Source organism: Desulfovibrio faecalis, assembly GCF_053570625.1.
This window is the reverse complement of the sequence record NZ_JBRBQR010000001.1, coordinates 1,608,941-1,724,283: the sequence shown is the minus strand read 5'-3', so window position 1 is coordinate 1,724,283 and position 115,343 is coordinate 1,608,941. Positions and strand designations below refer to the sequence as shown.

95 protein-coding genes, 4 tRNA genes and 1 pseudogene (2 of these 100 running past the window's edge) are annotated in these 115,343 nt (G+C 55.7%); 46 read left to right on the top strand and 54 right to left on the bottom strand.

The features are described from left to right. From ACUZ79_RS07700 to ACUZ79_RS07640, 13 genes and pseudogenes are all read right to left on the bottom strand, one after another. Positions 1-939, bottom strand: partial view of an ISL3 family transposase gene (locus ACUZ79_RS07700; RefSeq protein WP_449250523.1) — the 5' portion only. The gene continues 303 nt to the left of window position 1, outside the view; 939 of the gene's 1,242 nt are visible here — the first part of the coding sequence; the start codon lies at positions 937-939; the stop codon falls past the left edge of the window. Positions 940-1,011: 72 nt separating this feature from the next. Further along, a pseudogene (gene tnpA, locus ACUZ79_RS07695) lies at positions 1,012-1,368 on the bottom strand (IS200/IS605 family transposase); the annotation flags it as partial. A gap of 194 nt (positions 1,369-1,562) precedes the next feature. Further along, positions 1,563-1,639 (bottom strand) — tRNA-Arg (locus ACUZ79_RS07690). Positions 1,640-1,805: 166 nt separating this feature from the next. After that, positions 1,806-2,072 carry a 30S ribosomal protein S20 gene (rpsT, locus tag ACUZ79_RS07685; protein ID WP_240825059.1) on the bottom strand — a complete coding sequence of 89 codons (267 nt, stop codon included), beginning with the start codon at positions 2,070-2,072 and terminating at the stop codon, positions 1,806-1,808. Positions 2,073-2,270: 198 nt separating this feature from the next. Continuing rightward, the gene (glyS, locus tag ACUZ79_RS07680) at positions 2,271-4,355 is read right to left on the bottom strand and encodes a glycine--tRNA ligase subunit beta (RefSeq protein WP_449251219.1); all 2,085 of its coding nucleotides are present in this window, start codon (positions 4,353-4,355) and stop codon (positions 2,271-2,273) included. Positions 4,356-4,358: 3 nt separating this feature from the next. Further along, positions 4,359-5,237: a glycine--tRNA ligase subunit alpha gene (gene glyQ / locus ACUZ79_RS07675; RefSeq protein WP_240825061.1), complete on the bottom strand. Its 879-nt coding sequence runs from the start codon at positions 5,235-5,237 to the stop codon at positions 4,359-4,361. Positions 5,238-5,346: 109 nt separating this feature from the next. Further along, positions 5,347-6,099, bottom strand: a complete 753-nt coding sequence (gene recO, locus ACUZ79_RS07670) for a DNA repair protein RecO (RefSeq protein WP_449251218.1) — start codon at positions 6,097-6,099, stop codon at positions 5,347-5,349. After that, entirely contained in the window at positions 6,096-7,148 is a 1,053-nt protein-coding gene (locus tag ACUZ79_RS07665) for a RodZ domain-containing protein (protein WP_449251217.1), read from the bottom strand. Before ACUZ79_RS07665 ends, recO begins: the two co-directional genes overlap by 4 nt. A gap of 81 nt (positions 7,149-7,229) precedes the next feature. After that, complete coding sequence (locus tag ACUZ79_RS07660) at positions 7,230-8,189, bottom strand: SurA N-terminal domain-containing protein (protein WP_449251216.1); 960 nt, start codon at positions 8,187-8,189, stop codon at positions 7,230-7,232. A 114-nt stretch (positions 8,190-8,303) separates the two neighbouring features. Further along, on the bottom strand, positions 8,304-9,536 hold the full coding sequence (locus ACUZ79_RS07655) for a peptidylprolyl isomerase (RefSeq protein WP_449251215.1): 1,233 nt from the start codon (positions 9,534-9,536) through the stop codon (positions 8,304-8,306). A 77-nt stretch (positions 9,537-9,613) separates the two neighbouring features. Then, entirely contained in the window at positions 9,614-13,057 is a 3,444-nt protein-coding gene (gene mfd, locus ACUZ79_RS07650; RefSeq protein WP_449252171.1) for a transcription-repair coupling factor, read from the bottom strand. Positions 13,058-13,170: 113 nt separating this feature from the next. Continuing rightward, positions 13,171-13,488 (bottom strand): IscA/HesB family protein, encoded by a 318-nt coding sequence (locus ACUZ79_RS07645; RefSeq protein WP_215647804.1) that lies wholly within the window; start codon positions 13,486-13,488, stop codon positions 13,171-13,173. A gap of 104 nt (positions 13,489-13,592) precedes the next feature. Further along, positions 13,593-13,919, bottom strand: a complete 327-nt coding sequence (locus ACUZ79_RS07640; protein WP_215647805.1) for an IscA/HesB family protein — start codon at positions 13,917-13,919, stop codon at positions 13,593-13,595. 125 nt (positions 13,920-14,044) lie between these two features. On the opposite strand from ACUZ79_RS07640, the gene pyrR reads away from it, so the two are divergent. From pyrR to ACUZ79_RS07615, 5 genes are all read left to right on the top strand, one after another. After that, positions 14,045-14,581: a bifunctional pyr operon transcriptional regulator/uracil phosphoribosyltransferase PyrR gene (pyrR, locus tag ACUZ79_RS07635; RefSeq protein WP_449251214.1), complete on the top strand. Its 537-nt coding sequence runs from the start codon at positions 14,045-14,047 to the stop codon at positions 14,579-14,581. Between the two features lie 363 nt (positions 14,582-14,944). Then, on the top strand, positions 14,945-16,039 hold the full coding sequence (yedE, locus tag ACUZ79_RS07630; RefSeq protein WP_449251213.1) for a YedE family putative selenium transporter: 1,095 nt from the start codon (positions 14,945-14,947) through the stop codon (positions 16,037-16,039). Next, a complete protein-coding gene (locus tag ACUZ79_RS07625; protein WP_240825068.1) occupies positions 16,039-16,257 on the top strand; it encodes a sulfurtransferase TusA family protein in 219 nt (72 codons plus the stop codon). The genes yedE and ACUZ79_RS07625 overlap by 1 nt, the downstream gene beginning before the upstream one ends. A gap of 154 nt (positions 16,258-16,411) precedes the next feature. Then, a complete protein-coding gene (locus ACUZ79_RS07620) occupies positions 16,412-17,038 on the top strand; it encodes a DUF3343 domain-containing protein (RefSeq protein WP_449251212.1) in 627 nt (208 codons plus the stop codon). Further along, on the top strand, positions 17,026-17,928 hold the full coding sequence (locus ACUZ79_RS07615; RefSeq protein ID WP_449251211.1) for an NAD(P)H-hydrate dehydratase: 903 nt from the start codon (positions 17,026-17,028) through the stop codon (positions 17,926-17,928). The genes ACUZ79_RS07620 and ACUZ79_RS07615 overlap by 13 nt, the downstream gene beginning before the upstream one ends. A gap of 173 nt (positions 17,929-18,101) precedes the next feature. On the opposite strand, the gene ACUZ79_RS07610 is transcribed toward ACUZ79_RS07615, so the two are convergent. Next, positions 18,102-19,664 (bottom strand): lysylphosphatidylglycerol synthetase family protein, encoded by a 1,563-nt coding sequence (locus ACUZ79_RS07610; protein ID WP_449251210.1) that lies wholly within the window; start codon positions 19,662-19,664, stop codon positions 18,102-18,104. Between the two features lie 381 nt (positions 19,665-20,045). On the opposite strand from ACUZ79_RS07610, the gene greA reads away from it, so the two are divergent. The 3 genes from greA to ACUZ79_RS07595 all read left to right on the top strand — a co-directional run bounded on the left by greA (position 20,046) and on the right by ACUZ79_RS07595 (position 22,980). Beyond that, positions 20,046-20,534 (top strand): transcription elongation factor GreA, encoded by a 489-nt coding sequence (greA, locus tag ACUZ79_RS07605; RefSeq protein WP_022660011.1) that lies wholly within the window; start codon positions 20,046-20,048, stop codon positions 20,532-20,534. Between the two features lie 369 nt (positions 20,535-20,903). After that, on the top strand, positions 20,904-22,010 hold the full coding sequence (locus tag ACUZ79_RS07600; protein ID WP_449251209.1) for an AI-2E family transporter: 1,107 nt from the start codon (positions 20,904-20,906) through the stop codon (positions 22,008-22,010). Positions 22,011-22,134: 124 nt separating this feature from the next. Then, a complete protein-coding gene (locus ACUZ79_RS07595; protein WP_449251208.1) occupies positions 22,135-22,980 on the top strand; it encodes a D-alanyl-D-alanine carboxypeptidase family protein in 846 nt (281 codons plus the stop codon). A 531-nt stretch (positions 22,981-23,511) separates the two neighbouring features. Here ACUZ79_RS07595 and ACUZ79_RS07590 read toward each other — a convergent pair. Beyond that, positions 23,512-24,774 (bottom strand): O-acetylhomoserine aminocarboxypropyltransferase/cysteine synthase family protein, encoded by a 1,263-nt coding sequence (locus ACUZ79_RS07590; RefSeq protein ID WP_240825079.1) that lies wholly within the window; start codon positions 24,772-24,774, stop codon positions 23,512-23,514. 438 nt (positions 24,775-25,212) lie between these two features. Here ACUZ79_RS07590 and ACUZ79_RS07585 point away from each other — a divergent pair, with 438 nt between their 5' ends. The 3 genes from ACUZ79_RS07585 to ACUZ79_RS07575 all read left to right on the top strand — a co-directional run bounded on the left by ACUZ79_RS07585 (position 25,213) and on the right by ACUZ79_RS07575 (position 28,570). Next, entirely contained in the window at positions 25,213-26,160 is a 948-nt protein-coding gene (locus tag ACUZ79_RS07585) for a hydrogenase small subunit (RefSeq protein ID WP_192112984.1), read from the top strand. A gap of 8 nt (positions 26,161-26,168) precedes the next feature. Next, the gene (locus tag ACUZ79_RS07580) at positions 26,169-27,848 is read left to right on the top strand and encodes a nickel-dependent hydrogenase large subunit (protein WP_240825080.1); all 1,680 of its coding nucleotides are present in this window, start codon (positions 26,169-26,171) and stop codon (positions 27,846-27,848) included. Positions 27,849-28,078: 230 nt separating this feature from the next. Beyond that, on the top strand, positions 28,079-28,570 hold the full coding sequence (locus tag ACUZ79_RS07575) for a HyaD/HybD family hydrogenase maturation endopeptidase (RefSeq protein ID WP_022660005.1): 492 nt from the start codon (positions 28,079-28,081) through the stop codon (positions 28,568-28,570). Positions 28,571-28,803: 233 nt separating this feature from the next. Here ACUZ79_RS07575 and ACUZ79_RS07570 read toward each other — a convergent pair whose 3' ends face one another. From ACUZ79_RS07570 to ACUZ79_RS07555, 4 genes are all read right to left on the bottom strand, one after another. Beyond that, entirely contained in the window at positions 28,804-29,238 is a 435-nt protein-coding gene (locus ACUZ79_RS07570; protein ID WP_449251207.1) for a DUF523 domain-containing protein, read from the bottom strand. Then, positions 29,238-29,468, bottom strand: coding sequence for a hypothetical protein (locus ACUZ79_RS07565; RefSeq protein WP_449251206.1), 231 nt, complete (start codon positions 29,466-29,468; stop codon positions 29,238-29,240). The genes ACUZ79_RS07570 and ACUZ79_RS07565 overlap by 1 nt, the downstream gene beginning before the upstream one ends. Positions 29,469-29,733: 265 nt before the next feature. After that, complete coding sequence (locus ACUZ79_RS07560; protein WP_240825084.1) at positions 29,734-29,898, bottom strand: bacteriocin-type signal sequence; 165 nt, start codon at positions 29,896-29,898, stop codon at positions 29,734-29,736. A gap of 20 nt (positions 29,899-29,918) precedes the next feature. Further along, positions 29,919-31,358: a putative sulfate exporter family transporter gene (locus ACUZ79_RS07555; RefSeq protein WP_192112979.1), complete on the bottom strand. Its 1,440-nt coding sequence runs from the start codon at positions 31,356-31,358 to the stop codon at positions 29,919-29,921. A gap of 433 nt (positions 31,359-31,791) precedes the next feature. Between ACUZ79_RS07555 and ACUZ79_RS07550 the strand changes: the two genes are divergently transcribed. Continuing rightward, positions 31,792-31,866, top strand: a tRNA-Gln gene (locus tag ACUZ79_RS07550). 10 nt (positions 31,867-31,876) lie between these two features. Continuing rightward, a tRNA-Glu gene (locus tag ACUZ79_RS07545) sits at positions 31,877-31,953 on the top strand. A 136-nt stretch (positions 31,954-32,089) separates the two neighbouring features. Here ACUZ79_RS07545 and ACUZ79_RS07540 read toward each other — a convergent pair. Continuing rightward, positions 32,090-33,364: a tyrosine-type recombinase/integrase gene (locus ACUZ79_RS07540; RefSeq protein ID WP_449251205.1), complete on the bottom strand. Its 1,275-nt coding sequence runs from the start codon at positions 33,362-33,364 to the stop codon at positions 32,090-32,092. A 290-nt stretch (positions 33,365-33,654) separates the two neighbouring features. Here ACUZ79_RS07540 and ACUZ79_RS07535 point away from each other — a divergent pair, with 290 nt between their 5' ends. The 3 genes from ACUZ79_RS07535 (at position 33,655) to ACUZ79_RS07525 (ending at position 37,719) form a co-directional block, all read left to right on the top strand. Continuing rightward, positions 33,655-34,362 (top strand): metallophosphoesterase family protein, encoded by a 708-nt coding sequence (locus ACUZ79_RS07535; protein WP_449251204.1) that lies wholly within the window; start codon positions 33,655-33,657, stop codon positions 34,360-34,362. A 66-nt stretch (positions 34,363-34,428) separates the two neighbouring features. Further along, positions 34,429-35,703 (top strand): hypothetical protein, encoded by a 1,275-nt coding sequence (locus ACUZ79_RS07530; protein ID WP_449251203.1) that lies wholly within the window; start codon positions 34,429-34,431, stop codon positions 35,701-35,703. A 234-nt stretch (positions 35,704-35,937) separates the two neighbouring features. Beyond that, complete coding sequence (locus tag ACUZ79_RS07525) at positions 35,938-37,719, top strand: MobA/MobL family protein (protein ID WP_449251202.1); 1,782 nt, start codon at positions 35,938-35,940, stop codon at positions 37,717-37,719. 73 nt (positions 37,720-37,792) lie between these two features. On the opposite strand, the gene ACUZ79_RS07520 is transcribed toward ACUZ79_RS07525, so the two are convergent. Then, positions 37,793-39,028, bottom strand: a complete 1,236-nt coding sequence (locus ACUZ79_RS07520) for an ISL3 family transposase (RefSeq protein WP_096152604.1) — start codon at positions 39,026-39,028, stop codon at positions 37,793-37,795. 133 nt (positions 39,029-39,161) lie between these two features. On the opposite strand from ACUZ79_RS07520, the gene ACUZ79_RS07515 reads away from it, so the two are divergent. Beyond that, the gene (locus ACUZ79_RS07515) at positions 39,162-39,443 is read left to right on the top strand and encodes a hypothetical protein (protein ID WP_449251201.1); all 282 of its coding nucleotides are present in this window, start codon (positions 39,162-39,164) and stop codon (positions 39,441-39,443) included. A gap of 6 nt (positions 39,444-39,449) precedes the next feature. On the opposite strand, the gene ACUZ79_RS07510 is transcribed toward ACUZ79_RS07515, so the two are convergent. The 4 genes from ACUZ79_RS07510 to ACUZ79_RS07495 all read right to left on the bottom strand — a co-directional run bounded on the left by ACUZ79_RS07510 (position 39,450) and on the right by ACUZ79_RS07495 (position 42,921). After that, on the bottom strand, positions 39,450-41,051 hold the full coding sequence (locus ACUZ79_RS07510; protein ID WP_449251200.1) for a hypothetical protein: 1,602 nt from the start codon (positions 41,049-41,051) through the stop codon (positions 39,450-39,452). A 77-nt stretch (positions 41,052-41,128) separates the two neighbouring features. Then, entirely contained in the window at positions 41,129-41,863 is a 735-nt protein-coding gene (locus tag ACUZ79_RS07505) for a hypothetical protein (RefSeq protein ID WP_449251199.1), read from the bottom strand. 11 nt (positions 41,864-41,874) lie between these two features. Further along, entirely contained in the window at positions 41,875-42,267 is a 393-nt protein-coding gene (locus ACUZ79_RS07500) for a hypothetical protein (protein ID WP_449251198.1), read from the bottom strand. A gap of 33 nt (positions 42,268-42,300) precedes the next feature. After that, positions 42,301-42,921 (bottom strand): hypothetical protein, encoded by a 621-nt coding sequence (locus ACUZ79_RS07495; RefSeq protein WP_449251197.1) that lies wholly within the window; start codon positions 42,919-42,921, stop codon positions 42,301-42,303. Between the two features lie 139 nt (positions 42,922-43,060). Between ACUZ79_RS07495 and ACUZ79_RS07490 the strand changes: the two genes are divergently transcribed. Then, positions 43,061-43,375, top strand: coding sequence for a helix-turn-helix domain-containing protein (locus ACUZ79_RS07490; RefSeq protein WP_449251196.1), 315 nt, complete (start codon positions 43,061-43,063; stop codon positions 43,373-43,375). 1 nt (position 43,376) lies between these two features. Here the strand turns inward: ACUZ79_RS07490 and ACUZ79_RS07485 are convergent, their stop codons facing one another. The 8 genes from ACUZ79_RS07485 to ACUZ79_RS07450 form a co-directional block, all read right to left on the bottom strand. Further along, positions 43,377-45,104: a hypothetical protein gene (locus ACUZ79_RS07485; protein ID WP_449251195.1), complete on the bottom strand. Its 1,728-nt coding sequence runs from the start codon at positions 45,102-45,104 to the stop codon at positions 43,377-43,379. 414 nt (positions 45,105-45,518) lie between these two features. Continuing rightward, entirely contained in the window at positions 45,519-46,634 is a 1,116-nt protein-coding gene (locus ACUZ79_RS07480) for a Fic family protein (protein ID WP_449251194.1), read from the bottom strand. 337 nt (positions 46,635-46,971) lie between these two features. Continuing rightward, entirely contained in the window at positions 46,972-48,114 is a 1,143-nt protein-coding gene (locus ACUZ79_RS07475; protein WP_449251193.1) for an XRE family transcriptional regulator, read from the bottom strand. Between the two features lie 53 nt (positions 48,115-48,167). Then, complete coding sequence (locus tag ACUZ79_RS07470) at positions 48,168-48,908, bottom strand: hypothetical protein (protein ID WP_449251192.1); 741 nt, start codon at positions 48,906-48,908, stop codon at positions 48,168-48,170. Between the two features lie 673 nt (positions 48,909-49,581). Then, the gene (locus ACUZ79_RS07465) at positions 49,582-50,922 is read right to left on the bottom strand and encodes a PAS domain-containing sensor histidine kinase (protein ID WP_449252170.1); all 1,341 of its coding nucleotides are present in this window, start codon (positions 50,920-50,922) and stop codon (positions 49,582-49,584) included. A gap of 30 nt (positions 50,923-50,952) precedes the next feature. Next, positions 50,953-52,194, bottom strand: coding sequence for an ISL3 family transposase (locus tag ACUZ79_RS07460; RefSeq protein ID WP_449250523.1), 1,242 nt, complete (start codon positions 52,192-52,194; stop codon positions 50,953-50,955). Between the two features lie 21 nt (positions 52,195-52,215). After that, positions 52,216-53,337, bottom strand: a complete 1,122-nt coding sequence (locus ACUZ79_RS07455) for a hypothetical protein (RefSeq protein ID WP_449251191.1) — start codon at positions 53,335-53,337, stop codon at positions 52,216-52,218. 238 nt (positions 53,338-53,575) lie between these two features. Beyond that, positions 53,576-55,000 carry a sigma-54-dependent transcriptional regulator gene (locus ACUZ79_RS07450; protein WP_449251190.1) on the bottom strand — a complete coding sequence of 475 codons (1,425 nt, stop codon included), beginning with the start codon at positions 54,998-55,000 and terminating at the stop codon, positions 53,576-53,578. A 776-nt stretch (positions 55,001-55,776) separates the two neighbouring features. Between ACUZ79_RS07450 and ACUZ79_RS07445 the strand changes: the two genes are divergently transcribed. The 5 genes from ACUZ79_RS07445 (at position 55,777) to der (ending at position 60,964) form a co-directional block, all read left to right on the top strand. Next, on the top strand, positions 55,777-56,124 hold the full coding sequence (locus ACUZ79_RS07445; protein ID WP_449251189.1) for an MCP four helix bundle domain-containing protein: 348 nt from the start codon (positions 55,777-55,779) through the stop codon (positions 56,122-56,124). A 33-nt stretch (positions 56,125-56,157) separates the two neighbouring features. Continuing rightward, on the top strand, positions 56,158-57,393 hold the full coding sequence (locus tag ACUZ79_RS07440) for an ISL3 family transposase (protein ID WP_096152604.1): 1,236 nt from the start codon (positions 56,158-56,160) through the stop codon (positions 57,391-57,393). Continuing rightward, positions 57,357-58,166 carry a sensor domain-containing diguanylate cyclase gene (locus ACUZ79_RS07435; protein WP_449252169.1) on the top strand — a complete coding sequence of 270 codons (810 nt, stop codon included), beginning with the start codon at positions 57,357-57,359 and terminating at the stop codon, positions 58,164-58,166. The genes ACUZ79_RS07440 and ACUZ79_RS07435 overlap by 37 nt, the downstream gene beginning before the upstream one ends. 68 nt (positions 58,167-58,234) lie before the next feature. Further along, entirely contained in the window at positions 58,235-59,410 is a 1,176-nt protein-coding gene (locus tag ACUZ79_RS07430) for a pseudouridine synthase (RefSeq protein WP_449251188.1), read from the top strand. A gap of 186 nt (positions 59,411-59,596) precedes the next feature. Then, positions 59,597-60,964, top strand: coding sequence for a ribosome biogenesis GTPase Der (gene der, locus ACUZ79_RS07425; RefSeq protein WP_240824783.1), 1,368 nt, complete (start codon positions 59,597-59,599; stop codon positions 60,962-60,964). A gap of 122 nt (positions 60,965-61,086) precedes the next feature. Here der and ACUZ79_RS07420 read toward each other — a convergent pair. Further along, positions 61,087-61,180 (bottom strand) — tRNA-Sec (locus tag ACUZ79_RS07420). Between the two features lie 344 nt (positions 61,181-61,524). Here ACUZ79_RS07420 and ftsH point away from each other — a divergent pair. From ftsH to ACUZ79_RS07340, 16 genes are all read left to right on the top strand, one after another. Then, a complete protein-coding gene (gene ftsH / locus ACUZ79_RS07415; RefSeq protein ID WP_449251187.1) occupies positions 61,525-63,537 on the top strand; it encodes an ATP-dependent zinc metalloprotease FtsH in 2,013 nt (670 codons plus the stop codon). Then, positions 63,527-64,405, top strand: a complete 879-nt coding sequence (gene folP / locus ACUZ79_RS07410; RefSeq protein ID WP_449251186.1) for a dihydropteroate synthase — start codon at positions 63,527-63,529, stop codon at positions 64,403-64,405. Before ftsH ends, folP begins: the two co-directional genes overlap by 11 nt. A 116-nt stretch (positions 64,406-64,521) precedes the next feature. Continuing rightward, positions 64,522-65,784 (top strand): diguanylate cyclase domain-containing protein, encoded by a 1,263-nt coding sequence (locus ACUZ79_RS07405; protein WP_449251185.1) that lies wholly within the window; start codon positions 64,522-64,524, stop codon positions 65,782-65,784. A 44-nt stretch (positions 65,785-65,828) separates the two neighbouring features. Further along, positions 65,829-66,563 (top strand): diadenylate cyclase CdaA, encoded by a 735-nt coding sequence (gene cdaA / locus ACUZ79_RS07400; RefSeq protein ID WP_240824786.1) that lies wholly within the window; start codon positions 65,829-65,831, stop codon positions 66,561-66,563. Then, a complete protein-coding gene (locus ACUZ79_RS07395) occupies positions 66,550-67,482 on the top strand; it encodes a CdaR family protein (protein WP_240824787.1) in 933 nt (310 codons plus the stop codon). Before cdaA ends, ACUZ79_RS07395 begins: the two co-directional genes overlap by 14 nt. 156 nt (positions 67,483-67,638) lie before the next feature. Further along, positions 67,639-68,991, top strand: a complete 1,353-nt coding sequence (gene glmM / locus ACUZ79_RS07390) for a phosphoglucosamine mutase (protein ID WP_449251184.1) — start codon at positions 67,639-67,641, stop codon at positions 68,989-68,991. Positions 68,992-69,120: 129 nt separating this feature from the next. Next, positions 69,121-69,993, top strand: coding sequence for a UTP--glucose-1-phosphate uridylyltransferase GalU (gene galU, locus ACUZ79_RS07385; protein WP_192111349.1), 873 nt, complete (start codon positions 69,121-69,123; stop codon positions 69,991-69,993). Between the two features lie 90 nt (positions 69,994-70,083). After that, positions 70,084-72,465 carry a replication restart helicase PriA gene (priA, locus tag ACUZ79_RS07380; RefSeq protein ID WP_240824789.1) on the top strand — a complete coding sequence of 794 codons (2,382 nt, stop codon included), beginning with the start codon at positions 70,084-70,086 and terminating at the stop codon, positions 72,463-72,465. Positions 72,466-72,595: 130 nt separating this feature from the next. After that, positions 72,596-73,870 (top strand): OmpP1/FadL family transporter, encoded by a 1,275-nt coding sequence (locus ACUZ79_RS07375; RefSeq protein ID WP_449251183.1) that lies wholly within the window; start codon positions 72,596-72,598, stop codon positions 73,868-73,870. 293 nt (positions 73,871-74,163) lie between these two features. Beyond that, on the top strand, positions 74,164-74,841 hold the full coding sequence (locus ACUZ79_RS07370; protein WP_022658394.1) for an outer membrane protein: 678 nt from the start codon (positions 74,164-74,166) through the stop codon (positions 74,839-74,841). A 607-nt stretch (positions 74,842-75,448) separates the two neighbouring features. Next, positions 75,449-77,026, top strand: coding sequence for a DnaA ATPase domain-containing protein (locus tag ACUZ79_RS07365; protein WP_449251182.1), 1,578 nt, complete (start codon positions 75,449-75,451; stop codon positions 77,024-77,026). Between the two features lie 349 nt (positions 77,027-77,375). Then, positions 77,376-78,128, top strand: a complete 753-nt coding sequence (gene modC / locus ACUZ79_RS07360; RefSeq protein WP_449251181.1) for a molybdenum ABC transporter ATP-binding protein — start codon at positions 77,376-77,378, stop codon at positions 78,126-78,128. Further along, positions 78,106-78,858, top strand: coding sequence for a molybdate ABC transporter substrate-binding protein (gene modA / locus ACUZ79_RS07355; RefSeq protein WP_449251180.1), 753 nt, complete (start codon positions 78,106-78,108; stop codon positions 78,856-78,858). The genes modC and modA overlap by 23 nt, the downstream gene beginning before the upstream one ends. Positions 78,859-78,860: 2 nt before the next feature. Then, positions 78,861-79,559 (top strand): molybdate ABC transporter permease subunit, encoded by a 699-nt coding sequence (locus ACUZ79_RS07350; protein WP_449251179.1) that lies wholly within the window; start codon positions 78,861-78,863, stop codon positions 79,557-79,559. Positions 79,560-79,674: 115 nt separating this feature from the next. Then, positions 79,675-80,541, top strand: a complete 867-nt coding sequence (gene modD / locus ACUZ79_RS07345) for a ModD protein (RefSeq protein ID WP_449251178.1) — start codon at positions 79,675-79,677, stop codon at positions 80,539-80,541. Between the two features lie 22 nt (positions 80,542-80,563). Continuing rightward, complete coding sequence (locus ACUZ79_RS07340) at positions 80,564-80,770, top strand: tautomerase family protein (protein WP_449251177.1); 207 nt, start codon at positions 80,564-80,566, stop codon at positions 80,768-80,770. A 78-nt stretch (positions 80,771-80,848) separates the two neighbouring features. Here ACUZ79_RS07340 and ACUZ79_RS07335 read toward each other — a convergent pair whose 3' ends face one another. After that, on the bottom strand, positions 80,849-81,673 hold the full coding sequence (locus tag ACUZ79_RS07335; RefSeq protein ID WP_449251176.1) for a nitroreductase family protein: 825 nt from the start codon (positions 81,671-81,673) through the stop codon (positions 80,849-80,851). A 569-nt stretch (positions 81,674-82,242) separates the two neighbouring features. Here ACUZ79_RS07335 and ACUZ79_RS07330 point away from each other — a divergent pair. The 5 genes from ACUZ79_RS07330 (at position 82,243) to ACUZ79_RS07310 (ending at position 90,201) form a co-directional block, all read left to right on the top strand. After that, positions 82,243-84,663, top strand: coding sequence for a methyl-accepting chemotaxis protein (locus tag ACUZ79_RS07330; protein WP_449251175.1), 2,421 nt, complete (start codon positions 82,243-82,245; stop codon positions 84,661-84,663). A gap of 343 nt (positions 84,664-85,006) precedes the next feature. Continuing rightward, positions 85,007-85,645, top strand: a complete 639-nt coding sequence (locus tag ACUZ79_RS07325; RefSeq protein ID WP_192111338.1) for a carbonic anhydrase — start codon at positions 85,007-85,009, stop codon at positions 85,643-85,645. 744 nt (positions 85,646-86,389) lie between these two features. Next, positions 86,390-88,297 carry a response regulator gene (locus ACUZ79_RS07320; protein ID WP_449251174.1) on the top strand — a complete coding sequence of 636 codons (1,908 nt, stop codon included), beginning with the start codon at positions 86,390-86,392 and terminating at the stop codon, positions 88,295-88,297. Positions 88,298-88,665: 368 nt separating this feature from the next. Beyond that, entirely contained in the window at positions 88,666-89,274 is a 609-nt protein-coding gene (locus ACUZ79_RS07315) for a rhodanese-like domain-containing protein (RefSeq protein ID WP_240824801.1), read from the top strand. 57 nt (positions 89,275-89,331) lie between these two features. After that, positions 89,332-90,201, top strand: a complete 870-nt coding sequence (locus ACUZ79_RS07310) for an MBL fold metallo-hydrolase (RefSeq protein ID WP_449251173.1) — start codon at positions 89,332-89,334, stop codon at positions 90,199-90,201. Positions 90,202-90,351: 150 nt separating this feature from the next. Here the strand turns inward: ACUZ79_RS07310 and ACUZ79_RS07305 are convergent, their stop codons facing one another. Then, entirely contained in the window at positions 90,352-91,653 is a 1,302-nt protein-coding gene (locus ACUZ79_RS07305; protein ID WP_449251172.1) for a serine hydrolase domain-containing protein, read from the bottom strand. A 155-nt stretch (positions 91,654-91,808) separates the two neighbouring features. Here ACUZ79_RS07305 and ACUZ79_RS07300 point away from each other — a divergent pair, with 155 nt between their 5' ends. After that, positions 91,809-92,903 (top strand): NADH:flavin oxidoreductase/NADH oxidase, encoded by a 1,095-nt coding sequence (locus tag ACUZ79_RS07300; RefSeq protein ID WP_449251171.1) that lies wholly within the window; start codon positions 91,809-91,811, stop codon positions 92,901-92,903. A 148-nt stretch (positions 92,904-93,051) separates the two neighbouring features. Here ACUZ79_RS07300 and ACUZ79_RS07295 read toward each other — a convergent pair whose 3' ends face one another. From ACUZ79_RS07295 to ACUZ79_RS07225, 15 genes are all read right to left on the bottom strand, one after another. After that, a complete protein-coding gene (locus tag ACUZ79_RS07295; protein ID WP_240824805.1) occupies positions 93,052-93,684 on the bottom strand; it encodes a hypothetical protein in 633 nt (210 codons plus the stop codon). A 160-nt stretch (positions 93,685-93,844) separates the two neighbouring features. After that, entirely contained in the window at positions 93,845-94,978 is a 1,134-nt protein-coding gene (locus ACUZ79_RS07290) for a sulfite exporter TauE/SafE family protein (protein WP_240824806.1), read from the bottom strand. 74 nt (positions 94,979-95,052) lie between these two features. Then, entirely contained in the window at positions 95,053-96,561 is a 1,509-nt protein-coding gene (locus ACUZ79_RS07285; RefSeq protein WP_449251170.1) for an NADH-quinone oxidoreductase subunit N, read from the bottom strand. Between the two features lie 121 nt (positions 96,562-96,682). Further along, the gene (locus tag ACUZ79_RS07280; protein WP_240824808.1) at positions 96,683-98,176 is read right to left on the bottom strand and encodes an NADH-quinone oxidoreductase subunit M; all 1,494 of its coding nucleotides are present in this window, start codon (positions 98,174-98,176) and stop codon (positions 96,683-96,685) included. A gap of 18 nt (positions 98,177-98,194) precedes the next feature. After that, entirely contained in the window at positions 98,195-100,123 is a 1,929-nt protein-coding gene (nuoL, locus tag ACUZ79_RS07275; RefSeq protein ID WP_449251169.1) for an NADH-quinone oxidoreductase subunit L, read from the bottom strand. 2 nt (positions 100,124-100,125) lie between these two features. Continuing rightward, entirely contained in the window at positions 100,126-100,428 is a 303-nt protein-coding gene (gene nuoK / locus ACUZ79_RS07270) for an NADH-quinone oxidoreductase subunit NuoK (protein ID WP_022658373.1), read from the bottom strand. Continuing rightward, positions 100,425-101,075 (bottom strand): NADH-quinone oxidoreductase subunit J family protein, encoded by a 651-nt coding sequence (locus ACUZ79_RS07265; protein WP_449251168.1) that lies wholly within the window; start codon positions 101,073-101,075, stop codon positions 100,425-100,427. The genes nuoK and ACUZ79_RS07265 overlap by 4 nt, the downstream gene beginning before the upstream one ends. Positions 101,076-101,177: 102 nt before the next feature. After that, positions 101,178-101,861 carry an NADH-quinone oxidoreductase subunit NuoI gene (nuoI, locus tag ACUZ79_RS07260; protein ID WP_449251167.1) on the bottom strand — a complete coding sequence of 228 codons (684 nt, stop codon included), beginning with the start codon at positions 101,859-101,861 and terminating at the stop codon, positions 101,178-101,180. 171 nt (positions 101,862-102,032) lie between these two features. Beyond that, entirely contained in the window at positions 102,033-103,001 is a 969-nt protein-coding gene (nuoH, locus tag ACUZ79_RS07255) for an NADH-quinone oxidoreductase subunit NuoH (protein WP_449251166.1), read from the bottom strand. A gap of 78 nt (positions 103,002-103,079) precedes the next feature. Next, positions 103,080-104,390 carry an NADH dehydrogenase (quinone) subunit D gene (gene nuoD / locus ACUZ79_RS07250; protein ID WP_449251165.1) on the bottom strand — a complete coding sequence of 437 codons (1,311 nt, stop codon included), beginning with the start codon at positions 104,388-104,390 and terminating at the stop codon, positions 103,080-103,082. After that, positions 104,383-104,943 carry an NADH-quinone oxidoreductase subunit C gene (locus ACUZ79_RS07245; protein WP_449251164.1) on the bottom strand — a complete coding sequence of 187 codons (561 nt, stop codon included), beginning with the start codon at positions 104,941-104,943 and terminating at the stop codon, positions 104,383-104,385. The genes nuoD and ACUZ79_RS07245 overlap by 8 nt, the downstream gene beginning before the upstream one ends. Next, a complete protein-coding gene (locus tag ACUZ79_RS07240) occupies positions 104,925-105,467 on the bottom strand; it encodes an NADH-quinone oxidoreductase subunit B (protein ID WP_291442125.1) in 543 nt (180 codons plus the stop codon). The genes ACUZ79_RS07245 and ACUZ79_RS07240 overlap by 19 nt, the downstream gene beginning before the upstream one ends. Further along, complete coding sequence (locus tag ACUZ79_RS07235; protein ID WP_192111321.1) at positions 105,455-105,829, bottom strand: NADH-quinone oxidoreductase subunit A; 375 nt, start codon at positions 105,827-105,829, stop codon at positions 105,455-105,457. The genes ACUZ79_RS07240 and ACUZ79_RS07235 overlap by 13 nt, the downstream gene beginning before the upstream one ends. A 160-nt stretch (positions 105,830-105,989) precedes the next feature. Then, complete coding sequence (locus ACUZ79_RS07230) at positions 105,990-106,496, bottom strand: 4Fe-4S dicluster domain-containing protein (RefSeq protein WP_192111320.1); 507 nt, start codon at positions 106,494-106,496, stop codon at positions 105,990-105,992. A gap of 92 nt (positions 106,497-106,588) precedes the next feature. Further along, positions 106,589-108,706: a molybdopterin-dependent oxidoreductase gene (locus ACUZ79_RS07225; protein WP_449251163.1), complete on the bottom strand. Its 2,118-nt coding sequence runs from the start codon at positions 108,704-108,706 to the stop codon at positions 106,589-106,591. Between the two features lie 515 nt (positions 108,707-109,221). Between ACUZ79_RS07225 and ACUZ79_RS07220 the strand changes: the two genes are divergently transcribed. Then, entirely contained in the window at positions 109,222-110,373 is a 1,152-nt protein-coding gene (locus ACUZ79_RS07220) for an HD-GYP domain-containing protein (protein ID WP_449251162.1), read from the top strand. Positions 110,374-110,471: 98 nt separating this feature from the next. Here ACUZ79_RS07220 and ACUZ79_RS07215 read toward each other — a convergent pair whose 3' ends face one another. From ACUZ79_RS07215 to ACUZ79_RS07205, 3 genes are all read right to left on the bottom strand, one after another. Further along, the gene (locus tag ACUZ79_RS07215) at positions 110,472-112,130 is read right to left on the bottom strand and encodes an EAL domain-containing protein (protein WP_449251161.1); all 1,659 of its coding nucleotides are present in this window, start codon (positions 112,128-112,130) and stop codon (positions 110,472-110,474) included. A gap of 70 nt (positions 112,131-112,200) precedes the next feature. Further along, positions 112,201-113,106 carry an HDOD domain-containing protein gene (locus ACUZ79_RS07210; protein WP_240824196.1) on the bottom strand — a complete coding sequence of 302 codons (906 nt, stop codon included), beginning with the start codon at positions 113,104-113,106 and terminating at the stop codon, positions 112,201-112,203. Positions 113,107-113,961: 855 nt separating this feature from the next. After that, positions 113,962-115,343 carry the 3' end of an alpha/beta fold hydrolase gene (locus ACUZ79_RS07205; protein ID WP_449251160.1) on the bottom strand. It continues 2,149 nt past the right edge of the window, so 1,382 of the gene's 3,531 nt are visible here — the last part of the coding sequence; the start codon falls outside the window, past its right edge — the gene reads right to left on this strand; its stop codon occupies positions 113,962-113,964.

The following is a 115,343-nucleotide window of genomic DNA, read 5'->3' as shown; positions in this document are numbered from 1 at the left end:
AACCCAGCGCAGAAGTTCTTTGACACGGTAGGCCTTGGCGGTAGCGAAGCCCTGCTCGACGAGTTCCAGGAGAGCACTCTCCTGATTCTGCGTGCGTATTGTCTCGGCGCCCTTGAGTACGGCCCAACGGGTGTGGTCCGGCAGCTTTGACTGCCTGGCCTCAAGCTTTCTGACGTCATCGACGGCCTTGGTGAAGAGTTGGACGACATGAAACCAGTCGACTGTCACCGAGGCAGACTTGAACTTCTGTTCGACGGCGGAGAGGAACGCAGGCGACATGTCGCAAACTACCTCGACGATGTTTTCAGGACAGCCTTCATGGGCTTCAATGAACGCGCAGAACTGAGTCAGGCATTCCTTGCCCTTACCTGGAGTCGCGAAGATCACGGGCCTGTCGGAACGATCCAGGTCAATGAAGACGGTGATGTAATTGTGCCCACGCTTGGACGCGGTCTCATCCAGACCGATGGCCTTGATGTCTTTCAAGTTCAGCGCATTGATGGCTTTGGCCACATAGTGATGGACGATGCGCCACAGGCGGGTATCCGTGACCTCGACATGACGCGCTACGGCATTGACCGGCATCTCTCGAACGAGGCTCATGACAACCTGCTCAAAAAGCAGGGTAAACCGGCTGCCTTCCCTGGCCCATGGGGCTTCGACGCGTCGGATTCCATGTTCCGGGCAATTGATCCTCGGCAGTCGGGCTGTGAGGTAACAGTGATGCTGGAAGAAGTTGAGATGCCGCCACGTGAATTCCTTGAAGTCGTGAGCCTTGCACGCGGCTCCGCACTCGGGACACGGATACAGCGCTCCGCGGTCGGCACCGATCTCCAGGTGGAGCTTGGTTGGCGTATGGTCGGTATCAAGACGTTGGCTCATAACTTTCCAGGGCGGCGTGAGGCCGAGGCCCAAGGCAAAGATTTCTTCAGCTTGCATGGCAGTCCTCCTAAAGGAGGGCTATCCAAACTGATTGAGGTCGGTCAATTCCACATCAAACGACGAAGAACCATTCAGACCAACTGTGCTAACATAGTAACCCTCGGCCCAAAACTTTCTGTTGCCGAATTTATATTTAAGGTTTGCGTGCTTATCGAAGATCATCAATGAACTTTTTCCTTTTAGATACCCCATAAAACTCGACACACTGATTTTTGGCGGGATACTCACCAGCATGTGGATATGGTCTGGCATCAAGTGACCTTGCAGAATCTCTACTCCTTTGTACTTACAAAGACTCTGCAAAATTTCCTTTATACTATCGCGCAACTGAGCAAATATTATTTTTCGACGATACTTAGGCGTGAACACGATATGATACTTGCACAGCCATTTTGTGTGAGCTAAACTTTGGGCCTTGGTTCCCATAATAAAAACACCCTTCTTTAAATGTTACGATGGGCTTGAACAACTTCATCGTACAAGAAGGGTGTTTTTTGTGTATAACACTTTATTTCCACCCGCATAGCGGGTGGTTCTCTGTTTCGCGCACAAGTGCGCTCAACTGGCTAAAGCCATAAAAAAAGCCCTTACGGTGATTAACCGTAAGGGCTTGATTTTAATGGTGCGCCCGAAGAGATTCGAACTCCTGACCTACAGGTTCGTAGCCTGTTGCTCTATCCAGCTGAGCTACGAGCGCGTTCAACGAAGAGGAAACTAACTCAAGTCACAGTCGCCGTCAAGCTTTTTTTCAAAATATTTTTTGAAAAGCCTGTGAACTTGTTAAAAATTATTTTCTGCAACTTCCCGTAAGGGAATGTGCTCGCCCCTAGGGCAAGCACGCCTCAAACCAGTAAAGAAAACTACTAAGCGCTGATGCCGTTAACGGCATGAGCCAGACGCGAGATCTTGCGTGCGGCTTTCTTCCAGTGCATGGCGCCCTTACCGGCAGCCTTGGCAAGCACGGAAGTGGCGTTGGACAGGGCTTCGCTGGCCTGACCCTGTTCGTTGCTCTGGATGGCGGCGCGAACCTGCTTGATGGCATTCTTCACGCGGGTACGGGCGGCGCGATTGCGGCCTGCCCGCTGCAAGCTCTGCTTGTGACGCTTGAGGGCTGACTTATGGTTGGCCACTTTGAATCCTCCACATATGTTGGGCTTGCCCGCGCAAGCCATGAAAACAAAAGTTAGCGCGTTGTCGCGAAGAAGGGTTCTTACCACTGGCACGATTAGCTGTCAAGCAATCGTGTCTTTTTATCGAATATTTTCTTGTTTGAAGATGCGGGGAACCGTCAAAAGCGCCCCACACCTCCGGCAAAACCGTTACACAACCTACATCTGCAAAGCAGAAAAATCGGCCAGACGCGCAAACCGCGAGCCAAGGCCGTGCAGCATGCTCAATCTGTTGCGGCGCAGATCCGCATCATCGCACATAACCATCACACCTGCAAAGAATGCGTCCACAGCGGGGCGTACCGCACTCAGGCAGGCCAGCGCAGCGGCATGGTCGTGGGCGGCCCACAGAGCATCAAGGCGAGGCAACATTTCTTCCAGTGTGGATGCCAGCGCTTTTTCTGCGTCTTCACGCAGCAAGGCGGGATCCCAGTGGTCAGAAAGTTCCTCAGTCTGCCCCTGTTTGCGCAGGATATTGGCAACGCGCTTGAAGGTCTGCACCGCAGCTTCATAGTCCGCCGCCTGGCTAAATGCCGCCAGCGCCGCAAGGCGTGCGCCGCAGTCTTTCACATCTTCCGCGCCCGCGCCAAGGGCCGCATCCACCAGCAGCGTGTCCTGTCCCTGACTCATGAAATAGTTGCGCAAACGCGCAGCAAAAAATTCCATGAGCTTGTCCAGAGCATCGTGCGGGGCGAGCTTCCACTGGCGATCACCATAAAGCTGTTGCGCCATGGCAAAGAACTGTCGCACGTCAACCGCAAGGCCGAACTCGAGCATGATACGGATGATGCCCAGCGCGCAACGCCGCAGGCCGTTGGGGTCGGCAGCGCCAGTGGGGATCATGCCAAGGCCAAAGCAGCCTGCGAGAGTGTCGGCCTTATCCGCCATAGAGAGCAGCGCGCCTGCGAGGCTCTTGGGCAGCGGAGAATCCGGCCCGGCGGGCAGATACTGTTCGCCCAGAGCTTCGGCCACGGCCTTGCTTTCGCCTTTGCGGCCAGCATAGATGCCGCCCATGATACCCTGAAGGGTATCAAACTCTCCCACAAGGCCGCTCACCAGATCCGCCTTTGAAAGGCGCCCGGCGCGCGCGGCATCGTCGGCAAGTTCGGGCGCGCAGCTTTCGGCAAGCCAGCGGCACAGAGCCTCAAGCCTGCGGGTTTTGTCGCCCATGCTGCCAAGCCCGCCGATAAAAATGACCGTATCCAGCTTTTGCAGCCAGTGGTCAAAGGTATCGCGCAGGTCGGCCTGCCAGAAAAAGCGAGCGTCTTCAAGCCGGGCGCGCAGCACGCGTTCCCAGCCGCGCTTGACCACGCCCATATCTTCGGGGGTGATGTTCAGCACGGTGAGAAAATGCGGCAGCAGTTCGCCATTGGCACCTTCAATGCCAAAGCTCTTCTGGTGGCTTTCCATGCTGGTAAGCAGCACTTCGCGCGGCACCTCAAGATAGGCGGGATCAAAATCGGCCAGCAGCGGCACCGGGTGCTCGGCAAGGCCCTGCACTTCGTCCAGCAGGCTGTCTTTCCACAGCACTTTGCCGCCAGCGGCAGCCGCCTGGGCATTGCCGCCCTCAATAATGCCGTTGCGGCGTTGGGCAGGATCAATGGTAACAGCGCAAGGCCCGGCGAGGGTGGCCAGAAATTCATTGGCATGCGCCACGGCAAAGGGGCCAGCGCCGTGGATGCGGTGGCCGCTGGTCTCACGGCCTGAGGTCATGGGGCCAACAGTAAAGGGCACCACGGCATCATCAAGCAGCGCCAGTATCCAGCGCAACGGGCGGGCATAGGCCAGCGAATATGAACCCCAGTGCATGCGCTTCTGGAATGAAAGTGCGGTAATCACCGTGGGGCAGATATCCGCAAGCAAACCAGCTGCGGAAGCGCCGCCGGTGCGTTTGCGCACGGCCACGTATTCGCCCTTGTCCGTTTCCACCCGAAAAACGTCTTCAAGAGCGCAGGCATTGGTGCGCACAAACCCCTCAAGAGCTTTTGTGGGTTTGCCTTCGGCGTCATAGGCCACGCGCACGGGCGGGCCGGAGACGACCTCTTCCTTCTCCACCTGCACGGGGTTGAGGTCTTCAACAATCACCACCGCGCGCCGGGGCGTGCTCATGACGCGCAGCGCGCCGTATTCAAGCCCGGCTTCGTCCAAAGCGCCGCTAAAACGTGAGGCCAGCTCCCCTTCTTCGGGGGCCAGAAAACGGGAAGGCAACTCTTCGCTGCCGATTTCAAGCACAAAGGTCGCCACGGCTTACCTCGCATCCTTTTTGAGCATGGGATAGCCCAGTTCTTCACGCTGGGCTGCGTACAGTCGCGCCACTCCAGCCGCCAGGGCGCGCACCCTGCCGATATAGCCGGTGCGCTCGGTGATGGAGATGGCTCCTCTGGCGTCCAGAAGATTGAATGTATGCGAGCACTTGAGGCAATAATCATAGGCAGGCCAGGGCAATCCCAGCTCAAGCAGGGCTTTGCACTGCCCTTCAAAATCGCTGAAATGCCGCAACAGCATTTCAGGATTGCTGGCTTCAAAGTTGTGGCGGGACTGCTCCACTTCATTCTGGTGGTAGATGTGGCCATAGGTGACGTTTTTGTTCCAGGCCAGATCATACACGGATTCAACGCCTTGCAAATACATGGTAAGGCGCTCAAGGCCGTAGGTCAGTTCCACGCTGATGGGCGAAAGGTCAATGCCACCCACCTGCTGAAAATAGGTAAACTGGCTCACTTCCATACCATTGAGCCACACTTCCCAGCCAAGGCCCCAGGCGCCGAGTGTGGGGGATTCCCAGTCGTCCTCCACAAAGCGGATGTCGTGCTGCGCGGGGTTGATACCCAGCGCCTTGAGGCTTTGCAGATACAGATCCTGCACGTTGTCCGGCGAGGGCTTCATGATCACCTGAAACTGGAAATACCGTTGCAGGCGGTTGGGATTTTCGCCGTAGCGGCCATCAGTAGGACGGCGGGAGGGCTCCACATAGGCCACACTCCACGGTTCCGGCCCAATAACCCTCAAAAACGTGTTGGGGTTGAACGTACCGGCACCGCATTCCACACCCGAAGGCTGTTCGATGACGCAACCCTGGTTGGCCCAGTAGTTCTGCAAAGTTAAAATGACATCCTGAAAATACATGCGCTGTCCTTTGTTCGTAGCCTTTTTCAGACGCATACGCGCGGCTGTTCATTAATAACGCCGCCCCAAACCATCCCAAACCGAATCGAAAACTTCGGCGCAAACACGGTCACACGTGGCGAAAGTAGCCCCCTTCCCACGAGAGACCCAGGTGATATTGCACAAAACCATCAATAACCTTGGCGCACGCGCGCCGATCTGCCACAGGCAGTTCTTCCGCATGCCAGCCGGAGGGAAATTCTTGCTGCACATGACGCAAAAGGTCAAGCCCGGACGCGCCCAGCTCCACGCCATACCGTGCTGGCCCCGTTGTCGCGCGGCACGACGGGCAACGCAACTGGGCCTCGTCAACCACAAACTGCGCGGGGCCGGTTATGGCTGCGCCGCAGGTGCCGCACCTGCCCAGGTCAGGCGCAAAACCCAAAACGCCAGCAAACCGCAGGCGGAAAAACAGGGGCAACAGCGAAGGCACGTTTTCCGCTTCTTCCAGCGTCTTGCGCAAATCTTCAACCAGCAGAAAGGCCTCGTCCGCGCCTTCGTCATTGACGCCAAGCGCTTCCACAAACCGCAGGCAGTTGGCCGCCAGCCCCATGCGCCGCCAGTTGCCGCGCAAGCTTTGCGGCCCGCCCAGCAGCACGGCTTCCTCAAGGTTGAGAAAGCTACCGCGCCCCGAGGCCTTTACCCTGCAATGCAGGCTGTTGAGTACATCCAGGCAGCCGCAAAAACGACGCCTGCTGCGGCTGCCACCAAAGGCGAACAGCGTCAGCAGGCCGTGTTTGCGACAAAGCATTTTCAGCCACAGATCTGATTCGCGAAAGTGCCCGATTCGCAGCACAAGCGCGTGATCTGCCCATTCGGTCATGGCCTGTCCGCAGGGGGAAACACCAGATTGCGCACCTGGCCGCTCTGCCCCGCCGGGGGCAGTTCTTCACCGTCATACCGCAGGCGCACACCGCCAGCGTTGCCGAGCTTCAATTCCAGGCTCTTGCTGAACGTGAGGGCAAAAGTATCGCCCTTATGCAGAGAAAACTGGCGAGTGTCGGTCTTGTCAGCGCTGGAGTGAATCCAGCATTCTTCTGTAGCGGTGATAATAAGCTTGTGAGCGCCTACGGGCACGTCACTGCTCTGCGAAGCGGCAGCGGGCGCAGCGGCAGCGGCCGCCGGAGTAGCCGGAGCAGTTGAAGCAGGCGCACCAGCAGTCGGCGCGTTTGCGGCAGGCGCGTTTGCGGCAGTGCCGCGCACCGGGGGCAGACCAGGGGCAGCAGGCTGGACAGGCTGACCCGCCGATGGGGCCGAAGCCTGCGCCGAAGTTTGCGCGGAGCTTTGCACAGTCGCCTGGGCCGGAGCCTGTCCCAGTGCAGGAGCAGCAGCACTTTGCGGCTGGCTGACAACCGCCGGAGCCGGAGTCTGTCCCTGAGAGGGAGCAGCAGGGGCGGAAGGCCGGCTGGCCAGATTGCCGGGGTCAACAGACTCGGCGCTCTGCAAGGGGGCAGGCTGCGCCAGACGGCGCGTCTGCCGACTCAGGAAGTCAAATACCCCCTGTTGCCAGGCAACCATCACCACAGCGACCACGCACACCATGAAAAGCCCGGCCAGAATGGGCTTGAGATTGCGCCTCGGGGTGAGAACCATCTCGGGCTCATAAACATTTTGCGGCGCAACGGGTTCAGAAGCAGCCTCAAGCGCCCCAAGCGCCTCACTGACTTCCTCAGCCGAAAGGCCAACATAGGACGCGTATGAACGGATAAACCCCTTGGTGTACGCCAGAGGGGGCAAGGACGTCTCGTCCCCTTCCTCCAAAGCGCGCAGAAGACGGGCGCTGATTTTCAGCCTGTTTGCCGCATCTTCCATGTCCAGACCCCGCTTTTCGCGCTCAACGCGCAAAGCAGCGCCCAATTCCACTAAGGTCATGAAAAGCCTCGATAATGGTCTTGCCGCCCCGAGGGGGCGGCGGTTGCCAGCAAAAAGCCGGAACCACCCGTGGCGGCCCTGCTACATTCTGATATCAATAACGGCCCGACTGCGAAGCTGGTTGGTGTAGTCCTCAAAACGCTCCATGGCCTTGGGCTGGCGCAGGATGCCGTCGATCATCGGCTTGGCCTGCTCAAAGGTGAGCATCTTGAGTTCACCGCCGCCAGGGCGGTACAGGCGCACCTGCGCCTTGCGGCCCTGAAGTTCAAAAATCTCCGTTACATCGCCGGGTTTCATGCTGTTGAGGCGGGCTTCCCACTCGGGGTTGAGCTTGTCCCACACCACGGGGCCCATGTCGCCGCCGTTTTCCTTATTGGGAGCGATGGAATACTTGCGCGCCACTTCCTCAAACGAAACCGCGCCAGACTTGATCTGCGCAGCCAAGGCCGCAGCATTGGCATTGGGATGATACACCAGAAGGGCCATGTGCAGACCTGAGCGGTCATACAGGGTGTCCTTGTGCGCATCGTAGTAGGCCTTGATCTCATCGGGGGTCACAACAACCCGGCGACCCACTTCCATTGCCATAACACGCTGGCGAATCAAACCTTTTTCAATATTGCCACGCAGTTCGCTAACACTGGTCTTTTGTTGGGCCAGGCGTTCTTCAAACTGCTGTTTAGTAAGGTTGTTCGCCTTCATGATCTTGGTGATTTCGCTGTCAATTTCAGAAGAAGAAATGGAAATTTTGAGACGCTTGGCTTCCTGCGCAACCAGAATATCCATGATCATGCCGTCCAGCGCCTTGCGCAGCACGGCGTCCACGGCCTTGGCCTGGGCGGGATCGTTGGGATTGATACGCGCCCGCATAAGATCAGGAACAGCGTTTTTCTGCAGGTCAAACATGGTGATAACCTGACCGTTCACCACGGCCGCCACCTTGTTGATCTGTGCGGCCTGAGCGCCAAAAGCGGTCATAAAACAGATAACCAGCGCCAAAATAAGCGTTTTTCTCACGTTATACTCCCTGCGTGCGCGCAAAAATTCCGCGCTTTATCTGTAAAATTATATCCCAATCCAGCGCAACATGCAATGCAACGGCTGCACCCGCAGCCATCAGCCAGCCAGTAGCCGGGGCACGTTGCATGCAAGCCCTCAGCGGCGCCGCGCGGAGCCGCCGTTATCGCGCCTGCGCTGCTGGTCGCCCGAGGCTTTTGAAGCAGGAGCCGTTTCAGGATTATGCCCCTGATTTTCCAATGCTCCATTGGCCCTGGAATCGTGGGAACCTTCAAGCACATCACCCTCGTACACATCATCCTTGCCTGGGGGCAGAGCCTTCATGTCCTCCGCAGCGCCAGAAACATCCTGCACGGCGGGGGCATCGCTGCCCTGCCGGCCAGCGTGTGACGCCGGGGGGGCGAGCAGATCGGGGGCAAGCTCCTTGCCCACCATGATGACGGAATTGGCCAGAGCCTTTTCAAGCCAGCGTTCAAAAGCCTCGGACATCTTCTGCTCCCGCAGGATGCCTTCCACCAGCGGATAGGCCTCCACCAGGGTAATGTGCGCTGGCGGGCGGCTTTCAATCAGCCCAAGGCTGCGCCACAGGCCTTCTTCCTGCCGCACGGGGGCGCACTGTCCCGGTTTAAGACTGGCAGCTGCCTTGCGCCATCCCTGAGGCAGATCGGCTGGCCGCACATTCTGGCACTGGAGCTGCACCTTGCTGCGCGCCTCGCTCATGCCGCCGGGAAACACCGCGCAAAAGCCTTCCACGTCCTTGCGCGATTCACCAGAAATCAGGCAGACGCGCAGAGTTTCCGGCATCTGAAAATCGTCTTCGTGGGTCTGGTAGTAGTCGCGCAGTTCGGGCAGCGAAACACGGATGCCAGCTGCAAGAACCCGCTTTTCAAATGTGAGCATGGAGAGATGGTCAAGCAGCAAAGCCCGCCATTCTGAAGGGTCGATAGATTCTTCAGCCAGATATTTTTCCAGCCCGTCAGCGCCGCCGTAATCATTCCTGACTTCTGCCATGGCTGTATCCAGCATGGCAGGGCTGACCGACATCTGGAGCCGCTGCAAATCCTGCCGCACCAGAGCGTAAATGATCAGAGTGCCCAGCCCTTCGCCGTATTCGCGCCGCATGTTTTCCAGCGATGGAGTGCGCATGGCCCCAAGAGAAGGAGAACGGCTGTCGAGCAGGGTCTGCAATCTGCGCAAGCTGATGGGCTCGCCATTGACTGTAGCCACCACGCCGTCGGGGAGCCGGGTTTCAAAACAGGCCGCCAGCAGCAGGCAAAAAGAGCAGGCCAGCGCCACGCCTAGTGGGCGGGCCAGTCGGGCAGACCGAGCGACGTTCTGGAAAAAACGCGCCAAAGCTATGAGGGGCTGCATGAATCCGTCCACCATTTTTCCCATATATTCAGACCAGTTCTATGACCTGAAAAAAAGACACAGCCACAAACCAGCACCTATGCCCCGGCTTTAACACGAATACCTTCAAGGGCGGTACGCAACCTGTCCAACCCTTCGGGGAACGAAACATCAGACGGCATTGGCAGATGCAGCCCGGCAGGCGGCAGCATGCGCGCGTCCTTCATGGAAGCCGTAAGGGCTACTATGCGCTCAGGCTGCACGGCGGTCTGCCCGTCCGGCCAGACAAGCCGCACATGGTTGATGTGCACATCGGCCTTTTGCACCTGCAACTCTGTGAGGAACTGCTTGAAATCCAGCACGGCAAGGAAGTTGCGCAGTTCTTCGGGGAAGGGGCCAAACCTGTCGCGTATGCCAAGGGCCGCTTCCTCACGCGCCGCGCCGCCAGAGGCCGATGTGAGCGTTTTGTAGCAGCGCAGCCTTTCGCGCCCGTCCTCAATGTACGATGCGGGAATATGCGCAGGCAAGCCCAAAGTAAGTTCCGTCTCCACGGTCTGCGCTTCAGGCGTCCCCTTGAGGCGGCCCACGGCCTCCTCAAGCATTTCGAGGTACAGATCAAGGCCCACGCGGCACATGTGGCCCGACTGCACTTCGCCGAGGATATTGCCCGCGCCGCGCAGGCGCAGGTCTTCCATGGCGACCTGAAAACCGGCCCCCAGGTAATCCATATCCATAATGATGCGCAGGCGTTCCTCCGCAATGGAGGTGAGGCGCTCCGCATCCGGCACTACAAAAAAGGCATAGGCCTGCCTGTCGCTGCGGCCCACCCGGCCCCGCAGCTGATAGAGCTGCCCAAGGCCGAACATCTGGGCCTGATCCACTACCAGCGTATTGGCGCGGGGAAAATCCAGCCCGGATTCAACAATGGAGGTGCATACCAGCACATCAAGCTCGCCATGCCAGAACTTGTGCATGGTGTCTTCAAGCTCGGTTTCAGACATCTGCCCGTGCGCCATGCCTACCCGGGCCGTGGGCACAAGGGTGTGCACGTACTCGGCCACCCGCTCCAGGCCCTGCACACGGTTATAGACCCAGAACACCTGGCCTTCGCGCTCGATCTCGCGTTCCAGCACCTTGCGCAGCACGGAATCATCCCGCCGCAGCACAGCCGAAGCCACAGGCTTGCGATCCTGCGGCGCGGTTTCAATGATGGAAAGCTCGCGTATGCCGGACATGGAAAGCTGCAAGGTGCGCGGAATGGGCGTGGCTGTCAGGGTGAGCACGTCCACGTTCTTTTTAAGGGCCTTGAGTTTTTCCTTATGGCGCACGCCGAAACGCTGTTCTTCATCCAGAATCAGCAGGGCAAGATTGGGAAGTTTGACGTCGCTTGAAAGTACGCGGTGGGTGCCGATGAGAATATCCACCTGCCCGGTGGCCGCAGCCTTGAGCACTTCCTTTTGCTTTGGGCGCGTCACAAAGCGGCTGAGCAGCCCCACATTGACGGGAAAGCCCGCCAGACGGGCGCGGAAGGTCTGGTAATGCTGCTCGGCAAGCACCGTGGTGGGGCAAAGCAGCACCACCTGACGCCCCTCGGAAGCGGCGCGGAAGGCTGCGCGCAGGGCAACTTCCGTTTTACCGAAGCCCACGTCGCCGCATACGAGCCTGTCCATGGGCTGGGACTTGTCCATGTCGTCAAGCACGTCCTGAATGGCCTTGGCCTGATCAGGGGTTTCTTCAAAGCCGAACGTGGCCTCAAATTCGTGGTACAGCTCGCCCGGAGGGTCATATCGGAAGCCCTTGGTCACCTTGCGGTAGGCATACATTTCCACAAGGTCGGCGGCGATCTTTTCAATGGCCTTGCGGGCCTTCTCCTTGCCCGAAGTCCAGCCTGTGCCGCCCAGCCGGTCCAGCGCGGGTTCCACGCCTTCCGAACCCTTGAACCGCTGGATAAGCCCCATCCGGTCGGCAGGCACGTAGAGCTTGTCGCGCCCGGAGTATTCGATAAGCAAAAAGTCGTTGGCAACAGCGTTGACATCCATATGGTGCAGCCCGGCAAAACGGCCAATGCCGTAATCGCGGTGCACCAGCAGATCGCCAGCCTTGAGATCGTCAAAGGAATCCAGCCCCTTGAAAACGCGCGACGAAACGCGAGGCGTTTTTTCCGCCTTGGGGTACAGGATATCCTCGCCCAGAACCAGGGCGTTGTCCCACGCCAGATCCGCGCCCTGGCGGAAGGGCGAAACAAGAGCAAAAAGACCACGCTGGTCGGGTGCATAGCGCTGGGCAGGAAGGATGCCGTCCTGTTCTGCCAGTTTCAGAAACTTGGCTCGGCTGCGACCAGATGAAAAACTCAGCACCACCTGTCTGCGCGCGCCCTGCCACTCCTTGAGAGCGGTGGCAAGATGCTGCCAGGGGCGATCCTGCGCGCCGGAAAGAGGAAAAAGATCGCTGAAGGAATGCAGAGTCCTTTCCGCAAAATCCAGACCGCGCTCTTCCACACCCATGACCAGAGGTTCGGCGTACACGCGCTGAAAGGCGTTCCACGGCGCAGGCTGCGAACTTTTGCGCAGGGCCAGCGATGCCGGTTGAGGCAGGGGCGCGTCCTCGGCCTCAAGCCGCTCCTTGAGTGCAAGGCGGCCATCCCGCAGGGCCTCGGCGCTGTCGGCCTCGCCGGGCAGCAGCCACAGGCAGTCCTGCGGCAGCCAGTCTTCGAGCAGGCTGGGAGCTTCTACGGCGCAGCCGGGCAGCAGGCCCGCTCCGCCAGCATCCAGCGATTTTTTAAAGGAATAGCAGTCATTTTCGCCAATGCGGCCTTCGGCAAACATGCGGTCAAAACGCTTGCGCGCAGCCTCGGTCTCGCGCGCATCAAAGGCCAGCGGGCTGACAGGCAGCAGGGTCAGTTCGTCGCATCCTTGCAAAGACCGTTGGGTCTCCGCGTCAAAGAAGCGCATCTCCTCCAGCGTGTCGCCAAAAAATTCCAGCCGCACGGGGCGGGCATAGCCAGAGGGGTACAAATCAAGGATGTCGCCGCGCCGGGCCATTTCGCCGGGCCGCGTGACCATGGCAACGCGCTCGTACCCCCACTCCACCGCCTGCTCCAGCAGCAGCTCAGGGGCGTAATCGCTGCCCTTGCCAAGCTCCAGCGTGCGCGTGTGGAAAAAATTGACCGGCATGTAGCGCAACAGCAGGCTTTCAACGCTGACCACCAGCACTCGCGGTTTGCCAAGGGTGAGGGAATACAGCGCGGCAAGCCGGGCAGCCCATGAGGGCTTGTCCTGCCACTGGCTCAGGGCTGGCAGCCCCAGACAGGGCCACTGCCATGCAGGGCGCACAACTGCCGGATCCGCCAGAGAAATTTCGGGAGAAAACAGGGCCGCAAGGGAGCGGGCCGCGTGAAATTCTTCGCGGGTGCGGGCCACAAGAGCCACGCTGCGCCCTTTGTCCAGAGCCTCGCAGGCAAGGCGGCAGCGCGTGACCATGCCGCTGCGTTCCAGATATATCTGCCTGTCGTTGCTTGAGAGCAATGCGCCGAAAGTGTCCATGAACCTGTGGGGGTTATATAACAGCACAAGGGGCAGCCTGCGCCGCCCCGACGATAAACGGTCAAACCTGGCGGCAGCCGGAGGCCACCGCCAGGTTTGCAAGTCATTTGCTTCTAGTGTCCGCAGCCGCCGCCGCAGCTGCTGCAACCACCGCCCGTCTGGGGCAGGGGCACCGTGGGTTCAACTGTGAAACCCGCGTAGGAAAGATCAATCTTCACGCCTTCAACCTGAGCAAGAAGCTCCTTGTTGATGCAGAAGGTGAATCCGCCCTGATCTTCGCTCATATCTTCATCCGTCGCGGCGTCCAGGGCAAGGGCCAGATGGGGCCCGCTGCACCCGCCGGGGGCGAGGTAAACGCGAATGGTGCTTTTTTCCTTACCTTCAAAAAAGGCCGCCAGTTCCTTCTGGGCGCTTTCGGTCAGTTCAAGCATGGTTCCTCCGATGTTTTTCGATACGCTCGATATGTATATTATATGGTAGAGTAACGAAAAACAGGCTGGCCTGCTTCGTCCGGCCAGCGGGAAACCACCCCGCCTTACGCGTTGCTGCCGCAGCCGCTCGAGCAGCTGCTGCAACCACCGCTGTTGCCTTCAGAAGCGAAGGGCACTACGGGTTCAACCGCAAAGCCCATGTAGGTTAAATCAATTTTTACACCCTGCACTTCTGACAGAAGAGCACTGTTGATGCAGAAGGTGTAGCCGGCCTGTTCCTCGGTTTGATCCTGGTCGTTAGGCTCATCCAGAGCCAGGGCAAGGCGCGGGCCGCCTCAACCTGCGGTCATGTAGACCCGGATGGGATCCTTTTTCTTGCCGGTAAAGAACGAATCCAGTTCCTTACGGGCGCTGTCGGTCAATTCGATCATACGTCCTCCATGATTCGAGTGTTTTACTAACTAAGGTCATGCGTGGGGCTTGTCAATTACCGCAGGGCTTTTCTTTAAAGCCGAAAACAGCTAGAATGACGGGCATATCCACCCTTGGAGGAACCATGTCCACGACCCGGTTACTGGAAAAAGACGAAATGGCGCGCGTACTTGAACGCCTCGCCTCGCAGATACTTGAACGCCACGCGGCATGCCAGGATGTGATGCTTGTGGGCATCGAACGGCGCGGCGCAGACCTGGCCCGGCGCATAGCTGTCCTGCTGCAAACGCGCCTTGACCGCGTCATCCCCCTCGGAACCCTGGATATCAATCTGTACCGCGATGACTGGACAAGCCTTGTGGGCAAGCCCAGCATCGGGCAGTCCCGCATTACCGAAAGCGTGGACGAAAAGGTTATCATCCTGATTGACGATGTGCTTTACACCGGGCGCACCATCCGCGCCGCCCTCGAGGCCCTGCTCGACTACGGCCGCCCCCGCTGCGTGGAACTGCTGACCCTTATCGACCGTGGTCACCGCGAGCTGCCCATCCATGCGGATTATGTGGGCCGCGTCATCAATACCAGCAGGCAGGAACACGTGGACGTCATGCTCGCCGAGCGCGACGGCGAAGACAGCGTGAACCTGACCACCGCATCGTAAAACAGACGCGAAAGATTGCCCCAGCGGCAGGCACGGCCCTACAAACTGCCCGGCCCGGAAAGAGCCTCAACAGGGCTTTGCCGAGTCATAAACCGCGCACAGGAACAGAATTCATTCACCACGCTGACGTGCCGCCCCCCATCGGGCGGCAGCAAATACAGAACAGAGGAAACCATGCCCAAGCGCAAAACCTGACGCACAGCAAGGAGCTTCACGTTGTGGAGCTTACGCGAACGGCGGTCCGGTTTGGGGCTGGCGCATGGCTTCTCTGCCCTGCACCACTGACCCGACAAATCCTCCGTTCGCGCTGCCGTTTCATACATCGGCTTCGCCACGGGCCTGTGGCCCAAAAAGGAGGATTTCATGAAACCAGGCTTCAACTTTTTCTCCACCACAACAGGCATCATTGCCACCGGGCTTGTGTTCGGCGTGCTTGCCGTATTGCTCCAGCAAATGGGCAATCCCGGCAACATGGGCATCTGCGTGGTCTGCTTTAACCGCGATATCGCTGGCGCTCTGGGCTTTCACCGCGCTGCCGTCGTGCAGTACCTGCGGCCCGAAATCATGGGCATGGTGCTTGGCGCATTCGGCGCGGCGCTGGCCTTTGGCGAATACAAGCCGCGCGGCGGCTCGGCCCCCATCACCCGCTTTTTGCTTGGGGGCATAGCGGGTATTGGCGCGCTGGTCTTTCTGGGTTGCCCCTGGCGAGTTATTCTGCGCCTGGCTGGCGGCGACGCCTTTGCACTCTTTGCCCTTGCGGGCCTGATCTGCGGCGTGGGCATTGGCACCATTTTTTTCCGCATGGGCTTTTCACTTGGTCGCAGTCAGGGCCAGAGCAAAATTTCCGGTCTGGTGCTGCCCGGCATCATGCTTTCCTTCGTGGCCCTGTATCTGCTCAATCCGCAGGTGGCAGAACAGCCGCAGAGCGGCGTACTCTTCTATTCCGTCAAAGGGCCCGGCGCACAGCATGCACCCTTTATACTCTCCATTGGCGTGGGGCTGATAGTGGGCTTTCTGGCCCAGCGCAGCCGCTTCTGCACCATGGGAGCCCTGCGCGACGTGATGCTGTTCAAGCAATGGCATCTGGCACTGGGATTTCTGGCCATGCTGGGCGCGGCCCTTGTTCTGAACCTGTATTTCGGCGCGTTCAAGCCCGGCTTTGAAAACCAGCCTATCGCCCAGCCCGACAACCTCTGGAACTTCCTCGGCATGGCTACTGCCGGTCTGGCCTTTGCGCTGGCGGGCGGCTGCCCTGGCCGTCAGCTCTTTATGGCTGGCGAGGGCGACAACGACGCCGCTGTATTTGCCGTTGGCCTGATCGTTGGCACCGCTGTTGCCCATAACTTCGGCTTGGCCTCCAGCCCCGCAGGGGTCGGCCCTCACGGCATGGCAGCCACCCTTGCCGGTCTTGCCATCTGCCTGTGCATCGGATTTTTCAACTGCAAGAGAGGTGCGTAATGTCTACCACCATCGACACCCGAGGGCTTTCCTGCCCGCAGCCCGTACTCATGTTTCTTACCGCTGCCAAGGCCGATGAACAGGGGCCTTTCAGCGTATTGGTGGATAACGACGCCAGCCTTGAAAATGTCAGCCGCGCTGCCCGCAACCGGGGATTTGCCGTCAGCACCACTGAAGAGGGCGAAGGCATAACGCGCATAGACATCCGCAAGGATTAACAGTCGGATTGGCGAACTGGTGGCGCGGGTGAGCAAAACGCCCGCGCCGCCGCTGTCGCCTTGGTCTGTCAATGATGACTGCAAGCTGCAATTCCCCAGCCCTCGGCACGAGTGCTGCAACATATCCGGCAAGCCAGACGTATCGGGAGAAATCATGACGCAGAACAGTTCCCAGAGCAGCCTGCTGCAGGGCTTTGCGCAAAAACTGCGCGGCCTGTTTTCTCCCGGCGGCAAAGATTCGGATATGGATGCTCGCGGCGGCGGCAAACGCGGTTGCAACGACCGAGGTCTGCTGGTTTTTGACCACACTGGCGAGGTTATCCGCGCCGAGCGCCTGCTGTGCAAGGCCGGGTTGGATGTGGAAGTAAAGGGGCCGCCGCCGGAACTGCGCACAGGGTGCGACATGGTGGTGGTTTTTGAACTGGTGAGTCAGGCGCGCGTTCTGGATGTTCTGGAGCGGGAAGGTCTTGAGCCCCGTCAGGTGGTCAGCGCCCACGATGTGCTGCTGGAGCCTGTGTCCCTGTTTCAGATAAAACATCTGGATGACCGCTGGCTGATGGTACGCGCCGCCAATATGAAAATTACCCTTGATGCTGCTGACGGACGCATTGTGAATATTTCAGGCGGCGGCTGCCCTGATGTGCCGTGGGTGGCGCATCGGCTGTGCGGCCTGCGCCTTGATGAAGCCCCGGAACCCCTGTCCCTGGGGCAGACCCTCTGCTGCTACAGCCTGCAAAAGGCCTTTGAAGAACTGCGGAGGCAAGTCGCATGTGGTGCATAGCAGGGACCTTGCCCGACCCGGATTTTGCCCTCTGCCCTGCTGGTCTTGAGGCCGAAAGCACGGTTGCAGGCGGGCTGCTCCTCCTGCCGGATGGCCAGGCCGTACCTGTGCAGCGAGGCACTGCGGCCCTTGCCGCCACAGCCATTCTTGCCTGCAAGGAACTGGGCATTGCGCCGCCGCGTCTGCTGCTGGCGGGCGACCCTGGTTCCGGCGCGGGCAGCCGCGCCATTTACGCATGGCTGGAACAGAATCTGACAGGCATTGCCCCAGCAGGGCTGACCTTTCACTATCTTTTCCCTGATCAAGATTGGCACAACCGGGTGCTCATGGCCGCTCAGGCCCTTGCCGTGCCGCCAATAATGGTTGCAGATGCGGGCTTTATGTATGTGGCGAAAATGAGCGGTTATGCCGATGCCTATGATCTTTTTACGCCGGATCTGGGCGAGCTGGCCTTTCTGGCAGATGAAAAAGCCCCCCACCCCTTTTATACGCGGGGTTTTCTGCTGGCTCGCGAGGATGACGTGCCGCCGCTTTTGCAACGCGCTCTTGAGCATGGCAACTGCCCAAAAAATCTGATTATCAAGGGATCAAAAGATTACATAGTTGTGGATGGCCGCGTAATCGCCACGGTGGACGCGCCCTCGGTTCCGGCCATGGAATGCATTGGCGGCACGGGCGATCTGGTGACAGGGCTTGCAACGGCGTTCTTGTGCGGCGGCGCGGCAATGGACGAGGCCTGCACGGCGGCGGCCCGCATGGCGCGCCTGCTGGCGCAAGTCTGCGCGCCCAACCCCGGCACCCAGATTGGCGAACTGATTGAAATGCTGCCAGAAGCCATGCGCGGTGCGCGCTCAGTGTGGCCGACCACTCTTTCTGCCGCATCCATCTAGTCCGCGCCGCAAGGCTCAGCCCGCGCGTGATCAGACTCGTGCAGACAAGTGCAGCCCCTACCCGCCGGATCAGCAGACCCAGCAAGCCCGTTTACAAAGAAGAGGCCCTCCGTAAGCACGGAAGGCCTCTTCTTTAATAAAACGCTCTGCAATAACGATAGGCGTTCAGCGCGCTACCCGTGATGCACGGCCTTTTGCCGCCGGGCGCGTAACCGCAAGGCAACGCGCCACAGCCAGCCAGCTGCCAGCCCCACGGCAATGCCAAGAAAATCAAGCAATGTTTGCGCGGCCATATGCGGGCGGTCAAAACCCCAGGCAGCGGCTTTATTCCAGGAGGGATGATAAAGCGCCCAGGCAATGAACGCCATCAAAGCCAGCACACCCAATGCACCGAACAGCCAGTAACCGGGGATGGGTTCTTCCCAGAAAAAGGACGAGCGGTAAAAACGCCGCCGGGCCATGCATACAGTCAGCAGCACAATACTGACCATGGATGCGGTGATCCACGAAAAACCGTTGAGCAATGCTCCCGCAATCCCCAGACACAGACACAGCACCGCCAGCTGGAATCCGCGCGACTGCCGCCGCTCAAGCCCGTATGAAACAAAGAGCAGCATGGCGCCCGAAATAGCCGTAAGAAAATGCCCCACAGCCAGCGCCTCATAAGGAATCATGCTGCGCAGAGCGTGCAGCATGTGCTTACCTGGCGGCAGCATGGCGCAGACAAGCAGAATCACGCCCGCTGCAAAAACCATATAGGCAGAAATGGAGTGCGAGAGTACAGAAAGCCAGCGGCCAGTTTCGCGCAGCATGTCGCTTCGTTGGCGCACCTCGTAAACAGCCAGCAGCAATGCGGCTGCCAGCAACGGAATGATAAAGTAAATGATGCGGAACAGCAGCACCGCCGCAAACACGGCCTGCGCCTGTGTTGTATGGGTAAGGTGCAGAATGACAAGCTCAAAAACGCCAACCCCGCCGGGGATGTGCGTAAGCACCACTGCCACCTGGGCCATGAGGTAGCTTGGCAGAAAATCAAGAAACGATATGCCCATGTTGCCGGGCAGCAACACGTACATGCAGCCCGCTGCGGCGATAATGTCCACCCCGGCCACAATGGCCTGAGCAAAGGCGATATGCGGCGGCGGAAAGACAAATTCCTTGCCAAACAGGTGTACGGGCTTGCGCACGGTACAGCATAAAATCAGGTAGGAGCAGGCAATAAGCAGCAGCACCACGCCCAGAATGCGCACGTCTGTCATGGGCATTTTTGCCAGCAGATCATCAGGAATGACAGGCGGGCTTATGATAAAAATCAACCCGCACAGCCCCAGTGCGCCAACCCAGAATGTAACCGCCAGCATCAGCACCAGACGCACAATCTCTGCCAGCGAAAAACCCCAGGCCGAATAAAACCGGTAACGCACGCTGGTACCGCCCAGCAGCGCGCCAAAGTTGTAGCTCACAGCCTGCCCCACAAATGAAACAAGCCCCACGCGGGGCAAAGGCAGGGTTTTGTGAATGGCCTTGAGCGCCAGCCAGTCGTAGCCCACAAGAATGATGTAATTGACCACCATCAGCAGCAACGAGCAGAGAATCCGCCCGTGCGATATCTGGCTTATACTTTCGCGAATCTGGGCTATGCTGTAACTTTTAAGCTTATGGTACAAAAGGTACACAGCCAGAAAAAACACCGCCGTGACAAGCACCGACCCAAGATAACGCAAATATTTTTTCATAGTCTGCCGTTGTTCATACAGTTGTTATATGACGCTCAAACCAAGCGTTTTACGCAGCTCTTCCGTGCTGGCGCAAGCGCCTGCCGCGTTGGGCGCAGCTCCAACATATACGCTGGCTCACTGCCGCGCAAGCCTGAACCTCATGTCGATTACATGACATTATGTCTTCCCCAGCCCGCGCGCTTCTGGGCTTGACCGTTTTGCGCCCAGTAGGTAGGGTGAACTTGCTGTTACGGATAATTACCCGGTTAACACAGCCGGGTTTAGCGCACAGTCACTGCGGCCCGTGCAGCCTTTTTTCGGAAAATACCCCCCATTGCTTGCTCCGCTGCCTGGGCAGCGGCGCTTTTTTTTCGTTTGTGAGGTCAGATTATGGCAACCATGACAAGCATCCCCATTTCCGTGCAAGGCTACAAAAAGCTGGAAGACGAACTGGCCCGCCTGAAGAGCGAACGGCCCGCCATCATCCAGGCCATCAAAGAAGCCCGTGAAGAAGGCGACCTGCGAGAAAACGCCGGGTACGACGCCGCGCGGGAACGTCAGGGCATGGCTGAAGCCCGCATCAAATACATTGAATCCCGCATGGCGCTCTATCAGGTCGTTGATCTTGATTCCCTGAAGGGCGACAAGGTCATCTTTGGTTCCACGGTTGAGGTTGAGGATGTGGACAGCGGCGAAGCACGCTCCTTCACCATTCTCGGCCCCGATGAGGCCGACCCCGCCAAGGGTTCCATCTCGTTCCTTTCCCCTGTGGGTCAGGCCCTGCTGGGCCGCGAAGTAGGCGATGAAGTGACCGTGGATATTCCGCGTGGCCGCGTTACCTATGAAGTGATCAACATCAGCTTTAAAGGCAGCAACGTGTTGAACTAGGGCCGAGGGCTGCCCTGGTCTCCACCAGCCGACGCCGCGCCTTTCTGGCTTCGCGGCAACGGTTTTATCCCAGACGTATTTTCCGCAGCGCGTCAACGCGCAAACATACCGCAGTGTGACTATATGGCGCGCTCCGGCCTCTCTGCACAACCGCAGGGCGGCGGGGCGCGCCTGACAAAAACTTTCCGGGCGGGCCGTTGCGCCGTGATGGCGCACTGGCATATGCCACACGGCTGCCAGCCCTGACCCGCGCGGGCGTATTTATACCTTTGCGCCTCTTGGCAGACCCCGCCCGCTTTTGCTACTCTTGCGCGTTCCAACGTTCCGGCGCTGGTCAAAAAGCCGCGCCCACATAACCCAAGGCTTACCATGACTTTAACGCTGCCGCGTCTGCTCTACCTCTTAGCCGCGCTCGCGCTGTATATGCTGCTCTGGCACAATCCGGTGACCATATTCATGGCGGCCTGTCTGTCATGCCTTTCGTTGCCGCTTTACCGGACACTACAAATGAAGGGCCGGATGTGGCGCAAACGCCTTGAAAAAACCCGGAGCGGCCCCCGCTGGCGCAAATTCCGGCTTAGTCTTTCAAGCAGCCTGCCCCTCTATGCTTACATAACCACTCTCCTCTCTTCCATATTAATTCCCATTGCCATGCTCGCCCTGCTGGTGACGCCCCAGGCGGCGGCTGGTTTTGCGCGCCTGCGCGAGCTGCAAGCCAACAATTTTCAGTTGCCGCCCGAGTGGGTGGCCAATATTCAGCAATGGCGGCTAAGCCTTGCAGAATATCCGCGCGCAGAAAAGATGGTCAGCGACTTTCTGCAAAAACTGGATGCGTTTTTTGGCGATGCCATGAGCCTGCTTTTGAGCCGAAGCATGGACTTTCTCGGCGGCACCATGACAGTGCTGTGGACAAGCTTTTTGTTCTTTACGCTCACGGTGATCTTTACCACCTATGCCCGCCACATCCGCAAAATTTCCGGCAGGATATTCCACATACCCCAAGCAATGCTCTGCCGCTTTACGGCTGCCATCCACCGGGCATTGCGAGGTATTCTGCTGGGCATTGTGCTGGTGGCTGCGGCGCAGGGCATTTTGTGCGGCATTGCCTTTGCTTTTGCAGGGGTACGCCAGCCAGCATTCTGGGGCCTGCTTGCCACGCTCGTGGCTCCCATTCCCGCCATTGGCACGGCCATAGTGTGGGTGCCGCTTTGCCTTTCGCTCTGGTTCACGGGCAACAGCATGGCCGCTGTGGGCCTGGCCCTTTGGGGCGTTGTGGTGGTGGCTGGCGTGGACAACATTCTGCGTCCGCTCTTTTTGCAGCAGGGCATCAAGGCCCCGTTCTTTGTATTGATCATCGCCATTCTTTGCGGTCTGGCGAGCTTTGGGCCGGTAGGCCTAATTGTGGGTCCTGTGCTGCTGGCTTTTGCCATTCAGGCAGTGGAAGAAGGCAACCGCACCTATAGGCACAATGGATAAGATAGACACCATACATTCCGGTTTTGGCAGGCTTGCCCCCGGGGATCAGCCCGGCAAACTTCCGCAAGACGCCACCCCTCGCAGTGCGGGGTTTGCGCCGTCAGCTCTGAGATGCTTGCGGCGCATGGCGGTATTCAGCATCCTTTTTTGCGCCGTATGCGTCACGCTGCTTTCAGGTGCAACAGAATCTCGTGCAGCCAGAGGCGTGCGCGCGGCTATTCTGGTCAACATGGATACTGGCAAAGTGCTTTTTGAAAAAAACGCAGACATGTCCATCCCGCCTGCATCGCTCACCAAGGTGATGTCCATGTTCCTGACCATGGATGCCGTCAGCGCCAACCGGTTGAGCCTTGACGAAAAAATCCGCATCACGCCTGCCGCGTCCACCGTGGGCGGCTCGTCCATGCACCTCCGCAACGGGGAGCGCGTGGCGGTCAGGCAACTGCTCACCGGCGCTGCCGTTGCATCCGGCAATGACGCCATTACGGCGCTTGCCCTGCGTGTGGCTGGCAACGAGCGACAGTTCGTGCGCGCCATGAATCAAAAAGCCAAAGGGCTGGGCTTGAACCGCACGGAATTCAAGAATCCCACAGGGCTGCCCGCCGCAGGGCAGCGCTCCACCCCCCGCGATATTGCCAGCCTGACCCGCGCCTACCTTCGCGCCCACCCCGGCGCGCAAAAATTTCACAGCACCCGCGTTTTTACTCACAGGAACAGACAAATGGCCAATACAAACGCGCTGCTCGGCTCTGTGCGCGGCGTCAATGGCCTTAAAACAGGCTGGACTGTGGCTTCGGGCTACAATCTTATTGTTACAGCCCAGCGCGGCAATACCCGCATCCTGGCTGTGGTTATGGGCGGCACAAGCCGCAATGCCAGGGATGCCATGGCAACACGGCTGATCGAAGCAGGCTTTGACGGCGGCGGCGACCCAAAGAAAATCCGGCGCGCCATGGGCTACAGACGCTAAAAAAAATCTCAAAGATTCAAGATAGTTTTGTAGTAAAGAGGTTGTGAGAAACTGGCCGGATATCTGGCCGATTTCCACGACCTTTTTATTTTTGGTACGCCAGTGCGCCACGCATTGCTGCTTAGTATCGAACAAGGGATATATAAAATGATGCAGCCATGAATGCGGCCACGCAGGGGCCACAGACGTACATGCCCCAAACAGAAAATCCGTCTGACGCAGTCTACAGCAGTCATGCGCAGACTGCTTCCCGCCCTGCACAGTTCCCCGCGCTAAGAGAATTTTTGGCTGTTGACAAGAAAGGCGGATTCTCTGCGCGGGGAGCGCACATAGACACGTGCATGACCCAAGCAGAAAGCCCGCCTGACGCAGTTAAGCAGGTTCACCCTTGCCCTCTAAGACAAAGACACAGGCGCTAGGTGGATTTTTGGGCGCTGACAAGAAAGGCGGTTTTTCTGCGCGGGGAGTGCACACAGACGTGCATGACCCAAGCAGAAAAACCGCCTGACGCAGTCAGCGGTCAAAAAGACCCTAGCGCCCCAGAGCTTGCTCCAGATCGGCGATAATATCATCCACATGCTCAACGCCCACAGAGAGGCGCACCATGCCGGGGGTAATACCGGCTTCGCGCAGCTGATCATCGGTCAGCTGGCGGTGGGTGGAGCTGGCGGGATGGAGAACGCAGGTGCGGATGTCGGCCACGTGAACCTGGAGGGATATCATTTTAAGGCTGTCGATAAAACGCGCGCCGGCTTCCCGTCCGCCTTTGAGGGAGAGGGAGATGACGCCGCTGCACCCATTGGGCATGTACTTGTCGGCCAGGGCTTTTTGCGGGTGGCCGGGCAGGCGCGGATAATTGACGGATTCCACGGCGGGATGCTTTTCCAGATAGGCGGCGACGGCTTCGGCGTTGCGGCAGTGGCGTTCCATGCGCAGGGGCAGGGTTTCGAGGCCCTGATTGATGTAGAACGCGCCCTGAGGGCTCTGGCAGCAGCCCATATCGCGCATGAGCTGCACGCGCGCCTTGACGATGTAAGCGGCCTTGCCAAAGGCCTGGGAATACACGAGGCCGTGGTAGGAAGGATCGGGTTCGGTAAATTCGGGAAACTTGCCGGAGGCCCAGTCAAAGTTGCCGCTGTCCACGATGACGCCGCCCACCTGAAGGGCGTGGCCGTCCATATATTTGGTGGTGGAATGAACTACGATGTCGGCCCCGAATTCAAAGGGGCGGCAAAGCACGGGCGTGGCAAAGGTATTGTCGATGATCAGGGGCAGCCTGTGCCTGTGGGCCAGCTTGGCAAAGCGTTCAATATCCAGCACATCCATGGAGGGGTTGGAGAGCGTTTCGCCGAACACGGCGCGCGTGTTGGGGCGGAAGGCCTCTTCCAGCTCGGCCTCGGAGGCGGTTTGATCCACAAAGGTGACTTCAATGCCCAGCTTTTTGAGGGTAACGGCAAAAAGGTTGAACGTGCCGCCGTAAATGCTGGCGGCGCTTACCACATGGTCGCCGCTCTGGGCCACATTGAGCAGGGACAGCATGCTTGCCGCCTGACCGGACGAGGTGCACAGCGCGCCAACGCCGCCTTCAAGAGCGGCAATTTTCTGCTCCACGGCGTCAACCGTGGGGTTGCCAAGGCGGGAGTAAAAAAAGCCCGCTTCGGCAAGATCAAAAAGCTTCGCCACTTCGGCGGTGGTGGCGTACTTAAAGGTCGTGCTCTGCACTATGGGCAGAACGCGGGGTTCGCCATTGCCCGGTTCATAGCCCGCGTGCAGACAAAGAGATTCCGTTTTCATGCCGTCCTCTGCTGTGCTTGTGTTGGAATTTGTCGCATGTTCCCGGCTGCAATGCCGTGCGATTCAGGCACCGTAGCGCAAGCAAAGGGGCGAGGCAACCACCAAGCCTGCCTGAGAAATTTCCTGTACGGCTGATGAAGAGAAAGCAAAAAAAGTTCCTTCCTATTGACCGTTTGCATGTAGAAGTATAGGATTCTAAGAAGCAGGTGGTCGCCCTGTGGCGTGAGGCATTCTGGGGATAGCCATGACAATACGCTCTGTGACGCACTGCCCGAGTTTCTGATTTTTGTTTGCTGACAGCGCCGCAAAAAGAGCGGCCTTTCGTACGTTGTAGCGCCGCTGTCTTGATGCGGAGTTGGCGCAATTTTGTTGCGCCGCAAGCGGGCCCTGTGGCGGGGCCGAGCAAAGCCTTTCACTCACTTTTGCCAGGAGGCTATTATGCGTATTGCCGTGGGTCTGGGCAAAAAAGGCGGAGAAGAGCGTTTAGAGCGCCAGGGCATAAGCCGCCGTGACTTCATGAAATTCTGCACGGCGGTGGCGGTGACGATGGGCTTTGGCCCCTCGTTCGCCTCCGAGGTGGCCGCTGCGCTGACCGGACGTCGTCCTTCAGTGGTGTATTTGCACGCCGCTGAATGCACGGGCTGTTCCGAAGCGCTGCTGCGCACTTACAAACCCTTTATTGATGCCGTCATTCTTGACACCATCTCTCTTGACTACCACGAAACCATCATGGCCGCCGCTGGCGAAGCCGCCGAACAGGCCCTGCATGCCGCCGTGGAAAATCCCAATGGCTTTGTCTGTATGGTCGAAGGCGCCATTCCTACGGGCATGGACAACAAGTATGGCTACATTGGCGGTCATACCATGTACGACATCTGCAAAGAAATTCTGCCCAAGGCCAAGGCCGTGGTCAACATCGGCACCTGTGCCTGCTACGGCGGCGTTCAGGCTGCCAAGCCGAACCCCACCGGCGCCAAGGGCGTGAACGAATGCTTTGCCAGCCTGGGCGTCAAGGGCATCAATATTCCCGGCTGCCCCCCCAACCCCCTCAATATGGTCGGCGCACTTGTGGCCTTCTTGCAGGGCCAGAAGATTGAACTGGACGAACTGGGCCGCCCGCTCATGTTCTTTGGTCAGAGCGTGCATGACCTTTGCGAACGCCGCAAGCACTTCGACGCCGGCGAGTTTGCGCCTTCCTTCAATTCGGAAGAAGCGCGCAAGGGCTGGTGCCTTTACGAAGTGGGCTGCAAAGGCCCGCAGACGTACAACAACTGTCCCAAGGTTCTCTTCAATGAGACCAACTGGCCGGTGGCTGCCGGGCATCCCTGCATTGGTTGCAGCGAACCCGGTTTCTGGGACGAAATGTCGCCGTTCTACCAGAACTAGGGGGAATCATGAGCCAGATCAAACAAACGCCCCAGAGCAGCTACACCGGGCCCATTGTGGTGGACCCGCTGACCCGCATCGAAGGGCATCTGCGTATTGAAGTTGAAGTTGAAGGCGGCAAAATCAAGGACGCCCGCAGCTGCGGCACACTTTACCGTGGCCTTGAAGTCATCCTGAAGGGCCGCGATCCGCGTGATGCCCAACACTTCACCCAGCGCACATGCGGCGTCTGCACCTACACGCACGCCCTTGCTTCCACCCGCGCGCTTGAAGACGCTATCAACAAGCCCATTCCGGCCAACGCCACCTATATCCGCAACCTCGTCATGGCCATGCAGTTCATGCATGACCACGTGGTGCACTTCTATCACCTGCACGCCCTCGACTTTGTGGACGTGGCAAATGCCCTGCAGGCCGACCCGGCCAAGGCAGCCAAGCTGGCCCAGTCCATTTCGCCGCGTCCGGCCAAGGCAGAAGACTTTGCCGCCGTGCAGGCCAAACTGAAGACCTTTATCGAAAGCGGCCAGCTTGGCCCCTTCACCAACGCCTACTTCCTGGGCGGCCACCCGAGCTACTACCTGGAGCCGGAAGCCAACCTGGTCGCCACCGCCCACTATCTGGAAGCCCTGCGCGCCCAGGTGGAAATTGCCAAGGGCATGGCCGTGTTCGGCGCCAAAAACCCGCACACCCAGTTCACCGTGGCTGGCGGCGTGACCTGCTACGAAGCCTTGTCGCCCCAGCGCATCAAGGAATTCCGCGAATTGTACAAGAAGGCCCGCACCTTCATTGAACAGGTCTACATTCCCGACCTGCTCATGGTTGCTGGTCAGTACAAGGACTGGGCGGCCATTGGCGGCACCGACAACTTCATGGCGTTTGGCGAATTCCCCGCTGCTGGCGGCGAACGCGACCTCAACAGCCGCTGGTACAAGCCCGGCGTCATCTATGACCGCAAGATCGGCTCGGTGCAGCCCTTTGATCCTTCCAAGATCGAAGAACACGTGCGCCACAGCTGGTACGAAGGCGACAAGGCCCGCACCCCCTACGAAGGCGAAACCAAACCCTTCTTCACCAAGATGGGCGATACTGACCGTTATTCCTGGCTCAAGGCTCCCCGCTACGCGGGTCAGTCCATGGAAACCGGCCCCCTCGCTCAGGTGCTGGTGGCCTACGGTCAGAACCACAAGACCATCAAGCCTGCGGTTGACGGCGTGCTGAAGGCCCTGAACGTTGGCCCCGAAGCCCTGTTCTCCACCCTGGGCCGTACTGCTGCCCGTGGTATCCAGACTCTGGTTATCGCCCAGCAGACCGAAAACTGGCTCAACGAGTACGAAAACAACATTGCCAAGGACAAGCAGATCGTCGAAGACTACGCTGTTCCTGCCAATGCCAAGGGCGTGGGCTTCCTGGATGCCCCCCGTGGCGGTCTTTCGCACTGGATCCGCATTGAAGAAGGCAAGATCGGCAACTTCCAGCTCGTGGTGCCCACCACCTGGAACCTCGGACCCCGGGACGCCAAGGGCGTTATGGGTGCTGCCGAGCATGCGCTTGTCGGCACCCCTGTGGCCGATCCCAAGCGCCCGGTTGAAATCCTGCGCACCATCCACTCCTTCGACCCCTGCATCGCCTGCGCCGTGCATGTTATCGATGGAGAAACCAACGAAGTGCACAAGTTCAAGGTGCTGTAGCAGCGCGCTGAACACGCAGTAAATTGGCATTGAAAAGGGCGGGGCTTCCCCGCCCTTTTTTATTATGAGGCAGAGCGCAGCAGCACAATCTTCGAGCAGCCTGCAATACAGTTGCGTGAACAGCGTAGACCAGAGAAGAATATTTTGGCATACTGAACAGATATGCGGCATTGCATCCACCTGGGATGCCTTGCGCAAACTGGCAGCAACCCCCACATGAGAGCGCCAACGTGGAACAAAAAAGAATAATGATTATGGGCGTCGGCAACATATTGCTGACAGACGAAGGCTTCGGCGTACGCGCCGTGGAATATTTGCAGGCCAAATACACATGGCCGGAAAATGTTCGCCTTGAAGACGGCGGCACACAAGGCCTTTTGCTTATGTCCACGCTGATGGATTGCGATACGCTGGTGGTTCTTGACGTGGTGCTTGGGCCGGAAAAACCCGGCACCATCTATATGCTGGAAGGCGAAGACCTGCGCAAAAGCCTGAGCTTCCGCGATTCCATGCACCAGACAGATCTTCTGGATACGCTGATCACGTGCAGCATGGCCGGGCATGATGTGCAGGCCGTTGTTTTTGGCCTGCAGCCTTTTGACTACCACACCATGCAGGTGGGGCTGACCCCGGAAGCCGAAAAACTGCTGCCGGAATTTTGCACCAAGGTGGTTGCTGCCCTTGCAGAGCGCGGCATCGCCACCGCACAGCCTGTCGCCTGAAAAAATTCGCTACAAAGGCGTTCTGCGCGTATTTGAGGCTGAGCCGCCACGCAGGCGCGAGAACCTATCGCGTCCGCGAGAGCTTGACGCTCTGATTGTCTGCATCACGGCAGGCTGCAAAGCAGCGCTTTGTGCCACATAAATAAAACAAGCCGGGCGCGTTTTCGGAAATTTCCGACTCGCGCCCGGCTTTGTCGCACAAGCAACTTTTGATTGCTGTCCATCAGAATTCATCAGAACTCGTCTGGGAGCGAGAGTTCGCTGAACAGGGCAAAGCCCTCGGCGCGCAGCATCTCTGCCCACACGCCATCCCCCGCACAAAACGTGTGGCTGAAGCTGCCATCATAAATGCGGTCAAATCCGCAGGACGGAGAGCGGCTCTTTATAATTGCGGCGGTGCAGGCATTCTTGCGCGCAAGGTCCACAGCAAGGGCTGCGCCACGCTCAAAAGCATCCGTCACGTCTTGCCCGTCACGGTTCACAACGCGGTTGCCCAGCCGTTCGCAGGGGCTGCGCGGCGTTTCAAGCCCGCCCAGAACCTCCGGACAGACAGACACTGCCCTGCCTTCTTCCACCAGCCGCACCACGAGCTCACAGGTATTGTCGCCGCCGTCATAGCGGCAGCGCTCACCAGCCAGACAGGCGCTGACTATGTAGCGCGGAGTCATTACTTGCTTTCACCTTCGGGCAGCAGGGCCGCTTCCCACATTTCCTGATAATACATGCAGGTGCCGGGATTCCAGGCCGTGGCCGTGGCGTGGTCATAACTTTCGGTTATGGGCCAGTCAGTGTGGGGCTTCAAGGCTTCCTCAAAGGAAGATGCCTCCACAACAGACTCAAATTCCAGATTCAGCGTATAATTGGGGCCTTTCATAAAGCGCAGATGATAATGCGGCATAGCCTTATCCTTCGCACAGTTTCGCCAGCAGATGCCGGACAAACGGTTATCACGTCTTGGGCAACGGCCGCGTTACAAACGGGTGTTCATGGCCTGCAACGGGGATACCGCGCCGAGGCGCATACTGACCGCGCACCTCAATGGCGGCAACAGATCAAGTACAAGCAGACCTTACAGGTGCCAAACAACGTCATTGCCCGCAGCACACAAGAGCGCCGGGGAGGAAACCCTCCCCGGCGTTCATATCAATGGGCGTCAGGCACGTCTAGTGCGTGGTCATGACGAACTTGCTGATGACAAAGAGCACAACCAGCAGAGCCACGCCGATGCCCCAGCTCCAGTGAACGAGCTTGAGTTCAACGGGGTCCAGCGGTTCGTATTCCATCTTCTCGATTTCTTCGTGAAGCTTAACTTCGCTTTTCGTTTCCATAACTTACTCCGTATATTGGACTAGCCAGCCATCACAGGCGGGGTCATGCCGTGGAAGAAGGCATAAGAAATGAACAGGCCCACCCAGATGATGAAGCCGAACAGGCACACGATGTACACAACTGCCAGACGGCCAATGCCTTCTTCCTTCAGCTTGCGGAAGTTGGACACCAGACCAATGCTGAAGAAGGTCAGCAGGAAGAACATGACGCGGAAGCCGTTGAGGGCGCCGGCCATGGACTTGCCGAGCTTGTGCAGTTCAGGCGAAGACAGGCAGAAGAACAGCAGGATCAGGAAGGTGCCAAGGTACCCCAGCACGAAGCGGGGGAAACGATCCATAACGTCGCTCCAGGTCATGGTGCGTTCGCCACGGGTTTTGTCGAACTTGGCAGTCCAGATGTAGGCGAGGACCAGGGCCCATACGCCGATGAACATATCGATGAAGATTTTGACGGTGGTGGTCACCATCACGACCCAGCCTGGCTCCCACTTGGTGCCGAGGCCAGCCATCTTGGAAAGAATCAGGGATTCAGTGATGGCGCCGCTGGCGATAGCGCCGCCGTCAGACTTAACGGCAAGGCCCATCCAGCCACCGGCCACCATGGGTTCGGTGTACAGGAAGTGCTGCGCGATAAAGGGCAGGATCAGCATTTCGATGCAGGTGAACACCACGACCAGCGAGGACACCATGATCGGCACCACAGGCCGGGCGCGGATGGCGCCGCCGGTGGCGATGGCCGCTGAGACGCCGCAGATGGAAATGCCCGAAGCAAGGGGAGCGGCCCATTCCTTATTGAACTTGAAGTACTTGCGGGCCACGTAGTAAACAACGGACCAGTACAGCAAGTAAGCTTCAACAATGGCGCACAGGCCTCGGAAAATAACGTGACCGGCAAAGCCAGCGGCGTCGGCGGCCTTCACGCCAAGCTCAGCACCAAGAATAACGATGGCGATTTTGACGAAAAGTTCGGGACGGCAGGCTTCGCGCAGGGATTCAGCAAAACCAGGCGTAAGGTTGCCCAGCAGAATACCCATGACCAAGGCCACAATAAGGCCAGCCTCTGTGCTCAGACCAAGCGACCATGTGATGCCCTGCTTGGCGATTTCCGTGGGGTTGGCTGCAATGTAGGCGTTGGCGCCAACAGTGTAGCAGGCGATGGCAATGAAGAAAATGCAGGTAAAACCGTAAAGGAACTTGCCGATGTTGCCTTTCATGAGCTTGATGCCCACAGACATGACGGCGGCAATGAACACATAGCTGGCGATCAGAGCCCCCACGCCAGGCAACATGCCTTTAGATGCCGATTTCCAGCAATCAAGCGGGCTGTTAACCCACATGCCCATTTTGAGGCCCCAGCCCAGCAGATCCAGGCCAGCGAACTTGCCCAGCGCCAGCAAGAAGATGAAGCAGCCGATAAGCAGGGCTACTTTGTCTTCATTATAGGCTTTTGTTGATGCCATACCCAAACTCCTCCGTACAGGTTAAGCTAAACAAACAAACTCCAGCCGCACCTACGCCGCACAGACCACCTTGTTCCATAAAGAACAGAGCAGTCTTCATGAGGCGTCTTGCCGCGGAAACAGCTGGAAACCGATACTTGCAGCACCAATTTTGCGGTCTGCCGACCATTGGCGCACGTGGAAAAACATACCGTTATGCAAGATATTGTCAAGCTTAAGTCCAAAGTTTAACAATCAGTCATCAAGTACCAGAGCTGTTTCGCCAGCGGGTAAAGCTAAAAAAGCGCACACCTCCTCGCCCCTCTATTCACATGCCTACCCCCAAAACATCATTGAAGGTGGGCGGCAGAGCGTAAAAATGCAGGCTCTAACATTTTTTTCAAATTTTCTGTTGACACTACCCGGCAGTTTCACATATACACGTTTCTCGCGTTGGGCTGTCGTTCAATTGGCAGGACGACGGATTCTGACTCCGTTAATCAAGGTTCGAGTCCTTGCAGCCCAGCCAACAACACTGCGTCCCCATCGTCTAGCCGGCCCAGGACAACGGCCTTTCACGCCGTCGACAGGGGTTCAAATCCCCTTGGGGACGCCAATTGATTCCAAGAGGTTATAGTCAAAACCTCACCAGATACCCACAGGGGGCTAGCCCTGGGGGTTAGTTTTGAAAAAGGCTGCACTTAAGTGCAGCCTTTTTTCGTTTCCAGATAAGAAAGCCTGAATCATGTTTTCTACTCCGTTCCAGTTGGGATGAGTTTACCGGAAACCAGTCCCTGATTGAGGCGAACCACGCCTGCCTTTGCCCCTCCCCCCTGCTTCTCTCCATTTTCACTTGTAAAAGAATCCTTTTTCCGCGAAAGCGCGGAAGGGGCAGGAAAGGGGTGACAACTTGCAGGGCCACGGCTTGCCAATGCGCTCAGGGCATCCGAAACTTCCGCGAATGCTCCAAGGCTGTGCAGATACCTGTCCGTGGTCGTCTGCTTTTCATGCCGCAGGGCGTGCTGGATGGCAAAGAGGCTCTTGCCCTCCTGGGCCAGAATGGTGGCAGCCAGATGCCTGATGGCATGAAACCCAAATGGTTTCACCTGGGCCTTTGCACAAAGCCTTTTCATCACGTGGGCTGCCGTTTTATAGGGTTGCCCGACGTACGGCTCAACCGGGCAGGTGAACACATGGTTTCCTTTGCCCTGGCGGTATTGCCACAGCCAGAGCATGGTAGTGCGCACGTCCTCATTCATGGGCATTTCGTCACGTTTGGCCGTGCCTGTGCGGGTTTTGCGCGTTGTCAGCACAACGGTGCCGCGCTCAAAATCCACATCCTGCCAAGTCAACTTAAGCAGCTCGCCCTTGCGCGCTGCGAGGTTGAGAAAGCAGGTCAGCATGGCCTTCTCACGTTCTGGAGCCGCCTCGTAGACCTTCCAGAAATCCTCTTCCGGTGGAATGTAACGAGGAACCCGTATTTCCGCATACCGCTGGCAGGCCAGAAACGAATCCGGCATATCCAGCGGAAAGTGGTCGAGGTACGCTGCGCCCCACTTCCAGGCGGTGGTCAGAATTTTACGGTCTTTGTTGGAGCAGTTGGGGCCGCGCTGGTCATGCTGCCAGGCAAGATACTTGCGGGCCTTTTTCCTGTCGAAGGATTCAACTGTATCATCTGGTGACAGTCCCTTGGTTTGCTCAAGGTAGCGGATGAACCGCCGAAAGCCGTCACGTTTCTCTTTGAAGGTTGCCAGGGTGTTGCGCCGCTGGCATTCTTCAAGGTAGGCCGTTCCCCACTCAAGAATCGTCACCCGTTGGGGCTCGGAGACCAAAGGGGTCACTTTTTCCGGCGCAGTCGCGGCTTCTTCCTCCAGTTGCTTCCTGGTGGTTACTTCCCACGCTATGGCATTCCTCTCGTCGGCCTTGCTGCTGCCAAACCATTTTACCGCTGCCATTCTGCCCTGAAACCAGACCTGTCCTTTCCAACGCTTGGGGGAGCCCTTCTTCTTGCTCGTGAAGGTTGCCATTGAATATCTCCAATATGCGATTTTCAAGGAACCTTAGAGCGTGCCCAATCCGCACACCCCCGAACGCTGTATAATACCGCCTGACCGTTCGCACATCAAGGCGGAAGATCGCAGCGACTTCTCTTGCTGTGAGAATACGGCCCAGGTGGCTTGGAGATGGGGGCAATTGGCTTTTCATCAGGATTCCTGTATTTTCCTTAATAAAAATCCAATGCCATGCCAGATGATAAAAAAGAGACTGCAAGAATTTCCCTCCCCCCTACAAGTGACGGCTTTATAGGGTAATGGTGATGAACAGGCGTCCAATTCTTATTATTGGTGACATTCACGGATATTTTACTGTCCTCGATGCCTTCATCAAGCGCTTTGAGCCGCAATTGGTGCTCCAGTGCGGCGATTTTGGTATTTGGCCAGGGAGAAATGTAGAGAGATTGGCCTCTGGCTTTAAGACAGATGCCGGACAAGTCGTGCCCATCCACTTCTGTGACGGCAATCATGAAAACCACCCTAAATTGCGAAAACTATGCGAATCGACGATGGCAAATCTTGAGGTGGGAGAAGGTGTATTTTATCAACCACGCGGCTCTTTGATTACTTTGCCGAACGGTCATGTCGTACTTTTTGCCGGAGGAGCCTGTAGCGTAGATAAGGACATGCGCACCCCCGGTCATGATTGGTTCCCAGAGGAAATTCTGACTGAAAACGATTTTGCGCATTTTCCAGACATCCCATCCGTAGATATAGTAATTTCTCACGCTGCTCCCGCTTCCCTGAAGCTTCCTCCTCTGCTGAATGTAGAAAAATGTCACGATCCTTCACGGGATGTGTTGGATAAGGTGCTACAACGCTATCGTCCAAAACAATGGTTCTGTGCCCACTACCATATCGCATTCAGCAGCATGATAAAAAATTGTCGAATTCAAGCTCTTGATTGCGGGCACAGCCACAAGTGGAAAGATGAGATCAACAAAGATGGGTATGCTGTGTACGAAGTATGAACATAATCATCTGAGAGATCGTCGACATTAAATTGAGGTATAACAGATGGCTTGCGAGATGTACTAATGTGGGAAGTCGAAGACATAAAAGAAGCCTGTGACCGAATTGAGCGAAATACAGTTTACAATGCTTTTAAGTATTGCCAGCAGTTCTTTTCTTCCATTATGGCGAAGGAAGATCTCATTGAATTATATACTCTTTTTGAGTGCAAGAAGCTTACCTGGAATGCCATGTCCAAAGCATGGGATGCAGCATTTTCCGGCAGATCCCTTTCTTCTGAAGAAAATGAATTGCAAAAAATTCTTAAAGATCGAGCTAAAAAAGAAACATGGGCTACTGAATACTTTGGTGAAGTTAATTGTTTGGCCCTCTATCATGAACTTGAAAACAGAAGCTTTCGAGAAATATTACCGTACATTCGGACTCATTACAGACTGAATCTTGAGCGGTTGTTTGAAAAATATGAATACAACCCAGAATTCGTAGAAACTCTCTTTTCCCTATGCGAAATGCGAATGAAAAAGCTGGAGAAGAAAAGATCCGTTACCCCTTCTCAAATAGAAATTTTACATCAGGTATTGCAGGAGGATATTTTTGCAAGGGTCGACTCTTGGGCTGCGCTCATTGAATATGTCACCCTATTAGTTCCCAAGGATGCAAGTGAAAACAGTGCCAGAAATATACACGATACAGACAATCTTTACGATGCATTGATGGCTTTGCAGATTATCCGATACGAAGGAAGAAAGAAATATCCGATCTCTCAAATTACAACCTGCTCCTTATGCTGGCGCGTGGCAGATACTTCCAACGCAAAAAAGAAAGATAAAGCACGATGCCATGTTCATCTTTATGAGAAGGCTGCTGAGAGACCAGCAAGAAAAAAGGCATATGAGCGAGCCTTGGCGGTTACTAGAAAACTTCGCTATGCCCATTCTTCACGAAGCCGCTTGTTGGCTGCTTTAACCAAATTTTTCCCGTATGATGAAAAAATCATTCAGATTCGCTTGGATCACTGGAGTTGGTGGGAGTACGAACCGCCACAAAGCGTTTGGCCCATCTGCGGGGACCCAGTTTTTACTGATGGCTTCTGGGAGGCATTGCCTCATGTGGCCAGGTTTCTGCGGCAGCAGGGATGCCCACTTGAGTCTCTTAAGGCTATAATTGAGGCCATGATGCCCTTAGATTCTAGCGCTGATGTTCAAACCGCAGCCACCTATGAACGATGGATTACAGCATGGACTAACGACATCCGTTATTTTCTTCCGGTGATGGCCCACGCGGAGGCATGGCTGGCAATCTATGAGGAATTGTATCCGTCCCTCCCTGTAGATATGTAACCGGGAAATTTTTCCAGTCTCATTTCATTCTGATTTTTTCGTACACGGTGATCTACGGAGGTCACCGTGTTTTTTTATACCCACAAATTATCTTTACTGATGAAAATCCCGCAAGGGCGCACTTATGCAAACACGCTTCGCGGTTTGCGTGCGCGGGGGCTGCGCCCCTCGACCCCCCAATGCGAAATGCACAAGGACTGCCCGGGGTAGGCTGTGGCGATTTATCATCTTCATATGCAGACCATCAGCCGCGCTGACGGAAGAAGCGCGGTAGCTGCCGCTGCTTACAGGGCAGCGTCTCGTCTGACGGCTGCCGATGGGCGTGTATTCGATTTTCGGCGCAAGCAAGGGGTGGTGGCGCGAGAGATTTTTGTGCCTGAGGGTTGTCCCACTATCAGCAGACAAGACTTGTGGCTGTTGGCGGAGAACACTGAAAAACGCAAAAACTCCACCCTGGCTCGCGAAATGGATATGGCCATTCCTGTGGAGTTGAACAAGGAGGAGCGGTTCAAGCTTACGGCCAAATTTTGCCGCTGGCTTGCTCAGGAATATCAGGTGGCAGTGGATTGCTGCATGCACAGAAAGGACAAAAATGACCTGCAGGAAAATCCTCACATCCACGTATTGTTCACGACTCGCTGCTATTCGCAGGAGGGGACGCTGGGCGCAAAAACGCGAGAGCTCGACGACCTGAAAACGCGGACGACACATCTTCTGCACGTTCGTGAAAAATGGGCGGATTTCTGCAACGAGTATCTCCAATTTTATGGAGAAACAATCGATCACCGCTCCTTTAAAGATCAGGGAGTTGACCTATTGCCGCAGATACATGTGGGGTCTGCGGCAACAACAATGACTCGCCGGGGTTTGGAAACAGAGCGCGGCGTACTCAACCGGGCCATTCAGGGCAATAATTCTAGCATCATACAACTACAAAAGGAGATTGAAAATGTCAGATATTTGGGAAGCGAAAGTAGCAGAGAACGTTCAACGAGAATTGACGAATATGCAACCCCGCATAGCAGCTTATTTGAAAAAACTGGTGAAGGAGGAAGCAAACAACGATTGGGGGCAGGCCTTGGCACTGGTGGATATGGTTCACAAAGAATTGCTGGAGGTAGAAGCTCAACTACAAAATATGGGCAAGGGAGCAGTTCCGCCATCTCATTCGGTGCAGAATCTGGTGGCACGTCTGGAAGCACTGGAGCAAGACCATGCGCAGTTGAAGACGGATGTCCGGCTTCTGCAGCCCTTACAGCCCAAACAGAACGGCTAGCGGCCCTGGAGGCTCTGACACAACATTGTGTCAGGGCCTCCGGAAGAATTCAAGCGGATATTCATGCTCTGGTTGAGGCAGCAAACTTGCGCTGCCTTGAACACAGCATTCGCCAGCACCAAGTGCACCTTCTTAAGAAGCGCAGCACCGAAGTCATGATGGAATGCGGATCTGTTATCAGGGAAATTCTTCATGCTGTGGATAGGGTCAACGCGCAGGCAATCCATCAGGCGCACTTGATCTCCACACCCCATCCTTCATCACGCTTAAGTGCCCTTGCTGAAAAAACCGCGAGCATCATTTCGGTCAGCCATAATATTCAACAGGAAATTCTGTCGGCTGTTGATCGCAGCAACATTCAGTATATTCAGGACTACCTGGAGAAAACACGCCTCAAACAACTCAAGGCGTCCTGTCTAAACGTCTGTGTTGAATGCGGCTCCGTGGTCCGTGAAATTTTTGAGGCTACTGACAGGCTGGATGCCCTGTTCTTAGAACAATGGCTTGCCCAGCATAGCGCAACAAAAACTACGGATGAGCAAGGTGCGCACCGGATTCTGCCCTTACACAGCCCCGGCATACATAGAATGAGCTTGGAGAATCCTGAACCGCCCCAACGGGCAGAGCACAATGGTGTGATTCGGATAAATCTCGATGCGCCGGAACCCTCTGGGCCGGACTATCCTGAGGCCGTATCAGACAATTCTGGCGATGCTGCAACTGATTTTGAGCCGACGTAGCGACGCAACCAACAAATACACAGGAGATACCTATGGATAAAGGTTCTTCCGGGTTTTCCGTGGGTAACCCCTGTCAGGAACTGGCCGGGTAGAGGTTTAGACCGCCACAGAAGAAGTAGATGGCTGTCTTGAAATGCTCCCGGTTCCTATAACCGCAAGCCTTCCTCTTGATGGCCATGATCTTGCTGTTGAGGCCCTCGGCCACGCCGTTGGTGATCCTGTGGCGGCAGAAGGTCAGGATGTTCTCAAGATGTCTCTGAATCAGTCCGCCCACTTTGCGCATTGGGGCAAGATCTGACCTGTTCACCCAGACCAGCCATCGCTTCACAAAACGTCTGGCCCATCCCGTGCTCAGGTACTTCCAGACGTCGTTCAGGCTTTCCTTCATGGCCCAGGCCTTGGCCACCTTGAGGTTCGCTGTCTTCAAGGCCTCCAGGGCTGGCCGGTGTTTGTCCGGCAGATTCTCCTCCCGGTATAGCCAGAGGAATTTCGTGCCCTTGAGTCGATGGTCATCCTGACTTGTGAGTTCGCGGTGCTCTTGCTTGCGTACCCGGTCCACAGCCTCGCCTACGTGTTTCATGACGTGGAACCGATCGTGAACGATTTTCCCCGCCGCGTCCGGCACATGTTTGAGCGTAGCTTTAAAATAGGGCTCCCACATGTCCATGGCCACGGCCTTGATCCGCTCCAACTGCGCCTTGGTGAACTGAAGGTAGTACCCCTCAAGGCTTTCGGCCTTACGCTCGTCGGCCACATACTCCACCGTGCTGCCGATCAGATCACAAACCACGGTCACATAGTCGTGCCCCTTGCGGAATGCCTTCTCGTCAACGCCAAGATACCGCGAGGGATTCGATTGCTTGCGCTCCCGGCCCCGGCGCACCGCCCTTTCCATGACACCCCATGCTTCGTCCCAGGTGATGCGCAGGATGCGCCGCGCTCCTGTTACGGTGGCGCACTCGGTCAGCACGTCGATGATCAATCGCTCCATCAATATGGTGAAACGTGCCTTGGACTCGGCCCAAGGCACGTTGACCTGAAGGACGCCATGCTCGGGGCAGTCCACTCGGGGAATCCGAGCATGCAGGAACGTCTTGAACTGGCACGTGTCCAGATGGCGCCAGACACGAGGCTCGGCATGGTCGCGGCAAGCCAGCTCTCGACCACAAGTAGGGCAAAACCAGCGAACACCAGGACCATGCTCCACGCGGATGTCTACCCGACCTTCCGCCGTGTCCAGTTCAACAGCCTCAACAAACCAGGGCTCGGTCAGCCCGAGAATCCGAAAATATAGGTCCGTATCCTTCATTGGTGCCCTCCGGGAAGGACATTAGCAGATCAGCTACCCACGGAAAACCCGGAAGAGCCTGGATAAAGACAATCAGACGGTGCCCAGGAGCTTCACTCCCTCCGAGGCGCACCGTAAAACTCTCGCGGAAAAAATGCTCAGCCTGCAACGCCAAAAGCAGAAGCTGGCTCAAAAGGCAGCAGCGCTGAACAAAGAGGCCCGCAAGGAGCGTACCGGACAACTTATTGCCTGGGGCATCATGGTTGAAAGCAGATACCGAAACGCCGTCCCTGAACACAGAGAACGCCTTATCTCTGCCGCTCGAGAATTTCTCAAGGACAGGAACCTGAGCCGCGCTCTTGCAGGCTTTGCCCGACTGGATGATGAAATGGCAACTATTGAGAAAAATTATCAAAATGATAATACTGACAAATGACTACAGTCAGGATTTATTTACAAATGGCACAGCAACGATTTGTGCAGTATTCAAATTCTCATTTGTTCCAAACGTTGCCCCGCGCAGCATATGTATTCTGATCCAGTTATTTACCGGGTAGATGTACGTCTGCCCCTCAATAATCCATCGCAGCATTTTTGCCGTGTAGGGATGACCAGTACCTATCCTGCTTTCAACGCGGCAAAATACTGGAGTTCGGCTTATGGGATTGGACAAAAACAGGGGAGCCGCCATCAGTGCACCCAACAAAGCAACATTAATGAATATAGCCAATGACAGCCAGGGAATCAGGAGCCGTAAGGAATAAAGCCCTGTTTTGCAGACATGCACAATGATGCCGAGTAAAGAGAACAATAGAGCCAATGGCGGCACAATAAGCCCCCGCATTGCTTCTTTGCCCAATGCCTCGTGCTTGCCGCCACTGTCAAATTCAGTACTGGCAGCAAGAAGAGCCTTCTTTTGTTCTGTAACCAAATGTTCATACCAGGGGATATATGTTTGTCGCTCAAAATTTCTTGCGCTCATCCCGTTTCTTAAGACGGCGCTTTCAGGCGCTTGTAAGGCTTCTCTCCACTGTCGCTGCACAACGGGGTGCTGAAGGAATGTCTCGAAATCGTTAAAGCCTTCCAAAGGAAGCTGAGCCATGCGCGGGTTTGCCTTGTTTACGGCCGCTGCTAGTTGTTTTTTCGCTTCCTTTTGAAAAGCTTGTATAAAGGTTGCTTTATCTGAGGGCTTCCAGTCGTAAGGAACGGGGATGCCTTTTTCCCGTACAGAGTAGCCGACATCGTGATGCTTCCACTGTGGTATTTTGGCAGGCGTCGTTTTGCGCTGCTTGAGTTCATCGACGAAGTTCTGCCATGCTTTTTCAGCTTCGTCCGGGATAGCGCGATAGGGAATTATCACCTCATGGACATATTTCTTATATACTTCTCCCCAAGACTTCAGGGAACTTCCAAACGCGCCGGAAAATAGCTGGTCAGGTGCCCCCATGATCTGCGTTACACTTTGTCGCACAAGGCTATCCAGGTTACGCAGAATAATGGCATCACCATTGGGCAGATACGCCACAAATGGACTGAAAAGCGCGACGAAAGCTTTACCTGCTGGTGAAGACAGAATTTCGGGGCTGATGTCTATCCCCTGCAATTCCACCTCCCCTCTGCGCAATTGGTGCGAGGCTAGGGAAACCAGCGTGGCCACCCGTCGCTCGTAGGGACTGGAATGCTGCACCAGAGTATCGATCAGCAGTTTTTCTGCATGAAATACACAAGCAATCACAGGAAGAGCAATAAGTGTACTCATTTCAATGTATTTTTTCCAACTGGCCTTGCGGTGGTGCAGCCAGGGAAGCACAAATGTGCCGCAAAGAGCCAGGGCCACAGCCAGACCGGAAATGATCCGCCCCCAAAACTCCACTTTTTCGATGGCGTGACTGTCCGCCTGTCCGCCTGCCACATCAAGCAGACGAGCATTGAAAGCGCATTCCAGCAGAAGATAGGCCAGCGTGATGCCTACCAGGGCAATGAGATAGGGAGGTCTACGCCCCGAATTTGCCGCTTGTGGCTGAACAGCCTGTTCCTGCGTCATAATTGCTTTCCACTTGATGGGAGTATGAATGCCGGAGAATTGCTAAGAGCAGGCTCCAAGCCGGGAGAACATTACAACTAGGGATCGAGAATGAGCACAGGCTTTCTCTGTGGTGAGAGTACTTTCTGCCCGGCTACGCCATCAGGCTCTCCCATGCGTACTGTGGCAGTAGGATCGAGAGGTGGCGGCAGCGATATTTGCGGCGCGGAAGCAACTGGTGCTTTTGCCGATACAGAAGTTGCTTTTTCATAATTCGTTGGACGCTGCTTGTGACTAACAGGTTTGCTTTCAGCCATAGTAACAATTTTCGGACCTCGTAAGCCATCATCCAGCCACCAGACCCGAACTGTATTGGGGGAATCCATCGCTTGCATGACCTGGGCAGGTTTTTGGGCAACATCAATAACAAAAGGTTTGTCTGGGGTACCTTGTAATTTGTAGCCTGCCATGCCTGAATCCAGGGTGGGCATCATCAGAAGCATATTTTGCAACGTGCCGTCAGCACGGATACAGGCAAGAATGGCATAGTCAGTGCCACGATCAGTGAATTGCTCCACAACGCGTACATGAGTATATTCTTCTCCCAGGTGCAATATCCAGTTGGACGCGGAAACCACCACATATTCGCCAGAAAAGCGCAGCCTTACCAGGGCACGCCGTTTTTCAGCTCCACTTAGATCTGCCATATGTTCTTCGGCAAGACCGCCAAAAGCCGCATCAAAATCACGCCCGATTCTCTGCGCTGTGCACGCAGACAAAAACAGACAAAAAACGAGACAAATGGGTACAGACAAAGAACAACGGCGCATCATGGAGCAACCTTTTACTGGATTTCGGGTATGGGCATTTTTCCAATCTTGGCCCGCAGCGGTATAATCCAGGCGACCTTCAAATTCGGAATATTAAGTATGTTGGCTCCTGCCCCCATGCCAAGAAGCGATGCCAGCGCTTCTTGCAAGGCGGGCTTAACCTTGTCCGGCACTGTGCCTATCATTTCATTTGCCTCTTCCCGTGAGACTATACTGTATGGGCTGAAGTTTTTCATGTATCCTGAAAGAATATCGATGGCCTGATTCAGATCTTCCTTCGATATTCCTTCAAGATCCATAACATGCGTAAAGTCGCCTTGTGAGAAAGGCAACGCATCAGAAGGCAGGCAAGCCGTCGGCATGGCTAACACCAACATGAAAATGGTGATTTCTGTTTTTATATTCATTTCTTTGATGAGATAAAAACAAACTACTTTGTATTATGTTGATGGCATAATCTTTTTAATGTCATTGATCATGTTCGTTATCTCTTCAACAATTTTTCTCCGTCTTTCAAACAGACTTAGATAGCTAAACAATGTGCATACAATCAAGCCGATAAATGGAATTACGAATGCCGGCACTTGGAAAGCGGTAATTAGATTAAGAAGAAAGGCTAAAAATGACAGTACTGCAAGGATCAAAAAAAACCAACCACGGGCTCCTTTGTTAATATCAAATGTTTTAAATATATCACCATGCACACCTGGCATCACCCATTCTGCATCCGTTGTAGTATTTTTGACAAAGCAGGTGAGATGCTCATTTGCATCTGAAACCTCACAAATAGCAATCTTGTGTCCTGGTCTAAAGGCCAAAGATCCAGGGAAACCCCATTGGACCTCCTTGCCATTATGATTTACCCAAACCTTTGTTTCCCACGATGTATGTGAGCTGATGCGCACGTCGGACATATGACCTGAGCCATTAGAAACCGATCCTCCCCCACCATGCCCGTGAACATGGGTGGTGCCCACTTCATCAAGCTGAAGAACCTCTCCCTCAAGAATTTCTGCGACCAGCTCAGCATCCCCGATTGTATATTTCCGCGTGGTTTCCATCATGTTCTCCTTTTCTATTTTTTAGGCTGCCAGTGTCGTTTCGCACGTAGGATTGCAGCTAACTTTCGGGCCAATCACTACGCCATTAGAATCTATTATAATAGATTCTAATGGTCAACGGCTATAGTACCGTTAAAAAATGGAAGCAATCCCTTTCCTTCGACCAGCCATTGCGATTGCCCTGGCTGAAGCACGCAAAACTGCTGGCCTGACCCAACCACAGCTTGCGGATTTCTCCGACCTCTCCCGCAGCTATATTGCCGCATTAGAGGCCGGAGAAACCAGTTTTTCGTGTGAAAGCCTCTACGCACTACTTGGCGTAATGAATGTTGATGTTGTGGCCTTTTTCCAGCGAGTAGAAGACTTGCGGGCGCAAAAGCCAACAATATCTAAACCTGGTCGCGGACGCCGCCGCACGATAACTATCGGAACTACGCTTTCTCCTTCCAAATAGCTTAAAAAAGATGGATGTATTCTGAACCAGTCTCAATACTATCGTCAGATTTTGCTGGCTCTTTCTTTAGCTCCCAATAATTTTTCCCGCGAAGTGATTCCTGGCGCATCTGTACCAACTCATATTTCATTTCCAAGCCTCCTGTTCTCTTTGACCGCTCCTCAAGCATGACCTGTTCAACGCGGAGAGGAAGCCCACTCATTCCGCGCTTGAACATGAGCCTATTCTTTTGTCTCCTCGCAGATTTTTCATGCTCCTGCTTTTGGACAACATGGAGGACATTGGAGACAGATTTGTGCGCAGTATTAACTTGTTCTTTCGCGCTAATGCGCTGACTATTATTCGCCATACCCTCTAGAAGGCATTCACCTCGCTCCAAATTTTTTATTTCTTCGCTGTCCTCACGAACCCTTTTGACCCAATTTATGGTTTCAGGGTCGCCGCTTTGCAGCAGGATTTTTGTTTTACAGTTTCCAAGAAGTGAGGAAACGGAATGTTGCTCTCCCCGTGCGTACAAGGATGCAATGCTTTGCGAAGCAACGATGTTGATATTTTTAAACTCGCGAGAAAGCCCGAATAGCTGCATGTCGTTCAAATTGGTTGCGCTGCCAACATCCATAATTTCCTGAAACTCATCCCCAACCATGAACGTAAATTCATTCTTCCCAAGCGTGTTCCCATGCTTGAGGATACTTTGATAGAATCTCTCTTTCAGGCATCGCGCCAAAATTGCGCCAGTAGCCCCACACTCAACAGCAAAGTTAATCAAGACAATTTTTTTCTCTTTGTAGACCAGCCTAGTGAAATCAATTGGTATTGCCCCATTCTCTAGCGATGAAAAACTGTCCATGAGCCCACAGGTGGCCTTCATAGTTTTCAACCGCATCAAAATTCGTTGCAACATCCATGTTTTCTGCTGTTGTCTGGTCGCAGAACCTTTTGCGTCTCGACTGTTGTCCTCGGACGATAAAACGTGAAAACATTCGGCACTGACAGCATGGTAAAATGATTCGGCTTCGAGCAGATAATCAGGCCATTCTTTCCCCATATTTTGCGCACGGAGCGCACCTAGCTCCTGGCAGAAAAATGACCAAAGAGACGCCGAAAACTTTTGATTGCAAAGAGCTGTGTAGATAGCTTTCAAGGTTGGAGAAAATTGTCGAGAAAAATGACTGCGGTGGGCAATTTTTGACAGGGACAGCATTGCAAATGCTACATCAGATGCCAAAGCTCCGCCCTTTGCATGCCATGATGCATTGGGGTCGCGCTCAACGCCATCGAGGGCAATAACTTGAAAGAGGTCGGCTATTTCGTGTTTCTTCAGACCTGCAAGAAGATTAGTCGGTTGAGCCGCATGCGAAGAGCCGAATTCAATGACATCATCTTGCCGCCCGCATTTTTGGGCCAAAGCCCGCGTCTGCGCACCAAGGTTCCCTTTGATGTCCAGAATGACGCCGCCGAACCCTTGGCGCATCAATGCGTCAATCATAGGCAGGATGATAGATGTCGTTTTGCCCGAACCTGTGCCGCCAATAATGGCGATTGACCGAGCCCCATCACTGAAAGAAAGCGTTCTTCCGCTATCAAAAGTGAAAAGTGCATCTTCAGATTGTGAAGTCGTGGGAGGGAGTGAAACCGCAAGAGGTTTGACTGGGGCAAGAAAGCCCAGTCGGTGCTGGCGGTAAGGAGCGTCTGGGAATGTGGAAGGGGCACTAGCTTGCAGACTCATGGATTCCTCCAGAAGCCTGCCGTTTCCTTGTCTTGAAAACAAAAAAAGAAAACGGCAGACAACCAGAATTGGTTTTCACCAATTCCGACTGTTTGCCGTTTTCCCCCCAATAGCAGCTACGCGCCGCTCCATTCCAGTGCCCCGGACTACTCAGAGGGGCGTCCTCCCCTCCGGCGCTCTTGGAAGGAGCGCATCACGCAAATTGTGGGTTGGGAAAAAACGTAGTTACAAAGTGTTCCGTCACTTTGATCGCGAAGTACTTCCACCTTCCTGACCACCAGGCAGGGGGGAGACCTTTCGGTCGGCCCGAATCTTTTTTTTGGTTAAATGTTGATGACGATCATTCAATAGTGATTTTTCAAAAAAACGTCAACGGCACTTTTCTGAGAAAATCGTAAAAGGCTATTCAGGGAGCTATTGATTGGCTGTTTTCTCCACCAAGGTATAACTCGTGCTGCGTCCGCCGCTCTCGCCTTGCAGTAAAATGCCGTATTCCATCAATTCCCGAATATCCCGTAAGGCGGTATCCGGAGAACACTTTGCCAGTTTTGCGTATTTGCCACTGGTCAGTTTCCCCTCAAATCCGGCCAACAGACGGTTGATGATAGCCCGCTGGCGTTCGTTGAGCGGGTACTGATTAGCATATTGCCACACATGAGCCTTGCGAAAGACAACGGCCAATGTTTCGTCGGCACCATCAATAGCCCGTCCAAGGCAGCCAAGGAACCAGCTCAGCCAAGGCGTGATATCCAAGTCGCCCTTTTGGGTGCGTTCCAAGATATCATAATACTCTTTGCGCTCCCGCTCGATCTGGCCAGACATGCTGTAAAAACGTTGCGGACAGTCATCGGCCCGCGCCAGGGCACAATCAGCAATGGCACGGGCTATGCGCCCGTTACCGTCCTCAAAAGGGTGAATTGTCACAAACCAGAGGTGCGCTATGCCCGCCTTCATTACAGGGTCAATCTGCAACGGCGCATTGAACGACTCCAAAAAGTGGCTCATTTCCATAGCAAGGCGTTCTGCTGCCGGGGCTTCAAAATGAACTTTTTCATGGCCGATGTAGCCGGAGACAACTTGCATGGGACCAGCTTCGGGTTTGCGCCACGCGCCCACGGTGATACGCCGTGATGCCCCGAATCCGGTAGGGAAGAGGGCCGCATGCCAGCCAAACAACCGTTCCGCTGTAAGCGGTTCAGCATAGCGTTGCGTTGCGTCCAACATCATTTCAACAACGCCTTCCACGCTTCTGCTCGGAGGCGTCAAGCCGCCAATGTCAATTCCAAGCCTCCGAGCCAACGAAGAGCGCACCTGGGCCACATCAAGGGATTCCCCTTCAATGGCACTTGATTTCACCACATCCAGAGTCAAAGTCTCCAAGCCAGCCTCCGCGCGAATGGAGAAGCCAAGAGCATTCATCCGTCCCAGGAGCAAGCCCTGCTTGTGGCGAATGGCGGCAAGCGGTTCTGCCAGCTTTGCAATGTCCCATTGAAATGTCGGCCAGTCCGGCCTTTCGTGAATATAGCGCATAATCTCCGCACCTCTTGCGGTGAATATGGCAGATATTCTCCGCAAAAGCAATATTCACCGTAAAAAATGCGGAGAATATGAACCTAAAATGCCGCATCGTAGTGGAAGGCCGTCACCAAGATGCATCATGACCTTGATAACTCGTTGCCGTATTTTCCCAACTGCCTACCCGTTGTGGGCACACGCTGACGCGGGGCTCCCTACCGGAGGGAGTGGTGCCCCTGACCCTCCCCCAGGAAAGTATGCCATTGAGAAATTAGTGTTCCTAACTTAGAAATACAAAAACAAAAGTCCTACCGTTGCCGATAGGACTTTTGTTTTTGCTATTGTTGTTCAGCTATTTTTTTACAAACTGAAGCACCCGGGCTTTTTGCTGTGCAGGCTTCAGTTTTTCAATCATTTCTTGCGAAACCTTCTGAATCGTCAGCAGGGATACAAGCTGCTCTTCTGTAAGGCCTATCTCAACGGCAAGTTCATCCAGCGTAGCTTCACCAACAAGCAGGCCAAGGGCATCTTCAAGCAGCGAGGGTAAGGGAGAAGTAAACTCCCCCGGCTCGTTTTTGTTGATCTCTTGTCGCGCCATGCTGATAAAGGCGTTGGTGTACTGCCGCTCAGACATCACGCCGAGCTGTTTTGCCCGGTAGATCGCCGCCTTCATGGAAACGTGCCAGTATTTCTTTACTGACAGGAACTGACCGCGGCTATAGCGAGTGGGGCAGTCTGGCATGAATGTAGCCTGCGGCATGAGAAAGGCAGACGCAAACCTGTTTGCACCGCGTTCGATCAGCACATCTCCCGATGGATTGTTTTCATCAAGCAGCAAGTGGGCAAACTCGTGAGCGTAGTCAAACTGCATGCGGCTTGCCGGAGAATCGCCAGCAATCATGATGCAGGGGCGCTCATTCACCCAGGTTGCAAAGGCGTCTAGAACTGCGCATTCTGTGGGAAGCAAAACAATACGCACGCCAATGGATTCAAGCAGCTCGGCCATATTCAAAATTGGGCCGAGCCCAAGGCCCAGGGCCTTTCTTATTTCTACCGCGTAAAGCTCAAGCTGGCGTTCAGATGGTCTTGCACCCGTGTGCGGCTCAAACCCCACTTCGGGAAAAACAATACCTCGCTGCTCCAATACATCATAAAGAGCCAGCACGTCTTGGGCGAAGCGGGCAGCCTTGTATCTATCTGTTTGCGTTACAGAGCGGTTGGCCCTGAAATGGCAAGCCTCCATCCGTAAGGTGGGAGCAGCCGAAATGATTGAGGTCAGGTAAACTGCGGGAACCTCAAGGACCTCAACCAGCTTTTCAAACGTCTCAAATGAAAGGCCACATTTGCCCGATTCGTATTGTGAAATGGAGCTGGGCTTTTTATCCAGCAACTCGGAAAGCCGCTTTTTTGTGAGCCCCATTCGTTCACGCGCCAGGGTTATGCGCGCCGGATCCAAATGCTGGAAGTAATAGTGAAGAGATTTCCCTGTAGTCATGGCTTCGCCTCCAATGCCCTGCGACAGGGGTCACAAATAGGTGAGGATTAACCTCACTCGCGAATACTTTTCTTTGCCTTTTGAGCAGGCTGTTCAACGCTCTGCCTAATGGCCTGTTTTTTATCTATCTGTTCAGGGGGCAATTTTGTATCACGCAACTCGGTTTTTGCCAAGTGGGGGGCAGCATCCCTGTGAACCTTGGGTTTGCGGGGAGCCTCTGGAACTGGTGCCGCAAGCGGCTCTTCCTCGCTATCATGCAACGTTGAAATCGTGAGGGCTTGGCAAGATCGAGTACCAGCAGGAACAAGGATATCAAACGTGATTTTCCCAATGCCGTTGTCTTCGTCCAGATCCACACCAATGGTGTACTCACCCTGGCTTACGGCAGATCTCTTAAGCTGCTCAGACAAGAAACACTGATTCTGAGTTATTGGAGAGCGCAAAAGTTTTTTAAGACCTTTTGCGGATCGCGGTTGACGAGTATTTTTGTCAACTCTGGATATAAAAAATCGTATGTATTGGCCTGAGATGTTAGCAGAAAGCTCAAGAATATTTGAGTAGGTTCTGCAGTTGAAGAAAGATTTTCCGCCAAGGCAAAGCCTTTGTACCCTTCGGAAAGAGCCTTCCCAAAAAGCACACCCAACGATGTAGTTTGAATAGTTAATGTCTCCTTCTGGGGTGGTGCCAACTTCATATACCTTGATCGCATCAGTTCCAGAGTCGAGTAAGTGTGGAACAATCTCTTCTTTCAGTTTTTCAAAAAGCAGAGGGTCCAGATCAGCGGGATTAGGCATTTTTTCTCCTATGAAGTACAGATTTGTTTTTTTATTTTATGTGAAGAAAATGTAAAAAACAAGTAAAAAAAGTAAGTGAAATTTTGGAAGTTGAAACTATTTTATTGAAAGCCGATGTTAGCCGTCTAACATAAAGTCATAATAGATAAAAATCAGTAGGTGCTTGCTTGTGGGCGCGCACCAACGGCATGGAGCCTGACGGCAAAATGGCAGGGGTGCCAATTCATCTTGAGGTGCAGACCTTCGTAATAGCAGCCGTTTGAGCGGATAACTCCACGTTAGTCGCATTTCTCTCACTGCATCTCGTTGTGGGCACATGCTACACCAGAATCCCCCTGAGCCCCGTAACCTACATATGGCATACGCAGTGGGGTAAGGTCACTTCTGCCCAAGACAGGCTGACGGGCCTTGCGTGGTGGATGAAATCGCTATGCCGATATTGGTATGCCTTGCCCGCAGCATTGAAGCCCAGGAAGGCGAAGCCCCGGTGGTACTCATGGCCCGAAAATTGGGATTAAAACGCCTGCGAGAAGCAACACGCCCCGGCTTCAGAAGGCGTGGGGGGTGAAGTAAGGCTCGTATAACAAGGTAGCACGGTCAAGCCTCAGCTTGCCGCAACATCCCTAGAATCTGTGCAGTGAATTTGCAGCATTTGTTCTTGTGCCCCTCTATGTCAGGAACACAATTTTTCAATGGCATACTTTTCGAGGGGAAGGTCACCAGGCAAAAAAACAATAACAGATGTGGCTCCAGGTTCTGATGTGTCCAGATTTATGTCTCCGCCCATTGTTCTTGCCATTAGTCTGGCAGAGTATGTTCCTATACCCGTCCCGCCTTGTTTGCCAGCAGTTGCGAATTTTTCAAAAAAACGGGCGCGGATTTTCTTCGGAACCTCGCCAAAATTATGAATGGAAATTTGGCACTCTGGACCCGCGTACAGACAAATACTGACTTGCGCGTCTGTAGGAGAGGACTCCAGCGCATTTTTAATCAAGTTGGAGAGCATGGAGTAACAGAGCAATTCTTCGGCCATGGATGGGCAGTCTTCGACATCTGTGCCGTCAGCCCTCTTTGCCTGAACTTGGAACCGCACACGCTTATCGTTGGCAAGGGGGTTCAGCTCGCTGAGTATCGACCTCACAACCAACAATATGTTTATTCTCACTGGTGAGAGTTGGTATATTCCCTGCTCCATGCGGTACAAGTCCAGAGAGAGGTTGATCATGTGCAGCATTCTGTAGCCAGCCTCTAAGAGCATGTGCAGAAGTTCCCGCTGATCGTCTGAGATATCTTTATCCCTTATGAGGAGTTGTGATGCTCCTAAAATGCCCGCGAGCGGACTTTTCAGGTCATGTCGGGTAATTTGGTCTATTTCTTCACGTAACAATTCCATCTTCTTGCGAGTCGAGATATCTCGTACAAAAAGCAAAGCCGCATTATTCCCCTCCCATTTTACGGGAATTGAAGAAATTTCCACGTCGATTGGGGTTCCATCTAAACGCAAATGACGCTGCTCGATAGGTTGCAAGGCTTCGCAAAATTCGAAACTTTGAAAGTTGCTTTTTCCAGCCAAGACGTGGTGATTCGGATGAACGCGTGACAATACTGGCATCCCCAACATGTATTCCGGCGAGTTGGTTCCGTAAAGCTTGAGGCTGGCCTTGTTAACATAAGAGAATTTTCCGCCAGTCTGTACAACTATAGCATCAGGTGCGTTTTCTACCAGATGTCGGAATCGCTCCTCGCTTTCGCGCAAGGCATCGCCCGATAGTTTCTGCTCGGTTACATCCCTAGATAATACTATGTATGAGCCGATAGCGGCATCAGATGCGCTTAGCGAGACAATGGATACATCCAACCATTTGGGTGTACCATTTTCGGTGATGTAGAATCCCTGAAAGGTCCCGATCTTTCCTTCACTAGCCTCCCGCATAGCCATTTCAAATCCTGTTGCGTCGACTTCGTCCCCAAACCGTATGCATGGCGTGCCTAAATAGGCTTGAGCATCTTCAATTTCTAGGTTCTTCGTCGTTTGATGTGGAATTCATGAAGCCACTACGACCTGAATCGGGGCCGCAATCAGGTAGACCATGGTGATGAAGTTCTCCACGTTCCGGTATCCTCGGGCCCTGGCCCTTGCCGCCTGGAACAGGCCATTGAAGCCTTCGAGCCTCGCATTGGTGTGCAAGGAATGCCAACGATGAAGGATTCGCGGCAAATGCCTCTCAAAGCTGGCCAATGCTCCGCGCACGGGTTCCAATAGCGGGCAGTCGGCCGCGTACTCGGCGGCATGCTTGAGAAAATGGGTTATGCGCCACTTGGCGGCCTGCTTCGATTCGGCCCGTCGAACCCAGCGCAGAAGTTCTTTGACACGGTAGGCCTTGGCGGTAGCGAAGCCCTGCTCGACGAGTTCCAGGAGAGCACTCTCCTGATTCTGCGTGCGTATTGTCTCGGCGCCCTTGAGTACGGCCCAACGGGTGTGGTCCGGCAGCTTTGACTGCCTGGCCTCAAGCTTTCTGACGTCATCGACGGCCTTGGTGAAGAGTTGGACGACATGAAACCAGTCGACTGTCACCGAGGCAGACTTGAACTTCTGTTCGACGGCGGAGAGGAACGCAGGCGACATGTCGCAAACTACCTCGACGATGTTTTCAGGACAGCCTTCATGGGCTTCAATGAACGCGCAGAACTGAGTCAGGCATTCCTTGCCCTTACCTGGAGTCGCGAAGATCACGGGCCTGTCGGAACGATCCAGGTCAATGAAGACGGTGATGTAATTGTGCCCACGCTTGGACGCGGTCTCATCCAGACCGATGGCCTTGATGTCTTTCAAGTTCAGCGCATTGATGGCTTTGGCCACATAGTGATGGACGATGCGCCACAGGCGGGTATCCGTGACCTCGACATGACGCGCTACGGCATTGACCGGCATCTCTCGAACGAGGCTCATGACAACCTGCTCAAAAAGCAGGGTAAACCGGCTGCCTTCCCTGGCCCATGGGGCTTCGACGCGTCGGATTCCATGTTCCGGGCAATTGATCCTCGGCAGTCGGGCTGTGAGGTAACAGTGATGCTGGAAGAAGTTGAGATGCCGCCACGTGAATTCCTTGAAGTCGTGAGCCTTGCACGCGGCTCCGCACTCGGGACACGGATACAGCGCTCCGCGGTCGGCACCGATCTCCAGGTGGAGCTTGGTTGGCGTATGGTCGGTATCAAGACGTTGGCTCATAACTTTCCAGGGCGGCGTGAGGCCGAGGCCCAAGGCAAAGATTTCTTCAGCTTGCATGGCAGTCCTCCTAAAGGAGGGCTATCCAAACTGATTGAGGTCGGTCAATTCCACATCAAACGACGAAGAACCAATTTCTAGAAGCTGAAGCCCTCCAGGACTAATGAAGGTCATATCGCCTTTATTATTAAGCATAATGATGCAGATTGGACTGTTTTCGACAATCGCCCTAGAAAAAGCTTCGCTTTCACGCAAGGCAGTTTCTACTATATGTCTTCTGGCAATTTCCAGTTTTAACCGTCTAGTCCAATATAATGTTGTTAGCAATATGCTAATCATAACGCAAATAAACAGCGCTGCACAAATAAGAATTATATTTCTTTTTTCTTTTTCTTTAGCAAACGATGTGGAAAAATAATTATAATTGACCAGAGAAATGCCATATTGCCGTTGCCACGACAGATCAAGTTCAGAGCCTATCCGCATATTTTTTTTAAAAAAAGCTGACAGCACTTGAGGTAGGCCAGTAGATGCATTGGAAATTCCCCAACCAACGTCCAAAAAGTCTCCTACTGGAAATAGCAATTCAAGGTCATCTGGGTTATCGCGTATCCATTTAAAAGCACCTTCAACTCCAACTATAGTGAAGTCAAACTTATGCTGTGCAACCAATTTCATGCAATCATTTGTTTTTGAATATTCTATATTGATAAATTTATCTGGCGAGGCATATTCATTCTGTGCAAGTAACCAAGTTTCGTATGATGTGCCTTTCTGAACAACCGCTTTGCGTCCAGCAAGATCAGATTCTGTTTTGACGACCTCCCGAAGGGAACGGTATCCCACGGCCAACATGCTCGTCTTATAGTATGGGATCAGAAGCATCTTTTTGAGACGCCAGTCTATCATGTGAAGATCATTAGGAAATAAATCGCATTCGCCTTGGGCAAGCAGTCGCGCTTCATAGCTATCGTCTCTGACGACAACACCCATTTCGTTTTGAAATTGCTCGTTCCAGCTGTTTAGGCGCTTCACCCGTGGGGATACCCCCAAGTAACGGGCAAAAGCCTCAGCGTTCTGCTGGTAAAAATCTTTACTTGCACCCGCAACGCAAATACGCAACTCGCCAGAGTTTTGAATTTCATCTAATGTTCTGGCTTCCGTTGATCCATATTGGCCTACAAGAATGATGACAACCAGCATAACGTAGCTGAAGCACTCAAGAATGGCTCGCTTGGGAAGCCCACTGCGTGGGGATTTATCGGAGAGAAATGACATCGCCGCCTTTCACTACTGTGAAACCACCGCTCATTAGGAGTTGTAGGTACGAAATTTCAAATTTTTTATTGCCGAAACATACTCTGCTTGCACTTGAACCGAAAGGCTAGGCTGCGGATATGTTAAACCGTGTGACATTATCAAGAATGTGTTAGCCACTTTTCTAGCTCTTTTGGGCTGAGATTTTATATTTATTTAGCGTTGCATATAGGTTTGGTAGGCTCATGCCAGCCATATTTGAAGCAATACGCAAGTCCCCTTGGGATTTATCAAGAATATTTTCAAAATATATTTTTGCGCTATGAGCAACAGTCGCTTGCTTGTGTTCTCGCCATGAAAGCATTTCTCCCTTGAACGCATCATTTTTGATATCTACGAGATTTATATCGCACGATATCGTCAATGGTTCTTTTTCGTATTGTCGCCTTGCATTTTCCTCGCGTATATAGCAGGGCAAATCGGCAGGAAAGAGGACTGAAGCGGTGCCTGCATTGATCAATGATGCATCAATTGCATTCCTGAGTTCCCGCACATTACCCGGCCAAGAGTGCTGGGCCAGTGCTTGCAAAAATTCAGAAGAAAAGGTTTTTCGCTCACCCCCAGTTCGTTCTAGGTGTTGCTCAAGGAAATGTTTAGCCAACACTTCCACATCACCGACTCTATTTTTTAGTGAGGGGATATTTATAGTGACTGTATTCAGGCGATACAGCAAATCTTGTCTAAAGCTACCATTAGCAACCATTTCTTCTAAATTACGATTAGTTGCTGCTAGTACACGGAACCTGCTCGTTGTTTCATTGGCACTGCCAACTCGACGGTATTTTTGTTCTTGTAGTACACGAAGAAATGATTTTTGAATCGAAATTGGTAGCTCCCCAAGTTCGTCCAAAAACAAAACACCTCCATTTGCAGCTGCAATCAGGCCTTCCTGATCCTGGACTGCGCTCGTGAATGCTCCACGTACATGCCCGAAGAGAATACTTTCAGCCAAGTTAACGGATAGTGCTGCACAATCCACCACAACAAAAGGAGCATTTTTGTTGCGGCCTAGGCAATGGATGGCCCTGGCGAACAGTTCTTTTCCGGTGCCGGTCTCGCCTCTAATCAAAACACTCGCATCTGCCGTCGCAACATCGATTGCCCGATCAAGGCAAGAAATAAAATTCGAGCTGGCGCCCACTAGCCATTCAGGTCTGACCTTTGGCACTGCCGCAGCCGCTATGCGTTCACGCCTACGCTTCAGTGCATGAGCCACTGATGTTTCTACATGGTCCAGCGTTGCGCATTTATCTATGTATTCCCAAACGCCCGATCTCACAGCGAGTGAAGCGCCAGAAGGGTCTGTGCTTGAAGTTATAACAATAATTTCTGAATGTTGCGGATGTGATAGTATTTTTTCAATGGCTTCAAGTCCGCTTCCGTCTGGGAGCCGGACATCCAAAAGCACAATTTCGTGAACTGGCAGTAGTGAGTCCAAACCGTGCTGAAGGGTATGCGAGCAATCAACAGAATGTCCACTTTTTTGAAGCAGCTTGCGTAACACTGAACAAAACAACTGATCATCATCGATGATAAGTATTCGAGCCATAGATAACCTGCCGATTTTCGGACCACGTTATATATAAACGCGGCACCTGGTGTGGGCTGTTGCCGATCATTCTCGCGGGGGGAGGGTCACATTGACGCCCCACTCAGTCCCTGTTTTGGGAGACATTGTACGCTTGCCCAGTTCTAGCCAACAGCGTTTGTTCCACTATAGAGTGAAATATCTCTCTGAGGACTTTCGTCCTAGATCACTCCATTGCACTTTTGATTATATCCTTCGGCCAGGAACTGTTGCGGCTGATCAAAGTGATATGCCGTGATTCATCCTTTTTCTAGTGCTTTAACGCTGATCTACATTAACAAAAAATCAGCGGAAAACTAATAAATTGTGTCTTGATTATCAATAAAGTTCAAGCATTTTTCATTAGTAATCTACCAATAAATGCAAGCTACATGCTGATATAAAAGGGAAAATTAAAAAAAATATGAGTTGGCATATTATTTGTATAATACAGATCACTGCATGAGACGAGTTTCTTCGGGCAGCAGCCATGGCTGGAAAAAATGAATGCCACGGTGGTTGATGTTGTGAGGAATGCAGCGTGCTGCTGATAGCCCGCACTAAGGCCGACAGCAAGTACAAGAAGATTCAAAAATCGTAGATGAGGCTGCAAAGAAATTAAATCTGTCCACACACGCGGTCGTTTTTGGGGCAGGAATGGACGTATCGGGCAAGTATACTGATGTGAATCTTCAGTTTTATTGCTTGAACTGAGAGCAGTATTTAAGCTGCTGTTGATAACACATGGAGATCAAAAAATGAAGCTTTCACACAAACTTATTTTATTTTCTACAATTCTTACATTATTTTCAATAATTATAGGTGTATTTTCAATTGTTGGAATGTCAAACATCAATCACGATGTTAAGGATATCGCAAAAAATTGGCTTCCTACAATAAAGATTGTGGGAGAAATTAATGGGTTGGCAAATGAATATCGCCGTACAGAATTAGTTCATATTTTATCAACAGATGAAGCGTCGATGCGTGAATATGAAGATAGAATTCGTGTATTAACTGATAAAATCGCTGTAAAGGCTAAAGAATATGAAAAATTAATATCTGAGCCAGAAGAAAAAAGGCTCTTCCGGGTTTTCCGTGGGTAGCTGATCTGCTAATGTCCTTCCCGGAGGGCACCAATGAAGGATACGGACCTATATTTTCGGATTCTCGGGCTGACCGAGCCCTGGTTTGTTGAGGCTGTTGAACTGGACACGGCGGAAGGTCGGGTAGACATCCGCGTGGAGCATGGTCCTGGTGTTCGCTGGTTTTGCCCTACTTGTGGTCGAGAGCTGGCTTGCCGCGACCATGCCGAGCCTCGTGTCTGGCGCCATCTGGACACGTGCCAGTTCAAGACGTTCCTGCATGCTCGGATTCCCCGAGTGGACTGCCCCGAGCATGGCGTCCTTCAGGTCAACGTGCCTTGGGCCGAGTCCAAGGCACGTTTCACCATATTGATGGAGCGATTGATCATCGACGTGCTGACCGAGTGCGCCACCGTAACAGGAGCGCGGCGCATCCTGCGCATCACCTGGGACGAAGCATGGGGTGTCATGGAAAGGGCGGTGCGCCGGGGCCGGGAGCGCAAGCAATCGAATCCCTCGCGGTATCTTGGCGTTGACGAGAAGGCATTCCGCAAGGGGCACGACTATGTGACCGTGGTTTGTGATCTGATCGGCAGCACGGTGGAGTATGTGGCCGACGAGCGTAAGGCCGAAAGCCTTGAGGGGTACTACCTTCAGTTCACCAAGGCGCAGTTGGAGCGGATCAAGGCCGTGGCCATGGACATGTGGGAGCCCTATTTTAAAGCTACGCTCAAACATGTGCCGGACGCGGCGGGGAAAATCGTTCACGATCGGTTCCACGTCATGAAACACGTAGGCGAGGCTGTGGACCGGGTACGCAAGCAAGAGCACCGCGAACTCACAAGTCAGGATGACCATCGACTCAAGGGCACGAAATTCCTCTGGCTATACCGGGAGGAGAATCTGCCGGACAAACACCGGCCAGCCCTGGAGGCCTTGAAGACAGCGAACCTCAAGGTGGCCAAGGCCTGGGCCATGAAGGAAAGCCTGAACGACGTCTGGAAGTACCTGAGCACGGGATGGGCCAGACGTTTTGTGAAGCGATGGCTGGTCTGGGTGAACAGGTCAGATCTTGCCCCAATGCGCAAAGTGGGCGGACTGATTCAGAGACATCTTGAGAACATCCTGACCTTCTGCCGCCACAGGATCACCAACGGCGTGGCCGAGGGCCTCAACAGCAAGATCATGGCCATCAAGAGGAAGGCTTGCGGTTATAGGAACCGGGAGCATTTCAAGACAGCCATCTACTTCTTCTGTGGCGGTCTAAACCTCTACCCGGCCAGTTCCTGACAGGGGTTACCCACGGAAAACCCGGAAGAACCCAAAAAGACATCATTGCCTCGCCCTCCCACGGCGATACTTTTGAATGCACCTACCGCATGCGCAGGGCAGACAACACATGGGCCTGGATTCTTGGTCGCGGCAACGTGACGCAGCGCGATGCCAGCGGCAGGGCCACGCGTGTGGTAGGCCTGCATACCGACATCAGCGCAAGCCAGGCCGACAGGGCTCACCTTGAGGACATGGTGCGCAACGATCCGCTCACCGGTTTACGCAGCCGAACTTTCTTTACCATGACCGTGGACGAACTGGAGCAAAACGCCGTTCGTCCCGTGGGGATAATCGTTGCCGATGTCAACGGCCTGAAAATGATTAACGATTATCTCGGGCACGAAGAAGGCAATACCGTATTGTGCCAGGCGGCCCTGCTGCTGCGCGGCGGGCTGGATTCCGCAGCCTGCGTGGCGCGCATGAGCGGCGATGAATACACCGTGCTGCTGCCCGGATGCGACAGCCTGAAGGTTGCCGAAATTTTGCACGAGCTCATGCAGCGCTTTAAAAGGCACAACAACCAGCAAAACCGGCCCCCGGTCTTACTGGCAATGGGTTCCTCCTGCGCGGAAGACATGCAGACCAGCATTGCCAACGCCATTGTGGCGGCAGACCGGGCCATGCTGCGGAACAAACTGACCACAAGAGCTGAAACCCGCCAGCGCGTCCGGGACTGGATTGAAAACCACACCTTTGCCAAGGTTTCCATGAACGACTGCCGCTATCTGTAACACGCAGCAGGCAGGCCGCGCCTCTGGCCGCTCTTGACGCAAGGCTGGCTTTGCGCCAGAGTATCCCCATGTCGGAAGATAACCCTCCCCCTACGCAGGCCCAGGACTCTGGCATCGGCATCAGCAGGCAATCGCCCCTGGAACAGCCGATAGTTCAGGAGACCGAAAGCGGCCAAAAGTTGTTACAGTTCCTGCAAAGGCGGCTGAACTTGCCCCCCACCCTGCTCCACCGCTGGGTGCGCACCGGACAGGTGCGTATCAACGGCAGCAGATGCAAGCCCTTTGCCCGCGTGCAGACAGGCGACATTGTTCGTCTTCCTCCCTTTGCCTTCAAGATGGCGGAAGAAAGCGCATCAGAAACGGCCCCCCTGCCGCTGACGGATACAGCTCTCGACACGCAGCCGGTTGATTCGCCGCCGTTGCCGCCCATGATCGGCACTGACGGTTACCTGTGGGCTTTTAACAAACCCGCAGGCCTGCCTACACACCCCGGCACCGGGCATGACGACAGTCTCAGTTCCCGGCTGGCCGCTTACTTCGCAAGCGCGCCCTTCAAACCCACGCCCGTGCACAGGCTGGACAAGGAAACATCGGGCGTGCTGCTCGTGGCGGCCTCATACGAAGCTCTTGCCAAGGCTCAGGACGCCATACGCGATGGAACGCTGGTCAAGGAATATGTGGTCTGGGTGCAGGGGCGCTGGCCCTTTGCCGAAACGCAGATTCTGCGCCACTTTTTGCGCAAGGATACTGCCCAGGGCTACGAGAAGGTACGCACGGCTGCGCCCGGCGAGGCCGACAGCCGCGAGGCCCTGTGCATGGTGCGCCCCCTGAGGGTGGAGCAAGCGCAAAGCCTGCTGCTTGTGCGACTGCTGACAGGCCGCACGCATCAGATCCGCGTACAGCTTGCCACTGTTGGGCATCCTGTGATTGGCGATGCCAAGTACGGGCAGGCTGCCCCCACGCGCCGCCATGTGCCGCGTGGGGCTTACACCCTCCCGGCCCCGGCCCGCGTGAGTTCAACTGACAATTCCGCCCCTGAGCCGGAAAGCCTGATGCTCCATGCCCTGCGCGTGACAATGCCCTGCGGGCACGTGTTTTCATGCCTGCCGCCGTGGTCTGGCGCGCATGCCCTTGAGCAGATGCCAGAGCCTGTCGCCGCCATGACAGCCCCGGAACATAGGGGTGAATGCGGGGTCTTCCCTTTGACGGAACAAAGTGCTAAAAATAAATTTTTACGCCAGTAAAACAGTCTTAAAACCCAGCTGTCCTGGCAGCCGCGTGGTCTGCGCGGCACTACACGCCAGACGCCTCAGAGAGCATATGCTCCGGGCGCTTTCTTTTCATCGGAGCGCATGACCGCATGGTGGCGCACTCCGCTTCACGCTTGCAATCTCGCCTGGCAAATCCCAGGCGTACACTAAGGTATTCTCATGGCAGATACATTGCCCCGCGTCATTCTGGTGGGTCGCCCCAATGTGGGCAAATCCACCCTGTTCAACAGGCTTATCCGCAGCAATCGGGCCATCACCCATGACCGCCCCGGCGTGACCCGCGACCGCATGGACGGCGTGGTGCGCCGCAAGGACACTCCCGTTTTCGGCATTGTGGACACGGGAGGCATCACGCTTGACGCCCACGCAGCCGTGGTTGAAGGCCCCGAAGGCATTCGCGGCTTTGAGCGCGACATCCTTGCGCAAACCGAGGCGGCACTGGTTGATGCCGCAGCCGTGGCCTTTGTGGTGGATTCGCGTGACGGCCTGCTGCCCCTGGACGAACATCTCGCAGCCCATGTGCGCCGCAAGGGTTTGCCCACCATCTGCGTGGTCAACAAGGTTGACGGCGTGGAGCGCGAAGATGAACTCATGGCCGAATTTCATGTTCTGGGCTTCCCGCTGCTGGCGGTTTCTGCCGAGCACGGGCACAACATCACCGCTCTGGTGGAAGAACTGGTAGCCCTGTTACCGGAAGAAACCTCCACCGAGCCGCCCGCCCCGCCGACCCTCAAGCTGGCCATGCTTGGCCGCCCCAACGCGGGCAAGTCATCGCTTATCAACGCCATTTCCCGCAGTGACCGCATGATTGTTTCCGATGTGGCGGGCACCACGCGCGACAGTGTTGACGTGCGCTTTGCGAGCGGTGGGCGCGACTACGTGTTTGTAGACACTGCGGGTGTGCGCCGCCGCACCAAGATCAGCGACAGTCTGGAAAAGTACTCCGTCAACTCGGCCATCAAGTCGAGCACCAAGGCCGACGTGACCCTGCTGACACTGGACGCCGCCGAAGGCGTGAGCCAGCAGGACAAGCGCCTCATGGACATGCTGAACACGCGCAAAACGCCCTTTATGGTGCTTATCAACAAGTGCGATCTGGCCCCCCGCGACTCGCTGGACAGGCTTAAAAAGAACGTGGCCGAAATGCTGGCCTTCTGCCCGCATGTGCCGATTCTGAATGTTTCTGCCCTCAAGGGAACCGGCCTGAAAAAAATTCTGCCCCTGGCAACCCAGATTCACGAAGAATGCAGCGTCCGCATTTCTACCGGCAAGCTCAACCGCGCCATGGAAGAAGTGCTCGACAAGCACCAGCCGCCTGTGGTCAAGCGTGTGCGCGCCAAGTTCTTCTACCTTACCCAGGCGGAAACCGCGCCGCCGACCTTTGTGTGCTTTGTGAGCGATGCCACCCGTGTTCCTGAAAGCTATACCCGCTATCTTGAACGCGCGTTGCGCAAAATATTCGGCATCACGCACGCCCCCATGCGCCTGCACCTGCGCTCAAGCCACAAGAAAAAAACTGAAAAATAGCGGCAGGCCTGGCTGAGACCAGGCTGCCCGCCGAACAAAAAAATCCCCCGGTTAAACCGGGGGACACGATGTCAGTCTGCAAAAGACGGCAAGCCCAATGAGCATGGATAAAAGAGCTTGAATGGCGGAGACGTATAGGGGTCGAACCTACCACAGACCGCAAGGCCTGCCACCGGTTTTGAAGACCGGGCGCCACACCGGTGACGAAACGTCTCCGCATGGGCGCACCATAGGGCAAAAGCCCCTTGCCCGCAAGAGGGCAAACTTATTTGGCCTTTGCAGCACAGCAAAAGCAGCAAAGCCCGCAGCACAGTTTGAGCATGCGCAACACGCACCCGGCATGCGGTTTTGACTTCAGAACGTCAAACCTCCATTGCCAAGTGTGTTTTGCGCATTATTATGAACAAGACAAGCGCAGCCGAAACCCCTGTTGCCTGAACTGCAAATGCCCACAAACATTTGACACCAGACACATACAGGTAGTAATTTCTTAACTGTGCTGGCCATATATCCGGCCTGGCCGTGCGCCACCGCGCGCGGAAAACGTAACGGAGGCAGTGTTGAATCAGATAAGTCGCAACCTGATGCTGTGGGCGATAATCGTCCTGGCGATGGTCATGCTTTTCAATATGTTCCAGCAACCGCAGGGGATCACCCAGCGGGTGCCCTACTCAGATTTTCTCAGTCAGGTGGACAACGGCCAGCTCATGTCCGTGACCATTCAGGGGCACACCCTCATCGGGCGCACCTCTGACGGAAAAACCGTGCAGTCCTACGCTCCGCAGGACATCGGCCTCGTAAACCGCCTTATTGAAAAAAAGGTCGAAATCAAGGCCGAACCGCCGGAAGAACAGCCATGGTACATGACCCTGCTGGTTTCATGGTTCCCCATGCTTTTGCTTGTGGGCGTGTGGATTTTCTTTATGCGCCAGATGCAGAGCGGTGGCGGCAAGGCCATGAGCTTTGGTCGGTCGCGCGCTCGCCTGCTCAATCAGGACAGCACCCGCGTTACCTTTGCTGACGTGGCGGGTGTTGACGAAGCCAAGGACGAGCTTTCGGAAGTTGTGGAATTTCTCTCCAACCCCAAAAAGTTTACCCGCCTTGGCGGGCGCATCCCCAAGGGCGTGTTGCTCGTGGGCCCTCCCGGCACGGGTAAGACCCTTCTGGCGCGAGCCGTGGCTGGCGAGGCCGGGGTGCCGTTCTTTTCCATTTCCGGCTCCGACTTTGTTGAAATGTTTGTGGGCGTGGGCGCTTCGCGCGTTCGCGACCTTTTTGTTCAGGGCAAGAAAAACGCGCCCTGTCTGATATTTATTGACGAAATTGACGCCGTTGGCCGTCAGCGTGGCGCTGGCCTCGGCGGCGGACATGATGAACGCGAGCAGACCCTGAACCAACTGCTTGTGGAAATGGACGGCTTTGAAAGCAATGAAGGAGTTATCCTCATTGCCGCCACCAACCGCCCAGATGTGCTTGACCCCGCCCTGCTGCGTCCTGGCCGTTTTGACCGTCAGGTGATGGTGCCCACGCCCGATCTGCGTGGCCGCCGCCGCATCCTTGAAGTGCACACCAAACGCACGCCGCTTGCGGGCGATGTTGATCTGGAGGTGCTGGCGCGCGGTACACCTGGCTTTTCCGGCGCTGACCTTGAAAATCTGGTCAACGAAGCGGCCCTTCAGGCCGCCAAGCTCAATCAGGACCGTCTGGACATGCACGATTTCGAGTATGCCAAGGACAAGGTTCTCATGGGCCGCGAACGCCGCAGCCTTATCCTCTCCGAGGAAGAAAAGCGCATCACCGCCTATCACGAAGGCGGTCACGCCCTGGCTGCCCGCCTGCTGCCAGGTTCCGACCCCGTGCACAAGGTTACTATCATTCCGCGTGGGCGCGCCCTCGGCGTGACCATGCAGCTGCCGGAAGAAGACCGCCACGGCTATTCGCGCTCCTTCCTGCGCAATAATCTGGTGGTGCTGCTGGGCGGACGCGTAGCGGAAGAAATTATTTTTGACGACATTACCACCGGCGCCTCCAACGACATTGAACGCGTCACCCGTATGGCCCGCAAGATGGTCTGCGAGTGGGGCATGAGCGAAGCCGTGGGTACGCTGGCCATCGGCGAAACCGGCGAAGAAGTTTTTATTGGCCGCGAATGGGTGCAGAACAAGAACTTCAGCGAAGACACGGCACGGCTTGTGGATTCGGAAGTGAAGCGCATTGTGGAAGACGCGCACAGCCGCTGCCGCAAGCTGCTTGAGGAAAATCTGGATACCCTTCACCGCATTGCCCAGGCCCTTCTTGACCGCGAAACCATCACTGGCGAGGATCTTGAGCTGCTCATGGACAACAAGGAGCTGCCCCCGCTCGACAGCAACGGCAAACCAGTACCCGCCAGCACTGCCGCCAAGGGTGGCAAGGCTGCCAAATCCGGCGCTGAATTTGTCATTGAACCAGATACCGATGCTCAGGCCCCTGAACAGAATGTAGAGCAGAAACCGGAGCAGCAATCGGAGCAGGCGGAGTCCAAACAGTCCGAAACCGAGAACACACGGAACAACAGTAAAGAAAATGACCGATAGCATTTGCCCGGCCGCTCTTTCCAGGGGCGCAGACTGGCATATTCTTGGGGGGCGGGCGTTGAAGACGCCCTCCCCCTTTGGCGTCATGGGTATTGTGAATCTGACCCCAGATTCCTTCTATGACGGGGGCCGGCACAACGCCCCGGCATCGGGCCTCAACCATGCGCTGACCCTGCGCAACCAGGGTGCAGACATTCTTGACCTTGGTGCGGAATCGTCGCGGCCCGGAGCTGCGGAACTGCCCCCCCAGCAGGAAACCGAGCGCCTGCTGCCGGTTCTGACAGGGCTGCGCCAGGCTGCGCCCGGAGCCGTAATCTCCGTTGACACCTACCATGCCGCCACGGCTGCCGCAGTGCTGGACATGGGGGCTGCCATCATCAACGATATTTCGGCCTGCGCCTTTGATCCCGCCCTGCTGGATGTGCTTGTGCAGTACAAGCCCGGCTATGTGCTGATGCACAGTCAAGGCCGCCCGCAGACCATGCAGCACGATCCGCGCTACACTGATGTTCGACGTGAAGTGCTGGAATTCTTTGAGCGCGAGATGTCGCGTCTGGTGCGGGCGGGCCTGCCGGAAGACCGCATTGTGCTTGACCCCGGCATCGGCTTTGGCAAGACGCTTGAACACAACCTCACCCTGCTGGCCCACCCGGAAGACTGGCTCGCCCTTGGGCGCCCCGTGCTCATGGCCTTGTCCATGAAATCCGTTTTTGGCGGGCTTCTGGGCCTTCCGCCGCAGGAGCGCGGTCTGGCAACAGCCACGGCCACGGCAATGCTGCGCGGCAAGGGTGTGTTCTGGCACAGGGTACATGATGTTGTTGCGGCCCGTCAGGCCATGACTCTTGCTTTGGCTCTTGAGGCCAACTAGGGATTCAAACCGTCAACGATTGCGAGTCTGCCGGTATGGTGCGATTTTTTTCAACGCGCCCATTCACTGGAATGCTGCTCATCACGTTGGCCTTCAACTTACTTTTGACCTGGGTTTTGATTGACCGCAAACAGCAGATTGAACGGGTCAAACTTGAGAGCATCGCCCGCTCGCAGCGCGATAATCTCCAAAACGATCTGTTGCGCCTGATATTCAAAACGGAAACCCTGAACGCGCTTGTTATTGACAACCATGGGAACATTCAGGAATTCGAGCGCGTTGCCGCTGCCCTGCGGGATGAAGATACCATTCAGGCCTTTGTGCTCGCTCCGGGGGGCACCATCGACAAGGTGTACCCATATACACCAGCCAATAGCCTGCTGGTGGGGCAGGACATGCTGGACGGCAATCTTGGCTGCCACGAGGCCGTCACGGCCCGTCACGGCGCACCCCTGACCCTGGCGGGGCCGGTACTGTTGCCCAACGGGGATGCGGCTCTGGTGGGGCGACTTTCCGTATTCCTTCCTGATGCTTCCGGTCGCCCTCAGTATTGGGGTATCGCCGCGATATTGCTCCGTTTTCCTGACGTGTTGACAGCCTCGGACCTTTCCCTGCTGGACAGCATGGATATCGACTTTGGCCTTTGGCGCACATCCCCCCACAAGGGAGGGGCTTTGCTTATTGCTGGCAGCGCGGATTCAGAAAAAGACGCAGGCAGCATAGACGTACCGGTGACAATTCTTAACGCCCACTGGCTGATCCGCATGTCGGCAGGCGTTGCGTGGTATAGATCACTGGAATCATGGCTTTATGTGGGCATGAGTGTTCTTCTCAGCCTTTTCCTTGCGACTCTAGTTCAAAGGAATCATGATCTTACACAAATTCGCACCTATCTTGAGGCCATCGCTTACAGGGACGCACTCACGGGCGCGCTCAACAGGCGTGGACTCTTTGAGGAACTGCAACGGCGCATAGCCGCACCAATTTCAAAAGATTTTACTTTATATTACTTTGACTTAAATAATTTTAAAAGCATTAACGACACCTATGGACATGAGGCGGGCGACCGAGTATTGCAACTCTTCGCAGAGGTTGTTCGCGCACATGCCCCGGTGACGCACATTCTGGGGCGTATGGGCGGGGATGAATTTGTGTTGCTGCTCAACGGCACCCCGTCCAAGGAGAGGGACAAAGCCGCCTTTGCCCGTATGCACGCCGATCTTGCAAAGGGGCTGCCCGAGCTGAACATACCCGGGCCGATCACGTTCAGCATGGGCAGTGCAGTGTACCCTGATTCGGCCCTCACGGTGGATGCGCTGCTCTCCTGCGCGGATACTGCCATGTACCAAGACAAGGAACGCGCCAAGGCTCTCGGCTGACAGCGCTGCGGTTGCCCGATACACTTTGCTGCAAGGAACACACCGTGTTTGACCATATTGCCATAGACTGGCGCGATGTAATGGATATAGCTGTGGTCAGCATTCTGCTGTACCAGGTTATCCAGATGCTGCGCGGCTCGCGGGCGCTGACAGTCCTTACAGGGCTGGGCCTGCTTACGCTGTTGTATTTCTTTTCAAACGCTCTCGGCCTGTACACGCTTACCTGGCTGTTGCAGCACATCTTCAGCTCCCTGTTCATCCTCATAGTCGTTATTTTTCAGGCCGACATCCGTCAGGCCTTGGGCGAAATGGGCGCACGGCCTATCTTTCGCCGATCCAGCATAAAGAATATTGGCGTGGAAGAAGTGGTGACCGCATGTGTTGAAATGGCACGGCTGCGGGTGGGTGCACTTATTGTTATTGAACGCAGCATGCGCCTTGGCGATATGATCAAACGCGAAGGCGTGCGCATTGATGCGCAGCTTTCACGGCAGCTGCTCATGAATATTTTTTACCCCAAGGCCCCCCTGCACGATGGCGCAGTAATCATCAGCCGAAACAGAATCACCGCTGCGGCCTGCATTCTGCCGCTGGCCGAAGCCAAGGGGCAGAACTTCGGCACGCGGCACCGGGCGGCACTGGGTATCGCCCGTGAAAGTGATGCTCTGGTCATTGTTGTTTCTGAAGAAAGAGGCGAAATTTCCGTGGCCCTCAAGGATGAGCTGATGCGCGCCCTTGACGCTACCCGCCTCAGGCAGGTGCTTAATGAAATCCTCTGATCCCTCACGCCGCCCGCCGCACCTGCTTTCCATGCTGCTGGCGATCTTTATCGCCGTGAGCATGTGGTACATGGTCAGCGTTCGCGACAGGCTGGAAGCGCAGATCGAAGTAAGCCTTGATTATTTTGGCATCCCCGCCAACCTTGTGGTGACTGACGGTCTCATCAACAAGGCCATTGTGCGCCTGCGCGGGCCGGAAACTCTTTTGCGCTCCATAACGCAGCGCAAGATTATTCAGGCTGTTGACCTTTCCTCCATCAAAAAGGGCACCACAGTAGTTCCGCTTTCGGCAGAACACCTGGGCGCGGCCTTCCGCGCGTTTGAGCTCATTGATGTGCAGCCCCCGCGCATTGTGGTCAAGGCCGACACCGTGCAGGAGCGAAGCGTACCTGTTAAGGCGGTTGTGGATTCGCCCCTGCGCAGCGGCGCCCTGACGGTGGAAAACGTCAGCGTGACCCCGGCCACGGTGGTTTTGCGCGGGCCGGAATCCGTTGTCTCCGCCATTGCCAGCGTGCCGCTGACCATCATGCTTGATCCCAAGGCAGCGGGCACAACAACGCAGCAGACCATCACGCTGGACACGCCGGGCATGGTCACGGCCACGCCGCCTTCCGTCAAGGTGCAGTACACCATCACCAGTGGGCGCACCGTCATCTCGCGCCGCTGCAAAGTGGAAATTGCCAAGGAAAGCCGCCTGGCCTATACGGTGACCCCCGATGAAATTGCCGTGCTGGTGGAGGTGCCCGAGGCTCTGGCAAAGAACAGCCATTACCTTGGCGAGATGGAAGTTTCTTTCGTCACGCCTGAAATCCAGCCGGGAGAGAGCGTTAAAACCCCCCTGCACTTCAAACTGCCGGAAGGAATGACTCTCTTGAACCCGGTTACGGAAGAAGTTACGGTAACAAGAAAAAAGAAATAAGCGACGCCCTTCAACTGCCGCATCCGGCGGCCTGAATGGAGCGCAACCGTGCCTTGGCCCTTGCGGTCCGCACGGCATATACGACAAAACCCTGCAACAGCGCCCATGCTGAAACGCATCGGCGCGCTGCAAAAGCATTAGAGGTAAGGAGTTTTCATGGCTGAGCGTCTTTTCGGCACAGACGGACTGCGCGGCACGGTCAACAACTATCCCATGACCGTGGATGTGGCCCTGCGACTTGGTCTGGCGGCAGGTGTGCGCTTTCGGCGCGGCGACCACCAGCACAAGGTGGTCATCGGCAAGGATACGCGCCTTTCAGGCTATATGTTTGAATCTGCCCTCACTTCCGGCCTGTGCGCTGCCGGCATGCACGTGATCATGACCGGCCCGCTGCCCACCCCGGCCATATCCTTTCTCACCCGCAGCATGCGGGCCGACCTTGGGGTGGTTATTTCCGCCTCGCACAACCCCTTTCACGACAACGGCATCAAGTTTTTTGACGCCGATGGCTACAAGCTCCCCGACCTGACCGAAGACGAAATATCAGCCATGGTGCTGGATTCGGACTATAAATGGCCCTACCCCGAAGCGCGCGGCGTTGGCCGCGCCACCAAGATTGAAGACGCCGGGGGCCGCTATATTGTTTACACCAAGAGCTGTTTTCCTCCCCAGTTGACACTTTCTGGCCTGCGCATTGTGGTTGACTGCGCCAACGGCGCCAGCTACAAGGTTGCCCCTCTGGCTCTTGAAGAACTGGGAGCAGAAGTTTTCCGCATCGGTACAAGCCCAGACGGCACCAATATCAACGAGCACTGCGGCTCGCTCTATCCCGAAGTTGTGGCCGCCAAGGTGCGCGAGGTTCGAGCCGATGTGGGCCTTGCGCTGGACGGCGACGCCGACCGCCTCATTGTTGTGGACGAACACGGCGACATCATTGACGGCGACCAGCTCATGGCCATGTGCGCCCAGGCCATGATGGCCCGGGGCGAACTGCCGGGCAATCTGCTTGTGGCAACCGCCATGAGCAATATGGCCCTGGAAATTTTTATGAAGGATCACGGCGGTTCGCTGCTGCGCACCAAGGTGGGTGACCGCTACGTCATGGAAGCCATGCGGCGCGAAGGCGCCATGCTGGGCGGAGAGCAGTCGGGCCACCTTATTTTCCACAAGTACAGCACCACTGGTGATGGCCTGCTGGCGGCCCTGCAAATTCTGCGCATCATGCGCGAGAAGGACAAGCCCCTCTCCGAACTGGCAGGCAGGCTTAAGCCATTCCCGCAGAAGCTTATCAACGTGCGGGTCGAAAAACGTCTGCCCTTTGAGGAACGCCCCGCTATTGGCGAGGCTGTTGCCAAGGTCGAGGCGGAACTGGCCGGACGTGGGCGTGTGCTCCTGCGGTATTCCGGCACGGAATCTCTTTGCCGCGTCATGGTGGAAGGCGAAAATCCCGAAAAGGTCAAAGCTTTCGCTGAAGATCTGGCCGTTGTGGTTGAGCGCGAACTGCGCTGATTTGACCGTTGAACATCGCGGCGGCACTACCGGGCAGGTACTGCTTGCAGTATGGCTGCTATCCGTTTATTGCTTACATCGGTTTGCCGCTAATAAAAATTGTTTTGTCTACCCCCCTTGGAGGCATGCATGAAGGATATTCGTAAAGTCGTCATTCCCGTGGCCGGATGGGGCACCCGTTCCTTGCCTGCAACAAAGAATATTCCCAAGGAAATGCTGCCCATCTACAACAAGCCCGTCATCCAGTATGTGGTTGAAGAAGCGCAGCGCGCCAATATTGAAGACGTGATTTTCGTCACCAACCGCGACAAAACGGTTATTGAAGATCACTTCGACTACAACCTCCAGCTTGAGGGCGTGCTTGAACGCGCGGGCAAGCTCGACAAACTGGCTGAAGTGCGCAAGGTGGCCGAGATGGTCAACATCATGTCCGTGCGGCAAAAGCGCCAGCTTGGCCTTGGCCATGCGGTGCTGTGCGCGCGCGAACTTGTGCGTGACGATCCTTTTGCCATCATGGTGGGCGATGACCTCATGTTTGGCGGTGCTCCCGGCATCGGCCAGCTCATTGAAGTTGCCATGGCCGAAAAAATGCCGGTCATCGGCGTGATGGAAGTACCGTGGGAAAAGGTCAGCCGCTACGGCATCATTGATGGCGATGAAGTGACCCCCGGCGTGTTCCGCGTCAAAAACATGGTGGAAAAACCCGCCCGTGAAGACGCTCCCTCGCGCATGGCAATTGTTGGCCGTTATGTACTCACGCCTGATATTTTTGACTATCTTGAAAAGGTCGAACCCGGTCACGGCGGCGAAATCCAGCTTACCGACGCACTCCAGGCCATGGCTCAAGAAAGGGGCATGATGGCCGTGCGTATGTCCGGCATGCGCTTTGACGCAGGCGACTGGGCGGAATTTCTCACCGCCAACATCTACTTTGCCCTTCAGGACGAAGAACTGCGCTACGATCTGCTCAAGCTGCTCAAGAATTTTGTGCAGTTCCATTAAAACCCACTGCACATATGTATTGCCCCAAGCCTCCTCTGGTTCGCCAGAGGAGGCTTGCCATTGGGGCCGTATTACGTAACTCTCCCCCACATGTACGCCACCGTCGCCCTGCTCACCCCTCCATACGCCAGCCTTACCTACACACTGCCGCCCGAATTTCCCGCCGATTTCTGGCAGCCCGGATTGCGCGTGGCCGTGCCGCTGGGCCGTGGCGAGCGCACCGCCCTGCGCGCCGCAGTGCTTTTGCGCGTCAGCCCCACCGCCGACCTGCCGGAAGGCGTGGACTGCAAAAGCCTTGGCTGGCCGCTGGAAAACGCCCCCCTGCTCCCCGCTGTGCTGCTGGAACTGGCTGAAGACCTGGCCAGACGGCAGGGGCTGCACCCCGGTCATATTCTGGGGCATGTGCTGCCACAGGGCCTGCGCCTTGCACGGGTGCGGCTGCGTAATATCGAATCCGGCAAGGCAGTGGCCTGGACTCTTGCCCGCATCCGCGAAGCCCTGCCTGAACAGCGCCGGACTCTCGCCGAGGCCCTTTGCAACGGCACGGCCCGCATGCTGCCCCCCGGCACAGACGCCGCCAGCGAAGAATTTTGCCTGCTGCGCGTTGACCCGCCCTGGCCTGTACGGCCCTCGGCCAAACGCCAGATCGAGGTTCTGGACTATCTGCACCAGCACGGCAGCGTAAGCCGCAGACGGCTGGTGCAATCCCTCGGGCAAGCAGTAACACCTGCCCTCCATACCCTGCTGGAGGCCGGGCACGTCAACCTTGCGCGCGATAACGGCGTTGACGATGATGACGCCCTGGACGCCACAGAACAAAGCCTGTTGCCGCCCCCACCAGCCCCCTTTGCCCTTAACGATGAACAGGCATGTGCGCTTGAGAGCATGCTGGAGGCCCTGCGGGCAGACGAGGCTTCCTCGCGCCTGCTCTTTGGCGTGACCGGCAGCGGCAAAACAGCAGTATACCTTGAACTTGCCAAGGCCTGCCTTGCAGCGGGCAAAAGCATCATGCTGCTCGCCCCCGAAGTGGCGCTGGCTCACAAGTTGCGGCGAGATGCCACGTGCGCGCTGCCCGATGCCCCCTTATTTTTCTACCACGGCTACCAGTCGCCCGCGCGGCGGGAAGCGACCTTTCGCCAGATGGCGCAGAGCGACAGCCCCTGCATCGTCGTGGGTACTCGCTCGGCATTGTTTCTGCCAGTGCCCCACCTGAACTGCATTGTGCTGGACGAAGAGCACGACGGCTCTTTCAAGCAGGACGAAAGCCTGGCCTATCAGGCCAAGGAAGTGGCGTGGTTCCGCGTTGCCCAGGCAAAGGGGCTGCTGGTGCTTGGTTCTGCCACGCCAGACCTCAAGACCTTTTATGCGGCTGAAAACGGGCACCTGCCCATCCTGCGGCTACCGCACCGCGTGGGCGGACGCGAACTGCCACCGGTGGAACTGGTGGACATAAGCTCCCTAGCGCCCGGCTCAACCAGCATGGACGGTCTGCTGGCCCCACAAAGTGAAGCCGCACTGCGCGAGACCATTGAACGCGGCGAGCAAGCCGTGGTGCTGCTGAACAGGCGCGGCTACGCTCCCCTGATGTACTGCCTTGACTGCAACCGCACCCTGCGCTGCCCGCACTGCGAAATTGGGCTCACCTATCACAAAGGGCTGGAAAAACTCGTCTGTCACTATTGCGGCTATAGCCGACCATTTCCCTCGCCCTGCCCAGAGTGCGGCGGCATGAACTTTTTGCCCATGGGCGAAGGCACGGAACGCCTGGCCGAGCGCCTGAGCGTACTGGCCGGGGGGCCTGTGCTGCGGCTGGACAGGGACAGCACCCGCAGGCCCGGACGCATGGAAGAAATCCTTGCGGCCTTTTCCCGGCAGGAGGCCCCCATACTGGTGGGTACGCAAATGCTCTCCAAGGGGCATCACTTCCCTCTGGTGACGCTGGCCGTCATCGCGGATGCGGACCTGGGTCTGAACCTGCCGGACTACCGCGCCGCCGAGCGCACATTCCAATTGCTGGTGCAGTCTGCCGGGCGCGCTGGCAGGGGCGACAAGCCGGGCCGGGTGCTTATCCAGACGCGTGATGTGGAGCACTACTGCTGGCAGTACGTGCGCACCGCAGACTATGAGGGCTTTTATCAGGCAGAGCTTGCCAAACGTCGGCTGCGCCGTTACCCGCCCTTTGTACGGCTGGCGCTCATTCGCATATCCTATGCGCTGAACGAACAGGGCGGCCCCCCTGCTCTCAACGATCTGGCTCAGGCCCTGCGCAGCAAGGCAGCGGAACTGGGCGTGCAGCTTCTTGGCCCCGCCCCGGCCCCACTGGCCCTGTTGCGTGGGCGCAAGCGTTTTACATGTTTAATAAAAGGGCAGGATTGGCAGGCGTTGCGCTCGCTCTATTTTTTTGCTTTATCACAAAAAGCTTCAAGACACTTGCGACTTTTTCTTGACCTTGATCCAATAAATATGTTGTGACAGCCCATTAACGTTGTCGAGGGCGGCCCGATAGCCGCGTCCGTTTCTGCGACATCGCAACCGTACCAGTGTGCTAAGGTATGCCGGGATGGGCTGTTGTGCGCTTTTTTTGCATCTTTGTGGAGGGGTGATGAAGGTTTTTCGTGCTGTATGTCTGGCGCTGGCTCTGGTGGCCTGTTGCGCACCCGTAGCCTGGGGCGAAGGTTTCTCCCTGAATGAATGGAGCGCCAGAGGTGTTTCCCTGGCTGGCGGCATGGTGGGCCGCGCTGATGATGTTTCGGCCATTGCGTACAATGCCGCAGGCATTACGCAACTGCCCGGCACGCGCATGATGGGCGGTTTTGCCCTCATCAGCCCCTCAGGCGGCATAACCACCAATTCTGGCAGCCGCCAGACCGATACCTACACAAAACCCGCGCTCTGGAATGCCCCGCATGCATATCTGAGCCACCAGCTCAGCGACAACGCTTGGGTTGGCCTGGGCGTTTTTTCGCGTTTCGGTCTTGGCAACAGCTATGCTGGCGACTGGGCGGGCAGGTATAATGTCTATGACATCGGCGTACAGACCATCTCCTTCGTGCCCACCCTTGCGGTCAAGCTCAACGATACAGTTTCCTTCTCCGTAGGCGTGGAAGCCATGAATGCCCACATGTACATGGGCAACAAGATTCCCACCAATAAAGGTACAGGGGCTACCTTTGACAACGACATGCAGCTTGAAGGCAACGGATGGGGCTACGGCGCGCATCTTGGGCTGCACATGCGCCTCAACGACCAGTGGTCGGTTGGCCTGTCCTACAAGAGCCAGGTGACCATGAACATCAATGGCGACGTGGAATTTGCCTATCAGGGCTACAACGCCATCAGCAGACCTAAACACCTGCCCGAAGCCAGAAACTGCGGCGCAAACACAGTGCTTCAGTTGCCAGATTCAGCAGCGCTGGGCGTTACCTACAAGCCGCTGGACAATCTGAGCTTTGAAGTGGGCACGGTCTGGACCCGCTGGTCCACCTACAATGCCCTGAACATCTATATGGATAACGGCTACAGTTCCATCAACAACAAGGAATGGCGCGACGGCTGGAACTTCAACGGCAGCGTGGAATACAAACCCCTTGACTGGTGGACCCTGCGCGCGGGTTTTTCGTATGAAACCCCTGTAGTCAATGAAAGCCATGCCGACTTCATGATCCCCACCAATGGCCGCAAAACGCTCAGCGTGGGCACCGGCTTTAACTGGAATAACTGGACCGTGGACCTCGCCTACGCCCACCTGTGGATCAATTCGCTTGACTACGGCGGCACCGATGCCAAGGGCATATCGCCCGATGTGGGCATTACGGGCGGCAACTCCAAGGAAGTTTCTGCAAACATCTATATGCTTTCAGTGGGTTACACGTTCTAAAAAGCCACATGGAGCACATAGTCGCCGCTGTTGTTGTATGGGCGGCTGGCGCTTGACCGCAAAAGCAGATGAACCCGGTTGTTAAAAAAACAGCCGGGTTTTTCTTTTTATACAGAATGCATTTGCTCCCCAGATGAATCCGCACGTTGCAATATGCTGTTTTGCATGGCTAACACAGTAAAGATACGTCATCACTCCTGCCAATATAGAAAAAATATTGACATTTTCTAATGATTGTTTCAACTTTAAAGCTGCCTTCATTTTTTTGGAGGAAAGTACCTAGGAGGACTGTCATGAAACGCTTTATTCTTGCGTTGGCGCTAGTGCTGAGTCTGGCACTGCCCAACATTGCCGCTGCTGAAGGCAACGGCATGTATCTGGCCCCCAAATTCCTGATGAGCTTTCAAAATACCGGCCAAATTGAACGCTCCCGCGCCATGGCTGGCTCAGGCGTAGACCAGTACAGCCAGTTCACCCTTGGTGGCGCCCTGGCCCTGGGCTATGACTTCTGGCCCCAGCAGATGCTGCCCCTGCGTGCCGAACTTGAATTCGCCATGCGCGGCAACAATGAAAAGACCTGGAGCGATGGCGGCGCAGCCATCAAGCAGGTCAAGGGCACCTGGAATTCCTCGACCCTGTTTGCAAACCTGTTCTGGGATTTCCACAACGACAGCATCATGACCCCTTATGTGGGTGGTGGTCTTGGCATGGCCTTCAACTACGCTGGCTATGACTTTACCGCCAACAACGGCGACAAGTTCAGCGGCGACCAACGCACCACCAACTTTGCGTGGAATCTGGGCGCTGGTGTTGCCTTCAACATCAACGAGCACTTCGCCATTGACGCTGGCTACCGCTTTGTGAGCCTTGGCTACAACGATGTGAGCGTCACCTCTGCCGGCAACAAGTACAACGTCGGCAACCGCCCCTACGAAAACGAGTTCATGCTCGGCCTGCGTTACGGCTTCTAAGCCGCAGATAAGCACCGCAGCCTCACTAGAGGCAAAGCAACGTGCTGTGGACGGTTGATTCAGCGCCAGCGCTGCTTGCGCTGTCCGTCCCTCAGGAAAAAACCCCGGCTCAGGCCGGGGTTTTTGCATTCTGGCGTCAGGCGCATTGATCGGCTGCCCGCATGCGCCGGGCATGCCTGGATATTTTCTTAACTTTCTTTAATATCAACGGTTTTTATATAATTTTCGTGGAAATTCCGGTCCAAACAAGCGGCATGAAACCGCCGAAAATTTCTTTTTCCCCCTTGACAATCTGCCTTGCCTTACGGTGCGCATAGTTTACTGATGCCTAGTTGAAAAATGAAGAATACATGAGGAAAACAGAGAAAAAACAAATTATATTTGTGTAAAACTTTTCAACTCAATGTTTAAAACATCAAGATACCCCATGAAAGCCTTGCCCTAAAAGGATATCACATCATAGGGACTACAGGCCGAGTAACTAAAAAATATTAAAATTCAGGCCTATTAGATATAAACAAAGTTGGGGATAAGAAATTGGCCCCATGTCTCAAACAGCTCGGAATCATCAATTGCCCCAAAATCTGATTTTGCGCTACAAGGCTGCATGCGCGAACAATGGTCGGAAATTTCTGAAAATCTCAAGAAAATGCTGCATTCCGGCGTTTTCAAGGTCTGGATTGCACCCTTGCAGGCACAAGTGCACGCGGGGGGGCTTTTGCTTACCGCGCCCAATGCTTTTGTGGCCAGTTGGCTTGAAGGCAAGATGCTCTCCACCCTGCGTGAAGCAGCAGCCCCGGTGCTGGGGCTTGACCCAGCTTCTGTTGATGTTCGCATTACAGCTGCCAGCGATACAGCTCACAGCAGCAAGCCTGCGGCTAACCTGCCAGCCAGTGACAACCGTAATGGCTCGGCCTTTGCTGCCAGCCCTGTGCAACAGACTCCTTCTTTTGCCCTGGCCCAGACTGCAGAAGTCCCCGCCAGACAGGCTGACACGGCAGAGCAGTTCGCGCACTCATCTTCCATACTGAACGCGACTTTTCCCGGTTTGGCGGCCAACGCCACGGATTCCAGCAGCCGTCAGGAAACTACCACCCAGCAGATGGCGCGCCCGCAGTTGCAGGCCACCCTGCCCATCAGCAGCACCCCGGCCTATCGTCTGGCGACCAACTGGCGCTATGCTTTTGCGGACTTTGTAGTTGGCCCCACCAATAATATGGCTGTTGCGGCAGCTCAGGATGTAAGCCGTAGCAGCGGCTGCGTACGCACCCTGTTCATGAACTCTGCCCCCGGCCTTGGCAAAACCCACCTGGCACAGGCCGTTGGGCGCGCCATTGCAGAAGAACGTAGCGGCGCGCGCGTGGGCTACCTGACGGCAGAAGATTTTGCATCGCGCTTTGTGGCTGCCCTGCGCACCCACGACATCGAAAATTTCAAGACCCGTTTTCGCGATCTTGACGTACTGCTGCTTGAAGACGTGCATTTTCTTCAGGGTAAGGAAAAAATGCAGGACATGGCTCTGGCCGTGGTTAAAAGCCTTCAGGCCAAGGGCGGACGAGTCATTTTTACCTCATCGTTTTCGCCGCGCGAACTGCAACGCGTCGACAGCCAGCTTGTGTCGCATTTCTGCTCGGGCATCCTCACCGATATTGGCCGCCCCACAGAAGACATGCGCCGCCACATTCTTGAGCGCAAGGCCAAGAGCTACCAGGTGCTGCTGCCCGACTCCGTTTGCGAACTGCTGGCCAGCCGCCTTGACGGCGATGTGCGCCAGATGGAATCGTGTCTGAACAGCCTCATTTTCAAGGCGCGTCTGCTCAATTGCGGCCTTAACCTTGATCTGGCCATGGAAGTGCTCAGCCAGTATGCTGAAATCAGCTGCGGGCCGGATATGCCCACCATCGTGCGCCTGGTCTGTGAAAGCTACGGCCTCAACGAGCGCCAGCTCAGCTCCCGCTCGCGCCGCAAGGAATGCGTGCTGGGCCGCAACACCGTATATTATCTCGCACGCAAACACACAGAACTGACTCTTGAAGAAATCGGCGAAAAATTCAACCGTCGCCATTCCACGGTTATCAAGGGCATCACCAGTGTGGAACGTGAACTTTCCAAAGAAACCAGCCTTGGCCGCCAGATTGCCAGAGCCGTCAAACTTATCGAACGCAATGCAGGCATGGGCGCGTAAGCGTCCTTTGCCCTGCTGATGCCTTGCCCCTGCACCGTCTGGGGTACAGAGCTTCTTCTGCCTTCCATATCCAATTTTTCGTTTCGCATACTTGTCTGAGGTGCGGGCTCTGGCCTTGCAGGCCTTTGGCTGTGTACAACACAGCAAAGGCACAAGCCTGCTCCGCTTCATCCCTCAGGATATGCAGACTGCCCCTGCGAGCGCATTCCAACATGCACGCTTATGATATAAACCGTGTATTTATTGATACATGGCTCCACTCTCCGTATGGTCTTAATGATCGCTGGATATGACGCAACTGGTCGCACAAGGCGTCTGGTCATGCCCCAGCCCGCGTTCAGGACAGGCCATGCTGCACGTAGATATCCATAAAAAACACGGTGATTTTGAACTGCAAATTGCATTTACGCTTGCGGAGTGCGGCATTGCTGTGATCTTTGGCCCTTCCGGTTCCGGAAAAACAAGCCTTATCAATTGTATTGCAGGGCTGGAAACGCCCGATGCAGGGCAGATACTCTGCCACGGCATCACCTGCTTTAACGCGGGACAAGGCATAAACCTGCCGCCAGAAGCCAGACGCCTTGGCTATGTTTTTCAGGATGCCCGCCTGTTTCCACACCTTTCTGTCCGCGAGAACCTGCGTTTCGGCCTCCGGTTCCATGCCGTCCATGCCTGCAAGGATGCGCCTGCCCTCGATGACGTTGCCGACCTGCTTGATATTGCCCCCTTGTTGCACAGACGCCCGGCCCATCTTTCCGGCGGCGAAAAGCAGCGCGTTGCCATTGGGCGTGCCTTGCTCTGCCGCCCGCGCCTTCTTCTCATGGACGAACCCCTTTCATCGCTGGACATGAGCCTCAAGGATGGCCTTATGGCCTACATTGCGCGCATTCCGCAGCAGTGGAACGTGCCCGTGCTGTACGTCACCCATTCGCCAGATGAGGCCTTGGCCCTTGGCAACAGCATGCTGCTGTTGCGTCAGGGCCGCCTTGAAGCACAAGGATTAGTCGAGGTTACCCTTCGCAAGGCGCACCGTCTGGGCCTGTTGCCTTACCCCACCTTTTATCTGTCAGGAGCCGCACATGAAGCCTCTGGTATTGCCTGAACGTTTTCGCCTTTTGCTGGTGCTGACCGCATGCCTCCTTGTTTTTGCGCAGTCGGCCCAAGCTGACGGGCCATCCATCACCACCGGGCTAGGATACAAGCCCATGGTCCAGCAGCTGTGCGCGGCCTATGCGCAGCAATCCGGCGTAAAACCCACAGAAATGTACAGCGGCAACATCGGGCAGATAATCGAGCAGGCCAAGGCGGGGAGTGGCGTCAGCATTATTGTTTCAGAAAAAGGCACGTTGCAGGATTCCGGCCTGGCCTTTGCCGCCTATGAACCGCTTGGCGAAGCCGTGCTCGTGCTGGCGTGGCGCAAAGGGCTGCACATTGCCTCGGCACAGGATCTCACCAAGCCGGAATTTGCCAAAATTGGCTATCCCGATGCCAAGGCGGCCATTTACGGCAGAGCGGCAGTGGCCTTCATGAAGGGCAACAACCTGCTGGAGCCGCTCAAGGCAAAGCTTTCCATGCTTTCCACTGTGCCCCAGGTCTTTTCCTACCTTGTTTCCGGCGATCTTGACGCCGCCTTTGTGAACGAAGCCATTGCCCGCAAGCAGGGCGACAGCGTTGGCGGCTGGATGGAAGTGCGCGAGGGGTATACGCCAATGCTGCTGGTGGCGGGGGTTGTGGCCGGGCAGGAGAACAAGGCCGAAGTGCGCTCGTTCATGCAATTTCTGAAAACCCCTGAAGCGCAACGCATCCTTGCTGGCAACGGCCTGCGCCTGTAGCCATGCAGTTTCATGAACTGTGGCGCGCCCTGTGCGCGCCTGAAGTCAGCTTTTCCGTATTGCTGACCCTGCGGGTCTGTAGCGCCTGTCTGATCTTGCACGCGCTGACGGCCATTCCTCTTGCCCGGCTGGGCATGGCGAAAAATCCGCATCTGCGGCGGGTGATCAACTTTATCATCACCCTGCCGCTGGTTTTTCCGCCCATGGCCCTTGGCTTTTTGCTGCTCATGCTCTTTGGCCGCAACGGCTGGGGAGGCATTGCCCTGAGGGAGACACTGGGCGTCAGCCTGGTATTTTCGCAGGGGGGCATCATTCTTGCTTCTTGGCTGGCCGGGCTGCCCCTTGTGGTCAAGCCCGTGCAAACCGCGCTGAACAATCCCGAACTGCTGCGCTTTGAACAGGCGGCGCGGGTGTGCGGCGCAACACCCCGCAAATGTTTTTTTCTTGTGACCTTGCCGCTCATCCGGCATGGCCTTGCCGCTGGGCTGCTGCTGGGCATCACGCGAGCCATGGGCGAGGTGGGCATCAGCCTCATGCTCGGCGGCAACATTGCGGGGCGCACCAATACGCTCTCGCTGGAAGTGTTCAACGCCGTTTCCACAGGGGAATTTCAGCGGGCAGCCCTGCTCTGCGCCATACTGGCGATAATCAGTCTTTTGCTGTACCTTGGAATTGACTGGTGTCAAAAACGGTCATTCTAGAGCATTATCACTCCGCTGCTTCAGCGCACATGCAGGATCCTGCGCCGTTGCCGGAACATTCTCAACCGACATTGCTCTAGCCTGTACAGAGTGTTGCATTCACAAGGAGCATGTCATGCACTTTCCCTGTTCCGATACATGGCTTGAGGGCCTGCTGGCAGACGACTGCCCCGGTCTTGACCTCACAGTAGAACTGCTCGGCATTGCCGGGGCTTCTGGCATCATGCGCTTCGCGCCCAAGGCGGATTGCACCATCAGCGGCGTGGAAGAGGCCGAATTGCTCCTGCGCAAATGCGGCCTTTCTGTCAGCCGCACCGCAGCCAACGGCGACAGGCTTGCAGCGGGCCAGCAATGTCTGGAGGCCACAGGCCCCGCCGCCGCCCTGCACCGTGGCTGGAAGCTGGCCCAGACCCTGATGGAATACATGACAGGCATTGCCACGCGCGCGGCGCACATGGTGGAGCAGGCTCACACAGCAAATCCCGCAGTGCGCGTGGCCGTGACACGCAAAAACTTTCCCGGCGCCAAGAGCATCTGCCTGGAGGCGGCCATGAACGGCGGAGCCATCATTCACCGACAAAACCTCTCGGACAGCATCCTCATTTTTGACCAGCACCGAGCTTTTCTGCCCGGCGAGCAACAGAACTCGTTGCGCAGCGTGGCAGCCATGATGGACAAATTGCGCGCGCGAGCACCAGAGCGCAAGGTCAGCGCCGAGGTAGACACCTTTGACGATGCACTGCTCGTGGCGGAGGCGGGCATTGATATTGTTCAGTGCGAAAAATTCGACTGCGAAACTCTTGCCGCAACCGTGGGCGCGGTGCGCGCCCTGCGTGACGACATCGTCATTCTGGCCGCTGGCGGCGTCAACGGCGGCAACGCCGCCCAGTATGCGGCCACAGGCGTTGACGTGCTCGTCACAAGCTGGCCCTACTTTGGCAAACCGGCAGACATCAAGGTTGTCATGGAAAAAGCCCCCTAGGGCAATAATCGCGGAGGTACAGATGCCTTTTGTAAATATCAAGGTAACAGGCGGTGCAGAAGCCCCCACTGCGGAGCAGAAAGCAGAACTCATCAGCGGCGTCACGGAACTGCTGCAAAGGGTGCTGAACAAAAACCCCGCAACCACCATGGTCCTTATTGAAGAACTCTCCACGGATAACTGGGGCATCGGCGGCGAAAGCGTTACAGTGCGCCGCCGCAAACAGTAGCAGCCATCAAATAGGCAAGGCGGCAGCCCGGACATGAAACCCGGGTCGCCGCCTTTATTTTTCTACCGGGGTGCAGCCCTACAGCCAGGTGACATCCAGCGCCTTGCGCGGCGGCCTGAAGTGGGGGGCAAGCAGGGGAAAACCCATCATCTGCGCGGCATAGACCTGCTCATCATCCTTCAAGCCTACAAAGGCCCGCAGAGCGTGGGCAGAGGGATGCCCCATGGCAAAGCACACGTAGCCGCCCCAGCAACAGCCCACCCTGTGGCCGTGGGCCAGTAGCTCCAGATAGGCGGCGGCAATGGAGGCATCCGCTGGCCCCCAGTGTCCTTTGGGGGCAACAATCAGGGCAAGATGCGGGGCCGTGCGGGTGATGACGTCATACCCGGCGTCCCATGCCCGCACGAGGCTTTCGGCATGCACATCCCTGGCGGTGGCAGGGTCAATTTCCGGCAGGGCGCGCAACCAGTCAATGACCAGGGCTGCCAGCTTTTCCGTCTGCTCGCGGGTTTCCAAAACAATCCAGCGCAGCTCCTGCGTGTTTTTGGCCGAGGGTGCAAAGCGCGCGCCGTCGAGGATCCTGTGCAGCAGATCATGCGGAACAGGTTTGTTTTTGAAATTCCGCACCGACCGGCGCGAAAATACGAGTTCTTCAACCTGCTCGGCGGATGGTATCTGCTCACGCCGCAAGGGGCGGCTGTCTTGCGATGAAAGCCCCGGCGCTGAACAGGCGTTGGCGGGGCAAAAGGCCATGCACTGCCCGCAACCAATGCATACCCTGATCTTGTGTGAGGATATGGAGGGGTATTCGCCCACATTGCCATCTATAATCTGGATAGGGCACACTTTGGCGCAAATTCCGTCCTTGCGGCACAATTCTGTATCTACTTTAAAAGCATTCATAGGCTCCCTGGCGTTATAACGCATGGTCAAAAATGCAAAATGCCGCCTTTGCAGGCATGAGCCTGCTCAGGGGCTTGTATCCTGCGCATAAGAGCGGCGGTTTACAGACTGCCGTAGGTGCGAATACTACGGTAATGCCTGCCAAAAGGCAAAAATCCGCCAGCACGCCCATGGCTCGACCCTCAGCACGGGCACCAGCAGCCCCACACCTCAGCCACCTCTGTTTTCTCAGCAATCCGCTACCACCAGTTGCCGTGTCCTTCGGTTATCAGTTTCCTGCTTTTGAGTTTCCACGCCCAGTTTCCCTAAAAAACGAACCCCCCAATTACCGGAATGAAATTTTGAGAATAATTTCTCATTATTAAACGATATCATCTGGGAACTTGTTTTTTTCACACTGTCATGGTATCATTTATGCTTGTGTTCTGAACAAATATACTCTGCCTTATGCTATTTATTAACAAATAGTGACGTTTGAGTCTTTGTCTTTTTACACAACCTGTCACAAGCCTAAAGTTTTTTCACAAGCAAGCGATAGTATTTTAAACTATTGCATATGGAGAACTCTGATGCAATTACGCGCAAAAGTCTGCATCCCCATAGCTGGCATCACACTTGCTATCGGCATTTGTTGTTATTTTGTCATTCAAAAGCAATTTGAAAGACTTAACGAAACAAATATACAGACTTTGGTCGAAGCCCGCTCCTCGCAGATGACGCAGGCAATTGAACTGTGCAGCGAACAGGCCATGCGTATGGCGGCACTGGTGAGCAGACTGCCCGAGGTCGAGGCCGCCTACAGAACAGCCATGGAAGGCGACATTAATGATGAAAACAGCGCCGCCGCACAACGAGGGCGGGAAATGCTGCGCGCATCCCTCGCTCCCATGCTGGAGGGATTCAAGGCGGTTATCGGCGAAAAACCGCAGATTCATTATCACTTTCCCCCGGCCCGGAGCTTTGCGCGCCTGTGGCGCGACAAACAGACCAAACGTGGGGACAAGTGGGTTGATATTTCAGACGATCTTTCGACCTTCCGCCCCACCGTGCTTGACGTAAACAAGAACGGCAAAGCCCTGTGCGGGGTCGAAATCGGCAGCGGCGGTTTTGAAATCCGGGGTCTTGCGCCTGTCACAAGCCTTTCGGGCAGCCAGTTGGGTTCTGTTGAAGTGCTGGTGAGTTTTACGCACGTGCTGAGCGGCCTGAGCTCTGGCGAGGGAGAATCCTCGCTGCTGTATATGAACGCCGAGCACCTTAAGGTTGCCACGGGCCTGCAAAACAAGGAAAAGCACCCCATTGTCGCCGATTCATATGTTCTTGTGAGCGGCACCAAGGACGGCAAGGTTGAGGGATTGCTGGACAAGAGCTTTCTGGACGCCACCCGCAAGGGCTCGACCACCCGAATTGTCGGCTCCACCCTGCTTTCCGGCATGCCCATTACAGATTTCAAAGACAAGCAGATCGGCGTGCTCGTGTTCAGCACTGACCTCTCTGAACAGCAGGGCATCATGAGCCGCGCGGGGATCATCTTAGCTGCGGCCTTCCTTACCCTGCTTGTGGTGCCGCTGGTCATGACGTTCTTTGTGCTCAGCATTACAGTGTTGCGGCCCGTGCAGAGCATCCGCCAGACCATTCAGGAAATTGCCGAAGACAGGGCCGTGCTGGCCAATCGCCTGAAGTATTCCTCCGAGGACGAAATCGGCGCGCTGGCGTCATGGTTCAACCAACTGCTGGACAAGATTGAAAGCATGCTCACAGAGGTGCAGGGATACAGAAACCTGCTGGATTCCGTGCCCGATCCCATCTTTGGCGTGGACGACGACTACCGCATTATCATTGCCAACAAAGCCACAGAAACTTTGCTTGAGAAGGATATCAAAAAACTTCGCGGGGAGTTCTGCCACGACAACTTCAATACCGAAGTGTGCCAGAGCGATGACTGCCCCATAGCGCAGTCCAAGTGCAGCGGCAAATCTGTGGTGGCGCGCATACTTGATATCGGGACTGCGGAAAATCCGCATTATATTCAGCCGTTCAGTGATGTGCTGCGCGACAACCAGGGCAATAAAATCGGCTATGTGGAAATTGCGCGCGATGTGACCACCCTGGTGCTGAAAGAACGCGAAATTGAAACCACCATGAAGCATATGAAGGAAGTGAATGCCTCCATAAGCGCAGCGGCTGACAGCCTGACAGAAGCCGTAGGCCTGATGAAGGATCGCTTCCAGCAGGTTTCGGACGGTGCGGATGCGCAAAACGGCCGCGCGCAGGAAACCGCCACCGCCATGGAAGAAATGACTTCCACCGTGCGCGAGGTGGCGCAAAATGCTTCTTCCGCCGCAGACCAGACGGAGGACGCACGGCAAAAGGCCCGACATGGCGCAGAGATAGTTGACGAGGCTGTTTCTGCCATTGCAGAGGTCAACAGTCACACAGGCGCCCTGCTCAAGGAAATGGAATCCCTTGAAACCCATACCGAGGGCATTGGCCGAATCATGGGAGTTATCTCGGATATTGCCGATCAGACCAATCTGCTGGCCCTTAACGCGGCGATCGAAGCTGCCCGAGCGGGCGATGCAGGACGCGGTTTTGCCGTAGTGGCGGACGAAGTGCGCAAACTCGCGGAAAAGACCATGCAGGCCACCAAGGAAGTCACAGAGGCCATTACCACCATCCAATCTGTGGCAAAGGGCAATATGCAGGAAATGCGCGACACTGCCGACACTGTCAGCAGGGCCACTGAAATGGCCAACCAGAGCGGCGCCGCACTTTCCCAGATAGTGGAAATTGTCGCCAGTGCCAGCAACAGCGTGCAATCCATCGCCACGGCAGCGGAGCAGCAATCCGCCACAAGCGAAGAAATCAACCGTGCTATTACTGATGTGAAGCATGTTGCAGAAACCACCAATACCCTGACGCGTGAACTGCACGGCACAGTTACCGAACTTTCACGCCTTGCAGCACAGTTGAAAGCGTTGTCGCAAGGGTAAGTTACCGTAGATTCCGAACAGGCGCAGATATAATAGGGCCCGCATCAGCCATGCTGTTTGCGGGTCCTGTGGCCTCTTCTTGACGTTTGGCACAAGATGCCCTACCCAGTGTCTATGGAGCTTTGCTGCAAGGACTTGTTCAAGCCCAACTGACCCGATGCCAGCACTGACCGGGCCAATAGTCTGCCGAGCAGCCAAAGCAAAGAAACTCTGCCCCGATTACAGACAATCCAGCACCCCCCACCTTGCCGCCCGAAGCTCAATGCCAGTGTTTCACAAATCCCCCCCAACAAATCCCGCAACTACACACGCCCCAACCCATCATGTTTATTGAGGTTATTTGATGAAGAACGTTGAACGCTTGCTTCAGGGGAATGAATTTTTTCAAAAAAACTACTTCTGCAAGCATGAAAATGAGCTTCTGGAACTGGTTTCCAGCGGCCAGCACCCCAAGGTGCTCTATATCGGTTGCGCCGATTCCAGGGTTATTCCATCGCTTATCACCAACACTCCTCCCGGCCAGCTCTTTGTGCTGCGCAATGTGGGCAACTTTGTGGCCCCTTACAAACCGGACGAAGACTATCACGCCATGGCCGCAGGCATTGAATATGCCGTAACGGCCTTGAATGTTGAAGAAATTATTATCTGCGGGCACACTTATTGCGGCGCCATCGCAGCTCTGTACAAGGACATTCACGACGAGGCCTTTGTGCACACGCAAAAATGGCTTTCCCTTGGCAAAAAAGCCAAGGAACTTGCCACGCTGGCACTTGGCAAGGAAGTTGGACAGGATAAACTGCTGCGGCTGACAGAGAAACTCTCCATCATTTTTCAGATAGAAAACCTCATGACATACCCGTGCGTACGCGACAGAGTAAAATCGGGCGACCTGCACGTTCATGGCTGGCTCTACTATATTGAATCTGGCGAAATCAAATATTACGACCCTGACGAACATGATTTTCTGGCCCTGAAAAAATAACGGCCCAGCGTGCAGGCCTCTGCGCTGACTTGTGTTGCGACATACCGCTGACAGCGGATTTTCCAGCTATGGAAAATCCGCTGTTTTTATATGCGTTCTAGTATTTCGCATTCTGTGTTGTGAATGCGGGCATTGATGGCCTTTGCCAAATACGTGTCCGCGTATTCGCAATATATCCGTGATCAGCCTTAACGGCGTACTACAATATGTTTTTTACCATTGAAGTGTGTCTGTTAACAATCACAGCCATATGTTTATCAATTTGCAACGACACTATGATCTGGATTTATAAAAATTTCACGTTTACACCAGATAAATTTTATATTTAACTAATTTGAAATACATTCCAAGTTAGTCAGCCTCAAGCAAGGGACTACTTCCATGAACAAAAATCTGACAGATCAATTCATGAAGTGGAATAGTTCAGCTAATATTGCATGTTGTCTTTTAACTCGGCTTGAGGGCAACACCTTCTCCATTAGCGCCGCCACCACAAGATTTACGGACCTCATAAAAATCAAAAGTTTTGGAGAATTAGAAAAGATTATTGAAAACAGGGAGCATCTGAACAAATCGCTCTCCCAGGATTATGCGGAGGAATGGACCGTATTTTGTGAAACCAGCCATTGCTTCCTTGATTGCCGCTGTCAGCGGATTGAAGACGACGTTTGCATATTGTGGATTTCTGCAGCAGAACAGCAACCTACTGATGTTCTGTCTGATATTCCAATCGGCATCATCCGCATGAAGGCCACGCAAGGGCCAGCCAAACTTCAATGCACCTACATGAACAGCGAGGCGCTGGCCATGACAGGCACGTCGGGACGTGAGGCGAGCAAATGCTTCCACGTCAGTGAACTCATGCATGTTCACAGTGCCGACGTGTGCAAGGTAGAACACCTGCTGGCAATGTTCATATCCGGCAAGGCGTTGCAGCCTCTTGAGTGCAGACTGCGCCCGCGCGATGGTCACGTCAGGTGGATTCGCGTCAGTCTCTCCTGGATTATCCCCCAAGAAATTCTACAACTGGCATTTGTCAATATTTCTACAGAAAAAGAGACCCAAGCGCACAACAGGCAAAGCCAGGTTTTGCTGCAAAAAATTCTGGATACCACGCAGGCTGCAATCTTCTGGAAAGATGCAGAAAGGCGCTTTATCGGGGTAAACAAGGCTTTTCTGGAATACTACGGCTTTGATTCCGAGCAGGTGCTCTTGGGCAAGAATGATGAAGATATGGGCTGGCATAGTGACCCTGACCCGTACAAGAATGATGAACTGCGAGTGTTGCAGGGTGAGAGCACCACGCGGGTTCCCGGCATGTGCTTTTGCAGGGGCGAAAACCGCCACATTGTAGCCAGCAAAAGCCCGCTTTATGAAGACGGTAAAATTGTGGGGCTTGTTGGCAGTTTTGAAGATGTCACAAGTGAATACATGCTGCGCAAAGACGTAGTGGATCTCAACGCTAAGTTACATGCAGCCCTGAAGAAAGAACGCCAGGCCAACCGCGCAAAGTCTGACTTTCTCTTGCGCATGAGCCATGATATGCGCACTCCCCTTGCCACCATTGTGGGCTTTTCTGACCTTGAGCTGAAAAAACACCGCGATCCTGACCTCGCCAAGGTCTTCTCCACCATAAAGGCGTGTTCAAACTTTCTGCTTGCCATTCTTTCCGACATTCTTGACCTGCAAAAAATCTCTAACGGGAAAATAGACGTTATACCCACAATTTGCACTGGCGCTCATAGCGCAAAAAGCATTGAATCCATCATCAGGCCCCAAGCTGAGGCAAAAAACATTACTTTCATAACGCATTTTAACTGCACAGCAACCAACTGCTATGCGCAGATCGACACGCGCAAGGTTCAGCAGATCATCGTCAACCTCTTGAACAATGCCGTCAAATACACGCAACCCGGCGGCACCATAACATGGCGCAATGACATCTGCGGTGAAAATGCCGACAGCCTTGTTGTAACCCATGTCATTTCTGATAACGGGCCGGGAATCAGCAAGAAATTTCAGGCCAGCATGTATTCCCCATTCACGCAGGAAGACCATATGTCCAGCTCTGGCAGCGGGCTTGGGCTAGCCATTGTGAAAAAGCTGGTCGATATTCTGGGGGGCAACATTACCTGCAAATCCGCGCCGGGGCAGGGAACAACATTCACGGTGATTTTGCCCCACCAAAAAGCTACCGCCGCAGATATCGCCGCCTTCCGCAAAAAAAATCGCACACAGCACTCCGCCGCAACCTCGCTTAAGGGAAGAAAGATCCTCATCTGCGAAGACAACGTCATCAACAGTGAAATCCTGAAAGAAATGCTCGAAAGTGAAGGCGTGGTGTGCGAACAGGCCTTCAACGGCAGTGAAGGAGTGGAAAAGGCCAAAGGCCGTAATTACGACATCATCATGATGGACATCCGCATGCCTGTGATGGACGGCTATCAGGCTACCCGCGAGATACGGGAGTTTGATGTGGACACTCCCATTGTGGCGCTTTCCGACAATGTTTTTGCCGATGAGATACAGAATGCCTTTGAATCCGGCATGGACGAATTTCTGGAAAAACCGGTTATTATGAGCAAGATGTTTTCAGTTCTTGGCCAGCTTCTTTCGCCCACGCCTGCCTCAACCACGCAGGGACCGGATTAAAAGCTTGCCAGACCGTCAGCATCTCTCTTCGCAGAAAGAATCCTTCATCCCTCCCTTCCAGCTTGCGTCTGAACTGTTTTCCTCCCACAGCGCAACCGCAAATAACCTTGTTGCAAATATCACAACCATGCGGGGCGCATTATACAAATGCACCCTTTCCAAGCAGGCCTTGCAGTCCCCGGAAACATGCTTACCTGAAAAGAAGATACGGTAGCCAACTACTATGTACACTCTTCTTGCTGCTTTGCAGTCTGCCCAAGGTGAGGTATCATGTACAGGACTGCACCATTTGCGGCAAGCCACAGATACGGCTATGAACGGATCTTCATACCCTTCCAACCGGAGGCTATCCCCCGAAGGAGGCCATGATGACAACAGTTAAGAGCATCAGCGCGCAAGCCCTGCGGCAAAAAGACCTCAAGCAGGCGCTCATAGTGGATGTGCGCACCCCCATGGAATTTGCGGAAAAACGTCTCGTCCTTCCGACCACGCTGGCCCCGGTGACGGAGCTTGATCCTCACATGGTTGCCCTGCGCAGCGGGGCATTGACAGACACTCCCATTTATACCCTTTGCGCCAGCGGGAAGCGTGCGCAAACGGCAGCGGCCAAATTTGCCGAAGCCGGATTTGCGGACATAACCGTTATTGAAGGCGGCCTTGCGGCCTGCAAGGAAGCTGGATTCCCCACCACAGGTCAGGCGCTGCCCAAAACAGGCGAAACCTCACCCACACTGGACAGGCAGGTGCGTCTTGTGGCCGGGGCGCTCACGGCCCTGTTCGTTTTGCTGGGGCTTTTTGTACACAAGGCTTTTCTGCTCGGCGCGCTCTTTATTGGCTGCGGGCAGGTATTTTCCGGCCTTACCAACTGGTGCGGCCTCGCGCTGCTGCTCACGCGCGCACCCTGGAACAAAAAGGGCTGCTCTGGCGGCGCTTGCCCCATTGGAGCTGGCAAAAGCCCCGGCGCAAGCTGCCAGTAACGCGCCATCCCTTGGTGCCGGAACTTTCACCCTAGCTTTTTTGCAAAGGAGTTCGCCATGTCTGCACCCAACGTGCGCGGATTTTTTGATCCCGTTACCGCTACCTGGACATATGTGGTCTGGTCTGCAACCGATGCCCAGAAGCGTTGCGCCATTATAGACAGCGTGCTGGATTTTGACCTCCACGCCTGCCGCACATCCACTGTTTCTGCCGATGCCGTTATTGATTTTGTCCGCCAGCAAGGCTTTGTGGTTGAGTGGATTCTTGAAACCCACATCCACGCAGACCACGTCACCGCAGCCAGCTATATCAAGGAAAAAATGGGCGGGAAAATAGCCATCAGCAAACACATGCTGGATATCATTTCCACATGGACGCCCATCTTCCAAACGCAGGAGGACACCCCCGCAGACGGTTCGGCCTTTGACCATCTGTTTGAAAATGATGAAGAATTCACCATTGCCGACATGCCCGCAAAAATCATCCATACGCCGGGGCATACGCCCGCAGACACCACCTATATTGTGGGCAATGCAGCCTTTGTGGGCGACACCATCTTTTTACCCGATGTGGGTTCAGGCAGGTGCGACTTCCCTGGCGGCAGCGCCGAGGATTCCTATGATTCCTCCCGCAAACTCTTTGCCCTGTCCGATGACCTGCGCATCTATGTGGGGCATGACTACCCGCCTGAGGGTGTGCGGGGCCCGCAGTGCATGGCAACCGTTGGCGAGCAGAAAACCGCCAACGTGCGGCTGAACCTGCAAGTGGGCAAGGCCGAATTTGTGGCAAAACGCAAGGCGGACGATAACGGTAAGGCCGTGCCGCCGCTCATATTGCCCTCCCTTCAGGCCAACATGCGCACAGGAAAATTCGGCAAGGCCGTCAATGGCCTGCAATTTGTAAAACTGCCCGTGAACCGCATGTAAGACCAAGGGGGAATATCCAGCTTACAGACAAAGCCCCTTCTTCCTCCAGCATGCGGGGATGGACGAAGGGGCTTTGAGAACATGCGTGACTCAGGCCGGAGCGTAAAAAAGAGGGAAGCTTGCAACAGAACATGGGCCTTGTAATTTTGGCTACTTTTTGTCGTACACGGCCCGTGCAAGGTCAACCGCAAACGGCCCAGCCATACCCGTAGGCGTGGTATTGGTAAGCGCCACAAAGGATATGCCGTTGGCGCGGTCCATAAAAAAATGGCTCCCGTATGCGCCGCTCCAGCTCCAGGTGTTCTGGCCCGCAGGGTATTCTGCCTTTTCAGGGCGCAGCAGCACCGCGCCGCCAAAACCAAATCCCCAGCCCGGCGCGACAACCTCATTAGTTTTACCTGCGGTTACACTCAGCCTTTGCGACAATATGGGGCAGACCTGATCGGCAGTCATGGCCTTCGCGGTATCCGGTTTGAGGATGGAGCCTCCGTTTTCGCGCACGGCCTCGAGAAATTTCAGGTAGTCTGCCGCTGTTCCAACCATTCCGGCGCCAGCGGAGGGAAAGGCCTGTTCGTCCAGCGCCCTCCCCGGCTGAAAACGCGTTGCGGAAACAGCGTTGGGCACAAATTCAGTCTCGGCCATGCGGTGGGTCTTGCCATTGGCCCACACATAGGGTGCGGCAAGCAGATCAGGATCATCTGCCATAAAACCCGTGTGCGTCATGCCCAGCGGCCCGGTTACAAGCTCCTGCACCACGTTGGGCAGCTTATCCCCGCCAGCCCGTGATACGATTTCGCCAAGCACATCAATGGCAAGGGAGTATTTCCAGTCCGTACCCGGCTCGAAATAAAGCGGTACTGTGGCAAGCCGCCAGATGTTTTCTTCCAGCGTGATTGGTGGGTCATCCAGTCCATCGGAAACTTCGGCCAGCGCCATGGGGCCATCGGACGGCTCCGAAAAACCATAAGAAAGCCCGGCAGTGTGCGTGAGCAGGTGCCGCACAGTAATGACAGGATCCGCCTTGTCAGCAAGCGATGGGGTAAAAGAGGGAATCCAGCGGGTAACAGGGTCGTCCAGAGCGATCATGCCCTTCTCCACCAGTGCAAGTGCTGCGGCGCTCGCAATGGGCTTGCTCATGGAGGCCAGTCGAAAGCGCGTTTCCGGACTCATGGGGGTGGATTTTTCCGCATCGGCCATGCCCACAGCCCGCGCATAGACCACCTGCCCCTGACGGGCAACCATGACCACAGCCCCAACGATGCGGCCCTCGGCAACAGCCTTGTTCAGCACGGCATCAAGCCGCTGGGCCAAAGCCGTATCGGTGTTTTTTTCTGCACTTGCCGCGCTGCTGCCAGCCGGAACCAAGGCGCAAAGGGCAACAATCAGCAGAGCAACAAACCGGGATGCCAGTTTGCCCGAGAGCAACCCTATTATTTTTTTCTGCTTCTGCACACATCCTCCCCGCAGGCAAAACGGCCCTGCCCTATTTCTGCTGATAGAGCCATTTTTGGTCACAGATGTAAATACCGGGAACGCTTTTCATAAGCATTGGGCGCTTAACAAAGAAAAAGCATTCCGCTAGGATTAAAACCAAGCAGGAGGACACCATGAATCCACTCTTTTCTCCCATCAAACTCAAAGGGCTCACACTGCCCAACCGTATAGTCGTTCCCCCCATGGATCAATACTCGGCAGAAGAGGGATGCCCCGTGTACTGGCATGCCATGCACTATGGAACCCTTGCCGTTTCCGGAACCGGGCTGCTCATTGTGGAAGCAACGGCTGTAGAAGCGCCGGGGCGTATATCCCCGCAGGATCTCGGCCTCTGGAATGAGGAGCAGGAAGCCGCCCACAAGGCCATGCTCGATTCCATACGTACCTATTCTTCCACGCCCATCGGCATCCAGATCGGACATGCCGGACGCAAGGGCGCTACGGGCCTACCTTGGCAAGGAGGCAAGCCGCTGCTGCCCGCAGATGGCGGGTGGGAAATATGCGCGCCTTCCGCCCTGCCCTATGCGCCGGGTCATCAAACACCAGCAGAACTCAAGGCGGCAGACATAGCCCGCCTGACAGAATCTTTTGTAGCTACGGCCAAACGCGCCGTACGCGCCGGGTATGACGCCATTGAGCTGCACGCGGCCCACGGCTACCTGATGCACGAATTTCTGTCGCCGCTCAGCAATGCCCGCACCGATGCCTACGGCGGCAGCCTCGAAAACAGGATGCGCTTTCCGCTGGAAGTGCTGGCGGCAGTGCTCGCAGCGGTTCCGGTCAATTACCCTGTGGGTGTGCGCGTTTCAGGCACCGATTTTGCCGAGGGCGGCTGGAATGTGGAAGAATGCGCTGCCTTTGCAAAGGCAGTTGAAAAAGCGGGTGGCGCGTACATACACGTTTCCGGCGGCGGGCTTTCGCCCAACCAGAAGATCACCCTTGCGCCCGGCTATCAGGTGGCACTGGCGGCTGCGGTCAAGGAAGCAGTGAGCGAGATTCCTGTCATTGCCGTGGGCCTCATCACGGAGCCGGAACTGGCCTCAAGCATTGTGGTCACAGGGCAGGCCGACATGGTAGCCATTGGCCGCGCCATGCTGTACGACCCGCGCTGGCCCTGGCATGCCGCTGCCGCTCTTGGGCAGACCATTGCTGCGCCGTCGCCCTACCTGCGCAGCAAGCCGCACAACGTGAAGGATCTTTTTGCGTAAGGCTGGTTTTCACAGCGCATACGCCACATGCAGAAGGCCCCGCAATCTTTAACGATGCGGGGCCTTCTGCATTGGCCAGCCAGAACATTAACCAGCCAGATCAATGCTGCGCGAGGATTGCTCCCGGCGCAGGATCTCGGAACATATCCTACTGGGGCGCGTCCACCTTGTGGGCCTGCGCTTGCGGCTGGGCCTGCGCTTGTGGCTGGCCTTCAGGCTCCACTTCTGCATTGGCCTCGGGGCTGTTTACGATCTGGGTTTCCAACGGGGCCGCCCCGCTGCGCAACTGCCAGCGCGTGATGGTCTTGTTGCTGAACATCCGCAGCGGGATATAAAAAAGAATGAACCAGAAAACCATGCTCGGCTGATTGCCAAACAGCGGCAAAGAAAAAGGCAGCTCAGGGCTGATTGTGCCAAAGCGCAGCTGCATCCATGCAAGCATGATGGGAGCAGGCCACAACGAAGCCACAAACAGGGCGTTGCTGAGCGAAAAATAATAGCCAAAAGCCTCATGGCCCTGACGATTCACTGCTTTGAAGGCTTCCTTGCCAGAGTTCTGCAAGGCTGATTCGCTCAACTCATGATAATGACGCATGTCATCCTGCAATTTTTTCAGGCGCTTGCGGTGCATACGCTGGGCCATGCGCAGGGTGGCAATGCCTATGAGGCCCGCCACCAGGGCAAGAATTGCTGTTCCCAAAAAGTAGGCTGCCTCGGGCTGCGGCACCACGCGGTACGGCAGCACCAAGAAAGGATCAAGCCAGACCAAAAGTTGTTCCATATCTCAGCGGCTCCGTTTTTCGCACAGGGCGATTCTAAGCCCTTGCACACGGGCAGATTAGCATTCTGTTGTAAAAAGGAAACACTGCACCCCCGTGGGCAGGCCAGGGGGATGCAGTGTTTTTCATGTTTTCAGCATGTTCCGGACATAGCCGGAAATACTAGCCGAACATCTTGATGTTGAAGAAGCCGCGCAGGATGTAGTCGGTACCAACGTACAGGGCCAGCACGATGAAGAGGCGCTTCAACCAGATATCGGAGAAGAAACGCGAGGTGTAGGGGCCAACAATGGAACCCACGGCAATACCGGCCAGTTCAAGACCAACCAGGTTCCAGTCCACCAGCGCGCCGTGCAGCATGAGGGTGGTGATACCGGTGATCATGCTGAGCAGCACGGCCAGGGCGGAGGTACCGGCAGCAAGGTACATGGGGAGCTGGGTCACGCTGGTGATGAAAGGCACCAGCAGGAAGCCGCCGCCCACGCCCAGGAAGGCCGCGATGCTGGCGATAACCACGCCGCCGCAGAAGGGCAGCAGGGGATTGAAAGAGAATTCCACGCCGCAGAAGGTGAACTGGCAGGTGGTAAAGGTGAACTTGATGAGCTTAACGCCCGTGGGGGCAGCAGCGCCTTCACCCTTGGCCTTGGCGGCAGCTTCAAAAGCCTTGGCGGCTTCCTTGGCTTTGGCCTTGGAACGCTGACCGGCAGGGGAGGTTTCCCACATCAGGTACAGGCCCAGCAGCAGCACGAAAAGACCAAAATAGCCCTGATAGGACGAGAAGTTCAGCTTGCCGGCAGTCAGCGAAACAGCACTGAAAGCGCCCACGATGGAGCCAAGGCCCAGGGCGAAGCCCAGGGGCAGCACAAGGCGCTTCATGCGGTAGTAGCTGAACGTGCTGATAACAGCGGAAAGCCCGGCGAGCATCTGGTTGGAGGCGCGCACGGAGTCGGTGACGGACTTGTTAAGGGGCGTCTTGCCAAAAGATTTGGCATACGCGCCAAGGCCGTGCACGGTCATGTGGCCCACGCCAGCCATAACGCCGCCAAAAGCGCCCACGGTGGAGAAAATCCAGCCCACCCACAAGGCCCAGCCAAAGGCCAGAATCATGTTGACCTTGGGGCCGCCGGGGATACCAAGATAGCCGGGTTCAGCCTGCATGTTGATGGTATTGGGGGCCGTTTCCACCTGTTTGGCGATGGCATTGGCAAGCACGCTGCCGTCAGCAGCAAGGGCGACACTGGCGGTCAGCACCAGAAGTGAAGCCACCACGCCGAAAAGTACCCACTTGTTTCTCATTCCAACTCCTCCCGATCAACGTCGCACAAGCGAACGGATAATAATGCCTGAAAGCGCCCTGTTGAGGCAGCTTCCTAAAAAAACACATGCACCCACGAAAGCAGCGTCTGCGGGAACACGCCCCACAACACCACACCTGTCAGACAGCACAGAAGTACAGCCCTCACGCCCGCACCGCCCGAAGCTGCCTGTATGGGTGCGGGGTGATTTGCCGGGGCCTCCTGCATGTACATGCGTCGTGCCACTCCAAGATAATACCATGCGGAAATGGTGCTGCTGATCACAGCCACAAGCACCGTTACCGTATAGCCTGCCGAAAAGGCTTCTTTAAAGAGCATGAATTTGCCCATAAAGCCCGCAGTCGGCGGAATGCCCGTCAGGGAAAAAAGAAAAACCAGCATGGCCGCAGCAAGGGCGGGATGTCGTGCGGCAAGGCCCGAGTAATCATCCAGGTCTTCACCCGCATCAGCCAGAGGATTATTTCCCTGTTTTTTCCCGTACACCGCAAGGTAGCCCATGATGGCAAAGGCACCCATGTTCATGCACAGGTAAATGGTCAAATACGCCGCCGTGGCGCGCAGGCCGTCGGCTGTGCACGCGGCAAGCCCCAAGAGGGCATAACCCGCGTGAGCTATGGCAGAGTACGCCAGCATGCGTTTAAGGATTGTCTGCATTACGGCAGCGATATTGCCCAGAAGCATTGTCAATGCGGCCATCAAGGCCAACGCCCCGCTCCACTGAGCGCCCAGTTGCGGCAAGGCCATGACCAATACGCGCGCAAGCACGGCGAAACTGGCCGTTTTGGCCGCCACAGACATAAAGGCGGTCACGGTTGTGGGCGCGCCTTCGTACACATCAGGCACCCACACGTGGAAGGGCGCGGCAGCCACCTTGAACCCCATGCCTGCCAGCATGAGCGCCAAAGCAACTACCAGGGCGGGCATGGTCTGCCCGGTTGCGGCAACAGGCAGTGCCGCAGCGATCTGCGCAAGCTCGGTATGCCCGGTAAGCCCGTACAACAGGGACATGCCAAAAAGCAAAAGAGCCGAAGCGAAACTGCCCATCAAAAAATATTTGATGGCCGATTCGCTGCTTCGCGGATCGCCAGTGCGCAGGGCCGCCATCGCGTAAATGGGCAGGGCCATGAGCTCAAGCCCCAGATAGAGCACAATGAGGTCGCCAGCCGAGGCCATTACGCACATGCCCAGTGTTGAACATACTGCAAGGCAGTAATATTCGCCCTGACGCATTTGGGCATGTGAAAAAAAACTTTCGCTCATTAACGCCGTAAAAGCAAGTGCTACTACGCAAATGGCTTTAAAGAGCGCTCCAAAGCCGTCAGCGCGGAACATTCCGTCAAAAGAAACACTCCCGCCGCCCGCAGAAACTGCTACAATTGCTGCAAAAGCCGTTATTGCACCAACGACCGTCAGCCATTGCAGAAAAGCCCGCGCCCTTGGAAAAAACATGTCGGCGCACAGCAGGCCAATGGCCGTGACCAAGAGCGTCAGCTCTGGCAGCAGGGCCGGAAGTTCTTTCAGCAATGGCAGGGCCGAAAGGGGCGCTACGGATATGGCTGTCATGATAGCTCCTATGGTGTTGCCCTTGTGCCGCAAGGCACACTGTCCGCCAACTGTATGGGCCATGCATGGCCTGTGGCGTGGGCGCAAACTTTTATTGCCAGTGCTCGGGCCGCAACTTTTTCTAATTTGCGGTAAAAACCGCAAAGGCCTGCTGGGTATCTGCCACCAGATGTTCCACCGTTACGTGCATGTATTCCAGCAACACGTTGGGGAAGATGCCGATGCCCACTATAAGCAGGCTCATGGTCAGCAAAATGGCTATCTCGCGCCCATCAAGCTTTTCCCCAACCAGACCGCGCACGGTTTCAGACACCTGACGGAAAAACACGCGCTGATACAGCCAGAGCATGTACCATGCGCCCAGTATCAGGCCAGAAGACGCCACCACTGCGGCCCATGGGGCGCGTTCAAAACCGCCGAGCAGGATCAGGAACTCACCCACAAAACCGTTGGTACCGGGCAAACCCACAGCCGCCAGAGTAAAGACCATAAAAAAGGCCGCCAGCACTGGCATGACCGAGGCCAGCCCGCCGTATACCTTGATCTCGCGTGTATGAGTGCGGTCATAGAGCATGCCCACGCCCAGAAAGAGCGCGCCCGTCACTATGCCGTGGTTGATCATCTGCAAAATGGAACCTTCCACGCCCTTTTGGGTCAGCGCAAAAAGCCCCAGTGTCACAAAACCCATATGACTTACGGAACTGTAGGCGATGAGCCGCTTGACGTCCGTTTGCGCGAGGCAAACCAGCGCACCGTACACGATGGCGATGACGGAAAGCACCAGCATGGGCTTGAGCAGCACCCATGCGGCATAGGGAAACAGAGGCAGGGAGAAGCGCAAAAAGCCGTACGCGCCCATTTTGATCAACACGCCAGCCAGAATGACCGAGGCCGCCGTGGGCGCTTCGGTATGCGCGTCTGGCAGCCACGTATGCACGGGCCACATAGGCACCTTGACCGCAAAGGCGGCAAAAAAGGCCCAGAACAGCAGCAATTGCAGCCGGGGGTCAAAGTCGTTGCGCGCCAGCGCCATGATGTCGAAGGTATGTCCACCCTTGAGGTACAGCAGGATGATGCCCAGCAGCATCAGCAAACTGCCCAGCAGGGTGTACAGAAAGAACTTAATTGTGGCGTAAATGCGGCGAGGCCCGCCCCACACGCCAATGAGCAGGAACATGGGAATGAGCATGGCTTCCCAGAAAATGTAAAACAGCATGAGGTCGGTGGCGCAAAACACACCCACCATGGCGCTTTCAAGCAGCAGCAGGCTGATGAAAAACTCCTTGGCCTTGACCTTGATGCTCTTGTACGACACCGCCACGCCCATCAGCGTTATGAGGGCCGTCAGGGGCAGAAACAGCACGCTTATACCGTCCACGCCCAGAGCGTAATAGATGTTCAGGCTCTCAATCCACGCGCAGTTTTCCACCAGTTGCATTTGCCACAGGCTTTTATCAAAGCGGCTCAGAGCCACAAAGCTCAGGCACAGCTCAAGCAGGCATACGGCAAGCGCGCCCAGCTTGATGGTTTCTTCATTGCGGCGCGCAACAGCCAGCAGGGAAAGCCCACCCGCCAGAGGCACAAAGATGAGCAAGGAAAGAACAGGTACAGACATGCGATCTCCCCGCCGTTGTTAGGAAAAAAAGCCCAGTTGCAATACCAGCAAGAGCGCTGCCGCGCCCCCGGCCAGCCATGTCAGATAGTGTGCCACCTGCCCGTCCTGAAGCCTTCGCAGGCTTGTGGACAGTCTGCCGATGGCGCGCGGCACGCCGTTGACCACGCCTTCAATACCGCACGTGTCCACCACGCCCAGCAGCAGGTTGTCCGCCAGCCACAGCGTGGGCCGCACAAGGCAGGCCACGTAGATTTCGTCCACCCAGTACTTGCGGGAAAACAGTCGATACAGGCCAGAAAAAGCACCCGCCACCTTGCCCGGCAGTTCCGGCCTGCGGCAATACATGAACCATGCAAGGCCGATGCCCGCAAAACCAGCTGCTACGGAAACAGCCATCAGCCCAAGCTCCACAGCGCCCGACACATGCACATGCGGGTGCCCCGTCACCGGAGCGAGAAACTCCGCCCAGTGGTTGGAACCGCCCAGAACATGCGGGATTCCCAGCCAGCCCGCAGCTACAGCCCCCACGCCCAGCACCAGCAAGGGAACAGTGACCACGCGCGGCGATTCGTGCAGATGCTCGCGCTGGTGTTCCGTCCCCCGAAACTGGCCCGTGAACACGCTGAAATACAGGCGGAAGGAGTAAAAAGCCGTCATAAAGGCCACCAGCACGCCCACGCCCCAGGCCAGATACCCCGTGAACGTACCCGAGTTGTAGGCCATGAGCAGGATTTCATCCTTGCTGAAAAAGCCAGCCAACCCCGGCACACCAGCAATAGAGAGCGAGGCCAGCAAAAAGGTTGCGCTGGTAATGGGCATGTACTTTCCAAGCCCGCCCATGGAGCGCATGTCCTGCTCGTGGTGCATGCCCAGAATCACCGAGCCGCAGCCAAGGAAGAGCAAGGCCTTGAAAAATGCATGGGTAAACAGGTGGAACACGCCAGCGCCGTAGGCTCCCACGCCGCAGGCAATGAACATGTAGGCCAGCTGGCTGATGGTCGAATAGGCCACCACCCTCTTGATATCGGTCTGCGTGAGGGCGATGGTGGCGGCAAACAAAGTCGTGACCGCGCCCACCACGGTGATGACGGCCAAGGCCGTGGACGACAGCGCAAACAGGGCGTTGCAGCGCGCCAGCATGAAGACGCCCGCCGTGACCATGGTGGCCGCGTGGATAAGCGCGCTCACCGGGGTGGGGCCTTCCATGGCGTCGGGCAGCCACACATGCAGGGGCAACTGAGCCGACTTGCCCACCGCGCCGCAGAACAGCAGCAGACAAATGAGCGTGGGCACGCTGACCGTATAACCGCACAGGGTAAAGGTCATGCCCTCAAGCACGGCGGCCTGGGGCAGCACGTCCGCATAGTGCAGGCTTCCAAAAATGGTGAAGATGCAGAACAGCCCCAACAAAAATCCAAAGTCTCCGAACCTGTTGACGATAAAGGCCTTTTTGCCCGCATCCGAGGCGGAATCCTTTTCGTAATAAAAGCCGATGAGCAGGTAGGACGAAAGCCCCACAGCCTCCCAGCCAAAAAAGAGCTGCAAGAAGTTGTTGCCCATGACCAGCATGAGCATGGAAAAGGAAAACAGGCCAAGATAGGCGAAAAAGCGGTAATAGCCCTTTTCGCCCCGCATGTAGCCCACGGAATAGATGTGTACCAGGGTGCTGACGCTGGTAACCACCACCAGCATGACCGCCGTGAGCTGGTCCACCAGAAAGCCAAAAGTCACGCGCAGGTTGCCGGAGGCTATCCAGGTGTGCACATCGGCATTGACGATGTTGCCCGCCAGCACATCCCGCAGGGCAAGCAAGGCGCAGGCAAGCGAAACGCCAATGGCCACGATGGGCAGCCAGTGGGCGCGCTCGCCCCATTGGCGACCGCAGATCAGGGTAAGCACAAAGGCCAGCAAGGGGCACAGAGGAATAAGCAGCAAATATATTGGCATGTTTACCCCCGCATCGTGGTTATGTCTTCGTTACGCACGCTTTTGTGGCTGCGGAACAGACAGATGACAATGCCAAGCCCCACTGCGGCCTCGCAGGCGGCAACGGTGATGATAAAGATGGTAAAAGCCTGCCCGCGCAGCGCGTCCATGAAATAGCTCATGGCCACCAGATTAAGGTTGACGCCGTTGAGCATCAGCTCAAGCGAGAGCAACATCACAATAATGTTGCGGCGCGTAAGAAACCCGGCCACACCTATGCAGAATAGCACTGCTGCCAGCGCCATGTACCAGGAAAGGGGAATCACGCCGCGCCTCCTTGGTCTTTGTTGCCGCTTGCGCACGGGCAGGCCTTGTTTTCGGCCTGCACCAGGGCGGGTGTGCACACCGGCTGCCTGCGCGCCAGGGTCAGGGCAGCCACCAAGGCCACCAGCAGCAGCACGCCCGCGATTTCCAGCGAAAGAAAATGGTTGGTGAACAGCTCGCGGCTCAAGGCCTTGGTGTGCGTGACCTCGCGCAGGGCTTCAAGGGGCCATTGGCCCTTGCCGCCCGGTACAAAGCCTGCCACGCCCCAGAGCATGCCGCCGCACAGGGCAGCCGCCAGCGAGTAGCCCACAATGGGTTTGGGGGTCAGGGCGGGCAGCCGCAACTCGCGTTGCAGGTTCACCAGAAAGAGCACAAAAAGATACATAACCAAGATGGCCCCGGCATAGACGATGATCTGTATGGCTGCCAGAAATTCGGCCTGCAAGGTCAGGTAGACCGCCGCCATGTGGAAGAACAGCAGCAGCACCAGCAACACGCAGTGAATGGGATTGCGCAGGCTGATAGCCAGCACGCCGCACACGGTTATGACAAAGGCGCAGTATAGAAAGAATATTTCACCAAACACCGTTCCACCTCCGCAGTGGACTTGCGCTCTGTTCAGGGATGCCTCGGCAAGGAGGCCTGTCATCCACGTTCTCCGCCCATCGTGCATTGCATGCTTTTTCCGCTGCGGGCAAGGTGGCCTGCAAGGCACGGGCATTGCCGCAGATCAGCACAGATTTTTGACAGATCATTGCGCAGCACCGTCCTGATGCGCCTGACCATGGCCGGGCGCGCTCGGATTCGGCTCTGCGCCTTGCGCATGCGTAGCGCGGTGATTCTTGCCCACCCACTGCTCCGCTCCGCTCCATTCCGCATCCACCGCCACCCGTTTGGCATGGGCAAGCGCGCCCTCGGGCATGTTGCGGGGACGGCACAGGGGGTTCACATAGCCTTGCATATCGCCCTTCTGCGCTGCAAAGTCGTCCCAGTTGTCCAGCAGGGCCTGCTTGTCAAACTTGAAGGCTGAACGTCCGTTGGCCGCGTAGGCATAGACTTCCGTCAGCACAATGGCGTTCACCGGGCAGACCTCCGCGCAGTAGCCGCAAAAAATGCAGCGCAGGGCATCGATATTATAGGCATCCACCACGCGGCTGTTATCTGAGGCGCGGCTCCAGCGAATGCGTATGCAGTGCGAGGGGCATACCCGCGCGCAGCGCATGCAGGCAACGCAACGGCTCTCGCCGGTTGCAGCATCGCGTACCAGGGCGTGCCGCCCGCGAAAACCAGCGGCAACCACGGGTTTTTCTTCCGGGTACTGCCGCGTGATGGGGCGGTTGAACATGCGCCGCAAGGTCAGGGCCATGCCCTGGGCTATTTCTGTCTGCAACAGGGTTTGCAGCCAGTTGCGAGGCGCTTTGTACTGAATCTGCATCTTTGCTCTCCTCGTCAGAGGCCTAGGGCCTGTTAACACTATGAGAAATTTTGTTCTCTACCAAGGAAGGAAGCCTTTTTATGAAGGGAGTGTACGTTTTTGGTACTCGACCGGAATAAAAAGGCTTCCTGACGCAGGCAGAGGGGAAAAGAGCCATAGTATTAACAGGCCCTAACCCAGCAGGGCCTTGCCCAAAGCGGTAATCACAATATTAAAGAGCGCCAGAGGGATAAGCACCTTCCAGCCAAGGGCCATGAGCTGGTCGTAGCGGTAACGCGGCAACGTGGCCCGCACCCAGAAAAAGAAAAACATGACGCCATACACCTTGAGCACCAACCAGAACGGCGGGAAAAAGCCCACATCAACCGGGCCGCGCCACCCCCCCAGAAAGCAGACCACGCCCACCGTGGCCATCACAAACATGGACGTGTATTCGGCCATGAAAAACAGGGCGTAACGCATGCCGCTGTATTCCGTGCAATAACCGGAAACAAGCTCGCTTTCCGCCTCGGGCAGGTCAAAGGGCACGCGGTTGGTTTCCGCCAGCATGGCAACGCAAAAGATAAAAAAGCCAATGCACTGGCGGAAGGCGAACATGCCAAAAAACGAATCACCCTGCGCGGCCACGATGTCGCCCAGATTGAGCGAACCGGAGAGCAGCATCACGCCCACAAGGCTGAGGCCCATGGCGATTTCATAACTGATCACCTGGGCCGAGGCCCGCAACCCGCCAAGAAAGCTGAACTTGGAGTTTGAGGCCCAGCCCGCCAGCACAACCCCGTAGCCGCCAAGGGAACTCATGGCGAACACAAAAAGCAGGCCGATATTGATGTTGGACAAGGCCCAGCCCTCGGCCCACGGCAGAATCGCCAGCGAGGCAAAGGCGGGCACCAGACAGATGATGGGAGCAAGCATGAAGATGGGCTTGTCTGCCGCCGAGGGGATGATATCTTCTTTAAAAAAGCTCTTGATGCCGTCCGCAATGGGTTGCAGCAGCCCAAGCCAGCCCACGCGGGTGGGGCCCATGCGCATCTGCATATGGCCGATGACCTTGCGCTCAAAATATGTGGCATAGGCCACATGCAGCAGCACGACCACCAGAAGCACAAGAAGTTGCAGTACAATTACCAGAACATTCATGGTTTCCCTGCCAGATTGGTTATAGCCGTAAACCCGGTTTGCCCTGCGCAGCCATAGGCCTTGCAGGCAAGCCCATGGTTATCGGTCAGATTCTCCCAGCACCACGTCCATGCTGCCGATATTGGCGATAAGGTCGGCAATGAGCCCGCCCGGGGCAATGCTTGCCAGCGCGCCGATATGGATAAACGACGGGCCGCGCACGTGCATTCGGTAGGGCCTGCTGCTGCCGTCGCTCACAAAGTAGAACCCAAGCTCGCCCTTGGGGGCCTCCGTGGCTACGTACACATCGCCGGGCATGTAGATATTGTTATCATGCATGACCTGCCGCAGGCTGCCGCCAAAAAGCGCTGTTTCGGCCTCGCTGCGCCACGCCCTGTAGGGCATGAGCAGATCGGGGGCGTCTGCCGCGAGGGTCGCGCCGGGGGGGAGCTGATCCACGCACTGTTGCAGAATGCGCACAGACTGGCGCATTTCTTCCATGCGGCAGCGGTAGCGGGCGTAAATATCGCCATCGCTGCCCAGCGGCACTTCAAAATCCACCAGATCATAGGCATCGTAGGGTTCGTGTTTGCGCACATCGTAATCCACGCCCGAGCCGCGCAGGCAGGCCCCGGTGAGGCCTAGGGCCAGGGCTTCCTTGCCGTTCAGCACGCCAACGCCCACCGTGCGCTGCAACCAGATGCGGTTGGTATCAAGCAGGGTTTCGTACTCAACTATGCGCTTGGGGAAGATATTGAGAAAATCCTGCAAGCCGTCCATGAAGCGCCCTGTCACGTCCTGCCGCACACCGCCAATGCGCGGATACGTCAGGGTGAGGCGCGCGCCGCAGAGGTCTTCAAAAAGATCCAGCAGCATTTCGCGCTCGCGGAAGCAGTACAGAAAGACGGTCATGGCCCCGATATCCAGCGCGTGGGTGGCAAGCCAGAGCAGATGCGAGCACAGACGCGACATCTCGCAGGCAATGGTGCGGATGTAACGCGCCCGCAGCGGAGCCTGCACGCCCAGCAGCTTTTCCACCGCGAGGCAGTAGCCCGTGTTGTTGGACATGGCGGCGATGTAGTCCAGCCGGTCGGTGAGGGTGAGGGCCTGCGCGTAGGTGAAGGTTTCGGCCATTTTTTCAAAGCCACGGTGCAGATAACCCACCTGCGGGTCGCAGCTCAAAATGGTTTCACCCTCAAGCTCAAGGTCGAGGCGCAACACGCCGTGCGTGGCAGGGTGCTGCGGCCCGAGGCGCAGGCTGGTACGGTCCTCGTCGCTTTCGTCAAAGCAGTCAAAGTTGTCAGCGTCTTCGGGCAGTTCCCTGCCCAGCAATTCCTGCACGTTCTGACGCCCCACAGGCTGACCGTGACGCACGGGGCATTCAATGCTCTGCTTGCGGATATCACTCATGCTTTTCTCCCCCCTGCCAGCTCAGGGCGTCCGCCTCCCTGGCGTGTTCGCGCAGTTCGGTCAGGCCAGACCACTCAGGCACGCCACGCGAGGGGATGCGCACAGGATAGGCCTTGCGCAGGGGGTGGCCCTGCCAGTCGTCAGGCAGCAGGATGCGGCGCAGATCAGGGTGCCCCTTGAAGTGTATGCCCATGAGGTCAAAGACTTCGCGCTCAAGCCAGTTGGCCACAGGCCACAAAGGCACGGCGGAATCAAGGCCCGCATCGGGATCGTCCAGTTGGGCGCGCAAACGCAGGGCACTGCGCTGATTCACGGAATACAGGTTGTAGACGACCTCAAACGCGCCAAGGCCCTCCTGCTTGCGGCGGCTGTTGTCCACCCCGCAGAGCGAGCGCAGGTGCATCATGTCAAAATGCTCCCTGGCGTAAACCAGCACATCAAGGATGCGACCGTGACGCAACAGCACCGCCGTCTGGCCACGAAACTCCTGTATGTCGAGCACTTCCTGCGGAAAAGCCTCACGCAGCAGACGCGCTATCTCCAGGGACTCCATCGAAATTGCTCCTTGTTAATTTTCTCCTGCAACTTGATAAAGCCGTCAAAAAGCGCTTCCGGACGCGGAGGGCAACCCGGCACATAGACGTCTACCGGGATAATCTGATCCACGCCCTGCGTTACGGCATACGACTGAAAAAGCCCGCCGCTGCATGCGCAACTGCCCATGGCGAGCACGTAGCGCGGCTCGGGCATCTGGTCATAAACCCTGCGCAGCACCGGGGCCATTTTTTTGCTCAGGGTTCCGGCCACCACCATGCAGTCTGCCTGCCGGGGGCTGGCGCGAAAGATGATGCCAAAGCGGTCAAGGTCGTGCGTTGACGCGCCTGTGGCCATCATTTCGATGGCGCAGCAGGCAAGGCCAAAGGTCACTGGCCAGATGGAGCCGCAACGGCCCCAGTTGACCAGAGCGTTGAGCGGCCCGAGCACGGCGTTGGCGCCGGGGAAAAACCGCAGGCCGTCCTTGTGCACCGCAAGGGGCTGGTCGTCGTGCGCGGCGGTGCGAGTTTCTACTTCACCCATTCGAAGGCCCCCTTTTTCCAGGCATAGGCGTAGGCCAGCACCAGAAGGGTCATGAAGGTCAGCATTTCCGCCAGCCCAAGGCTGCCCAGACGCACAAATTCCACTGCCCAAGTGTAGAGGAAGATGGCTTCCACATCGATGATGACAAAAAGAATGGCAACGTAATAAAATTTGATGGAAAAACGCGTGCGTGGCTCGGCGGTTGGCTCGTTGCCGGATTCATAGGGCATGAGCTTTTCGCGGTAGGGCCGACGCATGCGGAAAAACCGCCCGAAAAACAACGTAAGAACGCCAAAAAGCAGCGCAATAATGAGCAGCAGCAGAATGGCAAGATACTCTTCTCCGGCAACCGTAGGCACCATAAAAAGCCACCTTGTTGAATGTCTTCGTCATATTCCGGGCAGGCAGGGCCAAACGATTGCACGGCCCTGCTCCGCCGTCGGCGCGCTCTTGCAGAGCCGCCGCAAACAAATCTGAACATTCTGCCGCAAGCCTTGCATGGCCCCGGCAAAAAAACACTTTCTAGCGGACAACAGGCCTGTTGCGCTGCATCTGCTCGGCAAATTCCTGCCGCTTCTCCTGACTGGCCGCATCCGGCGTGGAGAATTGCAGGCAGCTCATGGCGCAGGTGGTTACGCAGGCAGGCTTGAGGCCCTGATCAATGCGGTCGCGGCACAGATCGCACTTATCCACCTTGCCGGTCTGGGCGTTCCACTGGGGCGCAGCCCAGGGGCAGGCGGTGATGCAGGCCTTGCAGCCGACGCAGGCCGAGGTTTCCACATAGACAATGCCATCGTCCCTGCGGCGCATGGCCCCAGTGGGGCAGGCCTTGACGCACCAGGGATTTTCACAGTGAAAGCACGAGGTGTACACAAAGCCCAGCGCGGGCTTGGGTTCGGTCTGCTCCACGGAAAGAACGCGGCAGAAAAAAGCCCCCGGCCCGCCGTTGTGCAAGCTGCGGCACTGAACCTCGCAGGCCTTGCAGCCTATGCAATCCGCCGAATTGTGCATGACAATATATTTGCTCATAACCATCCTCCCACGCGGCTCGGTGGGTTGTTCCCGTAAATTTCCTTGCAGTATCAGGCCATGCCTTTGACAATATCCGAGGCAGAGTCCGCCTAGGCCGCGCCGGAACCGGCCACCTTCTCCAGCGTGACAAAATGCTCCTGCATGGACAGGCCGCCGCCGCCCATATCCTGCAAATCCAGACCGCCGCGCAGGCACTTGCTGTCAGAGATGCCCTTGTGGAAGGCCCGACTTTCGCAAGGCAGGTCGTGGCCGAAGCCGTGCACCACAAAGATGGCCTCGGGATGGATGGCAGAGGTGATCTTGACCCCGGCCTCGCCCATGGATTTGCCTGCGGCATCCCGCACGCGCACCCTGTCGCCGGGGTTGATGCCGGCGGCCTTGGCCTTCTTGCTGTTTATCCACACGGTATTTTCAGGAACCTGCTCAAGCAGCAGCGGATTATTGACGGTATGGCCCTGGGTATGCACGGCCACCCGTCCAAAGGTAATGCGGTAGGCCCCTTCGGGCGGCGCAACGGGCGGCGTGTAGGGGGGCAACATGTTTTGGCCGCAGCCCTTGCCGTAACCCTCGCTGGTCAGTTCCACCTTGCCCGAAGCAGTGGGGAAGGAATAATCTGCCATATCCACGTACAGGGGATCGCTGGTGAGCGAGACAAAGCCTTTTTCGGTAAAGTCCGCGCTGGTGAGGCCTGTCCCTTCAAGCTGAAAACGCCACACATCCTCCGCGCTTTCAAAAACCAGAGGATCAAGCCCGAGGCGCTTTGCCAGACCGCCGATGATTTCCCAGTCGGCCTTGGTGTCGTAGCGCGGCGGGATAACGCGGTTGCGCACAAAGAACTGCGGTTTGAGGCCGTTCTTGGTGGCAATGATGCTCTCGCGCGAAAGATAGGTGGAAAGCGGCAGCACCACATCTGAATACCATGCGGTGTCCGACCAGGAAAACGTGACGCTCACAAGCAGGTCAAGGCCGTCAAAGCGTTTGCGCAGCGCATCGGGGTCAGGGTAACCCTGCAAGGGGTCGTGCCGCCAGCACATGTAGGCCTTGACCGGAGCGGCCCCTTGCGGAGGATTGCTGATGGCTTCAAAAGCCTTGTGCAGCAGGCCCTTGCCGGGATCGAAAGCCTTGTTATCCGTACCAAGGCCATCAGCGCGCAAGCCCTTGGGCGTGGGGAAGAGATCCGTAAACTTTTTGAGCCCGGCCTTACCACATTCCTTGGGTGTACGGCCCGGCACTATGCCGCCCTTGACGCCCACGCCGCCCAGCAGGGCCGTAATGACCAGAGCTGTGCGCGCAACCTGAAAGGAATCTCCATACCGCGAGGTCATCCAGCCGGGATGCCAGATCACATGCGGGGCCGCAGCGGCAAGCGATTGCGCAAGGCGCACAATGGCCTGCGCATCGACCTGACACTGCTCTGCCGCCCATTCAGCCGTATAAGGAGCCACAAATTCGGCCAGTTCGGCAAAACCCGTGGTATGGGCATCCACATAATCCTTGTTGTAGAGCTTGCGGGTAATAAGCGTGTTGATGACGCCCAGATTGAAGGCATAGTCCGTACCGGGGCGGACAAGCAGAAAATCATTGGCCTTGGAGGCCGAAACATTGTGGCGGATATCAATGACCGTGAGCTTGCAGCCTTTGCGCAGGGCCTGCATGACGGTTCTGGCCTCGCCAAGGTTGATAGCTTCAAAAATGTTGCGCGTTTGCAGTACAATGTGCTTGCAGTTGGCAAAGTCGTTGACGGCCATGCCGCGCCCGAGGCCCATGACGGCCTTGCAGGCGTGGTGGGTGTTGAGGTCGCACGAGGTGCTGTGCGTACAGACGTTGGGCGAACCGATGCCGCGCATAAAGGCGCGGTACAGGTCGGTAAAGGGGCCGTCGCGGTCAGACCACAGCACGGATTCCCTGCCGTGTTGCTGCTGCACTGAGGCAATTTTTTGCGCAACATAGTCAAAGGCTTCTTCCCACGAAACCTTTTTCCACTTGCCCTCGCCCCGCTCGCCCACACGAATAAGCGGACTCTGCGGACACTCCGACTCGCGCTCAAGGGCTTTGCCGGCCACGCCGCGCGCGCACAAGGCCCCCTTGAGGGGACTGTGCGGGTTGCCGTAAATCATACCCACTGAACCATCTTTTACTTCTACAGAAATTGGACACCTTGCGGTGCACATTCCGCATACACTCTGAACCAACTGCATACTGCCCATAGTGCTTCTCTCGTGCGAGTAAGGGATATTGTCATCTGTCTGAGGCACATCTCGCCAATCCTAAAATCAGCCTGAAATGAAAACCACTTCAGATGTGCCGTTGCAAACATTTCCAAGCCACCGCAACTGTACTAATCTTGTCTGGTAATTTAATTAGGAAGCATTGTCGCTAGCACAGTTTTTTTTTAATTTCCAGCCAGGTTCCTGTTTTCACACACTTTCTTTAAACCCTAATTTAATTGTAGTTTTTATAACTTGAGTGCACACTCAATTTTTTTTATTTATAATTTCAGCATATTGGAAATCACATTTTTTATACAAGAGTGATAAAATATTAATTTCACATTGGTACGGTGCTACCAATCAAATCGAGAATTGGCGCGAAAAGAAATTTTGAACAATCCAATCAGTCAGTTGCAAAAACGGCGCGTTTTATCCCTTTACTCCTAAAATTTTGCAGTGTTATATTATTGTAGTGAAAATCAACGCAAATACCTGCCAAAGGATCCACCTACATGCCTGTGGAACGGATACCTATAGCACACCTGAAGCCGGGAATGTACGTGCTCAATCCGGGCATCTCTTGGATCAATGCCCCGCTGCTCTACATGAGCGAGGGTCTTGTGGTCGATCAGGCAGAGATTGACGGGATCATCCAGCAGGGCTTTACCGAAGTAATTCACGATCCGGAGCGCGCCGTTCCTGCGTATGAACCGGGCTGTGCGCTGCCGCGCTTGTTCTCACGCAACCTTGCACAGGCACAAAGAGCGCACGCTGCCGCCTACGCTCATGTAAAAGCCGCCATGTCTTCCGGTGAGTGCGGCAGTGCAGAGATTGCAGGGGCCGAACCCTGCATTAAGTCCATCATTCTTGCCCTCAAGTGTAATGCCAACGCCATGCTGACCCTTGCCAACCTGAAAGGGCGTGACGAATACACATACAGGCACAGCGTCAACGTGGCCATTTTTGCCGTAGCCTTTGCCCGGCATCTGGGCCTTACAGATCATCAGCAGCAACTAGCCGGTATGGCCGGGCTGTTTCATGATTACGGCAAGGCGCTCGTACCAAGAGAGATTCTTAACGCGCCGCGCGCGCTTTCCCCGTCCGAATTTGCCGTCATGCGGTCGCACGTGCTGCTCGGCTATGACGCCTTGCGCAAGATACCCAATATCGCACCAGAAATTCTGGAGGGCACAGGCCAGCACCACGAGATGCACGATGGCCTGGGGTATCCCCACGGGCTCAAAGGCTCAGCCATCGGTCTTTTTGGGCGTATCATCTCTATTTGCGATGTATATGACGCGCTTTCATCCAGGCGCGTATATAAAGAGGCGCTTTGCCCCAGTCATGCGCTGGCAATCATGTACAAAATGAACGGAACGGCATGGCCGCGCGGCTTTGCGGATTCTTTCATAAAAATGATGGGGGTCTTCCCGCTAGGAACGGCGGTCAAACTTTCAGACGGGCGCATGGGCCTCATAAGCAGCAGCAACCCCGATTTTCCAACCCGGCCAACAGTGATCATTGTCAGAAAATTCAGAGGCGTAGCCTACATGGAAGACAGAGTTGACCTGTTGGCGGCAAGCAAGATTTGCGTGAGCCGCGCGCTTTCATTCAAAGAGACGGAAGACTGGGATATCCCACGCCTTTTGGGCATAACGGAATGAAAGGAATGAGAATGGACGGGGGCTAGTCAGTTTGCAGGCTGCACAGGCAGGAAACGGGAAAATGGAGAAGAGAAAAGGAAGGGGAAGAAAAAACTGAGTCAGACTGCGCACTTGAGCGCGGTGATCTCTTCAATCTGGCTTGGTGCAAGCTCTTGCAGGACGAATTCCGGCCTTGCCAGATAAAAGCCCTGCGCCAGATCAAAACCCAGGGCAACAACGCTGGCAAGTTCCTCGTGGGTTTCCACACCCTCCGCCACGGTGAGAATGCCCTTTGAGCGGCAATATACAAGAATATTTGAAAGAAATTCCCTCTTGGATGCGGGCGCCTTGTGGATGGCGCGGATAAAAAAGCTGTCGATCTTGAGAATCTCGGGCGAAATATTCAAAAGCCGCAGCGCATTTGAGTGGGCGCAGCCAAAATCGTCAATGGCGATAAAGGCCGCCAGCTCCGCGCGCAGTTCGCGCACCTTTTGGGCAAGGCCTTCCTCGCTGCTGGCGGTTTCTATGATTTCAAACACCATGTTGCGGCTTATGTCTTCATAGCGCGGGTGCAGATTGCGCAGCTCCCGAGCATCCAGATACTGCGCGGAAATGGCGTTGAAAAATATCTTTCTGGCGCCGAGCGTAGGGAGGTTCTTGCCCATCCAGTCAAAAATCATCCTGAAGGTCATATGCTCCAGCTGAGGCAGTTTTGACTGCGCCTCTGCCAGCTGCAGCACATCAAGAGGCGAGGCAAAATGCGGGGTTGTGGAGCGCATGAGCGCCTCATAGCCGTAGATGGAGCCATCTTTCAGGCTCACAATGGGCTGAAAGGCAAAGCGGATCAACTGGCCTTCAAGCAATTCGTCCAGACGTTCCTGACGGCTCAAGATATTGGCCTTGGCCCGGTAAACTTCAGGATTGAACCGCATGAGCGTACCGCGATTGAAGTTCTGCACTTCAAACATGGCGTGGCTGGCATAATTCATGAGCACATCGCCGGTCATGGCGTCGCTGGGATACACGGCCACCCCGAGCGAAGCGCGTATGCGCACAACCTCATTGGGCAGTTCAATGGTGGTGTTCAGCAGGGTTTTGCGGTTATCCTGCGCAAAGCGCAAGGCGCTTTCTTCATTATCAAAACCGTGGGCAAACACTGCAAATTCGCTGCCTGCCGTGCGGGCCAGAAGCACTGCGTCATTTTCGCACATCTGCAAGGCTTCAACCACCTTGCTTATGTACAGATCGCCCCCATCGTACCCATGCGACTCATTTACGTACTTGAGATTATCCAGACCGCACGAAAGCAGTACGCCAAATTTGCCGGGCTGCATCTGCAAGGCTTCGCGCACGCCGCGCACAAAGGCCCGGCGGTTCATGAGGCCGGTTTCAACATCGTGATTCTGGTCGTGCTCGACCTGCTTTTTGCAGGTCTGCGCCTGATTGATAAGAAAGGTCAGCCCGTCAGAGAGGTCGCCCATATCGTCAACCGCAGGCATGGGGTAGCCTGCGCTGAATATGAGCAGTTGCCGGGCCAGACGTTTGAGCTTGGCGTGCAGGCTTTCAAGGTGCGTGGAAAAGTGACGGCAGGATTTGGGCGGGCGCACAGACAGATCCCCCTCTGCCAGTGCCGCCGCATAGGCAGAAAGATCAGCGCAGGCCCGCGTGAGCTCGCACAGTTTCTCTGCTGTGGGCTGCTGCCCGCAGCCTTCAAATTCGGCCAGCGCAGCGTCAAATTGCCCGCGCAGCAGATTATCAAGGCCGGTTTCAATATCCATGTGCGCGCCTCAAGTGTGAGCCTCAAGAAAAGTTGAAAAAAGCAAATGCGGCATCAGGCCCACGCACGGGCTATGCATCAAGCTCAGCAAAACCGGCTTCCTGTATTCTGACCATACTTTCAAGCACCGCAGCGCTCACGGCATCAAGATCACACCCATCGGGCAGGTGTTCGCCCGCCTTGCTCCTCAGCATGGGCGCATCATGGCTGCAATGGGCCAGGGCGTTGGCCGCAGCAAGCAGGCGCGCCTCCATTTTATAGGTTGTGGCAAGTTCGGGTGAATGGTGCAGGTTTATGGGTTCGGTAAGCACCAGAGGCAGCTTCCACTGGTGCATCACTGCCGCACCAATGAGCCCGTGATCCATGCCAAGCTGCGCGGTTTCAGCCTCGGAACTGCCGCAATTTTCGGTCTGTTCCATTTCTGCCGTCCTTTCCCAGAGGTCTGGCCGAGCAGCAGCAAAAAAAATCTTGCCCACATCATGGAGCAATCCAGCTATGTATGCCTCGTCCGGCACCATGACCAGGCGCTCGCCAGCGCAGGCAGAGGTTCCGCATACGCCGGTATCTCCACCAAGAACATCCGCCAGAGTTCTGGCAATGGTTGCCACAGAAAGCAGGTGGCTCCAGAATGCGCCCGTATCAAACGCCTTGGGGAGCTGGGCCTCCCGTATAAACGACGACATGCCGACCATAAGCACAAGCAGACGCACTTCGCGCAGGCCCATGATGCTGATGGCTCTTTGCAGGGTAGAAACCTTGAATTCAAGCCCATATGCAGCCGAATTGGCCACTGTGAGCACACGTGTTGCGAGCCGTGGGCTTTTTTCAATCAGTGCAACGACCGATCGCACCGAGGCATTGGAGCCTTCCTGGGTAACCGCAAACAGCAGGGGAAGCAGTTTGGGTTCAAACGGCAGCGCGGGCGGATTTTGCAAAAGCTTTTGCAAAAACAGCCTGGACTCTTTTTGAGATTGCATGGCAAAATCCTGAGCTAGGGTTTGCACTGCCCCTGCACACGGTAACACAACTTGCCCAGGCAGATGCCTGAACCCAAAGCCTGTCTTATACGAAAACCCAGATCAAAGACAATAGTGCGTAATTCTTGATAACTAATACCAAATGAACCGTAAAACTGGCGACGTTTGATATAAAAGCAGATATTTATTTATTGGCAACAAGAAGGCATCAACACGAGACCACACCCCTCAGTGCCTTGTTCCGCAGCACCTGGACAAAAGAACTGAACAAAAATAGGAGCCTCGATGTAAAATAACATACAAGCCCCACAACGTATATAAAACGATTACATGAACACTGCCGTGCAAGAATAAACAATTATAATTACGCGCGAACATATACAGACATTACTTCAACGCTGCGCGTGTACCAGCAAGGCAAGCCCCCAATATGCACTTACAAAAACAGATGCGCGCAAAATGCATCGGTATATTTCTGCTGGCCTGACAGACGGTTGCCTCAACAGGCATTTGGTGCTCAAGGGGCAACGTTGGCTGTCTGCCACACACCATCCACACCTGTGGGTGGCAAAACAAAAAAATACCGAAAAAAAACAGCCTTGCGAGCGTAAGGACGACTGTTTCATTCCGGAACATAAAATTCAAGCAAAAACTTTAGGGGAAAATGAAAAAAAATTTCACCGAACCTGAAAAGATAATTCTGAGGGCAAATTCCGTGCAAAAGTAGTTTGCAAGACAGGCATCACACCCTCTCTAAATAGAAATAGCTCTCATTTTTTACCGACAATAGTTTTACAACATTATTAAGAAATACTCCAAGAGCATATCTAGACTTTTTATAGGCAATATTTTCGACTACCCTTCGCCTTCAAGATACTCCAGAATGAGCTGTGCCACGTTTGCGGCGAGGCCAGCAGAAAGCATGGATTCGTGGGTGCCTTGCGTCCAGCGCAACGTGATTTTTTCCTTTTTCAAAAAGCGGCCCCAGCCCTGGTAGTCATCATTCATTATTATCTGCGGGTTGCTTGCAAAATCCAGCGCGCGTACCAGCAGCAGCTTGCAGTCGGAGGGGCTTGGCCGCTCATAACGCGCAGCGGCCAGGGTGTTGCCGCGATAGGTCAGCAGCAGGTTGTCCATCTGCACGGCGCTGAACCCGGCAGGCAGCAATCCGCTTTTCTCCCCGCATTCCACAAGGTAGCCCAGTTGCTGCTCGCGCGGCATGGCGCGCAGCTTTACGGGGTCAAAGGCCATGCCGTCCTGCAAAATAAGCTGCAGCAGTTCAATATCATCCTTGGCCGCCATCTGTTTTGCGCGGGTATTGTCGGCCACGGTATCAAGAATAATGACAGGCTCGCTGCGGTTGCCCAGCGCCGCATACCGCCGGGAGCATTCATAGGCCAGCAGACCGCCAAAACTCCAGCCGCCCCAGATGATATCGCGGCTCTCGACCTTGAGTATTTCGTCCAGATAATACTCCGCCAGACTTTCAACCGTATGCAGCTCTGTGGTAAGCGACGTGCGCCTCTGGCTGAAGCCAGCCGCCTCTACAGCGTAGACCGAATATTTGCTGCCAAGCAGGCGCGCAAGGTCGCTGTAGCAGAACACACTGCCTCCAACAGGATGAAACAGCACAAGATTCTTGCCGCCCTCGCAGTGTTGCAACTGGATAACAGGGCTTTCACGCTTTTCGGTCTTTCCGGCCAGCAGGGCCGCTAACTGCGCAATACTTGAATGCGTGACCAGCTCATTCACAGCCACATGCACGCCCATTTCCTTTTCAATCATGGCAATAAGCCTGATGGAAAGAATGCTGTGACCGCCCAAACTGAAAAAGCCAGCATCGGCATCGGTGATTTCAAATCCCAGCAGGCGCTTCCATATCCCGGCCAGTTTTTCTTCTAACGGCCCGGCAGGCATGCGCCCGCGCTGAATTTCCACTCCTCCCAGGGGTGACGGCAAAGCCTTTTTGTCTATCTTGCGATTGAGCGAAAGCGGCAGTTCCATCATGGGGACAAAATAGGCGGGCACGCAGTACGGCGGCAAATGTTGTTCAAGATACCCCCGCAGCACGCCCATATCCACATGGCCCACCACGTAGACGGCGAGGTTTTTTTCCTCCCCGGCGCGGAAGGTATCCGCCACCACCGCCACCTGCCGCACGCCCGGAAAGCCCGCCACGGCTTTTTCCACCTCGCCAAGCTCCACCCGGTTGCCACGTATCTTCACCTGCTGGTCTT

Excerpts from the sequence above, each read along its gene's own strand:
- glyQ (WP_240825061.1), bottom strand. The coding sequence starts at position 5,237 with ATGTATTTTCAGGATGTCATTTTAACTTTGCAGAACTACTGGGCCAAC.
- recO (WP_449251218.1), bottom strand. The coding sequence starts at position 6,099 with ATGACCGAATGGGCAGATCACGCGCTTGTGCTGCGAATCGGGCACTTT.
- ACUZ79_RS07665 (WP_449251217.1), bottom strand. The coding sequence starts at position 7,148 with ATGACCTTAGTGGAATTGGGCGCTGCTTTGCGCGTTGAGCGCGAAAAG.
- ACUZ79_RS07655 (WP_449251215.1), bottom strand. The coding sequence starts at position 9,536 with ATGCAGCCCCTCATAGCTTTGGCGCGTTTTTTCCAGAACGTCGCTCGG.
- mfd (WP_449252171.1), bottom strand. The coding sequence starts at position 13,057 with ATGGACACTTTCGGCGCATTGCTCTCAAGCAACGACAGGCAGATATAT.
- ACUZ79_RS07645 (WP_215647804.1), bottom strand. The coding sequence starts at position 13,488 with ATGCTTGAACTGACCGAAAGCGCCCAGAAGGAACTGGCGGCCTTTTTT.
- pyrR (WP_449251214.1), top strand. The coding sequence starts at position 14,045 with ATGTCCACGACCCGGTTACTGGAAAAAGACGAAATGGCGCGCGTACTT.
- yedE (WP_449251213.1), top strand. The coding sequence starts at position 14,945 with ATGAAACCAGGCTTCAACTTTTTCTCCACCACAACAGGCATCATTGCC.
- ACUZ79_RS07625 (WP_240825068.1), top strand. The coding sequence starts at position 16,039 with ATGTCTACCACCATCGACACCCGAGGGCTTTCCTGCCCGCAGCCCGTA.
- ACUZ79_RS07620 (WP_449251212.1), top strand. The coding sequence starts at position 16,412 with ATGACGCAGAACAGTTCCCAGAGCAGCCTGCTGCAGGGCTTTGCGCAA.
- ACUZ79_RS07615 (WP_449251211.1), top strand. The coding sequence starts at position 17,026 with ATGTGGTGCATAGCAGGGACCTTGCCCGACCCGGATTTTGCCCTCTGC.
- ACUZ79_RS07610 (WP_449251210.1), bottom strand. The coding sequence starts at position 19,664 with ATGAAAAAATATTTGCGTTATCTTGGGTCGGTGCTTGTCACGGCGGTG.
- greA (WP_022660011.1), top strand. The coding sequence starts at position 20,046 with ATGACAAGCATCCCCATTTCCGTGCAAGGCTACAAAAAGCTGGAAGAC.
- ACUZ79_RS07600 (WP_449251209.1), top strand. The coding sequence starts at position 20,904 with ATGACTTTAACGCTGCCGCGTCTGCTCTACCTCTTAGCCGCGCTCGCG.
- ACUZ79_RS07595 (WP_449251208.1), top strand. The coding sequence starts at position 22,135 with ATGGCGGTATTCAGCATCCTTTTTTGCGCCGTATGCGTCACGCTGCTT.
- ACUZ79_RS07590 (WP_240825079.1), bottom strand. The coding sequence starts at position 24,774 with ATGAAAACGGAATCTCTTTGTCTGCACGCGGGCTATGAACCGGGCAAT.
- ACUZ79_RS07585 (WP_192112984.1), top strand. The coding sequence starts at position 25,213 with ATGCGTATTGCCGTGGGTCTGGGCAAAAAAGGCGGAGAAGAGCGTTTA.
- ACUZ79_RS07580 (WP_240825080.1), top strand. The coding sequence starts at position 26,169 with ATGAGCCAGATCAAACAAACGCCCCAGAGCAGCTACACCGGGCCCATT.
- ACUZ79_RS07570 (WP_449251207.1), bottom strand. The coding sequence starts at position 29,238 with ATGACTCCGCGCTACATAGTCAGCGCCTGTCTGGCTGGTGAGCGCTGC.
- ACUZ79_RS07565 (WP_449251206.1), bottom strand. The coding sequence starts at position 29,468 with ATGCCGCATTATCATCTGCGCTTTATGAAAGGCCCCAATTATACGCTG.
- ACUZ79_RS07560 (WP_240825084.1), bottom strand. The coding sequence starts at position 29,898 with ATGGAAACGAAAAGCGAAGTTAAGCTTCACGAAGAAATCGAGAAGATG.
- ACUZ79_RS07555 (WP_192112979.1), bottom strand. The coding sequence starts at position 31,358 with ATGGCATCAACAAAAGCCTATAATGAAGACAAAGTAGCCCTGCTTATC.
- ACUZ79_RS07540 (WP_449251205.1), bottom strand. The coding sequence starts at position 33,364 with ATGGCAACCTTCACGAGCAAGAAGAAGGGCTCCCCCAAGCGTTGGAAA.
- ACUZ79_RS07535 (WP_449251204.1), top strand. The coding sequence starts at position 33,655 with ATGAACAGGCGTCCAATTCTTATTATTGGTGACATTCACGGATATTTT.
- ACUZ79_RS07530 (WP_449251203.1), top strand. The coding sequence starts at position 34,429 with ATGTGGGAAGTCGAAGACATAAAAGAAGCCTGTGACCGAATTGAGCGA.
- ACUZ79_RS07525 (WP_449251202.1), top strand. The coding sequence starts at position 35,938 with ATGCAGACCATCAGCCGCGCTGACGGAAGAAGCGCGGTAGCTGCCGCT.
- ACUZ79_RS07520 (WP_096152604.1), bottom strand. The coding sequence starts at position 39,028 with ATGAAGGATACGGACCTATATTTTCGGATTCTCGGGCTGACCGAGCCC.
- ACUZ79_RS07515 (WP_449251201.1), top strand. The coding sequence starts at position 39,162 with ATGCTCAGCCTGCAACGCCAAAAGCAGAAGCTGGCTCAAAAGGCAGCA.
- ACUZ79_RS07510 (WP_449251200.1), bottom strand. The coding sequence starts at position 41,051 with ATGACGCAGGAACAGGCTGTTCAGCCACAAGCGGCAAATTCGGGGCGT.
- ACUZ79_RS07505 (WP_449251199.1), bottom strand. The coding sequence starts at position 41,863 with ATGATGCGCCGTTGTTCTTTGTCTGTACCCATTTGTCTCGTTTTTTGT.
- ACUZ79_RS07500 (WP_449251198.1), bottom strand. The coding sequence starts at position 42,267 with ATGAATATAAAAACAGAAATCACCATTTTCATGTTGGTGTTAGCCATG.
- ACUZ79_RS07495 (WP_449251197.1), bottom strand. The coding sequence starts at position 42,921 with ATGGAAACCACGCGGAAATATACAATCGGGGATGCTGAGCTGGTCGCA.
- ACUZ79_RS07490 (WP_449251196.1), top strand. The coding sequence starts at position 43,061 with ATGGAAGCAATCCCTTTCCTTCGACCAGCCATTGCGATTGCCCTGGCT.
- ACUZ79_RS07485 (WP_449251195.1), bottom strand. The coding sequence starts at position 45,104 with ATGAGTCTGCAAGCTAGTGCCCCTTCCACATTCCCAGACGCTCCTTAC.
- ACUZ79_RS07480 (WP_449251194.1), bottom strand. The coding sequence starts at position 46,634 with ATGCGCTATATTCACGAAAGGCCGGACTGGCCGACATTTCAATGGGAC.
- ACUZ79_RS07475 (WP_449251193.1), bottom strand. The coding sequence starts at position 48,114 with ATGACTACAGGGAAATCTCTTCACTATTACTTCCAGCATTTGGATCCG.
- ACUZ79_RS07470 (WP_449251192.1), bottom strand. The coding sequence starts at position 48,908 with ATGCCTAATCCCGCTGATCTGGACCCTCTGCTTTTTGAAAAACTGAAA.
- ACUZ79_RS07460 (WP_449250523.1), bottom strand. The coding sequence starts at position 52,194 with ATGCAAGCTGAAGAAATCTTTGCCTTGGGCCTCGGCCTCACGCCGCCC.
- ACUZ79_RS07455 (WP_449251191.1), bottom strand. The coding sequence starts at position 53,337 with ATGCTGGTTGTCATCATTCTTGTAGGCCAATATGGATCAACGGAAGCC.
- ACUZ79_RS07450 (WP_449251190.1), bottom strand. The coding sequence starts at position 55,000 with ATGGCTCGAATACTTATCATCGATGATGATCAGTTGTTTTGTTCAGTG.
- ACUZ79_RS07445 (WP_449251189.1), top strand. The coding sequence starts at position 55,777 with ATGAAGCTTTCACACAAACTTATTTTATTTTCTACAATTCTTACATTA.
- ACUZ79_RS07440 (WP_096152604.1), top strand. The coding sequence starts at position 56,158 with ATGAAGGATACGGACCTATATTTTCGGATTCTCGGGCTGACCGAGCCC.
- ACUZ79_RS07430 (WP_449251188.1), top strand. The coding sequence starts at position 58,235 with ATGTCGGAAGATAACCCTCCCCCTACGCAGGCCCAGGACTCTGGCATC.
- der (WP_240824783.1), top strand. The coding sequence starts at position 59,597 with ATGGCAGATACATTGCCCCGCGTCATTCTGGTGGGTCGCCCCAATGTG.
- folP (WP_449251186.1), top strand. The coding sequence starts at position 63,527 with ATGACCGATAGCATTTGCCCGGCCGCTCTTTCCAGGGGCGCAGACTGG.
- ACUZ79_RS07395 (WP_240824787.1), top strand. The coding sequence starts at position 66,550 with ATGAAATCCTCTGATCCCTCACGCCGCCCGCCGCACCTGCTTTCCATG.
- glmM (WP_449251184.1), top strand. The coding sequence starts at position 67,639 with ATGGCTGAGCGTCTTTTCGGCACAGACGGACTGCGCGGCACGGTCAAC.
- galU (WP_192111349.1), top strand. The coding sequence starts at position 69,121 with ATGAAGGATATTCGTAAAGTCGTCATTCCCGTGGCCGGATGGGGCACC.
- priA (WP_240824789.1), top strand. The coding sequence starts at position 70,084 with ATGTACGCCACCGTCGCCCTGCTCACCCCTCCATACGCCAGCCTTACC.
- ACUZ79_RS07375 (WP_449251183.1), top strand. The coding sequence starts at position 72,596 with ATGAAGGTTTTTCGTGCTGTATGTCTGGCGCTGGCTCTGGTGGCCTGT.
- ACUZ79_RS07370 (WP_022658394.1), top strand. The coding sequence starts at position 74,164 with ATGAAACGCTTTATTCTTGCGTTGGCGCTAGTGCTGAGTCTGGCACTG.
- ACUZ79_RS07365 (WP_449251182.1), top strand. The coding sequence starts at position 75,449 with ATGCGCGAACAATGGTCGGAAATTTCTGAAAATCTCAAGAAAATGCTG.
- modC (WP_449251181.1), top strand. The coding sequence starts at position 77,376 with ATGCTGCACGTAGATATCCATAAAAAACACGGTGATTTTGAACTGCAA.
- modA (WP_449251180.1), top strand. The coding sequence starts at position 78,106 with ATGAAGCCTCTGGTATTGCCTGAACGTTTTCGCCTTTTGCTGGTGCTG.
- ACUZ79_RS07350 (WP_449251179.1), top strand. The coding sequence starts at position 78,861 with ATGCAGTTTCATGAACTGTGGCGCGCCCTGTGCGCGCCTGAAGTCAGC.
- modD (WP_449251178.1), top strand. The coding sequence starts at position 79,675 with ATGCACTTTCCCTGTTCCGATACATGGCTTGAGGGCCTGCTGGCAGAC.
- ACUZ79_RS07340 (WP_449251177.1), top strand. The coding sequence starts at position 80,564 with ATGCCTTTTGTAAATATCAAGGTAACAGGCGGTGCAGAAGCCCCCACT.
- ACUZ79_RS07335 (WP_449251176.1), bottom strand. The coding sequence starts at position 81,673 with ATGAATGCTTTTAAAGTAGATACAGAATTGTGCCGCAAGGACGGAATT.
- ACUZ79_RS07330 (WP_449251175.1), top strand. The coding sequence starts at position 82,243 with ATGCAATTACGCGCAAAAGTCTGCATCCCCATAGCTGGCATCACACTT.
- ACUZ79_RS07325 (WP_192111338.1), top strand. The coding sequence starts at position 85,007 with ATGAAGAACGTTGAACGCTTGCTTCAGGGGAATGAATTTTTTCAAAAA.
- ACUZ79_RS07320 (WP_449251174.1), top strand. The coding sequence starts at position 86,390 with ATGAAGGCCACGCAAGGGCCAGCCAAACTTCAATGCACCTACATGAAC.
- ACUZ79_RS07315 (WP_240824801.1), top strand. The coding sequence starts at position 88,666 with ATGACAACAGTTAAGAGCATCAGCGCGCAAGCCCTGCGGCAAAAAGAC.
- ACUZ79_RS07310 (WP_449251173.1), top strand. The coding sequence starts at position 89,332 with ATGTCTGCACCCAACGTGCGCGGATTTTTTGATCCCGTTACCGCTACC.
- ACUZ79_RS07300 (WP_449251171.1), top strand. The coding sequence starts at position 91,809 with ATGAATCCACTCTTTTCTCCCATCAAACTCAAAGGGCTCACACTGCCC.
- ACUZ79_RS07295 (WP_240824805.1), bottom strand. The coding sequence starts at position 93,684 with ATGGAACAACTTTTGGTCTGGCTTGATCCTTTCTTGGTGCTGCCGTAC.
- ACUZ79_RS07290 (WP_240824806.1), bottom strand. The coding sequence starts at position 94,978 with ATGAGAAACAAGTGGGTACTTTTCGGCGTGGTGGCTTCACTTCTGGTG.
- ACUZ79_RS07285 (WP_449251170.1), bottom strand. The coding sequence starts at position 96,561 with ATGACAGCCATATCCGTAGCGCCCCTTTCGGCCCTGCCATTGCTGAAA.
- ACUZ79_RS07280 (WP_240824808.1), bottom strand. The coding sequence starts at position 98,176 with ATGTCTGTACCTGTTCTTTCCTTGCTCATCTTTGTGCCTCTGGCGGGT.
- nuoL (WP_449251169.1), bottom strand. The coding sequence starts at position 100,123 with ATGCCAATATATTTGCTGCTTATTCCTCTGTGCCCCTTGCTGGCCTTT.
- ACUZ79_RS07265 (WP_449251168.1), bottom strand. The coding sequence starts at position 101,075 with ATGACAGGCCTCCTTGCCGAGGCATCCCTGAACAGAGCGCAAGTCCAC.
- nuoI (WP_449251167.1), bottom strand. The coding sequence starts at position 101,861 with ATGCAGATTCAGTACAAAGCGCCTCGCAACTGGCTGCAAACCCTGTTG.
- nuoH (WP_449251166.1), bottom strand. The coding sequence starts at position 103,001 with ATGAATGTTCTGGTAATTGTACTGCAACTTCTTGTGCTTCTGGTGGTC.
- nuoD (WP_449251165.1), bottom strand. The coding sequence starts at position 104,390 with ATGAGTGATATCCGCAAGCAGAGCATTGAATGCCCCGTGCGTCACGGT.
- ACUZ79_RS07245 (WP_449251164.1), bottom strand. The coding sequence starts at position 104,943 with ATGGAGTCCCTGGAGATAGCGCGTCTGCTGCGTGAGGCTTTTCCGCAG.
- ACUZ79_RS07240 (WP_291442125.1), bottom strand. The coding sequence starts at position 105,467 with ATGGGTGAAGTAGAAACTCGCACCGCCGCGCACGACGACCAGCCCCTT.
- ACUZ79_RS07235 (WP_192111321.1), bottom strand. The coding sequence starts at position 105,829 with ATGGTGCCTACGGTTGCCGGAGAAGAGTATCTTGCCATTCTGCTGCTG.
- ACUZ79_RS07230 (WP_192111320.1), bottom strand. The coding sequence starts at position 106,496 with ATGAGCAAATATATTGTCATGCACAATTCGGCGGATTGCATAGGCTGC.
- ACUZ79_RS07225 (WP_449251163.1), bottom strand. The coding sequence starts at position 108,706 with ATGGGCAGTATGCAGTTGGTTCAGAGTGTATGCGGAATGTGCACCGCA.
- ACUZ79_RS07220 (WP_449251162.1), top strand. The coding sequence starts at position 109,222 with ATGCCTGTGGAACGGATACCTATAGCACACCTGAAGCCGGGAATGTAC.
- ACUZ79_RS07215 (WP_449251161.1), bottom strand. The coding sequence starts at position 112,130 with ATGGATATTGAAACCGGCCTTGATAATCTGCTGCGCGGGCAATTTGAC.
- ACUZ79_RS07210 (WP_240824196.1), bottom strand. The coding sequence starts at position 113,106 with ATGCAATCTCAAAAAGAGTCCAGGCTGTTTTTGCAAAAGCTTTTGCAA.